83 protein-coding genes (1 of these 83 cut by a window edge) are annotated in these 93,371 nt (G+C 71.5%); 39 read left to right on the top strand and 44 right to left on the bottom strand.

Translation table 11 applies throughout. The features are described from left to right. A protein-coding gene (locus tag E4P38_RS13890) for a DUF4011 domain-containing protein (RefSeq protein ID WP_135132402.1) crosses the window boundary here: on the top strand, nt 1-2,385 show its 3' portion. The gene continues 3,546 nt to the left of window position 1, outside the view; only the last 2,385 of its 5,931 coding nucleotides appear in the window; the start codon falls outside the window, past its left edge; it ends in the stop codon at nt 2,383-2,385. 121 nt (nt 2,386-2,506) lie between these two features. Here E4P38_RS13890 and E4P38_RS13895 read toward each other — a convergent pair whose 3' ends face one another. After that, complete coding sequence (locus E4P38_RS13895) at nt 2,507-3,037, bottom strand: flavodoxin (protein ID WP_135132403.1); 531 nt, start codon at nt 3,035-3,037, stop codon at nt 2,507-2,509. Nucleotides 3,038-3,103: 66 nt separating this feature from the next. On the opposite strand from E4P38_RS13895, the gene ilvA reads away from it, so the two are divergent. Continuing rightward, on the top strand, nt 3,104-4,363 hold the full coding sequence (gene ilvA / locus E4P38_RS13900; RefSeq protein WP_135132404.1) for a threonine ammonia-lyase IlvA: 1,260 nt from the start codon (nt 3,104-3,106) through the stop codon (nt 4,361-4,363). A 5-nt stretch (nt 4,364-4,368) separates the two neighbouring features. On the opposite strand, the gene E4P38_RS13905 is transcribed toward ilvA, so the two are convergent. Genes E4P38_RS13905 through E4P38_RS13915 form a run of 3 tightly spaced genes read right to left on the bottom strand, consistent with a single transcriptional unit; the run spans nt 4,369 to nt 7,036 of the window. After that, on the bottom strand, nt 4,369-5,061 hold the full coding sequence (locus E4P38_RS13905) for a maleylpyruvate isomerase family mycothiol-dependent enzyme (protein ID WP_135132405.1): 693 nt from the start codon (nt 5,059-5,061) through the stop codon (nt 4,369-4,371). Nucleotides 5,062-5,099: 38 nt separating this feature from the next. Beyond that, a complete protein-coding gene (locus E4P38_RS13910) occupies nt 5,100-5,747 on the bottom strand; it encodes a response regulator transcription factor (RefSeq protein ID WP_135132406.1) in 648 nt (215 codons plus the stop codon). Then, on the bottom strand, nt 5,744-7,036 hold the full coding sequence (locus E4P38_RS13915; protein ID WP_167760556.1) for a sensor domain-containing protein: 1,293 nt from the start codon (nt 7,034-7,036) through the stop codon (nt 5,744-5,746). Before E4P38_RS13915 ends, E4P38_RS13910 begins: the two co-directional genes overlap by 4 nt. A 162-nt stretch (nt 7,037-7,198) precedes the next feature. Between E4P38_RS13915 and E4P38_RS13920 the strand changes: the two genes are divergently transcribed. Beyond that, nucleotides 7,199-8,128 (top strand): ATP-binding cassette domain-containing protein, encoded by a 930-nt coding sequence (locus E4P38_RS13920; RefSeq protein WP_135132408.1) that lies wholly within the window; start codon nt 7,199-7,201, stop codon nt 8,126-8,128. Next, nucleotides 8,125-8,904 (top strand): hypothetical protein, encoded by a 780-nt coding sequence (locus tag E4P38_RS13925; RefSeq protein ID WP_135132409.1) that lies wholly within the window; start codon nt 8,125-8,127, stop codon nt 8,902-8,904. Before E4P38_RS13920 ends, E4P38_RS13925 begins: the two co-directional genes overlap by 4 nt. 3 nt (nt 8,905-8,907) lie before the next feature. On the opposite strand, the gene E4P38_RS13930 is transcribed toward E4P38_RS13925, so the two are convergent. From E4P38_RS13930 to E4P38_RS13940, 4 genes are all read right to left on the bottom strand, one after another. Then, nucleotides 8,908-9,864: a D-2-hydroxyacid dehydrogenase family protein gene (locus tag E4P38_RS13930; protein WP_135132410.1), complete on the bottom strand. Its 957-nt coding sequence runs from the start codon at nt 9,862-9,864 to the stop codon at nt 8,908-8,910. Between the two features lie 92 nt (nt 9,865-9,956). Then, nucleotides 9,957-10,100, bottom strand: coding sequence for a hypothetical protein (locus E4P38_RS22940; RefSeq protein ID WP_167760557.1), 144 nt, complete (start codon nt 10,098-10,100; stop codon nt 9,957-9,959). 90 nt (nt 10,101-10,190) lie between these two features. After that, nucleotides 10,191-11,015 carry an AIM24 family protein gene (locus tag E4P38_RS13935; RefSeq protein WP_135132411.1) on the bottom strand — a complete coding sequence of 275 codons (825 nt, stop codon included), beginning with the start codon at nt 11,013-11,015 and terminating at the stop codon, nt 10,191-10,193. A gap of 69 nt (nt 11,016-11,084) precedes the next feature. Beyond that, entirely contained in the window at nt 11,085-13,235 is a 2,151-nt protein-coding gene (locus tag E4P38_RS13940; protein ID WP_135132412.1) for a TerD family protein, read from the bottom strand. Between the two features lie 113 nt (nt 13,236-13,348). Between E4P38_RS13940 and E4P38_RS13945 the strand changes: the two genes are divergently transcribed. From E4P38_RS13945 to E4P38_RS13965, 5 genes are all read left to right on the top strand, one after another. Then, nucleotides 13,349-14,251: an SMP-30/gluconolactonase/LRE family protein gene (locus E4P38_RS13945; protein ID WP_135132413.1), complete on the top strand. Its 903-nt coding sequence runs from the start codon at nt 13,349-13,351 to the stop codon at nt 14,249-14,251. A gap of 43 nt (nt 14,252-14,294) precedes the next feature. Beyond that, a complete protein-coding gene (locus tag E4P38_RS13950; protein ID WP_135132414.1) occupies nt 14,295-15,509 on the top strand; it encodes a threonine synthase in 1,215 nt (404 codons plus the stop codon). A 16-nt stretch (nt 15,510-15,525) separates the two neighbouring features. Continuing rightward, nucleotides 15,526-16,059 (top strand): HAD domain-containing protein, encoded by a 534-nt coding sequence (locus tag E4P38_RS13955; RefSeq protein ID WP_135132415.1) that lies wholly within the window; start codon nt 15,526-15,528, stop codon nt 16,057-16,059. Further along, complete coding sequence (locus tag E4P38_RS13960; protein ID WP_245161019.1) at nt 16,059-17,279, top strand: ADP-ribosylglycohydrolase family protein; 1,221 nt, start codon at nt 16,059-16,061, stop codon at nt 17,277-17,279. Before E4P38_RS13955 ends, E4P38_RS13960 begins: the two co-directional genes overlap by 1 nt. A gap of 209 nt (nt 17,280-17,488) precedes the next feature. Next, nucleotides 17,489-18,124: a hypothetical protein gene (locus E4P38_RS13965; protein WP_135132416.1), complete on the top strand. Its 636-nt coding sequence runs from the start codon at nt 17,489-17,491 to the stop codon at nt 18,122-18,124. 1,755 nt (nt 18,125-19,879) lie between these two features. Here the strand turns inward: E4P38_RS13965 and E4P38_RS13975 are convergent. The 5 genes from E4P38_RS13975 to E4P38_RS22945 all read right to left on the bottom strand — a co-directional run bounded on the left by E4P38_RS13975 (nt 19,880) and on the right by E4P38_RS22945 (nt 31,401). Next, nucleotides 19,880-21,760 carry a DNA cytosine methyltransferase gene (locus E4P38_RS13975; RefSeq protein ID WP_135132418.1) on the bottom strand — a complete coding sequence of 627 codons (1,881 nt, stop codon included), beginning with the start codon at nt 21,758-21,760 and terminating at the stop codon, nt 19,880-19,882. Nucleotides 21,761-22,898: 1,138 nt separating this feature from the next. Further along, nucleotides 22,899-25,577: a Z1 domain-containing protein gene (locus tag E4P38_RS13985; protein ID WP_135132419.1), complete on the bottom strand. Its 2,679-nt coding sequence runs from the start codon at nt 25,575-25,577 to the stop codon at nt 22,899-22,901. After that, on the bottom strand, nt 25,561-27,000 hold the full coding sequence (locus E4P38_RS13990; RefSeq protein ID WP_135132420.1) for an ATP-binding protein: 1,440 nt from the start codon (nt 26,998-27,000) through the stop codon (nt 25,561-25,563). The genes E4P38_RS13985 and E4P38_RS13990 overlap by 17 nt, the downstream gene beginning before the upstream one ends. Nucleotides 27,001-27,179: 179 nt before the next feature. Beyond that, a complete protein-coding gene (locus E4P38_RS13995; protein ID WP_135132421.1) occupies nt 27,180-30,455 on the bottom strand; it encodes a TM0106 family RecB-like putative nuclease in 3,276 nt (1,091 codons plus the stop codon). Nucleotides 30,456-30,606: 151 nt separating this feature from the next. After that, the gene (locus E4P38_RS22945) at nt 30,607-31,401 is read right to left on the bottom strand and encodes a DUF4839 domain-containing protein (protein WP_167760559.1); all 795 of its coding nucleotides are present in this window, start codon (nt 31,399-31,401) and stop codon (nt 30,607-30,609) included. A gap of 577 nt (nt 31,402-31,978) precedes the next feature. Here E4P38_RS22945 and E4P38_RS14005 point away from each other — a divergent pair. Continuing rightward, nucleotides 31,979-32,647, top strand: coding sequence for a helix-turn-helix domain-containing protein (locus E4P38_RS14005; protein ID WP_135132422.1), 669 nt, complete (start codon nt 31,979-31,981; stop codon nt 32,645-32,647). Continuing rightward, nucleotides 32,640-33,416, top strand: a complete 777-nt coding sequence (locus E4P38_RS14010) for a hypothetical protein (protein ID WP_135132423.1) — start codon at nt 32,640-32,642, stop codon at nt 33,414-33,416. Before E4P38_RS14005 ends, E4P38_RS14010 begins: the two co-directional genes overlap by 8 nt. A 143-nt stretch (nt 33,417-33,559) precedes the next feature. Here E4P38_RS14010 and E4P38_RS14015 read toward each other — a convergent pair whose 3' ends face one another. Continuing rightward, a complete protein-coding gene (locus tag E4P38_RS14015; RefSeq protein WP_135132424.1) occupies nt 33,560-33,790 on the bottom strand; it encodes a ribbon-helix-helix protein, CopG family in 231 nt (76 codons plus the stop codon). 83 nt (nt 33,791-33,873) lie between these two features. Between E4P38_RS14015 and E4P38_RS14020 the strand changes: the two genes are divergently transcribed. After that, nucleotides 33,874-34,980 (top strand): hypothetical protein, encoded by a 1,107-nt coding sequence (locus tag E4P38_RS14020; RefSeq protein WP_135132425.1) that lies wholly within the window; start codon nt 33,874-33,876, stop codon nt 34,978-34,980. Between the two features lie 28 nt (nt 34,981-35,008). Here E4P38_RS14020 and E4P38_RS14025 read toward each other — a convergent pair whose 3' ends face one another. Continuing rightward, entirely contained in the window at nt 35,009-35,542 is a 534-nt protein-coding gene (locus tag E4P38_RS14025) for a DUF4916 domain-containing protein (protein WP_135132426.1), read from the bottom strand. A gap of 68 nt (nt 35,543-35,610) precedes the next feature. After that, complete coding sequence (locus E4P38_RS14030; RefSeq protein ID WP_135132427.1) at nt 35,611-35,946, bottom strand: hypothetical protein; 336 nt, start codon at nt 35,944-35,946, stop codon at nt 35,611-35,613. A 216-nt stretch (nt 35,947-36,162) separates the two neighbouring features. Here E4P38_RS14030 and E4P38_RS14035 point away from each other — a divergent pair, with 216 nt between their 5' ends. Next, nucleotides 36,163-36,996, top strand: coding sequence for a hypothetical protein (locus E4P38_RS14035; protein ID WP_135132428.1), 834 nt, complete (start codon nt 36,163-36,165; stop codon nt 36,994-36,996). Here E4P38_RS14035 and E4P38_RS14040 read toward each other — a convergent pair whose 3' ends face one another. Together E4P38_RS14040 and E4P38_RS14045 are read right to left on the bottom strand one after the other, a co-directional pair. Further along, the gene (locus E4P38_RS14040; protein ID WP_135132429.1) at nt 36,997-38,949 is read right to left on the bottom strand and encodes a sensor histidine kinase; all 1,953 of its coding nucleotides are present in this window, start codon (nt 38,947-38,949) and stop codon (nt 36,997-36,999) included. It abuts the gene before it with no gap. Next, entirely contained in the window at nt 38,946-39,599 is a 654-nt protein-coding gene (locus E4P38_RS14045; RefSeq protein WP_245161020.1) for a response regulator transcription factor, read from the bottom strand. The genes E4P38_RS14040 and E4P38_RS14045 overlap by 4 nt, the downstream gene beginning before the upstream one ends. Nucleotides 39,600-39,774: 175 nt before the next feature. Here E4P38_RS14045 and E4P38_RS14050 point away from each other — a divergent pair, with 175 nt between their 5' ends. Together E4P38_RS14050 and E4P38_RS14055 are read left to right on the top strand one after the other, a co-directional pair. Then, nucleotides 39,775-40,152 carry a hypothetical protein gene (locus tag E4P38_RS14050; protein WP_167760560.1) on the top strand — a complete coding sequence of 126 codons (378 nt, stop codon included), beginning with the start codon at nt 39,775-39,777 and terminating at the stop codon, nt 40,150-40,152. Continuing rightward, nucleotides 40,149-40,826 (top strand): hypothetical protein, encoded by a 678-nt coding sequence (locus E4P38_RS14055; protein ID WP_135132431.1) that lies wholly within the window; start codon nt 40,149-40,151, stop codon nt 40,824-40,826. Before E4P38_RS14050 ends, E4P38_RS14055 begins: the two co-directional genes overlap by 4 nt. 85 nt (nt 40,827-40,911) lie before the next feature. Here E4P38_RS14055 and E4P38_RS14060 read toward each other — a convergent pair whose 3' ends face one another. Both E4P38_RS14060 and E4P38_RS14065 read right to left on the bottom strand, forming a co-directional pair. Beyond that, nucleotides 40,912-41,502 carry a sigma-70 family RNA polymerase sigma factor gene (locus E4P38_RS14060; protein ID WP_245161021.1) on the bottom strand — a complete coding sequence of 197 codons (591 nt, stop codon included), beginning with the start codon at nt 41,500-41,502 and terminating at the stop codon, nt 40,912-40,914. Between the two features lie 97 nt (nt 41,503-41,599). Beyond that, nucleotides 41,600-41,842, bottom strand: coding sequence for a hypothetical protein (locus E4P38_RS14065; protein ID WP_135132433.1), 243 nt, complete (start codon nt 41,840-41,842; stop codon nt 41,600-41,602). Nucleotides 41,843-41,929: 87 nt separating this feature from the next. Here E4P38_RS14065 and E4P38_RS14070 point away from each other — a divergent pair, with 87 nt between their 5' ends. Together E4P38_RS14070 and E4P38_RS14075 are read left to right on the top strand one after the other, a co-directional pair. Beyond that, a complete protein-coding gene (locus tag E4P38_RS14070; protein ID WP_135132434.1) occupies nt 41,930-42,673 on the top strand; it encodes a DUF6308 family protein in 744 nt (247 codons plus the stop codon). Nucleotides 42,674-42,763: 90 nt separating this feature from the next. Continuing rightward, nucleotides 42,764-43,384 (top strand): antibiotic biosynthesis monooxygenase, encoded by a 621-nt coding sequence (locus E4P38_RS14075; RefSeq protein WP_135132435.1) that lies wholly within the window; start codon nt 42,764-42,766, stop codon nt 43,382-43,384. 44 nt (nt 43,385-43,428) lie between these two features. Here the strand turns inward: E4P38_RS14075 and solA are convergent, their stop codons facing one another. Then, entirely contained in the window at nt 43,429-45,168 is a 1,740-nt protein-coding gene (gene solA / locus E4P38_RS23220) for an N-methyl-L-tryptophan oxidase (RefSeq protein WP_245161022.1), read from the bottom strand. 45 nt (nt 45,169-45,213) lie between these two features. Between solA and E4P38_RS14085 the strand changes: the two genes are divergently transcribed. The 3 genes from E4P38_RS14085 (at nt 45,214) to E4P38_RS14095 (ending at nt 48,061) form a co-directional block, all read left to right on the top strand. Further along, nucleotides 45,214-45,633 (top strand): DUF1810 domain-containing protein, encoded by a 420-nt coding sequence (locus tag E4P38_RS14085; protein ID WP_135132436.1) that lies wholly within the window; start codon nt 45,214-45,216, stop codon nt 45,631-45,633. 268 nt (nt 45,634-45,901) lie between these two features. Then, complete coding sequence (locus tag E4P38_RS14090; protein ID WP_135132437.1) at nt 45,902-47,209, top strand: hypothetical protein; 1,308 nt, start codon at nt 45,902-45,904, stop codon at nt 47,207-47,209. Nucleotides 47,210-47,323: 114 nt separating this feature from the next. Continuing rightward, nucleotides 47,324-48,061: a hemerythrin domain-containing protein gene (locus E4P38_RS14095; RefSeq protein WP_135132438.1), complete on the top strand. Its 738-nt coding sequence runs from the start codon at nt 47,324-47,326 to the stop codon at nt 48,059-48,061. On the opposite strand, the gene E4P38_RS14100 is transcribed toward E4P38_RS14095, so the two are convergent. The 3 genes from E4P38_RS14100 to E4P38_RS14110 are packed head-to-tail and all read right to left on the bottom strand — an operon-like array spanning nt 48,058 to nt 51,573. Then, the gene (locus E4P38_RS14100; RefSeq protein ID WP_135132439.1) at nt 48,058-49,587 is read right to left on the bottom strand and encodes a long-chain fatty acid--CoA ligase; all 1,530 of its coding nucleotides are present in this window, start codon (nt 49,585-49,587) and stop codon (nt 48,058-48,060) included. The two genes, E4P38_RS14095 and E4P38_RS14100, sit on opposite strands and share 4 nt — an antisense overlap. Nucleotides 49,588-49,594: 7 nt before the next feature. Beyond that, on the bottom strand, nt 49,595-50,713 hold the full coding sequence (locus E4P38_RS14105) for a DUF5938 domain-containing protein (protein ID WP_135132440.1): 1,119 nt from the start codon (nt 50,711-50,713) through the stop codon (nt 49,595-49,597). Continuing rightward, complete coding sequence (locus tag E4P38_RS14110; RefSeq protein ID WP_245161023.1) at nt 50,710-51,573, bottom strand: SDR family oxidoreductase; 864 nt, start codon at nt 51,571-51,573, stop codon at nt 50,710-50,712. The genes E4P38_RS14105 and E4P38_RS14110 overlap by 4 nt, the downstream gene beginning before the upstream one ends. A 120-nt stretch (nt 51,574-51,693) precedes the next feature. Here E4P38_RS14110 and E4P38_RS14115 point away from each other — a divergent pair, with 120 nt between their 5' ends. Next, a complete protein-coding gene (locus tag E4P38_RS14115) occupies nt 51,694-52,320 on the top strand; it encodes a TetR/AcrR family transcriptional regulator (protein WP_135132441.1) in 627 nt (208 codons plus the stop codon). Here E4P38_RS14115 and E4P38_RS14120 read toward each other — a convergent pair. Continuing rightward, a complete protein-coding gene (locus E4P38_RS14120; protein ID WP_135132442.1) occupies nt 52,295-53,806 on the bottom strand; it encodes an AMP-binding protein in 1,512 nt (503 codons plus the stop codon). The two genes, E4P38_RS14115 and E4P38_RS14120, sit on opposite strands and share 26 nt — an antisense overlap. 72 nt (nt 53,807-53,878) lie before the next feature. Here E4P38_RS14120 and E4P38_RS14125 point away from each other — a divergent pair, with 72 nt between their 5' ends. The 5 genes from E4P38_RS14125 to E4P38_RS14145 all read left to right on the top strand — a co-directional run bounded on the left by E4P38_RS14125 (nt 53,879) and on the right by E4P38_RS14145 (nt 57,942). Then, the gene (locus tag E4P38_RS14125) at nt 53,879-54,919 is read left to right on the top strand and encodes a glutathione S-transferase C-terminal domain-containing protein (protein ID WP_135132443.1); all 1,041 of its coding nucleotides are present in this window, start codon (nt 53,879-53,881) and stop codon (nt 54,917-54,919) included. A 53-nt stretch (nt 54,920-54,972) separates the two neighbouring features. Beyond that, nucleotides 54,973-55,392 (top strand): hypothetical protein, encoded by a 420-nt coding sequence (locus E4P38_RS14130; RefSeq protein WP_135132444.1) that lies wholly within the window; start codon nt 54,973-54,975, stop codon nt 55,390-55,392. After that, nucleotides 55,389-55,856: a hypothetical protein gene (locus E4P38_RS14135; protein ID WP_135132445.1), complete on the top strand. Its 468-nt coding sequence runs from the start codon at nt 55,389-55,391 to the stop codon at nt 55,854-55,856. The genes E4P38_RS14130 and E4P38_RS14135 overlap by 4 nt, the downstream gene beginning before the upstream one ends. A 626-nt stretch (nt 55,857-56,482) precedes the next feature. Then, the gene (locus E4P38_RS14140) at nt 56,483-57,052 is read left to right on the top strand and encodes a DUF6318 family protein (protein ID WP_135132446.1); all 570 of its coding nucleotides are present in this window, start codon (nt 56,483-56,485) and stop codon (nt 57,050-57,052) included. 35 nt (nt 57,053-57,087) lie between these two features. After that, nucleotides 57,088-57,942 (top strand): hypothetical protein, encoded by an 855-nt coding sequence (locus tag E4P38_RS14145; RefSeq protein ID WP_245161024.1) that lies wholly within the window; start codon nt 57,088-57,090, stop codon nt 57,940-57,942. A 1-nt stretch (nt 57,943) separates the two neighbouring features. Here the strand turns inward: E4P38_RS14145 and E4P38_RS14150 are convergent, their stop codons facing one another. Together E4P38_RS14150 and E4P38_RS14155 are read right to left on the bottom strand one after the other, a co-directional pair. Beyond that, entirely contained in the window at nt 57,944-58,675 is a 732-nt protein-coding gene (locus E4P38_RS14150) for an SGNH/GDSL hydrolase family protein (protein ID WP_135132448.1), read from the bottom strand. Nucleotides 58,676-58,855: 180 nt separating this feature from the next. Continuing rightward, nucleotides 58,856-59,596: an alanyl-tRNA editing protein gene (locus tag E4P38_RS14155; protein ID WP_135132449.1), complete on the bottom strand. Its 741-nt coding sequence runs from the start codon at nt 59,594-59,596 to the stop codon at nt 58,856-58,858. A 92-nt stretch (nt 59,597-59,688) separates the two neighbouring features. Here E4P38_RS14155 and E4P38_RS14160 point away from each other — a divergent pair, with 92 nt between their 5' ends. From E4P38_RS14160 to E4P38_RS14170, 3 genes are all read left to right on the top strand, one after another. Further along, complete coding sequence (locus tag E4P38_RS14160; RefSeq protein ID WP_135132450.1) at nt 59,689-61,200, top strand: HNH endonuclease signature motif containing protein; 1,512 nt, start codon at nt 59,689-59,691, stop codon at nt 61,198-61,200. 129 nt (nt 61,201-61,329) lie between these two features. After that, a complete protein-coding gene (locus E4P38_RS14165; RefSeq protein ID WP_135132451.1) occupies nt 61,330-61,950 on the top strand; it encodes an antibiotic biosynthesis monooxygenase in 621 nt (206 codons plus the stop codon). Between the two features lie 133 nt (nt 61,951-62,083). Further along, nucleotides 62,084-63,346: a hypothetical protein gene (locus E4P38_RS14170; RefSeq protein WP_135132452.1), complete on the top strand. Its 1,263-nt coding sequence runs from the start codon at nt 62,084-62,086 to the stop codon at nt 63,344-63,346. A gap of 4 nt (nt 63,347-63,350) precedes the next feature. On the opposite strand, the gene E4P38_RS14175 is transcribed toward E4P38_RS14170, so the two are convergent. From E4P38_RS14175 to E4P38_RS14205, 7 genes are all read right to left on the bottom strand, one after another. Continuing rightward, complete coding sequence (locus tag E4P38_RS14175) at nt 63,351-64,100, bottom strand: enoyl-CoA hydratase/isomerase family protein (protein ID WP_135132453.1); 750 nt, start codon at nt 64,098-64,100, stop codon at nt 63,351-63,353. Nucleotides 64,101-64,127: 27 nt separating this feature from the next. After that, complete coding sequence (locus E4P38_RS14180; protein WP_135132454.1) at nt 64,128-65,189, bottom strand: acyl-CoA dehydrogenase family protein; 1,062 nt, start codon at nt 65,187-65,189, stop codon at nt 64,128-64,130. Further along, nucleotides 65,186-66,349, bottom strand: coding sequence for an acyl-CoA dehydrogenase family protein (locus tag E4P38_RS14185; RefSeq protein ID WP_135132455.1), 1,164 nt, complete (start codon nt 66,347-66,349; stop codon nt 65,186-65,188). Before E4P38_RS14185 ends, E4P38_RS14180 begins: the two co-directional genes overlap by 4 nt. Before the next feature lie 43 nt (nt 66,350-66,392). Next, on the bottom strand, nt 66,393-66,692 hold the full coding sequence (locus E4P38_RS14190) for a hypothetical protein (RefSeq protein ID WP_135132456.1): 300 nt from the start codon (nt 66,690-66,692) through the stop codon (nt 66,393-66,395). Nucleotides 66,693-66,703: 11 nt separating this feature from the next. Next, nucleotides 66,704-67,090 carry a DUF4440 domain-containing protein gene (locus E4P38_RS14195; RefSeq protein ID WP_245161025.1) on the bottom strand — a complete coding sequence of 129 codons (387 nt, stop codon included), beginning with the start codon at nt 67,088-67,090 and terminating at the stop codon, nt 66,704-66,706. Between the two features lie 61 nt (nt 67,091-67,151). After that, complete coding sequence (locus tag E4P38_RS14200) at nt 67,152-69,410, bottom strand: SpoIIE family protein phosphatase (protein WP_135132457.1); 2,259 nt, start codon at nt 69,408-69,410, stop codon at nt 67,152-67,154. A 4-nt stretch (nt 69,411-69,414) separates the two neighbouring features. Beyond that, nucleotides 69,415-70,233 (bottom strand): alpha/beta hydrolase, encoded by an 819-nt coding sequence (locus tag E4P38_RS14205; protein WP_280791083.1) that lies wholly within the window; start codon nt 70,231-70,233, stop codon nt 69,415-69,417. A 229-nt stretch (nt 70,234-70,462) separates the two neighbouring features. Between E4P38_RS14205 and E4P38_RS14210 the strand changes: the two genes are divergently transcribed. The 3 genes from E4P38_RS14210 (at nt 70,463) to E4P38_RS14220 (ending at nt 74,586) form a co-directional block, all read left to right on the top strand. Further along, nucleotides 70,463-71,251 (top strand): hemerythrin domain-containing protein, encoded by a 789-nt coding sequence (locus tag E4P38_RS14210; RefSeq protein ID WP_135132458.1) that lies wholly within the window; start codon nt 70,463-70,465, stop codon nt 71,249-71,251. Between the two features lie 274 nt (nt 71,252-71,525). Further along, complete coding sequence (locus tag E4P38_RS14215; RefSeq protein WP_135132459.1) at nt 71,526-72,206, top strand: alpha/beta hydrolase; 681 nt, start codon at nt 71,526-71,528, stop codon at nt 72,204-72,206. 73 nt (nt 72,207-72,279) lie between these two features. Further along, on the top strand, nt 72,280-74,586 hold the full coding sequence (locus E4P38_RS14220; protein WP_245161026.1) for an ATP-binding domain-containing protein: 2,307 nt from the start codon (nt 72,280-72,282) through the stop codon (nt 74,584-74,586). On the opposite strand, the gene E4P38_RS14225 is transcribed toward E4P38_RS14220, so the two are convergent. Then, entirely contained in the window at nt 74,583-75,815 is a 1,233-nt protein-coding gene (locus tag E4P38_RS14225) for a cytochrome P450 (protein ID WP_135132461.1), read from the bottom strand. The genes E4P38_RS14220 and E4P38_RS14225 overlap by 4 nt on opposite strands. A 33-nt stretch (nt 75,816-75,848) precedes the next feature. After that, a complete protein-coding gene (locus E4P38_RS14230) occupies nt 75,849-76,544 on the bottom strand; it encodes a hypothetical protein (protein WP_135132462.1) in 696 nt (231 codons plus the stop codon). Nucleotides 76,545-76,626: 82 nt separating this feature from the next. On the opposite strand from E4P38_RS14230, the gene E4P38_RS14235 reads away from it, so the two are divergent. Further along, nucleotides 76,627-77,478 carry a DUF1206 domain-containing protein gene (locus tag E4P38_RS14235; RefSeq protein WP_135132463.1) on the top strand — a complete coding sequence of 284 codons (852 nt, stop codon included), beginning with the start codon at nt 76,627-76,629 and terminating at the stop codon, nt 77,476-77,478. Then, entirely contained in the window at nt 77,475-78,347 is an 873-nt protein-coding gene (locus E4P38_RS14240) for a DUF1206 domain-containing protein (protein ID WP_245161027.1), read from the top strand. The genes E4P38_RS14235 and E4P38_RS14240 overlap by 4 nt, the downstream gene beginning before the upstream one ends. Nucleotide 78,348: 1 nt before the next feature. On the opposite strand, the gene fabG is transcribed toward E4P38_RS14240, so the two are convergent. From fabG to E4P38_RS14255, 3 genes are all read right to left on the bottom strand, one after another. Next, nucleotides 78,349-79,101 (bottom strand): 3-oxoacyl-ACP reductase FabG, encoded by a 753-nt coding sequence (gene fabG / locus E4P38_RS14245; protein WP_135132464.1) that lies wholly within the window; start codon nt 79,099-79,101, stop codon nt 78,349-78,351. Further along, a complete protein-coding gene (locus tag E4P38_RS14250; RefSeq protein ID WP_135132465.1) occupies nt 79,098-80,315 on the bottom strand; it encodes an acetyl-CoA C-acetyltransferase in 1,218 nt (405 codons plus the stop codon). The genes fabG and E4P38_RS14250 overlap by 4 nt, the downstream gene beginning before the upstream one ends. Before the next feature lie 99 nt (nt 80,316-80,414). Continuing rightward, nucleotides 80,415-80,804: an STAS domain-containing protein gene (locus E4P38_RS14255; protein ID WP_135132466.1), complete on the bottom strand. Its 390-nt coding sequence runs from the start codon at nt 80,802-80,804 to the stop codon at nt 80,415-80,417. Nucleotides 80,805-80,987: 183 nt separating this feature from the next. Between E4P38_RS14255 and E4P38_RS14260 the strand changes: the two genes are divergently transcribed. Both E4P38_RS14260 and E4P38_RS14265 read left to right on the top strand, forming a co-directional pair. Beyond that, nucleotides 80,988-81,278 carry a hypothetical protein gene (locus E4P38_RS14260; RefSeq protein WP_135132467.1) on the top strand — a complete coding sequence of 97 codons (291 nt, stop codon included), beginning with the start codon at nt 80,988-80,990 and terminating at the stop codon, nt 81,276-81,278. Between the two features lie 204 nt (nt 81,279-81,482). Beyond that, the gene (locus E4P38_RS14265; protein WP_135132468.1) at nt 81,483-81,854 is read left to right on the top strand and encodes a hypothetical protein; all 372 of its coding nucleotides are present in this window, start codon (nt 81,483-81,485) and stop codon (nt 81,852-81,854) included. 12 nt (nt 81,855-81,866) lie between these two features. Here the strand turns inward: E4P38_RS14265 and E4P38_RS14270 are convergent, their stop codons facing one another. Further along, nucleotides 81,867-84,878 carry a hypothetical protein gene (locus E4P38_RS14270; RefSeq protein WP_135132469.1) on the bottom strand — a complete coding sequence of 1,004 codons (3,012 nt, stop codon included), beginning with the start codon at nt 84,876-84,878 and terminating at the stop codon, nt 81,867-81,869. A gap of 126 nt (nt 84,879-85,004) precedes the next feature. On the opposite strand from E4P38_RS14270, the gene E4P38_RS14275 reads away from it, so the two are divergent. The 3 genes from E4P38_RS14275 to E4P38_RS14285 are packed head-to-tail and all read left to right on the top strand — an operon-like array spanning nt 85,005 to nt 88,722. Further along, nucleotides 85,005-85,496: an ATP-binding protein gene (locus tag E4P38_RS14275; protein ID WP_135132470.1), complete on the top strand. Its 492-nt coding sequence runs from the start codon at nt 85,005-85,007 to the stop codon at nt 85,494-85,496. Nucleotides 85,497-85,552: 56 nt separating this feature from the next. After that, nucleotides 85,553-87,106 (top strand): aldehyde dehydrogenase family protein, encoded by a 1,554-nt coding sequence (locus tag E4P38_RS14280; protein ID WP_135132471.1) that lies wholly within the window; start codon nt 85,553-85,555, stop codon nt 87,104-87,106. Continuing rightward, nucleotides 87,103-88,722, top strand: coding sequence for a GMC family oxidoreductase N-terminal domain-containing protein (locus E4P38_RS14285; protein ID WP_245161028.1), 1,620 nt, complete (start codon nt 87,103-87,105; stop codon nt 88,720-88,722). Before E4P38_RS14280 ends, E4P38_RS14285 begins: the two co-directional genes overlap by 4 nt. A gap of 3 nt (nt 88,723-88,725) precedes the next feature. On the opposite strand, the gene E4P38_RS14290 is transcribed toward E4P38_RS14285, so the two are convergent. The 4 genes from E4P38_RS14290 to E4P38_RS22950 form a co-directional block, all read right to left on the bottom strand. Continuing rightward, nucleotides 88,726-90,819 carry an alpha/beta fold hydrolase gene (locus E4P38_RS14290; RefSeq protein ID WP_209309104.1) on the bottom strand — a complete coding sequence of 698 codons (2,094 nt, stop codon included), beginning with the start codon at nt 90,817-90,819 and terminating at the stop codon, nt 88,726-88,728. A gap of 77 nt (nt 90,820-90,896) precedes the next feature. Next, nucleotides 90,897-91,958, bottom strand: coding sequence for a class I SAM-dependent methyltransferase (locus tag E4P38_RS14295; protein WP_209309105.1), 1,062 nt, complete (start codon nt 91,956-91,958; stop codon nt 90,897-90,899). A gap of 84 nt (nt 91,959-92,042) precedes the next feature. Further along, the gene (locus E4P38_RS14300; protein WP_135132473.1) at nt 92,043-92,354 is read right to left on the bottom strand and encodes an NAD(+)--rifampin ADP-ribosyltransferase; all 312 of its coding nucleotides are present in this window, start codon (nt 92,352-92,354) and stop codon (nt 92,043-92,045) included. Nucleotides 92,355-92,379: 25 nt separating this feature from the next. Continuing rightward, on the bottom strand, nt 92,380-93,371 hold a 992-nt coding region (locus E4P38_RS22950; RefSeq protein WP_209309106.1), incomplete at its 5' end, for a hypothetical protein.

Genomic DNA, 93,371 nt, shown 5'->3' on the forward strand with positions numbered 1-93,371 from the left:
CTGTTCGACGCGCGCCGGCTGCTGGTGACCGGTGCGGTGCGGGCCGACGACGCCGTCCGCGCCTTCGACCGCGGGCTCGCCGCGGCGTCGGTGATGGAGCGGCTGGACGCGACCGGGCTCGACCTGTTCGACGCGCAGGCGCACGAGAAGGCGATCCGCCGGTTCACGACGGCGTCGCGGGCGGTGCGCGAGCACCTGACGGCAGCGCTAGCGGCTCGCGTTCTTGCGTCCCGGCCCTTCGACGCGGCATCGGGATCCGGCCAGGTCGGCGCGCTGCAGCGGGAGCTGGCCAAGCAGCGCCGCGGGCTCGGCGTCCGTCAGCTGCTGGCGCAGTACGGCGAGCTGATCACCTCGGTGATGCCGTGCGTGCTGGTGTCGCCGGACTCGGTGGCCCGCTTCTTCCCGGCTCTCGCCGGCCAGTTCGACCTGGTGGTCTTCGACGAGGCGTCGCAGATCCGGGTGGCCGACGCGGTGGGCGCACTGGGCCGGGCGCGGGCCGCGGTGGTCGTCGGGGACTCCAAGCAGATGCCGCCGACGTCGTTCGCGGAGCCGTCGTCCGGTGGCGACGAGTCCACCGACTTCCCCGAGACGACGGTGGAGGACGAGGAGTCGATCCTCAGCGAGTGCGTGCAGGCGCGGGTGCCGCGGCAGTGGCTGTCGTGGCACTACCGCAGCCAGGACGAGTCGCTGATCGCCTTCAGCAACAACCAGTACTACGAGAACCGGCTGTCGTCGTTCCCGGCGCCGACCCACGGGCGGGCGTCGGCCGAGCCGGACGGCCGCGGGGTCTCGCTGGTGCGGGTGCCGGGCACGTTCCACCGGTCGAACGCCGGGCGGCTGCTGCGCACCAACCCGATCGAGGCGAAGGCGATCGTCGCGGAGATCCGCCGCCGGTTCGACCTGGTGCCGAAGTACGGGGACGGCTCGGACGTCGTCCCGTCGATCGGCGTCGTGACCTTCAACGCGCAGCAGCGGGCCTACATCGAGGGCCTGCTCCGCGACGCGGACGACGACCGGCTGGCGGCCGCTCTCGACCGCGCCGACGGCGAAGGCCTGTTCGTCAAGAACCTGGAGAACGTGCAGGGCGACGAGCGCGACGTCGTCTTCTTCTCGACCGGCTTCTCCCCCAACGCGTCCGGCGACCTGCCACTGAACTTCGGACCGCTGAACCGGGTGGGCGGTGAGCGGCGGCTCAACGTCGCGATCACCCGGGCCCGGCGCCAGGTCGTCGTCTTCTCCTCGTTCGACCCGGAGCAGCTGCGGGCCGAGGAGACGTCGTCGATCGGCATCAAGCACCTGCGGGCCTACCTCGACCTGGCGGCGCAGGGCACCGACGTGCTGCCGCGCGACGCCCGCTCGGCGACGGTGATCGACCGGCACCGCGAGGAGATCGCGGCCGCGCTGCGGGACCGCGGGCTCGTGGTGCGCACCGACGTCGGGCTGTCGGAGTTCCGTGTCGACCTGTCGATCTCTCGACAGGTCGATCCGGAGACACCGGTGATGGCGGTGCTGCTGGACGGGCCGTCGTGGGCGCGCCGCCGGACCGTGGGCGACCGCGACGGGCTGCCGGTCGAGGTGCTGGGCGACATGCTGCGGTGGCCGGCGGTCGAGCGGGTGTGGCTGCCGTCGTGGCTGGCCGATTCCGCCGGGGTCGTCGACCACCTGGTCGCGTCGGTGGAGACCGTCCCGGTCGCCGCTCCCGCGCCGATCGCGTTCCCGACGGCGGCGGTCGAGTCGTTCAAGGGCGTGGCGGCGCTGCGGTCTGCGGTGACATCGGTCGCCGTGCCCAGTCCTGCCCGCCCGAAGGCCGCCCCGAAGCCCGCGGGACCGGTGGTGATGGACGGCGAGACGGCGTTCGTGCCATGGATCCCGAAGGTCGCCGGGGAGAAGTCGGTGCTCGACGACCTGCCGGCGGCGAAGGCCGCGCGGGTGGTGCGCCGCGTGCTGGCCGCGGGCATCAAGGCAGAGGGGCCGATCCACGTCGACCGGCTGGCGAAGCTGACGGTCGGTGCTTTCGGGCTGAACCGGTCGAGCGAGGCACGGAAGACCGCGCTGCTGTCGATCCTGCCGCCGTCGGCCGTGGTCGACGACTACCTGTGGCCCGAGGGGGTCGACCCTGCTGCGTGGACCAAGTTCCGGCGGCAGGTGTCGAGCACGGATCGGCCGATCGAGCACGTGGCGCCGGAGGAGATCGCGAACGCGATGGCGGCGCTGTGCCGGGCGTCGGCGGGGATGCGCCGCGAGGAGCTGCTCACCCAGGCGGCGGCGGTGTTCGGCTACAAGCGACGGACGCCGAACGTGACGCCGGCGCTCGAGTCGGCGCTGAAGTGGGCGCTGCACCGCGGCCGCCTCACCGAGCAGCCGTCTGGATTGCTCACGGTCTGACGGCCGCCCTCCCGAAGGTTGATCATCGGCCGCGTACACAGGACACGGCGGGACACGGCGAGACGCGCCGGTGGGCCGAGCACGCCGGCGATGATCAACTCCGCGAGGGGCGAAGGAGAGCTCAGCGGCGGGTGCCGGCCGTGACGATCTCGGCGAGCGCCCTGCCCCACTGACGAGCGCGCTCCTCCTCGCCGTCGGCGAGCGGACCCTTCGGGTCGACGACGAAGAAGTGCTCCGCGGGGGAGACGAGGGTGAGCCCCAGGCCCTTGAGCAGCTTCTCCTCCGACTTCGCCGCGTGATTCAGCTTCGTGACGAGCTTCGGGTGGTCCATGCGGGTGTCGAAGGCGGCCGCCCCGGTGCCCGCCGGGACGCGTGCCGCGTCGAGCCACTCGTGCAGCCCGGAGCCGGTGTTCTCGACCTGCGCGCCGTACTGCTTCACCGCGCCCTCGCGGGTGGCCGGCTTGGGCATTCCGAAGGCGTGGGTGGGTCCGCCGACGACGAGCAGCCTCACGTCGGGCCCGACCCCGGTCGGGGCGTCCGCCGCCGACGCGACGTCCGTGGCGAGATGCGCCGACAACCCGGCGGCGACCGCCCGCGCGATCGTCTCGCTGTCGCCGAAGACCGACTCGTAGACGACCAGTGCCTCACCCATGGCCCGACGGTAGGTCCGCGCCCCCCGCCGTGGGGTCGGTCGAGTCGCGGTGGCCAGGATGGCGGCGTGAGCACACCAGTCGACGCCTTTCCCGACGACGTCCGCGAGGCCGCTCGCCGGCTTGCCGGGATCGCCGAGCGGACCCCGCTCCAGCGCAACGCCCGCCTCTCCGAGCTCACCGGCGCCGACGTCTGGGTCAAGCGGGAGGACCTCCAGGTCGGCCGCTCGTACAAGATCCGCGGCGCCTACAACACGATCAGCCGGCTGGACGGCGCCGCACGGTCGGCCGGCGTCGTCTGCGCGAGCGCCGGCAACCACGGCCAGGGCGTCGCCTACGCCTGCCGTGCCCTGCAGGTGCGCGGTCGCGTGTTCGTGCCCGGGACGACGCCGCGGCAGAAGCGCGAGCGGATCGCGTCCCTCGGCGGGGACATGGTGGAGCTGGTCGTCGTCGGTGACTCCTACGACGAGGCGGCGGCCGCGGCGGCGGTCCACGCGGCGACCACGGGCGCTGCTCTCGTGCCGGCCTTCGACGCGCTGACCACCGTGACCGGCCAGGCGACCGTGGCGGTGGAGATCCTCGAACAGCTCGGCGCGCCGCCGGACGTCGTCGTCCTGCCCGTCGGCGGCGGCGGGCTGCTGGCCGGCTGCGGCACCTGGCTGCGGATCCACTCCCCCGGCACCCGGCTGGTCGGCGTCGAGCCCGCGGTTGCGGCCAACATGGCGGCAGCACTGGCCGCCGGGCAGCCGGTCGAGCTGCCGGAGATCGACACCTTCGTCGACGGCGCCGCCGTCCGCCGCGCCGGCGACGTCACCTTTCCCCTCGTCCGCGACTCGGGAGCCGAGCTGCTCGCCGTCCCCGAGGGGCAGATCTGCACCGAGATGCTGGACCTGTACCAGGTGGACGGCGTGATCGCCGAGCCCGCCGGCGCGCTCTCCACCGCCGCGCTGAGCGGTGGGCTGGTGCAGGTCGAGCCGGGGCAGACCGTGGTCTGCCTGCTGTCGGGTGGCAACAACGACGTCAGCCGGTACGCCGAGGTGGTCGAGCGGTCGCTGGTCCACCGGGGACTGAAGCACTACTTCCTGGTCGAGTTCCCGCAGGAGCCGGGCGCCCTGCGGCGCTTCCTCGACGAGGTGCTCGGGCCGGACGACGACATCGTGCTGTTCGAGTACATGAAGCGGGACAACCGCGAGACCGGCGCCGCGCTGACCGGCATCGAGCTGGGCAGCGCCGACGGGCTGGCGGGCCTGCTGGCGCGCATCGAGGCCAGTCCGCTGCGGATCCAGCACGTCGCCCCGGGGACGACGGCCTACCGGTTCCTCGTCTAGAGCGCCTAGAGCCAGGCAGGCGGCGGCGGGACGTCGCCCACGAGCCCGGAGGCGTCGGAGCGGGTCAGCCAGGCGGCGACCGCCGACACGCGCCCCTCGACCCTCGTGACCCCGTCGCCCCACGTCCGGTCGACGTCGGTGGCGACGACGGTGACGTCCTGCGCCTGCTCTCGGGCGGCGAAGAGCCCGAGGACGTCGTCGACGAGGGCGGTGCAGAAGTCCGCCGGAAGGTCGCCGAACTCGAGGCCGGCGCGCAGGTCGACGCCGTGCACCCAGACCTCCTTGGCGCGCATCCACGGCACCGCGGACGCCTCGATCTCCGCACCCTGCCCGCTGCGTACCCGCGCCGCCCAGGCGTCGCCGGGCATGGCCTCGACGGCTGCGGCGAGTCGGCCACAGGCGGCCGCGAAGTCGGCGCGCAGCTCCGCCGGGGACAGCGCGGCGGTGGCCTCGATGCCGGCGTCCCGGGCCGCGCGGGACGGGTACATCGGCGTCTCGACGCCGGTGCGCGCCCAGGTGAGCAGGTTGACCAGCGCGTCGGCGTTGCGGGCCAGGTGCGCGACGACGTGGGCTCGGGACCACCCGGGCAGTGCGGAGGGCTCGGTCAGCTCGTCGTCGGGAAGCCGGTCGACGTGGCCGGCGACCGCGAGCTCTCCGTCGGCCCACCAACCCCGGGCCACCTCGGTGTGGTCGCTCATGGATCCGAATCTAGGCGACGCTGTCCCCGGCCGACGTCTCAGGCGGTCATGAACCCGCTCTCGTATGCGGCGATGACCGCCTGCGTGCGGTCCCGCGCCCGGAGCTTGAGCAGCACGCTGCTGACGTGGGTCTTCACCGTCTCGCGGCTGAGGTACAGCTCGGTCGCGATCTCGGCGTTCGACAGCCCACCGGCGACGAGCCGCAGGATGTCGGCCTCGCGGCCGGTCAGCACCGGCAGCGCCGCCGGGCCCCGCGCGCGGGACGGCGTGTGCGCGGCGATCAGCCGGCGGGTGATGTCGGGCAGCACGAGGGAGCTCCCCCGCGCGACGATCCGGATCGCGTCGACGAGCTCGTCGGGATCGGCCCGCTTCAGCGCGAAGCCGCTCGCCCCGGCCTGCAGCGCGCGGAACAGGTAGTCGTCGTCCTCGAAGGTGGTCAGTACCAGCACCCGCGGACGCTGCGGGTCACGGGCGACCAGCTCCGCGGTCGCGGCGATGCCGTCCATGTCGGGCATCCGGACGTCCATCAGGACGACGTCCGGATCGGTCCGGGCGGCGACGTCGAGCGCCTCGCGGCCGGTGCCTGCGTCGCCCACCACGGTCAGGTCCGGCTCGCTCTCCAGGATCACCCGCAGGCCCGAGCGGACGAGCACGTCGTCGTCCACGAGGACCAGTCGCAGGGTCATGCGGCGCCCGAGAGCGGCAGGGTGACGCAGAGCTCGAAGCCGCCGGACGGCGAGGGCTCGGCGCTGAGCGTGCCGCCGGCGGCGGCAGCCCGTTCCCGGAGGCCGGCCAGTCCGCGACCGCCGCCGGGCCCGGGTCGGCTGTCCAGCTGGGACGCGCGCTCGTTGCAGACGCGGACGACGAGGGTGTCCCCGCTGCGGACCACCTGGGCGACGGTCAACGGGCAGCCGGCGTGCCGCAGGACGTTCGTCGTCCCCTCCTGGACCACCCGGTAGGCCAGTTCCTGCACGCCGGCGGGCACGTCGTCGACGTCGCCGTCGACCACGAGTGCGACCGGGAGGCCGCCGTCCCGGAGGCCGGAGAGCAGGTCCTCGAGGTCGTCGAGCGAGGGCGCCGCGAAGGGGGCGGGGTCACGGCCGCCGTCCTCGGCGCCCGACTCGTACGCGCGGAGCACGGTGAGCACGCGGTCCAGCTCGGCGAGCGCGGTGCGGGTGTTGGTCTCGATGTGCTGCAGCGCCTGACGGGCGAAGTCCGGCTGCAGCGGCCGGTCGTCCGGCGGGGTCAGCGTGCGGCGGGCCGCGGTGGCCTGCAGCAGGCTGGCCGTCAGCGCGTGTCCGATGGTGTCGTGCAGGTCGCGGGCCAGCTTGTTGCGGTCGGCGAGGCGCCGGGTGCTCTGCTGCAGCGCGGCGATCGCCTGCTCCGGCGCGGTGCCGAGCAGCCGCGGAGCCACCGCGGCCGCAAGGCGCACGATCAGATCGAGGACGATCAGCACGACGACGACGACCGCGCCCATGAGTGCCAGCAGCGGCAGCGCGGTGAGCGCGTTCCAGTCCGCGCCCCAGCCGAGCGCGGCGAAGCCGACCGAGCCGAAGAACAGGGTGGCGAGCGTGGCCGCGCCGAGCAGCACCCGCGCCCCCAGCCAGCCGACCGCCCGCCAGGTAGCTGCCGACGCCAGCAGCCGCCGCACCTTCGCCATGAAGCGGGGCAGGTGCCGCACGCGTTCGCCGGCGGGGATGTCGACCGCCAGCAGGGTGCGGGCCAGCTCCCGGTCGAAACCGGCGAACCCGCGGATCGTGGCGAGCACGAGCGGGACGAGCAGCAGGCCGACGCCGTAGATGACGGCGACGACCGAGCCGAACAGCGCGAGGTACAGGGCCAGGCTCAGCGCGGCGATCGGAACGCTGGCCAGCGCGTACAGGACGCGGCCGGGCCAGCCGGGGCGGAGGGCCGTGACGACCACCGCGCGCAGCCGGGCGGCGATCTCGTCCGCGGAGCTCGGAAAGGTGGACACAGGTCGATCCTGGTCGGCCGATCGGGCGGGCGGATCACCCGCGAGGGCTCTCCTCCCCTCCCCCACGTGGGGGACCGAGGTCGGCGCTGCGGGGTGATCCGCGCGGACCTCCTGGCCCGACAGGCTCCCTGTCATGACTCCATCCCTCTCCCGGTGGCTCGCATGATCCAGGTACGCGGGTTGACCAAGCAGTACGCCGCGGTGTGCGCCGTCGACGACCTGACCTTCGACGTCCTGCCGGGCAAGGTGACCGGCTTCCTCGGGCCGAACGGTGCGGGCAAGTCGACCACGATGCGCATGATCCTCGGCCTCGACAAGCCCACCGCCGGCAGCGCGCTCGTGGGCGGGCGGCCGTTCGCGCGGCTGGGTGAGCCGCTGCGGGCGGCCGGGGCGCTGCTCGACGCGCAGGCCGTGCACCCCGGGCGGAGCGGTCGCGACCACCTGCGGGTCGCAGCGCGCACGCACGGCATCCCCGTGCGCCGGGTCGACGAGGTGATCGACCAGGTCGGCCTCGGCCCCGCCGCCCGGCGGCGCGTGCGCGGCTACTCCCTCGGCATGCGGCAGCGGCTGGGCATCGCGACCGCGCTGCTCGGTGATCCCGCGGCCCTGCTCTTCGACGAGCCGATGAACGGTCTCGACCTCGACGGCGTGCGGTGGATCCGTCGCCTCGTACGCGAGCTGGCGGACGACGGACGCACGGTGCTGCTGTCGAGCCACCTCATGAGCGAGATGGAGCAGACCGCCGACCACCTGGTGATCATCGGCCGCGGCCGGCTGATCGCCGACGCCTCCATCCAGGAGGTGATGCGCGGGGAGGGCGCCGCCCGGAAGGTGCGGGTGCGGACGCCGTCGACCGACCAGTTGGCCGGGGCGCTGCTGCGCATGCGGCTGCGAGTGCATCCCACCGACGACGGCGAGCTGCTGGTGGAGGGCGCGTCCGCCGAGACCGTCGGCGACGTCGCGCTCGAGGCGGGCGTGGCCGTGCACCGGCTGGCCGAGGAGCACACGTCGCTCGAGCAGGTCTACCTCGACCTGACCGGCGACAGCGTCCAGTACAAGGTGTCCGGCACGCCCGAGCTGGTGCGGCGATGACCGCTGTCGCGGTGCAGGAGCCGGGCACCCTCGCCGTCTTCACCCGTGCGGCGGCCGCCGAATGGCTCCGGCTGCGCACCGTGCGGACGACGTGGTGGTGCCTGCTGGCGGCCGCGGTGACCATCGTCGGCCTCGGCGTCATCGCAGCGGCCGACGACGCGCAGGGGCCGGTCGGCCCGGGCAACCCGCTGCCGTCGACGTTCGCTGGTGAGTACGGGGTGATGCTCGGACAGTTCGCGCTGCTGGTGCTGGCGCTGCTCGCCGTCACCCAGGAGTACGCGACCGGGGCGATCGGACCGACGCTGCAGTGGACGCCGCGCCGCGGCGTCCTGCTGGCGGCCCGGGTCGCCGTCCCCGCCGTGGTGGCGACGGTGGTCGGGGTGTCGCTCGCCCTCATCGCCGACGTCCTCGCCCTGCTGGTCGACCCGGACCTGACACTGTCCCTCGCCGACGCGGCCGACAGCCTGGCCCGGATCGCCGCGGTGCTCGTCGCCGGGAGCGTGCTCGCCGTGGGCCTCGGGTTCTTCCTGCGCAGCACGGCCGGTGCGCTGGCGACGGTCTTCCTGCTGCAGCTCGTCCTGCCCTTCCTGCTGCCTGCGTTCGGCGTGCAGTGGATGGCCGACCTGGGCGAGCTGCTGCCGGGGTCGGGCGCGATCTGGACGCTGCTCCGGGAGCCGGAGATGACGGCGACCCAGGCCACGGCCCTGCTGGTCGGGTGGTCCGGCGTGGCGCTGGCGGCCGGCGGCTGGTCGCTGCTGCGCCGGGACGCCGGGTAGTGCTCAGGCCGGGTCGATGACCCGGATCGGGGCGCCGGCGAGGAAGGCTGCCACGTCCTCGACCGCCTCGCCGTAGAAGACCTCGTACGTGCTGCGGGTGACGTAGCCGAGGTGCGGGGTGAGGACGGTGCGCGGGAGCGTGCGCATCGGGTCGTCGGCCGGGAGCGGCTCCTGGTCGTAGACGTCGAGGCCGGCACCGGCGATGCGGTTCTCCCGGAGCGCGTCGACGAGGGCCTTCGTCTGGACGATCGGCCCGCGACTCGTGTTGATGAAGACGGCGGTCGGCTTCATGCGCGCGAAGTCGTCGGCGCCGATCAGCCCGCGCGTGCGCCGGGACCACAGCAGATGGAGGGTGACGACGTCGGATGTCCGGAAGAGCTCCTCGCGCTCTACCCGCCGCACGCCGTGCTCGGCAGCGCGCTCGTCGGTGAGGTTCTGGCTCCAGGCGACGACGTCCATGCCGAACGCCTGGCCGACCGTGGCGACCTGGCTGCCCAGCCGGCCCAGGCCGACGACGCCGAGCCGCGAGCCGGCGAGGTCACCGCCGATGGTCTGCTGCCACCCGCCGGCGCGGACGGCGGCGTCCTCCTGGGGGATGTGCCTCGTCACGGCCAGGATGAGTCCCCAGGTCAGCTCGGCGGTGGCCGTCGGCTGGGAGCCGGTGCCGCAGACGGTGATGCCCCGCTCGTTGGCCGCGGCGATGTCGATGGACTTGTTCCGCATGCCGGTGGTGACGAGCAGCCTCAGGTTGGGCAGGCGTTCGAGGACCGACCGCGGGAACGCCGTCCGCTCCCGCATGGCGACGACGACGTCGAAGGGCTCGAGGCGGGCGACGAGCGCGTCCTCGCCGTCCACGGAGTCGTGGAACTCGACGACGTCGGTGGGCTCGGGCAGGCGAGACCAGTCGGTGAAGTCGGCGGCCACGGACTGGTAGTCGTCGAGGACGGCGATGCGATGCACGGTGTCGGTCTACTCCGCCGTCCGGACTAAACGACAGCGCCCCTCCGCGGGCTTTCCGGGGAGGGGCGCTGTCGGTGGTCAGACCCTGGGGATCAGGGGCGGCGGGTCTGCCCGCCGCGCTTGGCCTGGAAGTCCGAGATGGCCTTCTTGATCTTGGCCTGGTTCGCCGGCTTGCGGGCTTCCTGGATCGCCTTGGCGGCGATGCCGGACGCCATGAGCTTCTTGAGCATTCCCATGTTCGCCTCCTAGTGGTCGTTCGGTTGTCCTTCTCGTGCCCGAACGAACGGAGGCTCAATCACGATCCCGGAAGCGTCCCCCTTACCGGTTCAGTCCGCGCTCCCGCTGAAGATCCCGCCCAGGCCGGCCCCGGTCTTCTTGTCACCGGCGCCGGCGTTCTTCTCCAGCGCCTTGGCCAGGCCGTCGATGGTGACCGACTGCAGGATGACCCGGCCGTTGCCCTCGACCGTCGCCAGGGAGAAGCCCTCGCCGCCGAACATGGCGTTCATGACGCCCTGCTTGTTGAGGCGGCCCACGCGTTCGACGCCGTACCGGATGTTCTGGTCCCACGCCACGATGCAGCCGGTGTCCACGCGCAGCTTGCCGCCGTAGTCCGCCGGGTTGATGTCGATGAAGTCGCCCGCGCCGCCGATCAGGAGCGTGCCGACGCCGGTGAACTTCTCCAGCACGAATCCCTCTCCGCCGGAGAACCCCGAGCGGAGCCCCGAGAAGGCGATGTCGAAGTTCACGCCCGCCTCCGCGGCGACGAAGGCGTCCTTCTCGGCGAACCAGGTGGTGCGCCCGTCGAGCTCGATCGCCCGCATCTCACCGGGCAGGACGCCGGCCAGCGCGAGCAGCCCGTCGCCGCCGCGCGTCGAGAAGTGCGTGAAGGCGAACGACTCCCCGGCCAGCACCCGCTTCCCGGCGTCCATGGCTCCGCGGAGCAGCCCGCCGAGTGCGCCGGATCCCCCGACCTGACCGCCGCCGTTCGGCTGCGCCCCGGGCGAGGACGGCGCCGACATCTTGGTCTCCATGGCGACGTCGCCGGAGCAGAAGAGGAACTTCCCCGCCTCGCTGTAGACGACCTGCCCGGGTCGCAGATTGACGATCGCCATCTTGGTGGTGGTGCCGACGAGCTGGACGTCGAGCGTCATGGGTACCCCTTCCGGTCCGCCTGGCAGTCTCCCCCCTGCCACGCACCGGAACCCACCACGGGGCCGGGATCAGCCGACGGCGTCGGCCTCGGCGGGAACGCTCTCCAGAACCTCGGGCTGAGCCATCGCGGCGCCCTCGGGCATCTGGGGCGCGCGAGCCACCCACGGCCGCAGCGGCTGGAGGACATCGGTGTAGAAGCCCTCGACCGCGTGCACCACGCTGGGGATGAACGCCCCGCGCACCCCGGACCGCTTCGTCCCGAGCGGCAGGCTGCGGGTGAGCGTGAAGGAAGCCACCTCCGCCTTGCTCGAGGCGATCAGCGCCGCCGGCTTGTCCCGGACGTCGCGCAGCAGCTCGCACGTCGACTCGGCGTTGGCGAAGGCGACGTCGATGAGCAGGTCGTCCGGCGCCTCCTTGAGCTGTCGCAGCAGCCAGGTGATCCGGCGCTGGGCGGTGCCTTCCTCCGGGGCGGGAACCTTGGTGCTCACCCGCACCTGACCGGTGCGCAGGTCGGCGATCGCGGTGACCGGCCCGGCGGCACCGGGGACCTTGAGCGTCGCGGACAAGCACCCCGTCTCGACGAGCGCCTCGACCCCGACGCGCGTCCGGGTGACCGGGTCGGTGGCGAGCTTGCGCGGCAGCACATGGGCGACATTGACGCCGAGTTCGGCGGTGAGACGCAGGCTCAGCTGCCGGACCAGGCGGATCCAGGCGTCCACCACGGCCGGCACCTTGCGATCACCGGCGCGCAGCGTGCCGGCGGCGACCGCCTCCCGCACCGGCACCCACGAGCCGCCCATGTCGTCGAAGCCCGCCGCGCCGGAGCGCGGGTGCTGCAGGTAGCGCACGAACTCGTGCAGCAGCCAGGCCTGAAGCTGGTCGTCGACGCCGCGGTGCGCGAGGACCATCTGCGCCTCGTGCAGCACCTCGGCCCACGACAGGTGGAAGAGCGCGACCTTGGCGAGCTTGCGCCGGTCGACCTCCACCGGGTGCTCACCGGCCGCGGGGGCGATCTCGTTGGACAAGGTGATGACGGCGTCGAAGCCCTGCTGCCGGGCGACGTCCAGGTAGTTCTCCACCTGGTCACGGCGGAGCTGGCCGCTGCCGGTCTTGGTCTCCAGAAGGCCGGTCCACACCCGCGAGCCGCGAGCGATGCGGATGACGCCGTCCGGGATGACGACGCCCTCGCCGCGCGGAAACGGCACCTCCAGGTAGGTCTCCAGCGTGCCGGCGGGCGCTCCCAGCCGGGCGGTGATGCCGCGGCCGAGTGGGCGGACGGCCATCATCGTGGCCAGCAGAGCGGACGTCGCGCGCCGCTCCTGCTCCTCGGCGTTGCCGACGCCGACGATCGAGAACAGCCGGGCGGCGGTCCACGACTCGTCGACCGCGAGGCGGAGGGCCGGTGCGGTGGCCTTGACCGCCGACTGCTTGCGCGTGCGCACGCCCTTGGCGGAGGGGCGCCCCGCGGCCGAGGCCGGGACGGCTGCTTCGGCGGGTTGCTCGACCAGGGTCAGCTTCGGCGCGGGCAGGTCGATGACGACGGCGAGGGCCTCATCGGGGCTGTCGGACTCGAGCTCGACGACGTCGACCAGCTCGTTGCTCTCGGCCTCGCTCAGCACCTCGAGTACCTCGGGTGCCTCGGTGACCGGCTCGACCGGGGCTTCCGGAGTCTGGGACGCGTCGTCGGCCACGGTGACGCCGAAGTCCTGCGCCAGCCCGGCCAGGCCGGACGACCAGCCCTGGCCGACGGCGCGCACCTTCCAGCCGTCCCCGCGCCGGTAGATCTCGCCGAAGAGCAGCGCCGTCTCCTCAGCCGCGCCGGCGACGGCGTAGCTGGCCAGTGGCGTTCCGGCAGGGTCGAGGACGAGCAGGCGAAGGCCCTCGAGAGCGCCGAAAGTCCCGGCACCCACGCTCGCCGTGACGGCCACCGAAGTGATGTCCTGCGGGAGACTCTCGAGGTCCAGCGCCAGGCTCTCCTGGCTGCCGGTCTCGGTGCTGCCGCGTCCGAGGTACTGCACCGACCCGTCGGAGGAGACGGGCTGGTTGTAGAAGACGAAGTCCTCGTCGGAGCGAACCCGGCCGGCGTCGTCCAGCAAGAGCGCCGAGGCGTCGACGTCGACGTCCTCGTCGGCCTGGTCCCACGTCACCACCACGCGAAGCCGAAGGACTTCCGACGGAAGCGGTGCGTTCTGACCCTTGCTGAGCTCTGCGCCGACCATCAGCGGATGGTAAGCACGCGGAACCCTTTGGTCCGGTACCCCGCCGGGCCGCTCGCCCCGCTCGCCCCAGGAGACGCCCTGCGTCCCGCGCCGCGGAGCCGTACGGTCCGGCCATGGCGGATCGAGCGTTCACGACGGTGCTGGAAGGCGGCAGCTACTTCGAGGGCCCGCGCTGGCACGAGGGCAGCTGGTGGGTGTCGGACTTCTACCGGCACACCGTCAGCCGGGTGCTTCCGGACGGCGGCGAGGACATCGTGCTGGAGGTGGAGAACCAGCCGTCCGGGCTGGGTTGGCTGCCCGACGGGTCGCTGCTCGTGGTGTCGATGAAGGACCAGCGGCTGCTGCGGGTCGCCTCCGACGGGTCCGTCTCCACCCACGCCGACCTGTCCGACGTCTGCGGTGGGCATCTCAACGACATGGTGGTCGACACGTCCGGCCGCGCCTTCGTCGGCGATTTCGGGTTCGACCTCATGGGCGGCGGCTCGCCGGCGTCGGCCTCGGTGAAGCGGGTCGACCCTGATGGCACGGTCACGGTGGTGGCCTCCGATCTGCTCTTTCCGAACGGCTCGGTCATCACTCCGGACGGCGGGACGCTGATCGTCGGCGAGACGTGGGGCAACCGGTTCACGGCCTTCGACATCGCCGCGGACGGCTCGCTCACCAACCGGCGGGTCTGGGCGGCGATGGGGCCGGAGCCGGTGGGCAACTCCGTCGAGGAGCTGATGACGCAGATCGTGGTCGCGCCCGACGGCTGCACTCTGGACGCCGAGGGGCACATCTGGGTCGCCGACGGGTTCGGCTCGCGGGCGCTGCGGGTGGCGCCGGGCGGTGAGATCGTCGACGCGATCGCGGCGCCGGACGGGATGGGCGTGTTCGCCTGCGCGCTCGGCGGGGACGACGGCCGCACGCTGCTGATGTGCTGCGCGCCGGACTTCTACGAGCACACGCGGGCACCGGTGCGTGAGGCCGTGCTGGTGTCGACGGAGGTCGCCGTCCCCCACGCCGGCCTGCCCTGACGGCCGGTTTGACGGCTCACGGTCGCTCGGTTCGACTGGGCCGGTGACCTTCTCCGCGCTGTCCCATCTTGAGTGCTCCCGGGACGGCTCGCGGCACGACGGCGACGTCGTCCAGGGCACGTCGACGCTGGGCGCTCCGTTGCTGGCCCGGTACGACCTCGACCAGGTGACGGTCACCCGCGACGAGATCGCCTCCCGGCCGCCGACGCTGTGGCGGTATCACGAGCTGCTGCCGGTGCGGGATCCGGCGCGGGTCGTCTCGCTCGGGGAGGGCATGACGCCGCTGCTCGATCTGCCGCGGCACGGCGCCCGGCTCGGCGTCCCGGGGCTGCGGATGAAGGACGAGGGCCTGGTGCCGACGGGCGCGTTCAAGGCGCGCGGTGCGGCGGTCGGTGTCTCCCGGGCCGCCGAGCTGGGCGTGAAGGGCATCGCGATGCCCACGAACGGCAACGCCGGTGCGGCCTGGGCCGCCTACGCCGCGCGGGCGGGGCTCGACGCGCTGATCGCGATGCCGGTGGACGCGCCGGAGATCACCCGCCGGGAGTGCGTGGTGACCGGCGCCGAGCTCTACCTGGTCGACGGGCTCATCGGCGACGCGGGCGCGCTGATCAAACAGGCCGTCGCTCAGCGCTCTGGCTACCAGGACACCTCGACCCTGCGCGAGCCGTACCGCATCGAGGGCAAGAAGACGATGGGTTTCGAGATCGCGGAGCAGCTGGGCTGGCGCTGCCCCGACGTGATCCTGTACCCGACCGGCGGCGGGGTCGGGATCATCGCCATCTACAAGGCGCTGTTGGAGCTGCGCGAGCTGGGGTGGATCACCGGAGACCTGCCCCGTCTGGTCGCCGTCCAGGCCGCCGGCTGCGCGCCGATCGTCGACGCGTTCGACGCGGGGCTGGACGAGAGCACGGCGCCGGCGCACCCGCACACCGTCGCGTTCGGCATCACCGTGCCCAAGGCACTCGGCGACTTCCTCGTGCTCGACGCCGTGCGATCGACCGGCGGCACGGCGATCGCGGTGACCGACGAAGCGCTGCTTGCCGCGCAGTGGCAGCTCGCCCGTGACGAGGGCACCTGGGTGTGCCCGGAGGGGGCGGCCTGCTTCGCCGCGGTCGCGCAGCTGCGGGAGTCGGGCTGGCTGGACGGCAGCGAGGACGTCGTCGTGCTGAACACCGGCACCGGCCTGCTCTACCCGGACACCGTGCCGGTCGACGTTCCGACGCTGGCGCGCGACGGGGTGATTCCGGATCGCGGCTGACGGGGTAGACGACGGCGTGCCAGCTCCCCCACCGGTCCTGCTGCTGGACGTCGACGGAGTGCTCAACGCCGTGTGCCTCGACCTGCCGGAGGGCTGGCAGCGAGGGACCTACAACGGCTTCGTGCTGTCGTGGGACCCGACCGTCACGGCGCGACTGCGCGCACTGCACGAATCCGGCCGGGTGGAGCTCCAGTGGCTCACCACCTGGACCGAGAACGCCGACAAGCTGTTGGCCGAACCCATGGGGCTTCCGCGCGGGCTGCGGACGCACGGACGGGAGGACGTCCTCCCCACCGGCTTCGAAGGCGAGCGCCGCGGCATCTCGGGGTGGTGGAAGCTCGCCGCCGCCCGTGCGCTCGCCGAGGCTGAACCCGGCCGGCGGATCGTGTGGATCGATGACGACCTCGCCGAGCAGGCCGCGGACACCAGCGAGTGGCTCGCCGCGAATGCCCACGTGCTGGTCGTGGCGCCGGACTTCTTCGTCGGACTCACGCACGCGGAGCTGGACCGGGTGGAGGCCTGGCTCGCCGATTCGTCCGAGGCGCGCTGATGCCGTCCATGCACCGGTCGCACCGGGTCGCCGGCGCGCTCGTCGGCTCGGCCGTCGGTGACGCCTTGGGCACGCCATTCGAGTCCGGTCCGCCGGGCCAGTTCTCGGCCCGCTTCCCGGTGCCGGCCCGGGGCTCGAAGACGGAGATGTGCGGCAGCGAATCGCTGGAGCCGGGTGAGTTCACCGCCAGCACACAGCAGGCCTTGGTGTTCGCCGAGTCGCTGCTCGAGCGCGGAGGTCTGGACGAGGCCGACCTCGCCGATCGCCTCTGCACGTGGGGCGGCGACCTTTCGGTCGGACCGACGACGAGCGCCGCGATCTGGTTCTCCCGGTTCGGCTCCGAGACGACCATGGACGCCGCGCGACGGATCTCGGCGCTGACGAACGCCGATCCAGCGGCCGGGGAGGCAGCCGCGACCTTCCACGAGCTGATGCGGGCGGCGCTGGACGGCGACGACCCCCTGGCGTCATCAGAGACCGACGTAGCTGTGCACAGGACACTCGAACGGGCCCTGTGGGCACTGCGGAAGGGACGCAACTTCGCCGAGGTGATGCAGTTGGCGATCGACGTCGGCGACGAGACCAACACGGTGGCGGCCGTCGCCGGCGGGCTCGCGGGTGCGGTCTTCGGGATGGGCGGGATCCCTATGCGCTGGTCGTCGGCGGTGCACGGGCGGGTGCGCGGGTTCGGCGACCGGCGATGGGGTCTGGCGGAATTGCAGGAGCTGGCGGCGGCACTGGAGGGGAAGCCGCTGGTGCACTACTCGCCCGGGGCAATTCCGCGGATCGGTCCACGAGAGGTGCTGCCGGGCATCTGGGCCGGCAATCTCGACGGGGCGAGGCACAGCGAAGAGGACTTCGCGGTTATCTCGCTGTGCCGGCTGGGCGACCCGTTCCCGCACGAGGTGCACCGGATGGCCTACATCGCGGACAACGACTACAACCACGACGTCGACGCCGTGCGCGCCGACGTCCTAGACGACGTAGCCGCGCTGAGGGCTGAGGGCCACAAGGTGCTGGTCCACTGCCACGCCGGCGCCTCGCGCACCGGCCTCGTCCTGCGGGCGTGGCTGATACGAACCGAGGGCATGTCGGTCGAGGAGGCGACGGCCCAGGTCCCTGAGAGATGGCCGCACCTCGGAGTGTGGAACCACAGCTTCACAACAACGCTTGGACGGCTCCATTCGGGCATCGAGACACCCGCCCCACGGTGGGGGTAGAGGCTAAGTGATCATTCCCATGCACCGTTGTGCCGCCGCCATGCCGGCGACCCACTCACAGCAGCACCGGTCCCGCCAAAAGTGCGCGTCGGAAGTTGCAGGCCCCAAGCCGGACGCGAGATGCTCTGACGCGCCGGCCTAGTGGGGCTTGTCGCCATGGGCTCGTACTTCAGCGCAGTTGGCGAAGCCCTTGCGAGAGATCGGATGTGGTGAACTCCGTGTTCTACACAAAAGCCGCACACGCACAGATCACTCAACTGACCGTATATGAGGCCTGGACTTCCGCCACGTGGGATAATCATGAGTACATGCCTTTGCTCGGGATAGGCTGGGAAGAGGCAGCCAGAGAGCTTTCCGCAGAACAGGATCGGATCAACTCGGCTAAAGGGAACTTCGCAAAGGCCGAAGCGACTCGTATCGAGAAAGAGGAAGAAGCCGAGTGGGAGCCTGAGTCCTTTGGATTCCTAGACCTTGGCGTTAAAGGCCTCGTTCTCGCCCTATCCGCTGGGGGCTGCTGCCCCATCACGAGCTGCAACGGTTTGCCAGGCCATCTGGCGGGCCGACCCCTAGTCGCATTCATCGCCGACCTCCAGCGGCTCCATATTCTGGATGGTCTTGTGAGCCAAGCTCGCGGGTGTCGACTGGGTTTCGGTGACGGGCGAGTGGTGGTCAGCGCGGACACCCATGAACCACTCTTGGAGCTCGCCAGATCGATGACCGCCGGCCACGAATACTTCTCGGCGAGCAGCGAGCCTCGACGCCCCAGATCGCTGGACGACAGTGGTTTTGCCACAGACGAAGAGAGGAATACTGCGCTCCTCTATCCCTCGTGGGACCGGCGGTAACGCCCGTCCTGACCCCCAACTTGTCTTAGCCGACAGATTCCATCCACTCGGCCTCGAGCTACAAGCGCGTCCTCCTCCCGGGTACGCGTGCGGGGGATGTGGCGCCTCACCGCGCGAAGCCATTCCGCCGTCCCAATCGCGCCCACCCAGACGACCGAACGAAACCGTCGGCCCCCGCACCACGCCTCCATCACGCCAAGAAACTCGACAGGCCATGGCATGATGTTGCCGTGCCCTCACAATCACGAATCATTCATGGCGACGATCTGTTATACAGATTTTTTCAAGAAGCTTTCGAGAACGAGGACGCACTCGAGTCTGGACTGACGCAACAACTACTGGGCAGTATGGCCATATGGCTTCCCGTTGACCTCTATGCCGCCTGGCCCATTCTCCTTCCCTGGGTCGTCCGGGACCCGAGCTGCCGCGGAAACAAGCGTATGGGCATGCCCGACTCATGGTCGAGTCCGGATGCTGCGGGGTTTCTTCGTGATGACAACTCGTTGGTCAAGGCACTCCCACGGGCGTTGACGATACGCGGGAGTCGCGACTCTCGCTTGGCCAATGTTCGCATGGGCAGCGAGTTCGTCGCCGCCCACATCTGGCGACAAACAAGACTGCCTGGCCCTTTGGCGAGCCGACTACCAGAGCTCAACTCTTTCGTGCCCAATATCGTCTGGCTTCCCCGCCAGATTGCGAAGTTGACGGACCGGGAAGGCAGCCTGATCCAGCAGGCCCTCCAAGCTATGGCCGTGCAAGTTTACCGACATGCCCCAGTCAATCAGGCCGTACGCGGCCACGCCGAGCGCAGTTGGGATCTCTTGCCCGAGCCCGCGATCACTGTGCGTCCAGTCGAAGCAGCATCATTGAACTGGTTCATCCCCACGGCAGGCTTCTACCGCACGCGAGAGAAGCGACTACGAACGGTGATTAGGGCCTTGATGCTCCTCGAGGAGGGATTACCACTGGACGAGAAGGTCGTCACAACCAGGTATACGCGGGGCCTGCCTTTGGTTGAGGCTGAGGCCCGCCGAAGGCTTCTTCGGCAACTGACATCCTTCTATCCTGGCTAGCTAGGCCCTGCGGGCCGTCGCGCCATAAATGAGGCGACTATCCTACAGTCTATGACGGATCGGTTCGTGCCCACGGCGAAGGGCAGTCATCTTGCGGCCAGAAAGTCCACAGACACCGAGCCCGAAGTGCGCCTCCGCAAGGCGGTGCATTCACTAGGTCTAAGATTCCGCCTCCATCGGCAGGTGATTCCTCGCTGCACGCCGGACTTCGTCTTTCCCGCACATCGCGTCGCAGTCTTCGTCGATGGATGCTTTTGGCACGGTTGCCCTGTTCACGGCAGGACACCAAGAACGGGCCCGAACGCCGAGGTGTGGTCGCGCAAAATACAAACGAACCGCGACCGGGACCTCCGAAACGCGCAAGATTTGCGGTCGGCGGGATGGAGGGTCTTTAGAGCTTGGGAGTGCGACATCCGTCGCGACGTCATGGATATCGCCATTCGAATTGAGAGGTTAGTGCGTGATTCCGATTAGGGTTGCGAAAAGGACCGAGGTCGCCGGATTGCAGAGCATGCCGCCAATGATCGACGCGGCATAGTCGGGTTGAGCGTGCCCGTCCTTGCGCCGGTGCGCACAGTCCAGGCAGGTTGCGACCTAGGGCAAACCCGCCGGCCAGACGTATTGAAGGGCGAAACGATGGGACCTGCGTCGTACTTCGAACGATCACACGACCCTGGATCCCTCAGACGCCGGTTGGGCACGACGTAGCCTGCTGTCCGAATGAGCAATTCCTTAGCAGCGGGCATCCTTGACAGTCCGGCGCGCTGGACGTGCAGACAGACTGCGCGAGCTGCCGTACGGCAGCCATGCGCAAAGGCGCCTCCGCACCAATGCCGACGAGGCGCGCTAGATCGACCCGACCATCGGTGAGTGAGTTCTGCCGATCCGAAGTTGTCCCAGCAACTCGGGCAGCAACACGGATCACCGCAGCCGTTATAAGTAGCACGTCTTGGTTCGTGAGAACACGGAAAAGGCGAGCTTCAGCGGCTCCGAACGCAACCGCCGAGGCCACTTTCGAAGCTGCATCCCAGTCGACGCCCTCTTCGCATACGGAAGACAGGCGAAAGAGCGCCTTCTGACTGGCGGGGCGCGGAAGGCATAACCCTACTTTCTCGAGCGCCTCAGCCCCTAGGCGGTCGACGCCCCTGACCACCTTCATCGCACGGCGCAGGTCTTGGAGCGGCGTTCGGGCCGTCGCCAAAACGACCGCCATGACTGCTGCCGCGGGTGTCATCTCAGGCCCCGGGAACATGAACCAGTCGTCGCCCGATCGTAAGTCATCCGCCCATCTCGCGAGAGCTGCTCCAATGGTGCTCTGCTCGACCCCCGGGTGGCCTAAACAGGCTCGACCTGGACCGGGCGGGCGAAGGGCACAGGCGGCAGCCATGCCCAACAACGGCGGGACGGCGTTCCCAATCTGTCGAAAAGCATCGCTGCGAGTTCCTGAGAAGCGGAACCTATCGGGAAACGTCTGAATCCGAGCCGCCTCGCGAACCGTGAGCGTCCGGTGCTCTTGAGGGTGGATGTACCAGTACCCGTCCTTGGCGATGTGCGCAGTGATTGAACGGCTGAGCTGGTCCCAGGCTAGCCGCTTGTATTTGTCGTCGAAGGTCTCGGACTTGTACCGGCGCAGCCTTTCAGGGATGGCCGAGTAGAGCGTCGTCGCATCCATCAGTTCGAAGACCTGCCGGTCGTCCGGTCGCACTGCCCTAGTCATGTGATCGTGGACGACTGTCCGCGGCGCACCGGACCGAAGGCGGCGAGCAAGTGACGACAGACCGACCGGAGCCTGGTACGACAGTTCTCGTGCACCCGTCGTGTCCTTGAGGGGCGGTAGGTCAGCGATTGCCTGCTCAAGCGTCACCTGCCGGACAGTTTCCTTCGGCCACTTGAAGCCTATGCCGTCATTACGCGCGAGGACAATCAGGCGCTTCCGATGCTGCGGCACTCCGTATCGCCAGGCATCGACCAACCGGACTTCTGTGTTGTACCCCTCGTGCTCCAAGCGGTCAACGATAGTACGAACCACCAGAAGGTCGTCCCCGAGAGCCATATCGGGCACGTTCTCCATCAGGATGGCACGGGGCCGAAGGCGCATGGCCACATCTAGGAATGCGGCCCACAATTCCTTGCGATGATCGTGCTCGTCGCGCGTGCCGGCCTCAACAAGGCTGCGGATTTTGCTTCGCCCCGCGCGACTGAAAGGCTGACATGGGGGACCACCAGCAACCAGGTCGATTGGGACTTCCTCAAGCATCGCAACGAGTTTGTGGCGCGCGGCCGGGTCACCGAGGTCTAGGTCCAGCGCGAGACCAGGCATGTTGTGCCGATGTGTCTCGAGCGCTCGTCTATCGTGGTCGACGGCGGCGGCGACCGTCCATCCTGCGTCCTCGAGTCCCAGGCTCAAACCTCCCGCGCCCGAGAATAGGTCGACAGCTAGCCGCTGCCCGGCTAAGACTCTTGACTTGGCCCAGTCCACAAAGGTGGCTTCCGTAGCGTGTTGTGGATGCGGGGGGAGATCGAGCGGGCTGCTTCGCTCGATGCGTACTCCGTAATGACTCATTGCGGCATGCTCTCTATCTCGGTTCGGTCCACGACCACGGGAACGGCCCGTCGGAAGCGCTTACGACCAGGACAACATGAAAAGACCCAGAGTGCAAACATGGTCGAAGACAGGATCTAGGTGTGTCGCTCACGTTCGCCATGTCATGACCCTTGGACGTGCCCGCGCCAAGACGCGTCCTCGGGGCGCGTCGCCGTCAGCCAGTAGCTGCACGCGGACATGGCGAGCGAATATCGAATGTTGCTCACGCCCGCCGGCAACCCATCAGGAAATGAGCTGGCAGTAAGCCGGGGGAAATCCCCATCTACGCGATACAGCTCCTCCGCCAGAACTCGGTATCGCCGCTCGTGGTGATGAGCGTGTGCTGGACTATAGCCACGATCAGCAATCGCAGAGAGGAATACGTGTAACGTGGCAGGGTCAAGCCGCAACAATGCTCGGATTCGGTCCACCAGCACCGGCAACGTGTTCGCGGCTAGGTCATCTCGCTGAAGATGGAGGCTAAAGAGGTAGAGTGTGCCGACACTGGGCTCATCGAGTTGCAGTAGCCCGTTTATCGTGTGGCTGACATTTCCCACCGAACCAACCGCCGACGCCTTCACTTCCACCGAATAGGCAGGCCACTGGAAGTCATGCGTTGACGGATCCGCACCGGTCCACCCTGCGACTGTCTCTGCGTTTACATCAATCCATCGCAAAAGGAACCAGAGCTCACCAAATAGTCCGACAGCGTCCTCCGGACTGAGTGCGGAGGAGTCCATTCCCCAGAACCAGCGCCATCTAACAAGGGCGTCCGCAACCGCATCGAGCCTTGCCGGGGGTGATATTGGGCCAAGCGTGCTACACAGTTCGGCCGCGACCGCAGCGAAAGTCGAAACGCCTGCCTCCGACAAGCACGTAAGGTCGAGATAACTGGCGTCAACTCGCTCGGGTATGCGGTTGACTGTGACCGTCATCGATAGGCCGTGGGTGGTCTGAGGCGGCGCTTCACTGCCGGGCGGCACCTGGATGAGCAGATGGACCCGGCGCTGCGCATCAACGGCCGCCCAAAGGCCGACACCCATCTCGCGCGCCTCGAGCAAGGCCTCCTCGCGTGGAGAGGGCAACTCCCTCCAGATTCGGACGAGCTCTTCGGGCGTCAACGTCGGCCTTGGGGGGCTGAGACGTATTCGACGGTGGCATCACTTGAACTTGCGGGAAACTGAATTTGATATGCGATAACCGTCGGGGCGCCCACGGAATCGACGTACAACGGGATACGAGTCGAACTGCCTGACCTGGGCTGCGATTGGGCACTGATGGGGTACAGAACGAGGTACCCCTCGCGGGCGTCGCGTTGCATTCGCAACGCTGCGGCGAGCGTGTCGGCATTTCCGTCTCCGACGGCGGCCCGCGCCGCGGCAATCGCGGACGCTTCCAGCCCGAAGAGGTCGTCCTCGGGTTCGGTGACGACACCGAGACTAGTTGGGTCCTTAGCCAACCTCGTACGCGCCTTGAGCGCAATCTCTGGCCGGCCGACGACCCCGAGGTCATCGCTCCCCAGCTCAGGATTTTCGGCCTGCGCGGCTGACAAGAGGACTCGCCAACGGGTGAGCTCCCGGTTGCGTACCTGGAGCTGAATGTAGTCGAGCACACTCTGAGGATCGATACTCGGTTGCCTGAACACGGGGAAGTCGCCTAGGAACCGCAAGACCTGCTGGGCTGGGATATCGGTCCAGAACGGCCTGCCGCTATCCGTCTGCGGACTCCCAAGAGAGTTCAGGAATTCTCTGGTCACCTTCAACGACTGACTGATAGTTGTCCGATCATCGATGATACGAACAGTCTGCACGCGCTGTCCGGAGTAGTCCAGACTGAGCTCTTCCGCGGCACGCATCTTATTCGGTGCAGTCACCAGCATCGTCGGATGCATTCGAACCTTCGGGACGAACTCGCGCGGAGTTAGGCGTTGCGTCTCATAAAGGGCGATCTGATTTCGAAGTTCTTGCTCGGCAGTCGCGAGGTCGTGAAAGCAAGAAACGAGAAGCTGCGTGCTGTAGAGGCGAGTGAGGTCAACGTAGCGGCCGCGATAGCCGAACCAACGACCCATCTGCATGAGCGTGTCATAATATAGGGTTTCCCGAACATAGAAGGACGTAATGAGTCCTTCGATTGTCACCCCCCGGCTAAGCTTATTTCCCCCAACGAGGACGGCCTTAAGGGTCGGCTCGGCATCAAAATCGGCAGTGTCGAGGTGGTCAGAGTTAAGCACCCGAACCGGTATGCCGTCCCGAAGTAGGTCATCGAGATATGGCTCAATGGACTCAAACGCTACGTCCAGGCCTACGTCCAAGCTCACGGTTACAGGACGGAATTCTCTGTTCCACCTGTCGACAAAGGCGGGCCGTGAGACCTCTCGCTCGTAGCGCCACTGCTGGCGGATCACTGCCAGCTCATTGCGGATGTCCTCTGCCAGCGGATTTTGAACGGCACGCCGCATGTCCGTGTGCACGAGCATGGTGCACGGCTCGTCCCGCCCTGCTCGGTGCAGCCAGCCGGCCGCACCGAGCAAATAGTCAACCAAGGCCTGCCTCAGGGAGGGCGGTACCGCAGGGATGAACGTGTCCCGCTCGCCGCGAGGGGGGACCACATAGTCGATTTCATGATCGGGAACAATCTCTATGACATCTAGTGCCTCAACAGTGATCTCCCCTTCGCCGGCGAGTCGGTCGCGGCCGAATAGTCTTTCAGCGCCAACGTAGTTCCCCCCCGGGGGAGACGGAAGACTGATGATGAAGTCACGCGGGAATAGGTCGTCTCCGCCATCGGCATCCGACGCCGAGGGGTCGATTAGAACATTGGCGAAAGGTGTTGCAGTGTAGGCAACGTAGCTGCTGCGGGCGAAAAGGTTCAGCAACTGGCGAATACGCAGGTTAATTGCGCTTGGATCAAGCTCGTCGGCGGCTGGGGCGTCCCCATCGTAATCGTCCGGATCGAGATCCGTTAATTCCGCCACGGCCCTGTTACCGCCTGTGTTGACTGACGCCTGGTCCGCCTCATCATCGATTATCAGTACCGGAACGTGGTCAGGGACTCGGCCGCGCATCCAAGCAAGGAGCCGATCCAATCTGGATTTATTCTTTTTCAGGACAAGGATAACGTGGTCATTCCCCTGCAGGAGAGCTCCATTCACGGCCGCGGCGTCGAAATCACCCCACGGCTCGCCGTTCGTCATCCACACCCAACGATTGCCCGGCGTCGGCAGCCCCACACCTATCGTGTCTTCATGCCCTAGGTCTCGCTGAAGGCGTCTCTGGGTCTGCATGCGAAGCGAGTTGTGTAGGCCGGACAAGACTATGACAATCCTGTATCCCGCATCGGCCGCCTTCGCGATAAGGGCGCTGAAATTGGCCGTCTTTCCACTTTGGACATGCCCAACCACGAGTCCGCGAATGTCGAATGGGTCGGCCGCGCCGGGATCGCCCAAGTGGGCGAGCACCCTATCGCTGGCGATGTCGAGACTGTCGATCTCGAAATCCATTCGACGCAGGTCATGAGCGAGAAATCGCCGCTGCCGGAGCCAGTAGTAGCCCTCGGCCGAGTTCCAGTCTTGGTACCACGGCTGAGGGCCGCCGGTACTGGAGAACTCCGTTGGCCTGAGGACCTCAATCGTCGTAGAAGTCTGCTCGCGGTAGCGCTGAAGGACGCGGTCGTGCATCTCAGCGGGGATGAGGTGCCCCGCCTCGGCGAGCGCCCCTTCGTCGGACAGTCCGCGTGTGCTCATGAGCACACGCAGCAGCACGACGAAATCCTCGACGTCATCACCAGCCGAGTTCATGTGCAATCTCCGGATTCTTCTCGCGCAGTGCGCGCACGATGTCGGTCAGGGCGTCTGCGCGCCCGGCATGGGCGGCTGCCGCCTCGAGGGCGGGGCGCAGATCCGCAAGCGCAGCCGGGCCCTTAGGTTGAGGCGAGTCAAAGCCATCCCCACCCGGCGGTTTTGTGGGTGTAGCCCCCGCGGACGAACGAGGGGGGGTGCCTGAGTCGCTATGCGTCTCGGGTGCGCGCGGTGTCGAGTCGCTCGAAGGGCCCGCCGATGCGGTAGGGCTCGGCCGTGGCGGCGTTGCGCCGGTCCTCTGTCGAGTCGTCCGGTAGCGACGGTTCGCAGCCGCTGCCACCCGGCTGATGATCGGCTCCAGCGCATCGCGGAGTTCCCCAGGAAGCCTCACGCTCGCCTTTGAGATGTTGATTCCGAACGCATGGTCGAGGTTGGGCGCAAAGTCAAGTGCAACTCGAGCAAGTTTCGTATGCTCATCGACAGTTCGGATTCGGCTCCAACCCCCCCACTGGACAAGCCGGTTCGCGCGATAAACGTAAAACCCTTGCTGCCGGTTCCACTTGAGAGGCCCGGATGCCCGCTGCCAAGCGTTGGTACTAGAGAATTCCTGCCGCTCAGGAAGAACGTAGGGACGGATCCGAACAATCCCGGTTCCCCCAACAGTCGCGAGCGTGATGTTGGTTTCCGGGTGCGCATCAGTAGCCTTCTCGTCCCGACAGAACGGATCCCAGGGCGCGACATCCTGGCCATTTACCCTAAGCTTCAGTCGGCGCCCCGGTGCCTCGCCCGCTAGGAACCGATGGAATACCATGCCGAGGTGTTCTTCGACTTCCTGCGCGGCACTGAGCATTCGCCTGTGCGCCCACGTGCCGTACGGGTCTTTGTAGTCGAGAACCCGGTCGAGGTTTTCCCACAACACGACGGTGCCGGGAGCTGCCTTCAACGGCTCAGTAAGGTGGGCAGGACGGTCGGAAGGCTCGACCACGATGGCTTCCCACCTGTTGGTGCGCGCGATGTGGTCAAGGTCTAGACAGCGTGCCTCTATCCGAGCTCGCTGCAGTCCCCTGCGGGACGCTACGGTAACGCGGCGACACTGCGATGTAGACGCCGATTTGAGTCCGAAGCCGAACTTGCCGAGGTCGTCTTCGGAATAGGCGCGCTCGGATCCGTAACGCAATGACTCGGTGAGCGTGCCCGCGTCCATTCCAGTGCCGTTATCTGCGATACGTATCCAGGATCCTTCACTGTCGAACCGTAGGTCGACGGCGACAGTCGTGGCGGCGGCAGCGATGCTGTTGTCGACAAGGTCGGCGACCGCTTGAGTGAGCTCGTACCCGACGTCGCGCAGGGACTCGATCGTTCGAGACGCCGACGGGACGACCGGCTCGACGCGCAGCCGTCTTGGTGAGGCCGTGGCCGCCAATGAGTCTCCCGAGTTTCAGTACAGGTCCGTCAAGCTGGGCTCCCGCCAGACTAGGTCCGACGTCCGACAATCCAGGATCCCGGCGTCTCCCGGCGGGTCGGCGGCGTCGGGCCTGGACTTGCGTGCCGGACTGCCGAGCACCACACGGGCCTAACGTTCGCGCAGCCGGCGGATTCATGTCACAGCGCCGCTGACTCCACCAACCAACAGAGCGCGTTCACACCCCGCAGTTGCTGGGGCGTGCGCACGGGTGCATCAAGCAGGACCGGGCTCAGTACCGCGACGGCCAGCGCCTGTGCCCGCGACACCGCCACGTTCAGTCGGTCGAGGTCGTAGAGGAACGAGACGCCGCGGGGCGCGTCGTCGGCGCTGGTACTGGTCATCGAGTAGATGACCACTGGCGCCTCTTGGCCCTGGAACTTGTCCACGGTGCCGACCCGCGCGCCGTCGGGCAGCGCCGCCTTGATCAGCGCGACCTGGGCGTTGTACGGCGCCACGACGAGCACCTGCTCTGGGCCGATCCGGGACTCGACACCCTCATGGTTCCGCCACGTCGCCCCCTGCACCGACTGCCACAGGCGCGCGACGACGTCCGCCTCCTGCTGGCTCTTGTCCGCCGCCGTCAGCACGTGCCGAACCGGGTGCACCCGCAGCCCGCTCCCCGACAACGGGCCCTCCCCCAGCACGGCAACCCGCTCGCGACCCGGGGCCGCCTCGAGCCGGCCCTCGTAGGCCAAGTCGGACACGAACGCGGTCAGGGCCGGGTGCATCCGGTACGAGCGGTCGAGGAAAACGCCGCGCTCGGGCGGGATGGTGGCGTGTCCGTCGAGCAGGTGCTCGAGCGCCGAGGCGCCGGACTCGCCCGGGTGCACCGCCTGACTCGGCTGGGCCAACTGCTGTGGGTCGCCCAGCAGCACCATCGACCGCGCACCCCGCGCCACCGCCACCGCGTTGGCCAGCGAGAACTGCCCGGCCTCGTCGACCACCAGCACATCAACCGCCTGCGCCACGTCCGCGCGCGTCCAGAACCACGCCGTCCCGCCGACCAGGTTCACGTCGCCGACCAGAAGCTTCCGCGCGACCACCCCGTTGTCGCTCGACCAGGCCACGCCTGCCGAACCGCAGTGCTGGCTCTCGTCGCACTTCTGCAACGCGGGCCGCCCGACCGCCTTCAGCACGTTGCCGATGACCGCATGCGAGGTCGCCGTGACGCCGACCTTCTTGCCGGCGTCCAGCAGCTTCCGGATCAGTTCCGCGGCGGCGGTCGTCTTGCCGCTCCCCGGCGGGCCCTGGATCGCCAGCACTTCGCCGTCCAGAGCGAGCCCGAGCCGCACGATCGCGTCGGTCGTCGACTCCCCCTCACGCAGCTGCGTTCCCATGGGAACGCGCCGCTGGACGAGCGCCTGCCCGAGGCAGTCGCGGCCGGCCAACACGTCCTCCCCGGTCGCCTGGATCGCCTCGCGCAGGCTCTTCGTGTTCAGCGGACCGCCCGGTCCCAGACCGCGCGGTCGCGGCGCGGCAGCCGTCGTCTTGAGCACCAGTCGGCCGGCCACCGGGTCCAGCTCGAAGACCGTGCCGACCTTCTTCGACGAGTCGACGTCCAGGGCGTCGTCGCCGATCGACAGCTTCGTGTCCTGCACCGGGAACGTGTACTCGTACAGGCGGCTCTTCTTCTCCGCGCCGCGGTCGACCGGCTCTGACAGCCCGCCGAGAGCGGCGCCGTCCGCGATGAGCGCCTCCTGGTCCAGCGTCTTCAACCGGAAGACGTCCCACCAGGCCGGGCGATCCTCGCGGCGGTGCCAGCCGACGAGGTCGCCGAGCAGCTGGTGACCGGCGTCGTGCAGCCGCCCGGCCAGCTCCAGCTCCGCGGCCTCGACGTCGCTGATCGGTCCAACGGCCGTGTCCGACTCCAACGCAGGACGTTGCTGAGGCCCGTGCAGAGCCTCGAGTTCGGCGCGCTGCTGTTCCAGCCACTCGTGCAGCTCGCGGGTCGAGTCAACGTCGTCCTTGTTGTAGGACTCGATGTCGTCGAGCTTCTGCTGGTCTCGGTCGTCGAGCCACTGCTCGTACATCAGCACGCTGCCGAGCCCACTGGCCACCGCACCCTCGTGCGACCGGCCATAGAACGCCTCGACCTTCTTGATCGAGTACGACTCCTTGCTGATCCGCATCGACTGCCGGACGACGGGATAGAGGTCGACGAACCGCTCCTCGCGCAGCAACTGGTCCAGCTCCGCCTCGCGGACGCCGTAGCCGCCGGTCAGGTTCTTGAGCGCGGTCACCTCGTAGGGCGCGTAGTGGTAGACGTGCATCGACGGGTCGGCCTGCGCGGCGGAGACGATCCGGTCGACCAGGTCGGCGACCATCTGCTGCTCGGCGGCCCGGTCGTGCGCCCACAGCGGCGTGAACGCGCCTGCCCGATCCCCGAGGCCGGCGAGGTACTCGATGCCCGCGCCGTCCTCGAACCAGGGGTCGCCCTCGAAGTCGAGATAGAGGTCGCCCGGGCTCGGCGGCGGCAGGCGCAGCAGTCCGAGGCCCGGCTGCGGGTCGAGCAGCGTGCGCGACGGCTGCCCCGTGGTCCGCTCGCGGAGCTGCTCCGCCGCCTGCTGCTGTAACCGAGTGCGCGCGTCGGCACCGATGCCCGACGACTGCAGAAGCTCAGGCGACGCCGTCGCCAGGTCGTACAGGGTCGCGATGCCGGCCGCCCGCAGCGCGTCCCGGTGGTCGCCGCGCATGAAGGCAACCAGTCCGAGGTCGTCCGCCTGCCGCAGCTCGGTGTTGCAGCGCTCGGCCCAGCGGCACTGCTCGCAGTAGCCGATCGGCGAGGGACCGGTCTCCGGCGGCGCATCGACGAACGCCTCCAGCCGGGCCCGCGCCCGGCGGGCGTAGGGAGCGACGTCGATCAGCCGCCACGGCCGCGAGACGCCGTCCCCGGTGACGACGTGGATGAACTCGGGGGCCACCCCCTGCAGCACCGTCAGCCGTTCGGCGTAGGTGGCCATCTGCAGCAGCGCGGCGACCTTCAGCTTCCGTGCCAGTTTGGTGTCGGCGATCTCGTACGACCAGTCCCCGAAGGCGGAGCGGCCAGGCACCTTCAGCAGGAAGTCGGACTGCCCGCCCCAGGCGCCGTCGAAGAACGTCCCCTGGTAGACGACGTCGACGCCGCGGCGCATGGCCTCGACCGTCTCGGCCTCAGCCTGACGGCGTCCAGGAGCGTCGAAGACGGTCTCGATCTCCGTCACCGACTTGCCGGACACCTTCAACGACGCCAGGTACTTCTCCTCGTGCGCCATGCCCCGGTCGAAGACGAACTGCAGCTCCTCCGTCGTCTCGACGTCCGGCGCCGCCCACTCCCCCGTGGCCACTCCGAGGTCGAGCCACGTCAGGTGCCGGCACTCCTGATGGGCGGTCAGGTCGGTCGGGCTGAGCACCAGCCGCCCGTCGAGTTGCTGCATCGCCCGTGCCTCCGTCGTCCGCGGTCTCGCGAGGCCGGACCGGCCTGCCGGTGGATGAGATCGGACGGTACTGACAGGTTGCGTAGATCTTGGCCGTCGAGGGGAGGAGCGAGCGACTGACCTAGGGCCTCACGTCACCGCGATGAGCGAATCATCTCACTGACGTGGAGATTGGCTCCAGGAAGAAGAGTTCCTGGGTGCTGTTGTAGTCGACGACCCGAGCCACGATGCGCAGATTGTCCCCGGTGCCGATCGTGTCCGGAATGTTCGAGCCCGTCAGGTGCAGATCGTTCGTGATGTTGACGTCTTGGAACTGAAAGTTCGGGCCAGCCGTGGATGTTTCGCTGTAATCTCCGGCACCGATCAGAATGTCATATCTCGTCGTGTAATCGCCATGATTGTTCAGGTAGGCGATGTTTCCATCGAACTCGATGGTCCTGCCCCGGTACGTGGCTGCGAACTCTCCGACCGCAGGCACGCTCGCGTCCGTGATCGCGACCAGCGCTGCCAGATCCGCGTTGTTCTCCACCGTCAGGGGCTCGTCCTCGGCGGACGGTGTGGGGACGGCCGGGCTGCTCACCACCGGCTCCTGAGCAAGCTCGCCACCCGTCCCGGCGTCGGCCTCCGTTGCCGACGCGGTCGGCTGGGATGGGCCGCCACTCCCCTGCGTCCCGACGACGACACCGACGAGGATCCCGAGCAGGACCAGCGCGGCGGCCGACACGGCCAGAAGCTGCACCTTCCGATCCAGGCGGCGGAAGGCCGCCAGCGCCGCCGTACCGAACGTCGTGGGCTTGACGCGGCGGAAGGTCAGTTCCGTCCGCAACACTCCTTGGTTCCGGCTGTCGACCTCCCAGCCGTCCTTCTCCCACTTCGCGATCGTCTTGGCTTCGCTGCCGCGGATTGCCTGAACGGACGTGAACTCGTACTGCGCGTCGTCGACCACTGATGGACCGTAAGCACGGCGGACGGCGCACCGTGGGTGCCGCTCGGCCGTCGTCGTGCCACTTCCCCCTCTCGGGACACGGCAGGAGCAGCAACCACCTGACTTCCCACAGGTGTCAGGGCCGTCGTCCGACCGTGCGCGTCGCGCTTGCGCGGCACGCGGCTCGCCTCCCGCTCGACGATCTCGACTGATGTTCCCGATCCACTTCGCCACCACGGACAGGACACGGCCCGTCCTGATCCTGACTCGTGAGCTGGTGCGCCCGCACCTCACTCGCGTCACCGTCGCCCCGATCACCAGCACCGTCCGTGGGGCTGTCCACCGAGGTCCCGGTCGGACGGGCGAACGGGCTGGCCATCCCAGCGTGGTCGGTTGCGACAACGTCGTCACCGGCCCTGCAGGCGGCATTCGACCTCGACGACCTGACGGTTCACGGCTGATTCCCCAGCCTCTCGCGATATCTGCGCCAGGGGGCCACGTCATGCTCGGCTACTGGAACCGCCCAGACGAGGAGCGCGCCGTCCACTGATCCCGAATTGGGCTTGATGGATAGCGTCGCCTTGACGACACTATCCGTATGGCACTGATGACGACCCAGCAGGCCGCTGACCGGATCGGCGCCTCGGTCCGCCACGTGCAGCGCTTGGTCGCAGACGGCGGCCTGGTGGCGATCGGTACCGACCGCATCGACGCCGAGTCCGTCGCCCAGTGGATGGCCCAACGCGCGGGCAGCCGGGTGCGCGCATGGGAGGAGCCGACAGCCTGGGCCGCCGTCGCGCTCCTCGAGGGCGAGCCGGCTCAGTGGCTCGGGCAGGCGCAACGGTCACGCCTGCGCTCGGCGCTCACTGACGGAACCACCGCTGAGCTCACCGCGCGGACCCGCAACCGGGCGGAGGTCCACCACTTCCATGCGCATCCGCGTGCGCTCGGACACCTGACTCGCGACGTCATCGATCCCGGGACGACGCAGGGCATCGGCGGGCTGACCAGCGCGACGGACCGGCTCGACGGATACGTCGACGAGGGCGCCCTACGCCGCCTGGAGCAGCGCTACCGGCTGGACCCCGATCCCTCCGGCAACGTCACCCTCCGGGCGACGAACATGAGCGCGGACGTCGTGGAAGCGCTCGCCCAGGGACGCCGGCACGTGCTCGCGGCGCTGGACCTCGCGACGTCCACCGATGCCCGGGAGCGCTCGGCTGGTCACCGGATCCTCGACCGCGCCCTGGAGCGGCTGCGTGGCTGACGTCCTCCGACCACCGACCCCGGCAGGCGGCTGGGCCCGGCCGTGGCCGGATGTCGCCGAGCTGGCCGCAGCGGTGCCTGCTGCGACGTGGACGCTGATCGGCGGACTGATGGTGCAGCTCCACGCCGTCGCGGCGGGCCTTCCAGTGGTGCGGCCGACCAATGACGTCGACGTCCTGTTGCACGTCGAGACCGGCCGGGGTCGAGCCGCCCAGGTGGCCCACGGACTGGAGGAGCTGGGCTACGAGTTGGCGCCGAGCATCGATCCGCGCACGGGTACGGCCCATCGCTTCGTCCGGGGACAGGCGGTCGTCGACCTCGTGAGCTCCGATGCCGAGCGCTCGGTCGTCGACGTCGTGGCCGCCGACCATGCCCCGCCCAGCACCCTGGAGCGGATCCGGGGCTACGACCTCGTGCAGGTCGAAGGCGGCACCCAGGCGCTACGCAGGACCGTGCTCGCCGAACTGGAGATCACCGGATCGGCCCCGACCACGGTCAGCGTCCCGGACGCGTTCGGGGCCCTCATCCTCAAGGCGGCGGCGCACAAGACGGATACCCGCGATCGCGACCGCCACCTGACCGACGCCGCTGTCCTGCTCGCCTGCGTCGACCCGTTCGAGGAGCGAGCGTCCTCAGGCAGCGACCGATCCCGCCTGCTGCACCTCCGCGAGCACCTGGCCGATCCGACCGCGCCGGCGTGGCTCCCACTCCCGGACCAGGCCCGCCGCAACGGCCGGTCGGCCCTCGACCTGCTGTGCGTTCATCGCTAGCAACTCAGACCCCCTTCAGCGGGACGGCTCGCGTGGACGAGGCGCAGACCCCTGATGTGTCACAGCTGGAGGTGCGGCCGGAGCGCCTCGTCGACCAGGTTCGCTTCGATCCCCCGCACGGCCTCCAGGTCGCCGGGCGCCCCTCACCTCGCCGTATCGGCCACGCCGTCGCCGGAGCGGGAGTCCCATGCGGTCGGCTCCCCCGAAGCCGCCCACTCCTCCCACGCCTGCTCGTAGTCCCGTTCCAGCCGGGGCTGACGCAGCAGGTGGAGGGCGCGACGGATCGCGGCTGATCTGCTCCAGAGCCGGGCGACCCGGGCGTACTCGTCGACGAACGCGACGTCCTCGTCGCTCAGGTTGATGCTCAGCTTCACCAGCGTGATGCCCCCTGCGTGGCACCACGGTAGGAAGAGGCCGCGACCGTGTTGTCGGTAGCTCGCAGTACCTTCTGCCGACCATGCCGAAGAGCAAGAAGAAGCGCCACCAGCGCCGCCGCCCGGGACAGCGGCCGACGCCGCCCGAGAGGGAGCTCGACGACGCCCTGCGCGCGGGCTTCGACAGTCCCGCGCCGGGTGCGCTGCTCGGGTTCGTCGGCCTGATCCTCAGCGTCGCGGCCGGCGCCCATGACCCTGCCGACAATCTCGCGGAACTGGTCCGGGGCTTGTCAGACCAGGGCCGCACAGAGACGTCGGCGGCCGTCCTCGCGATCGCCACACTCACCGGCGACATCGAGCTGCGCCGGCGGGTCCGCCGGGAGCTGGCCGACCGAGGACAGGTGCTCCCTCGATGGCTCGCGGAACTGGACCGCACCGAACCGTTCGACCGGGCCATCGAGATCAGCACCGTGTACCGGGACGCCGACCAGCTGCTGGTGGGCGTCACCGTGCCCGGTGGCCACCCCCTCACCGCCGTCGTCCTCGTCGACAACGAGCTGGGCGCCTTCGCGGCCGAGGGATACGTCCTGCAGTCACCGCTGGAGGATGCCGTCGCTCTGCTGCTCGAGGACGCCGACCCGGACGTCCGCGTCCGGGACATCCCTCCCGCCGACGCACGCGCCCGCATCGAAGCGGCCCTCCACGAACTGGATCTCGGCCCCGGGAGGGGCGGCTACGAGAGCTGGGCCGAGTCACGCCCCGTGGTCGATTGGATGCTCTCGTTGCTGCCCGCCGGCGGCGACGACGACGTCCTCCGGGAGCTGTCCGAGGACGAACTCGACGAGATCTCCGAGCGCTTCCTTGCGAGCCCGTTCGGGCCGGCGTGGACCGACCACGACCTCCGGCCGCTGGTCGACGAGGTCGTGGCGGCGGGCAGCGCCAACGGGATCGGGGATCCGCTGGTCTGGAGCCCGTACAACGTCGCGAGTCTGTTGGACCCCCAGCGCAGGCATCTGGACCGCGGCACGCCGTCCCTCGACAGGGCACCGGACCTGCTCCGCGACCTGATCCGCTACGGGCACGCCGAGCGCGGCCTTCGGCCCGAGCTCACCACCGCCGCGCTGGCCGCCGTCGACGCCGCCACGGGCTCCTTCCTCCAGGCAGTGCACGAACCGACCGACGCGGACTGACGTCCTGCTCCCGTTCGAGCATCGGCGGTCAGACGCCGAGGTGCGCCAGGGCCTGCAGCAGCAGCGTGCTCTGCCCGTGCATCAGCTCGGCGAGCACGGCGGGATCACGCGCCTCCAGCGGTGTGAACCAGGTCAGCTCCAGCGCGTCCTGCTGCGGCGCGCAGTCGCCCTCCACCGGCACGACGTAGGCCAGCGAGACCGCGTGCTGCCGGGGGTCGTGGAACGGCGTCACCCCGGGGGTCGGGAAGTACTCGGCCACCGCGAACGGCTGCGGCGCGGGCGGGATCCGCGGCAGCGCCAGCGGCCCGAGGTCCTTCTCCAGGTGCCGCAGCAGGGCCGCGCGGATGCGCTCGTGGTACAGCACCCGCCCCGAGACCAGCGCCCGCTTGATCTGCCCGTCCTCACCCGCTCGCAGCAGCAGACCGACCGCGATCACGGTGCCCTGGGTGTCCACCCGTACCGGCACCACGTCGACGTAGACGATCGGCAGCCGCTCCCGCGCCGCGTCCATCTCCTCACGGGAGAGCATCCCGCCACCGGTCGCCGTCGTCAGTTCGGTCATGCGCACTGTCTAGCCAACGCGGCCTTGAGCAACCGCCGTGGGGGTGGACATCGGCCGACGCGCGACGCTCAGAGCTGGAAGAGCTCCGCCGCGGTCAGGTAGGCCGCCCACATCCCTTCCGGGTCGTGCACATCGCCGGGATCGTCCCGCGTCGCCTGGGCCCGTGCGCGCACCGCCCGGCGGGGATCCGCAGCGACGAGGTCGACGCACAGCCCGGCGACGACAGCACTCGCGTCGTGTTCGTCCAGACCGTCGAGGACGAGGCCGTCGTGGAGCAGGGTCGCCGCCTCGAGGAACACCTCACGAGCCATCGCGAGGTCCACCTCGGGCCGCGCCTCGGCCACTGCCTCGGCGGTCGCCAGGAACTGGTCCTGGAACGGTGGGCCCGCGGCGCTGGGCGTCATGCCGGGAGCCTTCCACGCGCTTCCGTCGCGGCAAGCGGATTTGACGCCTGGCCCCCAGCCGGAGGCCCGGCTCTCGCGCGACGTGGGAAGCTTGAGTCATCTGACCGACGGCGACGCGCCCTGAAGGGTTCACCGTCCTTCCCGATCACCTCGGCGCAACCGAGGCACGGGCCGGCCGGTGCTCGTGCACGGACCAACCGAACGAACGGGAACCTCATGGCTTTGATCGCTTGCCCGAACTGCAACAGCGAGGACATCAACGGCACGCCGCAGGCGGACAGCCGCCTGCTGATCCACTGCAACGACTGCGGCACCGAGTGGCTGCGCGGTGAGGCCCGGCGCGACCCGAGCCGCCCCGCCGTCCGCACCATCGACTCGCTGCACGCCGCCTTCGCGACGCCGCACGACGTCCGTCCCGACGTCCGTGAGCGGGTCGACGCGCTCAAGGCGCAGTTCCTCCTCGAGCGTCGCGAGCCCGACCCCGAGGTCGAGAAGTTCCGCGACCGCTACCAGGAGCTGTTCAGCCGCGAGGGCCTGCCGAGCGCGCCCCCGGAGGAGCTCTACGACTTCGCCAACTCCCCCACCGTGGCCAATGCCGGCAACATGTCCGGCTTCAACCGCGCCTGGAAGACCCAGGGTCCGGACAAGGCGGCGCAGAAGGTCCGCGAGACGATCGAGTACCTGCTCTACGGCCCCGAGAGCCTGCGCATCGAGGACCGCCTGACGCAGCTCATCGACGGCAAGAAGGTCGGCTTCCCGTCGTTCAACAAGGAGCCGCTGCTCACCAAGGTGCTCTGCATCGTCGAGCCCGAGCGGTTCCTGCCGGTGCTGAAGTACTCAGCGGCGACCGACGGCAAGAAGGAGATCGCCAAGCTGGTCTTCGACCTGGACCTGCCCCCGGCGGAGAAGGTCGCCTGGACGATCGGGCGCGTGGCCATCTGGAGCAACGACCTGCTCCGCTCGCTGGTCGGCAACGACATCCCCGACCTGCAGCACGCGACGCAGTTCCTGGCCTGGGCCAAGACCCGCCCGGCCGTCTCGCGCGACTGATCAGAGCGGGAGCTCGGCGGACACCCGCCCGCCTCCGGGGGTCGGTCCGGCAACGGCCCGGCCCCCGAGCTCCTCGGCCCGCACCAGCAACGAGCGCAGACCCACCCCCGGCACCCAGTCGGAGGCGCCGGACCCGTCGTCAGTGACCTCCAGGCACAGGGACGACGGGCTGCACCACAGCCGCACCACGCCCCGGGTCGCCGACGAGTGCCGCAGCACGTTGGTCACCGCCTCCGACACGATCCGGAACGCCGCCACCTCCACCGCCGGCGGCAGCCCCTCGATCTCCTCGGGAGCCTCGAGCACCACCTGCACGGAGGTGGCGGAGCCAAGTCGCTGCCGCAGCGCCCCCACCAGGCCCCGTTCCTCCAGCTCCAGCGGACGCAGCCCGTAGACCACCCGGCGGACGTCGTCGATCGCCTGCCGCACCCCGGCGCGCACCTCGCCGAGCAGCCGGTCGGCCGTCTGCGGGTCGCGGTGCAGCACGTTGCTCGCCGCGTCGGCCCGGAACGCGGCGCCGGTGAGCACCGGCCCCAGCCCGTCGTGCAGCTCGCGGTGCAGCCGCAGCCGCTCCTCCGCGTGCGCGCCCACCAGCGCCGCCCGCGACTCCTGCACCTGGCCGGCCAGGTCGGCGGAGTACAGCGCCAGCGCCAGCGGCGTCCCGATCAGCGTCAGCACGCGGCGGTCGGCCGCGTGCAGCGCGTCCTCCCCGCGCCGCAGCCCCACCTCCAGCAGCGCCGCGGACGGCGTCCCCTCGGCCAGCGCCACCTCCGCCCGGCGGGCGCCGTCGGGCAGCGAGCCGGCCGCGGCGACCGCCACCCCGTTCCGCACCAGTGTCAGCGCCGGCAGCCGCAGCGTCTCCCGCGCCTGCTCGAGCACCTCGTCCAGGTCCGCACCCGGCGCCACCCCCCGGGCGACGTCCTCCGCCGCCGTCAGCGCGTCCGCCCGCGAGCCGTAGAACGCCCGGTCGACGACGCGCTGCACCACCGACCGCACCGGGGCGAACGCGAACGCCACCGCCAGCGCGGCCAGGGCGGCGATCCCCCGGTCCGCGTCGTCGGGCACCAGCTGCGACAGGCCCGCCACCAGCCCGGCGTAGACGGCGACCAGTGCGATCGACACGATCAGGTACAGCACCGCCCGCGACACCACGAGCCGGATGTCGAGCAGCTGGTGACGGAGTACGGCGATCGCGATCGCGATGGGCACCAGCACGAAGCTGAGCAGCAGCAGGATCGGGCCGTCCCCGGTGAGCCACCGCTGCGAGTTCAGGACCCCCAGCACCAGCACGGCCAGGATCAGCCACAGCACCTGCCGTCGAACCTGCTCCGGACCCCGGCGGTAGCGCAGCACCAGGGACACCACGACCAGCACCAGGACGAGCACGTTGCTGACGTTGACGACCGCCCACGCGGCATCGGACAGCACCAGGTCCGTCGAGAGAATCGACACCGTCGCCGGGTCCGCCGTCGCCGGCTCGGCACTGAGCACCCCGATGCCGATCTGCACGACCATCAGCGCCACGATCAGCCAGGCCACCGGCCGCCAGCGCGGCGAGGACAGCCGTCCGTCGGGGAAGAGCAGCAGGGCCAGCGGGAACAGCCCCACGATGCCCAGCTGCCAGGCGGCGATGAAGAGCGTGGACAGGGCGCGGACGACAGCGTCCGGCCAGCCGGCGTCCAGCCCGATGGCGATGACCGGCGCGGACGCGGCGGTCGTGAGGTGCCCGAGACCGCAGACCAGGAAGAGCCAGCCCAGCCGGTTGTCGGGCCGCGACCACGCGATCAGCGCCCCCGACCCCAGGAACCCGGCCCCGATGACGCAGTTGGTCAGCGTGTAGCTGTCCACGACGTCCGCCCAGCCCAGCCCGGATGTCACCGAGCCGACGATCGCGGTGAGCAGCAGCGCCGTCCCGATGCCGGTGAGCCCCGCGACCAGGCGCCGGCCGCTCACGACCGCCCCAGCCCGGCGTCACGGGCCAGCACGATCGCCTCGGCGCGGGTTCCGACGGCGAGCTTGGCGAAGAGCGAGGAGATGTGGTTGCCGACCGTCTTGGGTGCCAGCCCCAGCGTCGCCGCGATGCTCGCGTTCCCTGCACCACTGGCCATCCGGTCCAGCACCTGCCGCTCGCGCTCGGTGAGCTGGGGGAAGGGCACGGACTGCGCCGGCCGGTTCAGCCGGCCGAGCAGCGCGCCGGCGACCTCACTGCTCACCACGACCCCGCCCGCGGCGACCGTCCGGATCGCCCGCTCGATCTCCTCCTGCTCGGCGCCCTTCACCAGGTAGCCGCGCGCCCCGGCCTGCAGCGCCTCGGCGACCATCGAGTCCTCGTCGAACATGGTCAGCACCAGGACGGCGACGCCCGGGTGCGCCCGCACGATCTGCCGGGTGGCCTCGACGCCGTCCAGTTCCGGCATCCGCAGATCCATGATCACCACGTCCGGCCGCGTCAGCGCCGTCTCCCGGACCGCCGCCTGCCCGGTGCCGGCCTGCCCCACGACCGCCACGCCCGGCAGCGAGTCCAGCAGGGCGGCGAGCCCGCCGCGGACGACCGGGTGGTCGTCGGCCAGCAGCACACGGATGTCGGTGCCGGTCTCGACCACGGCGCGAATGATGACCGCCCGCGGCCCGCCATGGGCGGGGTCCAGCCCCCACCCGACCCGGGCAACGTCCCCGACCGGGCCCGCTCGCGCGCCCTGGGGACGGGATGACCCCCGGCCCGAGGCTGCCGGTGCGACCGCGGATCCGCCGTCGCGCCGCCGTCCGAGGAGCCTCCCGATGACCACAGCAACCACCACGTACCGACCGCGTACGACCCCCGCCGTCCGCACCGGCCTGGTGCTCGCCGTCCTGCTCGCGCTCGGCGATGTGGCCGCGGGGATCACCACCATCAGCGGCGATGCGGTGGGCACGACCATCGCCGTCGTCGGCGGCCTGCTGGCGCTGGGCACGATCGGCGCCCTCCCCGCCGCGTGGCGCGGGGCGGCCTGGGCGCTGCGCACCGTCGCCGCCACCCGGCTGCTCGGCGCGCTGACCGCGGTGCCGGCCTTCTTCGTGGACGACGTCCCGGCCGGAATGGTCCTCGCCGCAGCGGTCACCGTCGTGGTCGCGATCGTCGTCGTCGTGCTGGTGCTCCCCCGCGGGACCCGGTCATGACCGCCACCGCAAGCCGCACGGCCACGGGGAAGCCGCCGGCCGACGTCCGCCGCTTCGACCGCCGGGTGGCGGCGGTGCTCATGCCGATCGGGCCGGCCGCCGTCGCCGTCCTCCGCTTCGTGCTCCCGGCCGAGCCGGCCACCCATCCCGGTGCGCAGCGGCTCGTCGTGTGGCTCGGCCTGGTAGCCGTGCTGACGCTGCTCCCCGGCGCGCTCGCCGCGATCCGGCTGCTGCGCAGGTACACGCCGCGGCTGGCCACCTGGACGGCCGCGCTGCTCGTGCCCGGCTACCTGGGCATGACGGCGCTGATCGTCTCCGATGCCGCGATCCTCGCCGCCATCGACCTCGGCATGCCGTCGAGGCAGGTCACCGAGCTGTCGGACGCGATCTTCGCCCTGCCGACGATGAGCATCCTGGTGTTGGTCTTCGTCGTCGGGCACATCCTCGGCACGCTGCTGCTCGGCATCGCGGCGTTCCGGGCGCGGTTGATGCCGCGGCCGGTCGCGGTGGCCCTGGCGGGATCCCAGTTCGTCCACCTCGCCGCCTTTCTCGGCGGGTGGCCCCTGCTCGACCTCCTGGCCTGGACGACGACGGCGGTCGGCATGGCCTTCCTCGCTCGCGTCGTGCTCCGCACGTCGGACGACGAGTGGGACCTCCCGCCGCTGCCCCGCTGACCTTCCGCACCTGGCGCTGCCCCGGACTCGACCATGGCCGGGTTGCCTTTCGGCAGGGGACCTCGAGAACGACGATCCCGCGGTGTCAGCCGGCCGATGCGGGGGTGGCCGGGGCAGGGATGGGCGGGGGCAGCGCACCAGGCAACGCCTGGTGCAGCCGCCGCATCCCGGCCAACATCCGGGTCTTGACCGTGCCGAGCGGAACTCCGGTGCGCTCGGCGATCTGCCGCTGCGTGTAACCGCCCCAGTAGGCCAGCACGATCGCCTCCCGTTGCGGGGCCGGAAGTCCCTCGAGCGCCCGCCGCACGGGCAGCGCCCCCATCCGGTCGGAGACCTCGTCGGCGAGGTCGCGGCCGACCTCGGGTTCGGCCGCCCCCTTCGCGAGGACGTCGACGCGACGGCGCTGGGACTCCTCGCGCCGGACGGCGTCCACCGCCTTGTGATGCACCATCGCCAGCAGCCAGGTACCGAACGAGCCCCGCTCCGGGTCGAACGACGCGGGGTTCCGCCAGTGCGCGAGGAACGCCTCCTGGACGACGTCCTCGGCGAGCCCGTCGTCCTTGACGATCCGGCGGGCGAGGGCGAGCGCTCGGGGTGTCCAGCAGGAGACCAGCTCCTCGGTGGAGCCGGCAACCGGGCCGTCGAGAGACCCGGGCTGGTCCGCGGTGATCGTCACGAAAGTAAGTTGCGCACAATCTGCCCGTGCCAAACGGACCGTCACCCGCACGGGCCCGATTGCAACCATGCCGTGACCCGGCCGCTCCCGCGACCGATCAGCGCGAGATCGGCGGGAGCCAGCCGGAGGCGAGCTTCGCGTAGACCGCCTGCAGTGCGGCCAGCGGCGCCATGTGCTCGTCGCTCTGCAGTCGCTGCACCTCGGCGAGGATGCCCTCCCAGTGCCCGGACGGCGCGACTTCCCGCAGCTTGGTGCGGGCAGCGGCCAGCTCCGCGGTGACCCCGGTGACCTGCACGGGCTGTCGCGGGGACGGCGTCGTTCCGACGGGCTCGACCTCCATGGCGCGGAACATAGGGGGTCGGGGCCGCGCGGCGGAAGGACCTGCCGCCGTATCCGACCCCGAGTGGCCAGAGGGGAGGATGAGTCGATGACCGACGCACTGGATCTGCCGAGCGCCGGCCCCGACCCGATGTCCTGGGACACCGCGCTGGCCGCCGTCCTCGGATACGCCCGCGGACGCCGCCCGCTGCACTTCCGTGCGCCTAACTCCCACACCGGGCGCTGGGTGCAGATCCCGGCCTACGGCTACGAGCGGTTCGACGTCCGGGCCAGGTCGCCGCAGCCCCTCGGCGAGCACGACATCCTCACCGCCGAGGGCCTGCACGGCCGGCTCGATCCGGCCGGCTGGGCGGCCATGAAGAGCGTTCTGGACGACGTCCGTCCGCTCGCCGACGCCGTTCTCGAGCGCGCCACCGGCCGGTCCCTCGCCGAGCTGTCGGACGACGAGTTCTCGGTGCTGGCCGAACCCGGCACCGTCGGCGCGTGTCTCCGGCAGATCAACCACCTCGTGCAGCAGGCGCCCGGCGTCTCGGCCAAGCACGTGTCCGCGGCGCTGCACCACCGGTCGCCCGACCTCGTCCCGCTGCTCGTCCGCACCACCCGCTGGCAGCTCCTCCCCCACGTCCGCGAGGGCGACAGCGGCGTGGAGGCGGTCATCCACCGCGAGCTCGTCGCCAACGCCGCCGCCTTCCAGGCGCTGCAGCAGGCGCTGACCGGGCACGACATCCAGCTCACGACCCTCCGGCTGCACGACGTCCTGCTGTGGCTCAGCGGCAGCCTGCGACTGACGCACGCCGTGGCCCTGGGCCAGGACGACGTCCTCGGCCGGTAGGCCGTTGCCCTTTCCGTGCCCACGCGAGGAGAGTGGTCCGCGCGGCGGTGCCGCAGGGGCGTCGCCGCCGATCCCGAGAGGAGTGGTGGCATGTACGCCCGATCCACCACCGTCCGCGGCGACCCGCAGTCCCTCGACAGCGCGATCGCCTACGTCCGCGACGAGGTCATGCCGATGGTCCAGGAGATGCCCGGCTGTATCGGCCTCTCGATGCTGTGCGACCGCGACACCGGCCGGACCATCACCACGTCCGCCTGGGACAGCGAGGAGTCGATGCACAACAGCGAGGGGCCGATCCACGAGATGCGTCAGCGCTTCGCCGAGATGATGGGCGGCTCACCGGAAGTGCAGGAGTGGGAGATCGCCGTCCTGCACCGCGCGCGCCAGGCACCGGACGGCGCCTGTGCCCGGGTCCTCTGGGGCCGTGGGGACCCCGCCGACGCCGACCGCGCGCTGGACGCCTTCCGCATGACGATCCTCCCGCGACTGGAGGAACTGCCGGGCTTCTGCAGCGTGAGCCTGCTGGCCGACCGCGAGAGCGGGCGGGCCGTGACGGCGACGGTCTACGAGAGCCGCGACGCGATGAAGCTCGCAGCCGACCGGCTCATGCCGATGCGCGACGAGTTCGACCGGCAGATGCGCGGCGAGGTCACCGAGGTCGCCGAGTTCGACCTCGTCCTGGCCCACCTGCGCGTGCCCGAGACCGTCTGACCCGAGGGGCCGGCCGGTGCCACGCCGCGGGCACCGGCCGTGGGTCACGGCGTCCAGGAGGGATTGCGCCCGGTCTGGCCGAGCAGCCTGTCGAGCACGGGGGCATCGGAGGGCACCAGCACGACCGGCCCGTACATCCCGTTGCGCATCTCCGGCGCGGACGCGGCGATCTCGACGGCGAAGTCGAGGCACGCCTGCGCGCTCGCCTGATCGGCCAGGTACTCCTGACCGGTGCCGGCGGCGACGTCCCACCCGTGGACCAGCACCTCGTTCAGCGCGACCACGGCGACCGTCGGCCCCGGCATGGTCATGCCCGCGATCTCGGTGGAGCCCTCCCACGCCGACGGCTCCCGCCAGGCGGCCGCCAGCGCGTCGAGCTGCCGGGGCAGCCGCTGGCGCCAGTCCGGCGGCAGCTGGTCGGCGTCGGGGTACGGGCCCGGGGCCTGCGGCTCCTTCTCCGCCGCACCCCGGAAGGCGACGGTCAGGGTGACCAGGTGGTGCAGCAACGCCGCGACCGACGTGTCGGCGCACGGCGTCGGGTCGGCGAGCTGGTCGTCGCGCACCCCCGCGACCACGCGGGCCACCTCGGCGGCCTGCGGGGCGAGGTCCAGAGGCATCGTCATGTCAGGTACGACCTTCCGTCGGGGCCGAGTCATCGCCGGACGGCCGGGGTCGAACAGCGCGATCGGATGATCGGTCGCTCCGCTGAGGGCCAGGTCGGCCAGGATCTCCCCGACCACCGGCACGAACTTGAAACCGTGCCCCGAGAAGCCGCACGCCACCGTCACCTGCGCGTGCTGCGGATGGCCGGCGATGACGAAGTGGTGATCCGGTGTCGTGGTGTACATGCAGGTGACGGCGCTCAGCAGCCTGTTCGGCATCGTCGGGAGCAGCGCCCGCAGGTGCGCGGCGATGAACTCCACCTCCTCCGGGTGCACCTCCCGGTCGATCGTCTCCGGCGTGCACACCTCGCCGCGCCGGAAGAACGCCGCCTTCACCCCGCCGGACTGCCCGTCGATCGCCGGGAAGCCGTAGAGCTGGAGCTCCGGGCCGCCGTGGATCCAGATCGGCTGGCGGTCCGGCACGAACGGGGCGACGCCGCCGTCCGGTTGGAACCAGTACATGACCTGGCGCTCGACGGTGAGCGGCAGACCGAGGTCGGCCAGCAGCTCCGGTGCCCACGCGCCGGGGCAGATCACGAGGTGGTCGGCCGCGTAGGTGCTCGAGGCCGTGGTCACCCGGACGCCGCCCCCGTCCGCCGTCCAGGCGAGCGCCGGCTCGGCGAACCGCAGCTCCGCTCCCCGCCGGCCGGCCAGCTCCAGGTGCGCCGTCACCGTCTCCTCGGGCCGGACGAAGCCCGCGATCTCCTCGTACAGCCCCACCTCGTCGTCGGCCGGAGCCATCGTCGGGAAGCGGCGCCGGATCTCCGCGGCGTCCAGCACCTCGTGCGGCAGGTCCCACTCCTGCGCGGCGCTCAGGCTGCCGGCCACCGTCGGGCTCTCCGGCCGGCCCAGGTACAGGCCGCCGGTCTGCGTCATCAGGCCGCGGCCGGAGTCGACCTCCAGCTGCTCCCACAGCTCGTAGGCCCGCCGCAGCAGGGGCACGTAGGCCGGGTCCTCGAAGTAGGCCTGCCGGATGATCCGCGACCCGCCGTGACTGGAGCCGAGCGCGTGGGCCGGTCCGAAGCGCTCCAGGCCGAGCACCCGGGCTCCCCGCCCGGCCAGGTGCGCGGCCGCGGCGCTGCCCATGCCGCCGAGTCCGATCACGATCACGTCGTAGGGCACGGCCCCAGCTCATCAGATCCTGCGGTCGGCAGCGAGACTGCAGGCGTGAGCGACCCCTTCGATCTCCAGCGGTTCCTCGACGCCCAGGCCCAGACCTACGAGCAGGCACTCGCCGAACTCCGGGACGGCGCGAAGCGCACCCACTGGATGTGGTTCGTGTTCCCGCAGATCGCCGGCCTCGGCCGCAGCGGGATGGCGCAGCGCTTCGCGATCACCGGCGTGGCGGAGGCCCGCGCCTACGCCGCACACCCGACGCTCGGCCGGCGGCTGGTCGAGTGCGCCCGCGCCCTCACCGACCTCGACACCGCCGACGCCGTCGCGGTGTTCGGTCCCGTCGACGCGCAGAAGCTGCAGTCGTCCATGACGCTGTTCGCCTCCGCCGTCCGCGACGAGCCGGTCTTCCGCCAGGTGCTCGACCACTACTTCGACGGCGCGGAGGACGACGCGACGACGTCCCGCCTCTGACTCCTAGTCTTCGACGAGGTAGAGCTGCCACTCCCCCGGCACGCCCTTCAGCTCGGCCCGCCCGTGCTCGGCGAAGCGACCTGGTAGGCGATGTGGGCGTCGCCGCTGCGGACATACCGGGTCGTGGGAGTGTCCACGACGCCACTCTGCTGCGGGATGCAGTTGCCCGCCAGGAGGTAGCCGGTGACGATGGGGGCCGGGTCCCGCAGGGTGTCGAGTCCAGCCGGAGCTGAGCGAACACTCGACGCAGCAGAAGAAGAAGGACGGCGTGACGCTGACGGGCAACGGGCAAGCGGTGCCCGACAGCGAGCGGTGGGCGCCTGGTGAGAACTTCGGCCTGCACGTTCCCGCCGATGTCGAGGCCCTGCTCTCGGACGGTCCGGGTTTCCTCACCCAGGCCTTCCGGGCCTCCGGCGCCTTGTCCGCCGACAACAGCGTCCGTCGCGTCGTCGGCTGGAAGGAGTTCGAGGGGGGCGGCACCGGGAAGAAGCTGCTGCTGACAGTGGCCTACGACGCGCCCGGACCGGGCCTGCCGGACGAGCTGTTCGTCAAGTTCTCGCGCAACTTCGACAACGGGCTCTGGGACAGCGGTCGTTTCCAGATGATCTCGGAAGTGAACGTCGCGGTCCTTTCCCGGTCGCCGGACTTCCCCGTACCGGTGCCGACCGTGCTGTTCGCGGACGTCGACCCGGTGTCCCACACGGGGCTCATCGTCACCGAGTGCATTCCCTACGGACGCAACGGCGTGGAGCCGCTCCACCTCAAGTGCATGGACTACACCGTGCCGGATCAGGTGGGGCACTACGCGGCCATCCTGAGAGGCCTGGCACGGCTGTCGGGAGCCCACCGGGCCGGCCGTCTGTCGCCGGAGTTCGACACGAAGTTTCCGTACGACCGCGAGCGGGCCTCGGCCGCGTACACCGTCCAGGTGCCGGAGGCCAAGGTTCTGCTGTGGGCCACCCGGCTGTTCGAGTTCATCGACCGCTACCCGCAGCTGTTCCCGGACAACGTGCGGACCGGAGAGTTCCGCGACCAGTTCCTGCGGGACATCCCGGACGTGCTCGCCGCAGGTGACCGGATCAGTGCGGTGCTCCACGGGAACCCGGACTTCATCGCCTTCGCGCACTGGAACGCCAACATCGACAACTGCTGGTTCGAGCCGGGACCGGACGGTCTGCTGCTGTGCGGATTCCTGGACTGGCCCAACGCCGGTCAGCTCAGCGTGGCCCGGTCCATCACCGGCGCGATCAGCGGGGCAGAGTCCTTCGTCTGGGACGAGCACCTCGACGAGCTGTTGACCGTGTTCATCGAGGAGTACGCGGCCAGCGGCGGCCCGCTGCTCAGCCTGGACGAGCTGCGGCTCCACGTCCTGTTGATCACAGCTGCCGGCATGGCCTCCTCCATGGGGGCTCCCGTCGCCGTTCCGCGCGAGGTCGAGGACATCGGCGCTCTGGAGAGCGCTCGGGACAGCCGCCTCACCGAGCACGAGAACGCCCGGATCCAGCTGCACATGACGACGAGGATGCTCAACCTGTGGCAGACCCGAGCACTGGGGAACGTGGTCCGCGCGCTCTAGGTCGCAGGCTCCCGGGAGGATTTCCCGGCAGATCGGGACATCTGTATCTGCCGGCCGGGACACGTCTCTTCCTAGCGTGAGACGCATCGTCCCCAGCCGATCCCGAGGTGCCCGATGACCGCCGTGCTCCCGCGTCCGACCCAGCTGCGCATCCCGACGCCGCGGAAGCCGAGCGAGCCGACGACCCGCAGCACGCCCGCGGTCGCCTACCAGCGGGTGCTGCACCAGACGGTGCGCCGCGAGTTCCGCATGCTCGCCGGGCTGGCGAGCTGGGCGCCGGCCGACGACGCCGTCCGCACCGGCGAGATCACCCGGCACGCCGACCTGATCGCCCGCGTGCTGATGCAGCACCACGCCACCGAGCGCGAACTGCTGTGGCCGGCGCTGTTCCGCAGCCTCCCTGACCCCGAGGCCGCGCGGGACGTCGTCGCCACCTGGACGAGCCGAACCGCCCTGCTCGACCACACCCTCCGCGACCTCTCGACGGTCGCCCGGCAGTGGGCGGTCGCGGAGACGGCGCCTGCCCGGGACGCGTTCGTCCGCGCCTGCACCCGCCTGGCCGACGCCGTCGAGGAGGCCACCCGGGCGGAGGAGCGGGACCTGCTGCCGCTGCTGTCGGAGTACCTGCCCGACGGCGAGTGGGCCGCGGTCACCCGCGCCGCGACGACGACGCTCACCGGCCGCGAGCAGATGCTCGTGCTCGGTCTCGCGCTCGAGGACGCCTCCGCACTCGACCGGGCCCGCCTGCTCGCCGGCCTCTCCCCCGCTGCGCGCACCGCCTGGCGGGTCGTCGGTCACCGGAACTTCCACGCCGCCGTCGTCCGGCTGCGGGGCGCTCCGCCGGCTGCCTAGGAACCGAGCATCTGCGCCCGGATGTCGGGCTTGAGCACCTTGCCGATCTTGGAGCGCGGCAGGTCCGCCCAGATCTCCACCTGCTTCGGTGCCTTCACGCTGCCGATCCGCTCCTTGACGAACGCCTGCACCTCGGCGGCGTCGAGCTCCATCCCGGCGCGTGCCTGCAGGACGGCGACCACGCGCTCGCCCCACTTCTCGTCGGGCAGCCCGATCACCGCGCAGTCCTGCACGCCGGGGTGCGCCATCAGCGCCCGCTCGACCTCGGCCGAGTACACGTTGAAGCCGCCGCTGATGATCATGTCCTTGGCGCGGTCGACGAGGTACAGGAAGTTCTCCTCGTCGAGGTAGCCGATGTCGCCGGTGTGGTGCCAGCCGAACAGACTCGCCTCGGCCGTCGCGTCCGGGTCCTTGTGGTAGCCGGCCATGACCAGCGACCCACGGACGACGACCTCGCCGCGCTCCCCCGCCGGCAGCAACTCGCCCTCCGGCGACATGATCGCGACCGTCACCAGCGGCGTCGGCCGCCCGGCCGACGACAACCGCTCACGGGCGATCGAACCGTCCGGCCGCAGGTGCTCGGCCGGCGCCAGCGTCGACACCATCATCGGCGCCTCCGACTGCCCGAACAGCTGCCCCATCACCGGCCCGATCCGGGTGATCGCCTCCTCCAGCCGGTCGGCCGAGATCGGCGCCGCCCCGTACCAGAGGCACTGCAGCGAGCTCAGGTCCGTGGTGGAGAGCGCCGGGTGCGCCAGCAGCATGTAGATCAAGGTCGGCGGCAGGAACGTGTGCGTCACCCGCTGGCGCTCGATCAGCCCGAGGAACTCGCCGAGGTCCGGCGCCGGCATCACGACCACCTCGCCCCCCAGCGCGAGGACCGGGAAGCACAGCACCCCGGCGGCGTGGGTCAGCGGCGCGAGGGCCAGGTACACCGGCCGGCCCTCGAACGGATAGCTCATCAGCGTCAGCGCCGACATCGTCTCGACGTTCCGCCCGGTCAGCCGCACCCCCTTCGGCCGGCCCGTCGTCCCTCCGGTGCCGACCAGCATCGACACGTCGTCCGGCGGCTCGACGTCGTCCTCGACCGGGTCGGCGCCGTCCACCCATTCCTCCAGCGACGGGTCCTCCGCACTGAGACCCAGGCAGACGAGCGTCGTGAGCAGCGGCAGCCGGTCGCGGATCTTCGCCACGAGCGGCGCGAAGGTCGGCTGGTAGAGCAGCACCCGGCAGTCGAAGAGCTCGAGGAGTTCGCGGTTCTCCTCCGCCTCGTTGCGCGGGTTGACCGGGCACCACACCGCGCCGGCGCGGGCGATGCCGAAGACGCACGCGAACGACGTGGGGTCGTTGCCCGACAGGATCGCGACCGAGTTCCCCGGCCGGACGCCGGAGCGCACGAGCGCCCCGGCGACCCGGCGGGAGAGGTCCTGCACCTCGGCGTAGGACAGCGATCGCTCGCCCATCGTCAGGCAGGGCGCGTCCGGCCCGAGCGAGACGCCCTTGTCGAGGTACGCGACGAGACTCATGACCTGCTCATCGGTGCTCGGTCACCACCGGGTCGAGCACGAGCCCGAACTGGCGCAGCACACCGAGCAGCTGCCGGTGGCCGAACGCCTGGCAACCGGACGCGAACCCGGCCCGCAGCGGGGGCTGCTGCAGCAGCGACATCGCGGCCCAGGCCTGCATCAGCCCGGTCTGCTTGTAGTTGCTGTTGCCGTGGATGACCACGTGCTTGCGGCCCAGCGGCCCGGAAGCGTGCACCGAGTCGACGGAGATGTTCAGCCGCGGGTTCTCCCTCGGCGGCATGCCCGATGCCCACTGGTCGGCCACCGCCGCGAGGGCGTCGTCCCACTGCTCGCGCGGCAGGGTCTTGATGTCGGCCTCCACCGCCGCCGTCGTGGCGACGACGGCCTCCATCACGGGCCGGTTCATCACCCCGCCTGCCACCTTGACGTTCGCCACGCGCGGGTCGTTCTTGAACCACACGGGATGGCTGGTGCCGCCCCACGGGACGGTGAGCCCGAGCTCGTGCTGCCCGGGGACGACGACGTCCCACTTCGAGAGCGGGTCGACCTTCACGTACTGGTTCTCCTGGAGGTGGAACCAGTCCGCCTTGAGGATGGTGAAGATCGTCTGCGTCGAGGCGTAGGTCGGGAAGCCCTTCCACAGCACGAGGACGTCGAGGGTGTCGAGGCCCGGCGTCTCGAGGGCGATGTTCGCGGCGATCTCGCCGGTCGTGTACATCTGCGCGATCCCGGGCGAGAGCAGCAGCCCCTTCTCGGCGAACGTCGTCCCGAAGCGGTCCTGGGCGGCCATCACCCAGTCCTGCTCGCCGGTGGTGTCGAGGTAGTGCGTGCCGGCGGCGGCGCAGGCCTCGACCACCTCGGGCCCGAACTTGATGAACGGGCCGACCGTGTTGCAGACGACCTTCGCGCCGCTGAACAGGTCGGTCAGCGCCTCGACGGTGTGCTCGACCTCGACGATGTCGTGCTCGGCGGTCTCGATGCCGGGGAGCTTGCCGATCACGTCCTGCAGCAGGTCCTTGTTGCGGCCGGCGGCGACGAACGGGACGCCGAGCTCGCGCAGGTACTCGCAGATCAGTCGGCCGGTGTAGCCGGAGGCGCCGTAGACGACGACGGGCTTCGTGCTCATGACCCCATCCCCCCGTCCACTGCCAGGCCGGTGCCGTTGACGAAGCGGGAGGCGTCCGACGCCAGGAAGACGACGGCGTCGGCCATGTCGGCCACCTCGCCCAGGCGTCCGGACGGCGTCAGCGCGACGACGGTCTCGACGCATGCCTCGACGCTCGGGAACAGGCCCATTTCGACCGACTGGACGGCCAGGTTCATGCCCATCGCGGTCGGCACCAGGCCGGGGTAGACGCAGTTCACGCGGACGCCGTAGCCGAGCTTCCCCGACTCGGCGGCGGCGATCCGGGTCATCCGGTCGACGGCGGACTTGGTGCCGGAGTAGCCGGCGATCCCCGGGAAGGCGATGGTCGCGGCGACCGAGGCGATGTTGACGATCGAGCCGCCGTTGCCTGCCGGCCCGCCCGGCCGCATGGCCCGCAGGCCGTGCTTCATGCCCAGCGCCGTGCCGACGACGTTGACCTCGAGCATGCGGCGCAGGTCGCCCGGGTCGAGATCCACGACGAGCGAGGAGATCTCCAGGCCGGCGTTGTTGATCAGGATGTCGAGTCCGCCGAGCTCGCCGACGGTGGCCGCTACCGCCTGCTCCCAGCTCGCCTCGTCGGTGACGTCGAGGTGGATGAAGCCGGTGGTCGCGCCGGTCTTGCCGATGAGCTTCGCGGTCTCGGCGCCCTCCTCGTCGAGGAGGTCGCCGATCATCACCGCCGCGCCGGCGCCGGCCAGCGCCTCCGCCATGCCCTGCCCGAGGCCGCGGGCACCCCCGGTCACCAGTGCCTTCCGTCCGTGCAGTTCGAAGACCGACATCCCCTGCTCCTCGCCGTTGAGAGCCCGCACCGGCTGACGAGCCGGTGTGATGGCGGTCATGCTTCTGCTGGTTTTGGACGACTGTCAAGACTTTCCTTGACACTCGTCAAGAACTCTCCCGTGCCGGTAGGCTCCGGCTGGGCGGGCGCCTCCTGCGCGCCTCGGAACCGAGGGAGAACCGTGGGATCCGCAGTCGCCGAACGGCTCGAGGGACGCGCCGTCGACAAGGTCGCCCAGCGCCGCAGCGAGCTCGCCGCCGCCACCCTCAAGACCCTCTCCGAGCTGGGGTACGCGCGCACCAGCCTGCGGGAGATCGCCGCGAACTCCGAGTTCTCGCACGGGGTGCTGCACTACTACTTCCGCGACAAGGTCGACCTGATCACCCACTGCGTGCGCGAGTACAAGGCGCAGTGCGTGACCCGTTACGACCAGGTGGTGGCGAGGTCGTCGTCCGCGGCCGAGCTCGCCGCAGGCTTCCTCGACAAGCTGGCCGAGACGCTCGTGCAGGACGCCGCCATGCACCGGCTCTGGTACGACCTGCGCGGTCAGTCGATGTTCGAGGAGTCCTTCCGCGCCGACGTCGCCGAGATCGACCTGAGCCTGGAACGGATGATCTGGCGGGTGCTGTCCCGGTACGCCGAGCTCGCCGGGGTTCCGCTGGACCTCACGCCGCCGACCGCGTACGCCGTCTTCGACGGGCTGTTCCTGCAGGCGCTGCTGAGGCAGCTCGCCGGTGACCCGGACGCCGCCCGCGACCTCCGAACGGCCGTGGCGGCCGTGATCAGCCGGCTGGTTCCTGCCGCCTGACGGCGATCCAGCCCTCGGCGCTGCGGAGCGGCGCCTTCAGCACCTTGCCGCCGGCATTGCGTGGCAGCGGGCCGCCGATCACCCGCACGAACTGCGGCACCTTGAAGTCGGCCAGCTGCTTCCGGGCGAAGGCGCACAGGGACGGGACCAGGTCCTCGGCCGTCACGCCCGGCCGGGCCAGGACGACGGCACCGACCTTCTCCCCCATGACCGGGTCCGGGACGCCGACGACCGCGACCTCCAGCACGTTGGGGTGTGCCGCCAGGACGTTCTCCACCTCGACGCTGTACACGTTCTCGCCGCCCCGGTTGATCATGTCCTTCGCCCGGTCGACGATCCGCACGATCCCGTCGTCGATGCGGGCGAGGTCTCCGGTGTGCAGCCAGCCGTCGACGAAGGTCTCCGCCGTCCGCACCGGGTCGTTCCAGTAGCCGGCGACGACGTTCGGCCCACGGATGAGCAGCTCGCCGACGTCGTCCGGCCCGTCGATGCGCAGGTCGTTCACCGGCGTCGGGAAGCCGACCGCGTCGGCGTGGTCGAAGGCGTACTCGTGCGGCAGGAAGGTGGCCAGCGCCGAGGTCTCGCTCAGCCCGAATCCGTTGCCGAGGCGGGCGCCCGGGAACGCGGTCCTCAGCCGGTGCACGAGCTCGGGGGCGATCGGGGCGCCGCCGTAGCTGAGCGTCCGGACGGAGGAGACGTCGGTCGTCGCGAGGTCGGGGTGCCGCAGCACGAGCTCGTAGATGGTCGGCACGCTGGTGAGCAGCGTGATGCCGTGCTCGGGGATGGCCTTCAGGAAGGACGCCGGGTCGAACCTCGGCATGATCACCGACGTCCCGCCCACCGCCGCCTGGGTCATCATCTGCGAGTTGCAGCCGGTGACGTGGAACAGCGGGACCGAGATCTGCGTCGCCTGGTCGGGGTTCCGCGGCAGCTCGCGGCACCGGATGACGTTCTCGACCGTGGTCAGGAAGTTCTCATTGGTGGTCATCGCGCCCTTGGGCCGGCCGGTCGTGCCGCTCGTGTAGAACAGCGCGGCCACGTCCGTGTGCTGTGAGTCGGGGAGGTCCCCCGGCTCGCCGTCGGGCAGCGGCTCCCCCGGTCGGACGACGTAGGCCGCCCCGGCGTCCAGAAGGATGAACTGGGCCTCCGCCTCGACCAGCCGGGTGTTCATCGGGACGACGACGCCGCCGGCGAGGTGGGTCCCCCAGAACGCGAGCAGCCAGTCGACGCCGTTGGGCAGCTGGACGGCGACCCGATCGCCGACCCGCACGCCGGCGTCCCGGAGTCCCCCGGCCACCCGCATGGAGCGTTGCCAGAGCTCCGACCAGGTGAGGGAGGGGCCCCCGAGCTCGACGACGGCCGTGCGGTCGCCGCGCACCGCCACGTTCGCGAGAAGCAGTCGGACCAGGTTGACGGGCAGGTTCGTGTACCGGCGGATGCCGTCGGCACCGACCTCGATGCCGCTGCTGTCGAACGGGCTCGTCATCTCGCCATTCTGCGCCCGTGAGCCGCGTCTCTCCGACGGGCGTAGCGGGCCGCGGTCGGCGACAGTTGGCCCGTGAGTGATGACAACAGCGGGTCCGGTTACGTCGCCGACGGCCAGGAGTACCAGCGCGACTCGAAGTACATCTCCGACCGGATCACCGCCGACGGTTCCAGCGGCTGGCCGGTCGAGCCGGACCGCTACCGCCTGATCGCGGCGCGGGCCTGCCCGTGGGCCAACCGGTCGATCATCGTCCGCCGGCTGCTGGGCCTCGAGCCGGTTCTCTCGATGGGGCTGACCGGCCCGACCCACGACGAGCGTTCGTGGACCTTCGATCTGGACCCCGGCGGGCGCGACCCGGTGCTCGGGTACGAGCGGCTGCAGGAGGCGTTCTTCGCCCGCGACCCTTCGTACTCGCGCGGGATCACCGTGCCGGCGATCGTCGACGTCCCCACCAAGGCCGTCGTCACCAACGACTTCGCGCAGATCACGCTCGACCTCTCCACCGAGTGGACGGCGTACCACCGCGACGGGGCACCCGACCTGTACCCGGAGAAGCTGCGCGACGAGATGGACGAGGTCATGCAGCGCGTCTACACCGAGATCAACAACGGGGTGTACCGCTGCGGGTTCGCCGGCTCGCAGCGCGCGTACGACAAGTCCTACGAGCGGCTGTTCGCGGGTCTGGACTGGGTGTCTTCGCGCCTGGAGGCCCAGCGGTTCCTGATGGGCGAGACGATCACCGAGGCCGACGTCCGGCTGTTCACGACCCTGGCCCGCTTCGACGCCGTCTACCACGGCCACTTCAAGTGCAATCGGCAGAAGCTGACCGAGATGCCGGTGCTGTGGGCGTACGCGCGCGACCTGTTCCAGACGCCCGGGTTCGGCGACACGACCGACTTCCCGCAGATCAAGGAGCACTACTACGTCGTCCACAAGGACATCAATCCGACGCAGATCATCCCGGACGGTCCGGACACGTCGGTGTGGCTGACTCCGCACGGACGCGCGGACCTGGGTGGCTCGCCGTTCGGCGACGGGACGCCGCCGGGGCCGGTCTTCCCGGGTGACGAGGTGACGGCCGACCACGGCGCGGGAGGCGTTCCGCACCGCTGAGCGCCTGTGGATAACTCTCGGGCAGGTCCGCGTCGCCTGCCACGGTGACCGGCATGACGAAGCCGCCGCTCGCCGAGGTCCCGATCCGCTCCGCCGCCGAACTGACCGACCGCTGGGCCGCCGTGCTCGAGCCGCCGATCCTCGGCGCCCACAGCCTCTGGCTGATGTGGCTGCACGAGGACGGCCGTCCGCTCACGGTGATCCTCCCCGTCGAGGACATGCCGCGGCTGCCGAGCCACGCGCTGCTGTCGGGGCTGCTGGCGGTGCACGAGGGCATCTCCGACGAGCACCTGGACGGCGGCGGCCACCTCGCGCTCGCGCTGTGCCGGCCGGGCCGGCCGGACATCACCGAGGACGACGACGCGTGGGTGGGGGCGCTCAGCGAGGTGCTCGACGACCGGATCGAGGGCACCTGGAGCCTGCACCTGGCCGCCGGCGGACGCGTCCAGCCCCTGATCGACCTGCCGTCATGACCGTCGCCTCGGACGTGCGTCCCCGCCATCGCACTCGCTCCATCTGCCTCGGGGCGATCATTACCAGCGCGTGTGTAGCGGCCGGCGCGACCCTGGCGCAGTCCACCCTGCCGGCAGCCCCGACGCCGACCAATGTCGCGCTGGCCTTCTTCGAGGCCAGCTTCGCCAACGACGGCCCTGGCGCATGGGCCCTGCTGTGCAGGCCGACTCGCCTCGCAATCAGCGACGACGAGACCTATACCGGGGAGCTTGACGAGCAGGACAACGCCGGCCCCCCCGACGTCGACATCTCGGTCGGCGACATCCATGGGGTAGCAGGACCGGACGGGCCTGCGGCCGCCGTGACCGTCACGTTCACCTCCGAGCATGGCAACCCCGAGGACCGTGAGTTGAGCCTTGAACTGCAGGTCGTCGAAGAGGACGGGGAGTTCCGCGTCTGCTTTCCAGGGTTCACCGAATCGTGAACACGGCCGAACTGGTCGCCGATCGTCATCGACCCCTCTCATGATCTGGCCTTCTCCACTAGCCGCGGACGTCGACCGGCGGGACGTAAGCGCTCCATCCGGAAGGGCATGGTCCGGCCTTCGTCGTTGCCGCCAGTTCTGCTGCGGCTGCTTGGACGCTGCCCGAAGTGCCGACGCCCACCAACATCGCGCGTTCCTATGCCGAGGTGCGGTACGACCGCGACTGGGCGGCCGCGTGGCAGCTGATGTGCTCTTCGAGCCGTTCCGACTGGGGTGACTACGCCACCTATGCCGAGACCTCGGAGTACGTGTTCGAGTACTACCTTCATCCCGTCGGACGTCGACGTCTCGGTCGTCGACTTCCACGGTGCGGACAAGCGTGGTGTCCCTGCCATGTCCGTAGCTCTCACACTCACGTCCGGCGAGCGGTGGGAAATCGGTGGCGACCTGGATGTCGTCGAGGAGGACGGCGAGTTCCGCGTGTGCGGCTCGGGGCCGAGTCGTCGGTGAGTTGAGTAGGGCAGTCGCTTCCCCCTCGTTCAGTGCGGTCACCCGATCCGGCGACGGTGGTGTCGTTGTCCACAGTTCCGGGACGACCGCGCCTCGGACCTGCGTACCCTCCCGCTGTGCGTGATCTTCGATGGGCAATCGCCGGTCTGGTCGTGGGGACGACGCTGCTCAGCGGCTGCTCGGAGAAGGTCGAGGCCAACGACACCCTGCCCTTGACGAGCGCCGCCGAGACCACCGAGGCCCTGCCCGACCTCGGCCCAGCGGACTTCCCCGTCCCCGACGACGCCCGCACCAAGGACGCCGCCGGCGCCGAAGCCTTCCTGCGCTACTGGATCGATCTGCTCAATCACCAGCGCCCGCTATTGGACAGCGACCCCCTGCGCGCACTCGGCCCGGAGTGCCGAGACTGCTTGCGGATCGCAGACAACTACGACGAAGCAGTCGCGTCGAGCCAGCGCTACGAGGGCGGCGAGCTGACCCTGAACGATGTCACCGAACCTCAGCTGAGCGGGGACGAAGCATCGATCACCTTCGGCGTGCGACAGGAAGCGGTCCGGTTGGTAGACGCCGCCGGCAATCCCGTCGACGATGGCCTTCCTGTTCAGACCAATCTAGGTTCCGGCATCACTCTGCTCTGGTCGGAAGACGACCAATCTTGGCTCGTTTCCAGCGTGACTCTCGGATGAGGGCTAAATCTTTGCGCTGGCTACTTGGCGTCGCCGTGATCGGGTCGCTGTTGGTCGTCACACCCGCCGCCGCTGCCTGCAAGTACGACGGCGGATGCCCCGTTGAGCTGAACGACGGCGCGGCCAACATCAACGTCCAGGGCGCTCTCGTGAACGAGGTGATCGGCGTCGCCGGTCCCGAGATCGGCCAGTACGCCTGGCGACTCCTCGATCGATGCGTGGCAGCTGCCAACGCCCGGGACTATTGCTCACCCGCCGATGTCCGGACGTGCCCGCAACAACCAGATCGGGTCATCGGCTGGTTCGTCGTCGAGCGTCGGCCGATCGTTCCAAGCCAGGGACCCGCCGCTGTGCTGGTTCCGGACGGATTCAATCCGGGCGACGTGCTCGGTGACTGGAAGCTCTTCAACGAAGGCTGCTACGACGTCACGCCGTTGAACCCGCCGCCGTCGGGAGCTGAGGTCTTCAGCTACTTCCAGCGGCTCCCGCTGCCGACGCTGACCACCCAGCACCAGCCGCCCGGCGACGGGCTCACGGGACTGCCGGTGATCTTCTACACCGACTCCCCCACCACCCAGACCTTCACGGTCGACATCCGTGGGTTCAGCGTCGTCATCGTCGCCACGGCCGAGCGCTACACCTGGCACACCGGCGATGCGGCCGGCGAAGTCACCAGCACGGAGCCCGGCAGGCCGTACCCCGACCAGACGATAGAGCACTCGTACCGCTCCGGCACCTACACGGCCTACCTGACCGTCACGTGGGGCGCGACGTTCACCGTGAACGGCAGCGCGCCCGCCGACGTCCCCGGAACCACGACCACCGACGGCCCGCCGGTCACGTTCGACGTCCTGCAGGCGCGGGCTGTTCTGACCAACCCGTACGACTAGGTCAGTCCTCGACCACCGCCGCGACGGCGTCGGCGAGCAATTGCTGCCCCTCGTCGGTCGGGTGCACGTCGTTCGGCAGCACGAGACCCGCTGCGATGGAGTCCCCGCCGGAATCAGTCGCCCGAGCCCGGAACGCCTCGTAGCCGTCGGCCACGTCGGCACCGTTGGCCGCCGCCACCTGCGCGAGCCCATTCCCGAGCACCTGCGTCGCCGTCCCGAATGCGTCCGAGTAGTTCAGCGCGTAGTAGGTGACGACGACGATCTGCCCGTGGTAGTGCCCGCGCAGCGCCTTCAGGATCGTGTCGAGATTGCCCTGGATGGTCTGGGCGAGGCTCTGGATCTCCGCCGGACTCGAGCAGCGGTCGGCCGTCGTCTGCTGGCAGAGAAATGCGTCGTTGGCGCCGATCTGGAGCGTCACCAGTTCGACGTCCTCGTTCTCCGTCAGCGTGTTCACGGCGAAGTCCACCTGCGACTGGTCGAGCGCGTCGTAGCGGACGTGCAGCGGGTACGCCGTCCGGTATCCGAAGCCGGACTGCAACGAGTTGTCACAGCCGTTGCTCTGCGCGGTGATGTCCAGGAAGCTCGCCGTCGTCTCGCCGGGGCAGGACGCGTTCATGACCTCCAGGCCGAGTTCCTCGGCGACCAGCTCCGGATAGCCGACGAAGTTCTCGGGATCGGAGAACTCGGCGCTCGCCCCGCGGTAGCCGAACGGCACCGAGTCGCCCAGCGCCAGGTACGAGCCGGCACCCGCTTCGCTGCTCGGCGCCGCGCTGGTGGTGGGCGCCGCCGCTGACGGCGGCTCGTCCGAGGAGCACCGCCGTCGCGAACAGGCAGGTCGTTGCCACCAGGACGACGGACAGTCGCCGGAACCGCCCGGTGAACGAAGTGCGCACGCGTATTGCTATCAGGCGACTCAGACGATCCGGATCCGCAGTCGGCGGAACCCGCGGCCCTTGTTCTCCATCTTCACGACCTCCACGCGGCCGACCATCGCGGTCGACGCGACATGTGTGCCGCCGTCCGCCTGGGTGTCCAGCCCGACGATGTCGACGATCCGCACCTCTTCGATGTCGGGCGGCAGCAGGTTGGTCGCCGTCCGGATGATGTCGGGGATCGCGAACGCCTCGTCCTTGGGCAGCGTCTTCACCTCGATCGGCCGGTCGGCGGCGATCTCGGCGTTCACCGACTCGGCGATGCGCTCCGTGAAGTCGGCGGGCACCTCGGCCAGGTCGAAGTCCATCCGCGCGGTCAGCGGCTCCATGTTGCCGCCGGTCACCAGCGCCCCGAAGTCCCGGAAGACGACGCCGGTCAGCACGTGCAGGCCGGAGTGGGTGCGCATCAGCTGGGTCCGCCGCTCGTCATCGAGTGCGCCCCGGACCGCCGTCCCCGGGGGTGGCACGGGGTCGCCTTCGACCGGGATCAGATAGAGCTCGTCGCCCCTGCGGGTGCCCGCGATGCGGGTCCGGACGCCGCCCCACAGCAGCACGCCCTCGTCCGGCGGCTGCCCGCCTCCGCCCGGGTAGAAGGCCGACCGGTCGAGCACGATGCCCTGCTCGGGGTCGGCCGCGATCACCGTCGCGTCCCACTCGCGCACGGTGGAATCGGCCAGGTCCAGGCGGTGGGTGTGCCCGTGTCGGTCGCTGTGGCTGGTCACCCCACCATGCTGCCCGCCAAGGTTCGGACGGCGACAGGACCTCCCGCTATGAGTGGACTGAAACTGTCAGAGGTGGTCGATAACGTCCGGCCATGGACAGCGAGCCGGACCGGGCGCCCGAGGAGGGTGAACCCATCCGAGTGCTGCCCGAAGACCTGGCACCTGCCCTCACCGAGACCGAGCTCGTCGCCGACATCTGGGCAGCCGACGCCCGCGAAGCCCGCTACGTCGCCGAGCGCGCGGTGTCGATCGCCCACTTCGCCCGCCGCCGACGCCGTCAGCGGCTCGACGAGTTCGGTCCCCGTGGCAGTCCCGGTCTGGACAGCCGTCACCGGCAACCCGTCGCGCTCGCGGACTACTCGGAGACGCTCGTCGCCGAGCTGGCATTCATCCGCAGCTGTTCCGAGATCGAGGCGGAGTCACTGCTGGTCGAGTCTCTCGTCCTGGTGCACGAACTGCGCGGCACGTGGAGCGCCCTGTACGAGGGGAGGATCGACGTGCGCAAGATGCGGGCACTGGTCGACCTGCTCGGGCCGGCGACCCCCCAGGCCATCGCCGCGATCGAGGCCCAGGTCCTACCTGTTGCCGGGGACATCACCGTCGCCCAGCTCCGCATGCGCGTCCGCCGGGCACTGGTGCAGTTGGATTCCGCGGCTTTGGAGCAGCGCCGCGCCGAGGCGGCGAAGCGGGCCGACGTCTGCCATCAGCCCACCGGCGACGGGTTGAGCCGACTCATGATCGACCTGCCGGTGTGGAAGGCCGCCGCCTGTGTCGACGTCGTCCGGCAGTACGCCGATCTGGCGCGCACGGCCGGCGACCGACGCCCCATCGGCGTGATCCGGGCCGAGGTCGCCGCCGACCTGATGCTGCGGCCGTGGGACCGCTCGCGCCCGGCGGTGACGGCCCGACTCGACATCCAGGTACCGCTGTCCGCGCTGCGTCCCGCCGAGTCCGGCAGACCCGCGCCCGCAGCGGAGGTGGCGGGCGAGATCGTGACCGCCGCGGAGTGCCGCGAAATCCTCCACCAGCTCGACATGCTCGGTGTCCAGGCAGCGCCGGTGGGCGGCTGCGTTCAGGTGGCGATCGGGAACTCGGTCACCGGGCAGCTCATCGCGGTCGCCACTCGCAACGAACTGCGCCGCGGATCCGGAAGCCGACGTCGCCGCCGCACGCGCCGCGGGACCGACGACCACCGGCCGAGCAGCGACACGAGCGACGACGGGCCCGGCCTGCGGCCACCCCCGCCGACCTCCGCCTACCGGCCGACCGCGCACCAACGCCGCTTCATCCGTGCCCGTGACCGGTCCTGTCGGATGCCGGGCTGCCGACGGGCGCCGGGTCGCTGCGACATCGACCACGGCACCGCTCACGCCGACGGTGGCCCGACCGACTGCTGGAACCTCTGCTGCCTCTGCCGCAGACACCACCGGATCAAGACCTTCGCCCGCGACTGGCACTTCCAGCTGCTCGCCGACGGCCGGCTGATCGTCCGCACGCCGAGCGGGGTCGCCCGCATCACCCGGCCCCCGGGTTGGTGCGAGGACGTCGAGCCCGACCCGCCGTGGATCGACGAGGAGGCGCCACCGGACGTGCTCATCTGCTGAGCCGCTCGAGTGTCACCGTCGATCCACTGCCCGTCGCGAAGGGGCGTTGCCATCGCCGGGCATGGCGAGGACGGTGAGGTGTGCGGCGGTGCCGCCGGGGCGTCGCCAGCACACGAGAGGAGTGGTGGCATGTACGCCCGTTCCACCACCGTTCGAGGAACCCCCGAGGCCATGGACGAGGGGATCGCCTATGTCCGCGACAAGGTCATGCCTGCCGTAGGCCAGATGGAGGGCTGCGTCGGCCTGTCGATGCTCGCCGACCGCGACTCCGGCCGCTGCATCGTCACGACCTCGTGGGCCGACGCCGACTCGATGAAGGCCAGCGCCGGCGGCGTCATGGCCATGCGCGAGCGTGCCGCGGAGATCATGGGCGGCCCGGCCGAAGTCCAGGAGTGGGAGGTCGCTGTCATGCACCGCATGCACACCGCCCACCACGGTGCCTGCGCCCGGGTGATCTGGAACGACGGCGACCCCGCCGACGCCGACCGGATGATCGACAGCTTCCGGATGACCATCCTGCCCCAGCTCGAGGACCTGCCGGGCTGCTGCAGCGTCAGCGTCATGCTCGACCACAGCAGCGGCCGCGCCGTCGTCACCACGACCTACGACAGCCCCCAGGACATGGCCGGCGCCAAGGACAGGGCCATCCAGATGCGCGAGGAGTTCGTGCGCCAGTTGAACCGAACGGTCACCGACGTGGCCGAGTTCGAGCTGGTCCTCGCACACCTGCGGGTGCCCGAGACGGTCTGACACGCCGCGAGGCATGGTCGGCCGGGCGGCCTTCGGTGGCCGCCCGGCCACCGGGGGCGACGGTCGGGCAGCCAAGTGTGCTCCGGCAGAGCATTCTTGGTCCGACCTTCCTCCCGGCTCATGGATGGACGCTGTGACCACGGCTGAACCGAACGCGGAAGCGCCGAAGCGAGGCCGTCACGCCAAGCGTGACGACACGGACGACCAGCCCGTCGACGAGAGCCGGGACGACGAGAAGTCGCCGGACGAGGACACCGCCGAGGAACCGCGCGAGAAGAGTCCCGAAGCCGAGGCCAGCGACGTGAGCCCCGACGCGGAGGCGCGCGACGGGGACTCCGGCGGTGCGGACCCGCACGACGACGAGAGCGCCGCCGACGAGAAACCAACGGACGAGAAGCAGGCCGGGGCCGCGCGCGAGCACAAGCCCTCCGCCGCGACGGCCGTCTCCGCACAGCCCCGCGAGGAGCAACCGGCCGAGCCGACGAGGAAGCGCTCCGGGCATGCGATCGCGCACCACCCGGCGGGCCCCTCACTGCTCACCGCCGCCGCGCTGGTGATCGCGCTGGCCCTCGTCCCCCTCCTCTTCGACCAGTTGCGCTTCGAGGTCGCCTCCCGCGCCGCGGACGCCGCCCGCAGCGCGGCCGCCCCCTGGCCGGCCGTGAGCGAGCCGTGGTTCTGGCCCGGCTGGGTGGCGACGGCGGCCGCGATCATCGGACTGGTCGTCCTCGTGGTCGCGGCGATCGGGATCAGGCTGCCCGATGTCGCCGTCCTCGTGACCGCCGTCGTCCTCGCGGCCGCGACGGCACGCGCGGCGTGGGCGACGTTCGGCGTCCTCAACGCCGGACTGTGGGAGCTCATCCCCGTCTGCATCGTGTGCGTGATCGCCTTCGCCGCCGCCGTCACGGCGGCCTTCCGGTGGCGTTCACCCGACAAGGACGACTCAGGCACCGGCGCCGGCGAGGTCGCGGGCGTGACGATCGGCGCCTGGCTGCTCGTCGTCCTCCTGCTCCTCGGCGGCTCGGCGATCGCCAGCAGCGCGGAGACGCACGCCTTCGGCAACGTCACCTCACCCCCGCAGGACCTGGCGGGCCTGCTCAGCGTGCGCGCCGCGGACGCCCCGGAGCTCGACGACCTCCGCGGGTCGTGGGTGCCTCAGGTCGCCGCCGCCCAGGTCGACGACGACGCCGGCGCGTCCGCCTACGCCGTCGTCCACCACGACTGGACGACCCGGTTCCCGACCGTCCTCGCCCGTGGGGACGACGTCGGCGCCGACGACCTCGACGACACGTGGTGGCTGAGCCTGGTCGCACAGCCGGTCGGCTCCGAGGCCGAGGCGGCCGCGTGGTGCGCCACGAACAGCGTGCCGAACTGCACTCCGCGGCTGATCGGCGACTGACGAGCTACTGAGCCGACCTTCGCATCGACCACATCTGGGCCGGCCGCTCGAACTGGGTCGCGACCTCCCAGCTCACGGCGCCGTTGACGACCTCCTTGCGGAAGTTGCCCACCGCCGCCCGCGCCAGGTCCGGGTCCGCCGCCACCCGCGTCGCCAGCTCCAGGGCCCGCTCCTCCACGGCGGCGTCGTCCACCGACTCCCACGCCAGTCCGAGCTCCGCGGCCCGGACGCCGTTGATCTCCTCGCCGAACAGCGCCATCGCGGCCGCCGCCTCCCGGCCGATCAGCCGCGACAGGATGACGAAGTGCCCGCCGCCCGGGTGCAGCCCGCGCTTGAGGAATCCGCAGATCAGCCGCGCGTCGCTGGCCACGATCCGCAGGTCGGTCGCGAGCAGCATGTTCATTCCTGCGCCCACCGCCGAGCCACGCACCGCCGCGACAGTCGGCACGCGCACCTGGCCCAGCCGGTAGAAGGAGTCGTAGATCTTGCCCATGCCCTCGTAGGCGTCCGGCGCCGCCGGGTCCTTGCCGGCCGAGGTCAGGGTCGCGATGTCCCCGCCCGCGCAGAACGACTTGCCGACCGCCTTGATGACCAGCGCGCCGACGTCGGCCCGCCCGTCCACCTCGTCGAAGGTCGCGATCAGCTCATCGGCCATCGCCGGCGTCAGCGCGTTGCGGCGGTCGGGCGCGTTCAGCGTCACCACCGCGACCCCGCCGTCGACCTCGAGCAGGACCTCACCGGAGTCGGAAGTCACGGGCACACCTTTCGAAGAGACGTTCGGTCAGACGATGCGGGTCAGCGCCGGCCAGAGGCCGTCCGGGCCGTCGGCCAGCACCCCCGCGCCGAGCACCCGCGACCATGCCAGCTCGCTGCCGGCCTCGTCGCGCCAGGACCACAGCCGCTTGGTCAGGTGATGCAGCTTGTGCTCCTGGGTGAACCCGATCGCGCCGTGCACCTGGTGGGCCAGCCGCGCCACGACCTCGACCGCCGCCCCCGCCCGCACCTTCGCGGCCGCGGCGGCCAGCACCACGTTCTCGTCGCGCTCCACCGCCTGGACGGCGGCATCGGTCAGCGCCGTCACCGCGGTCACCTCACCCGACATCTCGGCGAGCTCCATCTGGATCGCCTGGAACTTGCCCAGCGGCCGGCCGAACTGCACCCGCTCCCCCGCGTACTGCACCGTCCACGCCAGCACCTGCTCCAGCGCCGCGGCCAGCTGCACCGCCCGTGTCAGCGCGTACCGGGCCTTCAGCTCCTCGAGCTGCGCCGAGTTCAGCAACGCCCCGGACGCAGCGACGTCGTCCAGCACCAGCGAACCGCGGGGCTCCCCAGCGAGGTTCACCGCGGACGTCGCCTCGATCCCGGAGACGTCGATCAGGCCCAGCACGGGGCCTGCCGCACCGGCAGCGAGGACGACGAGGTGCCGGGCCGCGCCGCTCCACGCGACATCGGTGACCGTCCCACTCAGGGTGAACCGGCCGGGCCCGTCGCCGTCGTCCGACGCATGGGCGGTCACGGCCGGACCCAGGGCGAACGTGAGCGGCTCGTCGACCGGCGGCAGCGTCAGGTCCGCGGCCACGACCGCCGGACCGGCCACCAGCAGCTGCTCGGCCACCGGCACTGCGGCGGCACCGGCGGCCAGCGTGCGCACGATCGCGACCGCGTCGGCCAACTCGCCGCCCGAGCCCCCCGACGATTCGGGCAGGCCCACGCCCGTCAGTCCGGCGGACGCCAGGGCCGACCACAGCCCGGCGTCCCACCGCCGCTCCGCGGTCAGCGCGAAGGGCTCGAAGCCGGTGAGGATGTCGCGGACGGTCTCGACGACCAGGTCCTGATCGCTCATCGCAGCCCCAGCCCGCGCGCCACGATCCCGCGAAGGATCTCGTTGGTGCCGCCGCGCAGCGTGTAGCCCGGCGCGTGCAGTTGCGCCTCGGCCAGCGCCCGGCCGAGCGGATCGGGCGAGTCCAGGGACGGCGTCACGTCGACCACCCGCCGGATCTCGTCGATCACGTCGCCCTCGAACGTCGTCCCCACGTCCTTCACCAGGGCGGCGGGGATGTTCGGCAGCTCCCCCCGGTCCAGCGCCGCGGCGATCCGCAGCGACATCTGCCGCAGCGCGAGGATGCTCGCCGACAGCCGGCCCAGCGTCGCCACCGCCGCCGGATCGTCGGCCGCCGCCACCCGTCGAGCGAACTCGGCGACAAGTGGATATGTCGACAAGAAGCGTTCCGGCCCCGACCGCTCGAAGGCCAGTTCGGCGGTCACCTGGTGCCAGCCGTTGCCCTCCTCGCCGAGCAGCATGTCGCCGGGGACGACGACGTCCTCGAACACCATCTCGTTGAAGTGGTGGCCGCCGTCGAGGATGCGGATCGGGTTGATCGTGATGCCCGGCAGCGACAGGTCGATGAGCAGCTGTGACATGCCGGCGTGCCGGTTGGCCGTGTCCTGGGGCGAGGTGCGCACGAGGGTGATCGCGTAGTGCGAGTGGTGCGCGTTCGACGTCCAGACCTTGGCGCCGTTGACCACCCAGTCGCCGCCGCCGTTCCGGGTAGCCTTCGTGCGGATCGAGGCGAGGTCGGAACCGGAGTCGGGCTCGCTCATCCCGATCACGAAGTAGCACTCGCCCGCGGCGATCCGCGGCAGGAGCTCCTGGCGCTGCTGCTCGGTGCCGTAGGTGAGCAGGTTCGGCCCCGACTGGCGGTCGGCGATCCAGTGCGCGGCCACCGGGGCGCCGGCGGCCAGCAGCTCCTCGGTGACGGCGTACCGCTCCATCGCCGAACGCTCGTGCCCGCCGTACTTCTTCGGCCAGGTCATCCCGAGCCAGCCGCGCTCGCCGAGCTTGCGGGAGAACGCCGGATCGACGCCGGAGAGCCAGGTGTCCACGTGGGTGGTGAACGAGCCGGCGGCAAGCTCCGCGGCGAGGAACTCGCGGACCTCCGCCCGGACCTGCTCGGCCGCCTCGGACCGCGGCGCGGGCGCCAGCGTCAACGAGTTGGTGCTCATCCTTCGGAGGGTGCCAGACGACGGGACCGACGGCCCCCGCAGGTCAGGGTTGGGAGTCCTCGTCCTCCGGGGTGCCACGGGTCAGTTGCCGCAGCTCGCTGACGACGTCGTTCGCGACCGAGCCCAGCGAGTTCAGCGCTCCCGTCACCAACCGACGAACGCCGGTCATGTCCAGCCCGAGCCCCGCTCCGATCCCCGCGGCGACGTCGAGCCCCCGCAGCTCGCCCTCCGACGGGCCGCGTTCGGCCAGGTCGGGCGACCAGCGCATCGCGTCACCGGACATCGACCAGTCACCCGTCGCACCGTCGATCGCCTCGGCGACCCGGTTCACCGCATCGGCCACGACTCCTCCGGTCAGCCCGCGTCGGAGTTCCACATGTCGGTCGCGAACCGCCACGCCCCGTCGGGCCGGCGGCGGAAGACGACCAGGTACTTGCCGCTGTCGAGCAGCGTCTCGCCCGACCGCCGGCCGTAGCGCCCCTCCTCGATCGCGACGTCCCCGTACTCGGCGCGGTGCACCGTCTCGAGGACCCCGCCGTCGGAACCCCCGTCGATCCGCCGCTGCCAGAAGTCGCGGACGGCGTCCTCGCCGGTGATCACCGGCGCACCGGGGGGCAGCAGCCGCGCCCCGGGCTCGTACAGCGCGGCGGCGAGTGTGGCGTCGCCCCGCTCGAGGGCGCGCACCAGGGTCGCCTTCAGCTCGTCGATGGTGCTCGCGGCGATCGTGTCGGTCTCGGCCATCCCGGCCCCCTCGGTCCGGGTCCAGGGTCGCGAGGCGCTCCCCGCCGGTCAAGCCCTCCGGTCACGCGGTACGCGTGAGCACGAGCAGCGCGATGTCGTCAGCGCGGTGGGCGCCGGTCAGGGCGTCCAGCAGCCGGTCGCAGAGCTCGTCGGGATCCGACGTGTCCGCCGCCTCCGCGGCGGCCAGCAGGTGCGCGAGTCCCGCGTCGATGTCGGCCGACCGGCTCTCCACCAGGCCGTCGGTGAACAGCACCAGTGTCGCCCCCACCGTCAGCACGCCGGCCCACTCCTGCGCCGGCGCCGGGGCCGGCGGGGCACCCAGCATCCGGCTCGGCGCCACCGGGAGGAACTCGGCGTGCCCAGCGGTCAACAGCAGCGGCGCCAGGTGCCCGGCCGAGGCGATCCGCAGCTGGCCGGTGACGGGGTCCAGCGTCGCGAACAGGGCGGTCGCCATCCGCTGCAGACCGAGCAACGACCACGACGCCTGCAGCCGGGCGATCATCGCGCTCGGCGCCGGCCGGTCGACCAGCAGCGCCCGGTAGACGGAGTTGAGCTGGCCCATGGTCGCGGCGGCGGTGATGTCGTGGCCGACGACGTCGCCGACCGCGAGCGCGACCTGGTCGTCGGGCAACCGGACGACGTCGTAGAAGTCGCCGCCCACCTCCACGCCCTGCGTCGCCGCGAGGTACCGCACGGCCATCTGCAGCCCGGCCACCTCCGGCGGGGGCGGCGGCAGCAGGTTGGCCTGCAGCGTGTGCGAGGTGCGGACGTCGAGCTCATAGCGCTGGGCCTTGGCGAGGACCAGCGACATCTGCAGGCCCAGCTGCTCGGCGACCTCCACGTCGGCCGCGGTGAACGAACTCCGCCGCCGGTCGGTCGCGAGCGTCAGCACCCCCAGCCGGCGGCCGTCGGCCATCAGCGGAACCGCGACGACGCTGGTCAGTTCCATCGCCCGGATCGCCTGCCGGTGCCGGTCCTCGGACGTCACCCCGGCCAGGAACTCCTCGTCCACCACCCGGACCCACTGCGTGCCGCCCTGCTGCATCGCGCGCGTGCTCGGGTGCGTCGCGGACCGCTGTGAGAGGTGCCGCTCCCGGACCTCGTCGGCCAGGTACTGGCGCGTCGGATCGCGGTGCCGTGCCGTCGCCCGTACCGGGCCCTGCTCGGTCTCCAGGTCGATGACGCACAGGTCGGCGAGCCGATCCACGGAGAGGTGGGCGAGCCGCTCGACCGTCTCGCGCACGTCCGCGGCCTCGGCCAGCAGCCGGGCGGCCTCGAGCAGGAAGGCCGACCGCTCCGCCTGCCGCGCCGTCTCCTCGTGCAGCCGGGCCCGCTCCAGCGCCTGGCCCGCCTGACGGCCCAGGGTCCAGAGCAGGTCGACGTCGGCCGGGCCGGTGACCGTCACGGCCTCGGGTTCGTCGAGGCTGATCAGGTCACCCCCGGCGGCGCCGAGCCCGAGGACGAGCACCCCGAGCCGGCGGCTGTCGGCCGTCACCGGCACGAGCACGAGGCTCGATAACCCGCCGGCCGCCATTGCCCCCGCGATCTCGGGGCGGACCGACCGGAGCCGCTCGTCGAGGGGGATCGTCCGCACCCCCTGTTCCAGTTCCAGGGCGAGCTGACCGATCGCCGCCGCCTGGAGCTCGTGCAGCAGCTCGGCCGGCAGACCCACCGCGTGCTCGGTGTGCAGCCGCGGGAGATCGTCGATCCCGCCCGCCGGCTCCTCCTCGACCAGCACCAGCGCGGCGCCGCGTGCTCGAAGCGCCGCACGGCCGCGTTCGACGATCACCGCCGCGACATCGGCCACTGACGTCGCGGCGGCCATGTCCGACACGACCTGCTGCACCGTCCTCGACCGTGCCTCGGACTCCTCGGCCGCCCGCTGGGCGGTGAGCAGCTCGCGCTCGTAGCGCCGCCGCGCGGTCGCCTCGAACAGGGTCGCCCGCATCAGCACCGGCGTGCCGTCGTCGTTCCGCAGCTCGACGGCGTTGATCAGGCACGGCAGGACAGACCCGTCCATGCGGACGACGTCGAGCGCGATCTCGCGCACCGCCCCCTGCATGCGCAGCAGCGGCACGACGTGGGTCTCGTGAAACACCCGGCCGCCCATGGTGAGCAGGTCCTGGAACCTGGCGCCGAGCAAGGCGTCGGGCGACCGGCCGGTCCACGCGCAGAACGTCCGGTTGACCTTGACGATCCGGCCGTCGGGCAGCGCCGACAGATAGCCCATCGGCGCGTTCTCGTACAGGTCGGCGGGGTCCTCCTCCAGCAGCCGGCCCAGCTGTTCGCGCGGATCCGGCTCGCCCGCTGCGCCGCTCATCCCGTCACCCCGTCAGGAACGCCCGGATCGCGGCGGTCGTCTCCTCCGGCGAGCTCAGGTGCGGCACGTGCCCGACGGCCGAGAGCTTGGTGAAGGTGCTCCCGGCGACGGCATCGTGGACGTACCGGCCGACGACGTCGGGGGCGATGACGTCCTCGCTGCACTGCAGGACCAGCGTGGGGACGGCGATGTCGGCCAGGTCGGCGCGGTTGTCGGACAGGAACGTGACGCGGGCGAACTGCCGGGCGATGTCGGGGTCGGTCCGGCAGAAGCTGTTGGTCAGCTCCTCGGCGAGCTCCGGCTGGTCGGGGTGGGCGCCCATGATCACCGGCGCCATCTGCGCGGACCAGCCGAGGTGGTTGCTGTCGAGGGCGTCGAGCAGCCCGAGGATGTCGGCGCGGCTGAACCCGCCGACGTAGTCGCCGTCGTCGACGTAGCGCGGATTGGGCCCGACCATCACCAGCGCCCCGAACAGCTCCGGCGCGTCCTGCAACGCGGCCTCCTGAAGTGCAAGGACGCCGATCATCGCGCTGACCGAGTGGCCGACGAGGACGACGTTCTCGAGCTCGAGCTCCCGGCAGATCTCGACGATGTCGCGCGCATAGCCGCGCAGCGAGCCGTACTTCTCGGGGTCGTAGGCGCTGAGGTCGGAACTGCCGGCCCCGACGTGGTCGAAGAGGACGACGCGGTGATCGACCTCGAAGTCCGGGGCGACGAAACGCCACATGGCCTGGTCGCAGCCGAACCCGTGCGCGAACACCATGGGGCGCCCGGAGGGCACCCCGCTGACGGTCACGCAGTTCCGCGCGAGAACGCTGCCCACGGGTCCGACCCTATGGGACGACGGGCAGTCGCCGCCCGCCCGTGTCGATCAACGTTGCGGATCACCATCGGTCACCGACGACCCACGGACAGCCAGGCACCCGCGAGCGTGTTCGAAACCCCCTGTTGCTGACGGTCCGATTGCCCCTACCCTCCCCGGCATCCGCCCTGGCAGAGCGCCGGAACCCCGGCGCGCCCGCCGCACGCACGAGCGCCGAACGAGGTGTCCCATGGCCGCAGTCGCGGTCCGCCCGGCCAGCCTGATCCCGGTCCCCCGCTCCCCGCAGTCCGTTGCCCCGGGTCCGGTCCCGACGTCGGCTCCCGCCGAGATCGGCGAGCGCCACAGCCCCGCCTGCCGGGCCGTGGCCTACCAGCGGGTGCTGCACCAGCTCGTCCGCCGTGAGCTGCGGCTGCTCGGCGAACTCTCCAGCTGGGCGCCGGCCGCCGAGGCCGAGCGCACCGCCGCCCTCACCCGGCACGCCGACCTGATCGGTCGCGTCCTGCTGCACCACCACGCCGTCGAGCGCGAGGCCGTCTGGCCCGCCCTGCTCCGCGCGGTGCCCGGCGACCGAGTGAGCGCCGTCCGTGCCGCGATCGACGACTGGACCGGGCGCTGCGCCCGGATCGACCACCGGCTGCGCGACCTCTCGACCGCTGCCCGCCAGTGGCAGGTGGCCGGCACGGCTGGCGCGCGGGACGCCTTCGCGCTCGCCTGCCTCGACCTGGCCGACGCGGTCGACGCGCAGACCGCCGATGAGGAGTCCGTCCTGCTGCCGCTGCTCGGCGAGCACCTCGACTCCGGCGACTGGGCCGCGATCGCCCGCTCGTCGCACTGCCGGCTCTCCGCCCGCGAGCAGTTGTTCGTGCTCGGCCTGGCGCTGGAGGACTCCAGCGCGGCGGACCGCGCGCGGCTGATCAGCGGGCTGTCACCGGCGACCCGCGTGGCCTGGCGGCTGCACGGGCGCCGGGACTACCGCGCGGCCGTCGTCCGGCTGCGGGGTGCGCCGCCGGCGGCGTGACTCAGTAGCGGGACGTGCCGCAGTCCTCGCAGCGCTTGCGCACGGCTGCGGTCTCGGCCTGGCAGTTCTCGCAGACCCACGTGGTCCGCTCCTTGGTGCGCTCCTTGATGGCGGTGCTCATGGGTCTCTCCCCCTCGTCGCAGGTTCCCCGTCGACGGTAGGGAGCAGACGTGACGGGAAGGTGTCCCCGGAGTTGCGCTTGGCGACCGACTAATCGGGGCCGATGAGTTCGGGGGCCGATGAGTTCGGGGGCCGAGCGGGGTCGGACCTGACCGTGACCACCTTCGTACTGATCCCCGGGGCCGGCGGCCAGGCCTGGTACTGGCACCGGCTGGGAGCCGAGCTCGAGCGGCGAGGCCACGTCGCGATCGCCGTCGACCTCCCCACGGACGACGACACCGCCGGCCTGGATGCCTATGCCGACACCGTGGTGACGGCCGCAGGGGAGCACTCCCCCGTCGTGCTCGTCGCGCAGTCGATGGGCGGGCTCACCGCGCCGCTCGTCTGCGGGCGACTGCCGCTCGAGCTGCTGGTGCTGGTCAACGCCATGATCCCGCTCCCCGGCGAGACCGGCGGCGCGTGGTGGGCGGCCACCGGCCAGGGCGCCGCGCAGGCCGCGCACTGGGAGCAGGAGGGGCTCGCCGGCGAACCCGAGGAGGACACGGTCTTCTTCCACGACGTCCCGGCCGACGTCGTCGCGGACGCGCAGCAGCAGCCGTTCGCCCAGTCGACCCGGCCCTTCGAGGACCCGTGGCCGCTGGCCGCCTGGCCCGACGTGCCGACCCGGGTGCTCGTGGCACGCGACGACCGGCTCTTCCCCGCCGAGTTCCAGCGGCGCCTCGCCGCCGAGCGGCTGGGCATCACCCCCGACGAGATGCCCGGCGGCCACCTGGTGGCGCTGAGCCGCCCGGTCGAACTGGCCGACCGGCTGGAGGGCTACCTGAGGTCGGGCTGAGCGTCCGGGCGTCGACCAGGCATGCTCGTCGGGAGCCAGGACGATGGCAGCACAGCGACGGAGAGAGATCAGCTTGTCTTCAGCACGACCCGCTCCCGAGGACGACCCCGAGCTCGCGGCCGAGCAGGGCTACGTCACCGGGCTGCACCGGCGGCTGGACGACATCCGGGCCGTGGTGGTCACCCGCCTCGACGACGCCCTGGCCAGCGTCGCGCACAACCCGCAGGCCGTCGGGGAGCGCGAGGCGACCGTCCAGCTCTACACCGAGCGCCTGGTCGCCCTCGACGCCGCGGAGAGCGGCCTGTGCTTCGGCCGGCTCGACCGCCGCGACGCCGTCGTCCCCCGGTACGTCGGCCGGATCGGGCTGCAGTCGGAGGACGGCGGCGAGGAGCCGCTGCTCGTCGACTGGCGGGCACCCGCCGCGCAGCCGTTCTACACCGCGACCCCGCTGCACGACCTCGGCGTCCGCCGTCGCCGGCACATCCGGACGCGCGGCCGCACCGTCGTGAGCATCGCCGACGAGACCCTCGACCTCGACGATCCGGACGTCGCCCAGCGGTCCGGGCTGGCCGGGGAGTCCGTGCTGCTCGCCGAGCTGAACGCCAGCCGCACCGGCCGGATGACCGACATCGTCCGCACCATCCAGGCCGAGCAGGACCGGATCATCCGCGCCGACCACCGCGGCGTGCTCGTCGTGCAGGGCGGGCCGGGCACCGGCAAGACCGCCGTCGCCCTGCACCGTGCGGCCTACCTGCTCTACACGCACCGCGAGCGGCTGGCCCGCAGCGGTCTGCTCATCGTCGGCCCCTCCCCCACGTTCCTGCGCTACATCGCCGACGTGCTGCCCTCCCTCGGCGAGACCGGGGTCGTGCTGGCCGACGTCGGCAGCCTCCGGCCCGGCGTGGAGGCGCACGCCGACGAGCGCCCCGAGGTCGCCGAGGTCAAGGGCCGGGCCGCCATGGCCGACGTCATCGCCGCCGCCGTCGCCGACCGCCAGTCGTCCCTCGACGCGCCGGTGGAGATCACCATCGACGGGACGACGCTGCGGTTCACCCCCACCGACGCCGCCCGCGCCCGGACCCGCGGCCGGGCCGCCTCCCGGCTGCACAACGAGGCCCGCCCCGCGTTCGCCCGCCGGGTGATCGACCGGCTGGCCCAGCGCTACGCCGACCGCCTGGGCGCCGATGTCCGGGGCGGCGACAGCCTGCTCGACGCCACCGACGTCGCCGCGCTCCGCCGGGAGATCGCCGGCGAACCGGCCGTCCACGCGCTGATCGATCGGCTCTGGCCGCGGCTGACCCCGGAGCGGCTGGTCCGCGACCTGTTCGACTCCCGGGAACGGCTGGAGGCGGCGACCCCCGGCTGGAGCGACACCGACCGCGACCTGCTGCTGCGCCCACCGTCGTCCCCCTGGACCCCGGCCGACGTCCCGCTGCTGGAGGAGGCCGACGAGCTGCTCGGCGTCGACGACTCCGCCGAGCGCGCCGCGGCACGACGCGACGAGCAGCGGCGGCGGCGGGACGCCCAGGAGACCCTGGACATGCTGCACGGCTCCCGCTCGACCGACGCCGAGACCGAGGAGGAGGCCGAGGAGCTGAGCGCCGGCGACCTGCTCGACGCCGAGGGCCTGGCCGCCCGCCAGGACGTGCGCGACAGCCGGACGACCGCCGAGCGCGCCGCCGCCGACCGCACCTGGACCTACGGCCACGTGATCGTCGACGAGGCGCAGGAGCTCTCGGCGATGGCGTGGCGGCTGCTGCTGCGCCGGAACCCCACCCGGTCGATGACCCTGGTCGGTGACGTCGCCCAGACCGGATCGCTGGCCGGCGCGACCAGCTGGGCAGAGGTCCTCACCCCGCATCTCGGCACGCACTGGCGGACGGAGGAGCTGACGGTCAACTACCGCACCCCGGCCGAGATCATGGAGGTCGCCGCGGCGGTGCTCGCCGCCGGTGGCTCCACCGCCTCGGCCGGCCAGTCGGTGCGCTCGACCGGCGTCCGCCCCTGGGCGCTCCGCGTGACCGACGCCGACCTGGCCGCCGCCGTGGTGGCGGCCGCGAAGGCGTTCGAGGCCGAGGACGGCACGCTTGCGGTGCTGGCGCCGCCCAGCCGCATCTCCGCCATCAGCACAGCACTTCTCGGTAGGGCGCTGCCCGAGTCCTCGGCCGACCTGACCGCCGGTCCCGTCGTCCTGCCGCCCGCGGGCGCGAAGGGCCTGGAGTTCGACTCGGTGCTCGTCGTCGACCCGGACGGGATCGTCAGCGAAGGCGTGCGCGGGCACAACGACCTCTACGTCGCGCTCACCCGCGCGACCCAGCGGCTCGGCGTCGTCCACACCGGCGACCTGCTGCCCGAGCTGCGCGGGCTGAAGCCCGCCTAGCCGACCCCGCCCCGGACCTCCAGGACGACGCCGCTCGCCGGACGCGCGGGGATGCGGCGCAGCGAGATCGACAGGTCCTGGTCCGGGACGTCGAACTCCAGGCGGGCCAACCGGACGGCGAGCGCGGAGAGCAACGAGACGGTGATCTGCTCGCCCGGGCAGCGGTGCCCGGTCCGCGGGTCTCCCCCACCCTGCGGGATCAGCTCGAACGCGCCGATCTCGCGGCCGAGAAACCGTGCCGGGCGGAACGCGTACGGGTCCCCCCACAGCTCGGCGTCGTGGTTCTGGCCGAAGATGTCGAGCAGCACCATGGCGTTCTTCGGGATCGTCTCGCCGTCCCACTCGATCTCCCGTGGCGCCCGGCCACCGATGAACGGGGCGAACGGGTAGAAGCGCCGCACCTCGTCGGCGAACGCGTCGGCGAAGGCGGCGTCGCCGTCGGCCAGGCGCGTCCGGTTCTCCGGCCAGCGGATCAGCGCGTGTGCGGAGAAGGCCAGGAACCACGCGACCGCCGTCGTGGGCCGGATGACGTTGAGCAGTTCCACCGCCGCGACCCGCGGCTCGAGCTGCTCGCCGTCGGCGTCCCGGTGCCGCGCGACGACGCCGACGGCCGAGCCCGGCTCGGCGGTCACGCTGCCGTCCCGGACGCCCTCGACCAGCCGGGCGAGCCACCCCTCGCGGCGGGTGCGGGCCCGCCGCGCCCGGAAGTGCCGCGGACCGCCGGTGGCGAAGCCGTCGACCATCGCGACGAGGTCGCGGGCCACGCCGGGCACCTCGTCGTCGGTCACGGGGACGCCGGCCCAGCGGCAGACGGCGCCCGCGAGGACCCGGGAGGCCTCGTCGAGCAGCACGATCTGTGGCTGGTGCGCCCACCCGCCGACGGCCCCGTCCCAGGCCGAGGTGGCCTCCTGCACCAGTGCGGCGATGCCGTCCTCACGCATCAACAGCGCGACGAACATCGACTTGCGCACCCGGTGCGCCTCGCCGTCCAGGGTGTGGACGGCGCCCTTGCCGAACAGGGTCGCCTGCACCGGCTCCGGAAGTGCGCCCGACCGGCGCACGTGGTCCTCGTCGTAGAGGAACCGGGCCGCGTCCGGGCCCTCGATGCCGACCGCCGGCATGCCACCCAGCCGGGTGGGCACGGTCCGCCGGCCGAGCGCACGCCGCTTGTCAGGAAGCCAGGCGTACCCCTTGGTCAGCAGCAGCAGGCCGTTCTCGAGACGGGGCATACCGCCTCGGTGCCCAGGACGGTTCCCGGGGAATCACTCCCGGGTCAGGGCCCCGCACCCGCCGGCACCGCACGCACAGCCGGCGCACGCCGAGGGGACCGCTGCCGGCGCCGGCTCGGCGGCGACCCGGCGCAGCCCGGTCGCCGCGACGACCAGCGGAACGGCGAGGACGGCGACGGCCAGCGCCGCGACCACGGTGGCGACGTCGGACGCGCGGGCCCAGCCCTGCGCGACCCCGGTGGCGACCAGCAGGCCGGTGACGAGGACGGTCCACACCAGCAGGGCCTGCCCACCGCGGCGCGCGGCGCCCTCACGGCTCAGCAGCGCCGCAGCCGCGGCCAGCAGCAGCACGGGGACGACGACCAGCAGAACCCGCGCGGCCAGCGCGCCGGAGGAGAAGGCGACGACGAGGCCGGCCGCGCCGACGCCCAGCGCACCCGAGCCCAGACGGCGGGCCCGCGCGGCGAGGGCAGGACCGACCGCGCCGGATCGCGCACCGCGCAGCAGGACCGCTCCCCGGACGACGAGGAAGGCGCCCAGCGCACCGAGCAGCAGCCGCGCCCCGGCGGCGTCCCAGACGACGGACGTGATCGCGACGGCGATCATCGCGATCCCCAGCGCCAGCCACTGGGGCCAGGCCCGCCGGGCCTCCTCGGGCGTCGCGACGCCCTGGGTGCCCGCGGTCAGGATGGGAGTTCCGCCGTACGCCACGGGGCCAGTGTCCCTCACCGCGGCCCTCGTTCCGCAGGCACCGGACCGGGAGCCTGTGACACGCTGAGCCGCTGCCCGTCGGAAGTCAGAGGATCCGGTCATGAGTGCACAGGGAACGGCCCGCTCGGCCATGGGTGCCGCCGACGAGGCGGGCAACAGCGACGCCCTCGAGCACCTCGCCCGGATCGGCCTGATCGCCTACGGGATCGTCCACCTGCTCGTCGCCTGGCTGGCCCTGCAGCTCGCCTGGTGGGGCGGGAGCGGGGAGTCGGCCGACCAGTCCGGCGCCATGTCCACCCTGGCGGAGTCGCCCGTCGGCAAGCCCCTGCTCTGGGTGATCGCCCTCGGGCTGATCGCGCTGGCGGCCTGGCAGGCGGCCGAGGTGCTGCGCTGGCGCCACGGCTGGTCGGGCTCGGGCAAGACGCGGACGAAGGCCCTGCGGAAGTCCGGCAACGCGCTGGTCAAGGCTGCGATCTACATCGCGCTCGCGGTGCTCGCCCTCCGGTTCGCGACCGGCAGCGGCCAGTCCAGCTCCCAGTCACAGCAGGAGACGACGGCCGGCGTCCTGGGCTGGCCGGGTGGCCAGTTCATCGTCGGGGCCGCCGGGCTCATCCTCATCGGCTCGGGCATCTGGCACGTGAAGAAGGGCGTGACCAAGAGCTTCCTGAAGCAGGTCGACACCACCGAGGCATCGGCGTCGGCCCTTCGCCTGGTCACCCGGCTCGGGCAGGTCGGGTTCCCCGGCAAGGGCGTCGCCCTCGCGCTGGTCGGCGGCCTGCTCGTGTACGCCGCGATCACCTTCGACCCGTCGAAGGCGCAGGGGCTCGACGGCGCGCTGCACACCGTTCTGGAGCTGCCGTACGGCCCGATCCTGCTGACTCTGGTCGCCGTCGGGATCGCGGCCTTCGGGGCCTTCCTCTTCGTGCGGGCGCGCTATCCGGAGCGCACGTGAGCGTGCGTACTCCCCGCTCGCTGCTCGACCGGGCCCACGGGGCCGTCGACCGTGCCCGTGAGGTCACCGACCACCCGGTCCTGACGCACGTCGCCCGGGTGGGCCTGATCGCCTACGGCGTCATGCACTTCCTCATCGGCTACCTCGCGATCCGGCTGGCCTGGGGGCTGCGCGGCGCGGACGCGGACCAGACCGGTGCCCTGCAGACCGTGGCGGACGGACCCGCCGGAGCGGTGCTGCTCTGGACGATCGGCCTCGGCATGCTCGCCCTCGCCCTGTGGCAGGCCGGCGAGGTGCTGCTCTGGTGGCACGGGCTGCTCGATCCCGCCCACCGGAAGCGCACGGCGCTGGTCTGCACGAAGTGCCTGGCCAAGGCCCTGGTCTACGCCGTCCTCGGGATCACCGCGCTGCTGTTCGCGGTGGGGCTGGAGTACGAGGCCGACGAGCGGCTGCGGGACCTCACCGACGAGACGCTGGAGATCCCCGGCGGCGCCGTGCTGGTGGGCGGGGTGGCCACCGGGGTGATCGCCGTCGGCCTCTACACGCTCGTCCGGGGCATCACCGGCGGGTTCATGAAGGACATCGACCTGCCGGCGGCGCCCGACCGCTGGGAGCCGCTCATCGAGGGCATCGGCCGGGTCGGATACGTCGCGAAGGGCATCGCCTTCGCGGTCATCGGCGTCCTGCTGTGGCAGGCGGCGCACTCCGCCGACGTCTCGACCGCGACCGGGCTGGACGGCGCCCTGGCCGCCATCGCCGACGTGCCCGCCGGGCCGTGGCTGCTCACCGCCGTCGCGATCGGCTTCGCCGCATTCGGGGTCTACGCGCTGGCTCGCGCCCGCTACCCCGACCGCGACCCGTCGTCCTGACCTACGCCCTCGGGCCGCCGGCGACGTAGATGACCTGGCCCGAGACGAAGCCGGCACCCTCGCTGACCAGGAACGACACCGTGTGTGCGATGTCCTCCGGCTGGCCTGCCCGGGCGACCGGGATCGCCGCCGCGCGCGCCTGCACGTAGGGCTCCCACTCCTGACCGATCCGCTCGGCCGTCGCCCGGGTCATGTCGGTGACGATGAACCCCGGCGCGATCGAGTTCGCCGTGACGCCGAACTTGCCCAGCTCGATGGCGAGGGTCTTGGTGAACCCCTGCAGCCCGGCCTTCGCGGTCGCGTAGTTGGCCTGCCCCCGGTTGCCGAGCGCCGAGGTGCTCGACAGGTTGACGATCCGGCCCCACTTCGCCTCGGTCATGTGCTTCTGGACGGCGCGGGCCATGAGGAACGAGCCGCGCAGGTGCACGTGCATGACCAGGTCCCAGTCGGCGTCGGTCATCTTGAACAGCAGGTTGTCGCGGGTGACCCCCGCGTTGTTGACCAGCACGACCGGCGGGCCGAGCTCGGCGGCGATCCGGTCGACGGCCGTCTGCACCTGCTCGGAGTCGCCGACGTCGGCGCCGACGGCCAGCGCCCGCCCCCCGGCGGCCTCGATCGCCTCCACGGTGCCGCGGGCGTCGTCCTCGGTCAGGTCGATCACCGCGACGGCGAAGCCGTCGGCGGCCAGCCGCTGGGCCGTCGCCGCGCCGATCCCCCGCGCGGCTCCGGTGACGATCGCGACCCGCTCGCTCATGCCGACACCCGCTCGAACAGCGCGGCGAGGCCCTGACCGCCGCCGATGCACATCGTCTCCAGGCCGTAGCGGGCGTCGCGCCGCTCCATCTCGCGCAGCAGCGTGGCCAGGATGCGGCCGCCGGTGGCGCCCACCGGGTGGCCGAGGGAGATGCCCGACCCGTTGACGTTGGTCCGCTCGAAGTCGCTGTCGGTGAAGCCCCACTCGCGGGTCACCGCGAGCACCTGGCTGGCGAAGGCCTCGTTGAGCTCGATCAGGTCGACGTCGGCGAGCTTCACGTCGGCCTGGGCCAGGGCCTTCGCCGTCGCCGGGACCGGGCCGATGCCCATGGTCCGCGGCGGCACGCCCGCGACGCCCCACGACACCAGCCGGGCCAGCGGGCGCAGGCCCAGCTCGGCGGCCTTCTCCGTCGTCGTGACGATCGCGACCGCCGCTCCGTCGTTCTGGCCGCTGGCGTTGCCGGCGGTGACGGTGGCGTCGGCGTCGTCCCTGCCCATGATCGGGCGAAGCTTGGCGAGCGTCTCGACGTTCGCGTCGGGGCGGATGTGCTCGTCGCGGTCGACGACCGTGTCGCTCTTGCGGCCCTTGACCGTGATCGGCACGATCTCGTCGTCGAACCGGCCGGCCGCCGCGGCGGCCGCCGCGCGCTGGTGGCTGCGGACGGCGTACTCGTCCTGCTCCTCGCGCGAGATCTTGTACTCGGCCCGCAGGTTCTCCGCCGTCTCGATCATGCCGCCCGGTACGGGGTGGTTCTGGCCGCCGGCCGTCACCCGGCCGCGGGCGAGGCCGTCCTGCAGCAGCACGCCCGGCCCGGCCTTGACGCCCCAGCGCATGGCGGTCGAGTAGAACGGCGCGTTGCTCATCGACTCCGCCCCTCCGGCGAGGACGAGCTCGGAGGCGCCCGACTGCACCTGCATGGCCGCGTAGAGGACCGCCTGCAGGCCCGAGCCGCAGCGGCGATCGATCTGGATGCCCGAGGCGGTGACCGGGAGGCCGGCGTCGAGGGCGGCCACGCGGCCGATCGCCGGGGCGTCCATCGTGGGATAGCAGTGGCCGAGCAGGACGTCCTCGACCGACTCCGGCGGCAGGCCGGTGCGCTCCAGGAGCGCACGGATCACCGTCGCCGCGAGCTCCTGGGCCGGTACGTCGCGCAGCGATCCGCCGAAGCCCCCGACCGGGGTCCGCAGCGGCTCGCAGATGACCGCATCTCGCACGGTGGTCCTCCCTGTTCGTTCCCGGCCCTCATCCGGGCGCGGGTCCGAGTGTGCCCCGGCGCGGAACTCAGCGCGCGAGCACCCTGGCGGGAGGAGGGGTCAGACCGGGGTCAGGCTGGAGCCCTGCGCCTGGTCGTCGGCGGCGACCTGCTCGGCGTGCAGCAGCTCCCACAGACCGGTGATCTGCAGCGGGCGGATGACCGCGCGGGAGGAGGCGAGGACACGCATCCGCACGTCCTGTCGGACCGCTCGCCGGTGAGCAGTGGCGAGGACGCAGAGCCCCGCGGAGTCGAGGAAGCTGACCTGCCCGAGGTCGACGGTGAGCTCGCGGACGTCGCTGTCGAGCAGCGATTCCAGGTGCTGGCGCAGGAGCGGGGCGGACGTCGAGTCGATCTCGCCGGCGGCGGTGACGACCACCGCGGGTCCGGCGACGGAGACGTCGATCGTCACCAGTTCGGTGGCGCTCGGTTCGAGTGCAGGTGCGGTCACGGGGTGCCTTTCAGGCCATCGACCGGATCAGTGGAACACCCGGTCGCGACGAGGTGCGACGCAGAGGAACACCGACACAGGTAACGGCTGCCATGTTGAACCGCGCAGCTGACGGTAGGGATGAAATCGCCGCACCGCAAGGGCCGTGCTCCGAGATCACCGGCACGGCGGATACTGGGGCGCGTGTCGATGCGGATGGTGCTCTGGGGCGTTCTGGTGGCCGTCGTCTCCGTCCTGGCGTTCCTCCTGCTGGACCCGATCCTGGCCGCGTTCGTCGCAATCCTGCTGGTGACCGGCGCGGTCGTCGCCGTCCTCGCCCGCGACTGGGACCGGCACTCGACGTATGAAGAGCGCGAGCTGGCCCGGTCCATCAAGCGGGCCGAGAAGTGGGAGCGGAACAAGGACGTGCGCGCCCGCGACCGCGCCCGCTGGGAGGCTCACCAGGCACGACAGGCGGACAGGACCGAGGGGTAATTCGGTCGACTCCGGTCGCCCCGCGCTCCTACCGTCCCTCCCATGCGGTACTTCCTGCGCCTGCGCACCCCCTGAGCTGACGTCCCGCGGCGCGGCCCCTCCGCCGCCCGCCGACCGCGCCGGTGTCCTTCCGCGGCGCTCGCTCGCCCTCTGCCCTGCCGGGTCTCCCCGCGGGCACTCGTTCGACCTGCACGGAGGTATCCCATGTCACGCCCTGCCCCGATGGCCGACGGCCCGGCCGCCGACGCCCGCGCCAGGCTCCCCGATCAGGAGTACGCCGCCTTCGACCGGCTCGCCGGCGCCGTCCTCGCGTCCCGGGGCGCGCCGCTGGGACCCCTGCTCCGCGCCCAGCTCCCGGGCACCACCGGCGTCCGCTGGCTGCGTCAGGAGAACCTGCCGCCGACCACCCGCCCCGGTGCGCTGACCAGCGCGCACTGGCTGTCGCTGTTCACCTGCTGGTCGGCCGCGCACCACGCACCGACCGGCGGGGGTCCGGGCACGCGCCGGGCCGGTGGGCGGCCGTCGGCCCACGGTCACGCGCCCGGCGCGATGGCCGTACCCCGCTGGGGCCAGTGACGGCTCCGTCCGTCAGTCCCCGACCGCGTCCTCGGCAGCAAGCTCGGCGGCGCGGTCGGGGAAGGCGAACGCTTCGGCCAGCGCCTGCCGGAGCGGCCAGGCGCCCGCCCGCCAGGCCAGCGCACGGCCCAGGGCGGCCGGGGACCCGTCGACGTGGTCGACGGTCCCGGCCGGCCACCACGTCACGGCCCGGCCGTCCACGGTGAGGTCCTCGTGGACGGCGACCTCGCCGTCGAGCTCCACGACGCCGAGCCGGGCCGCGGCGAGCCCGGCGCCCGGCAGCTGTGCCCAGCGCATCCGCCGTCCGCCACCGCTCACCGATCCCGCGACCCGCTCGCCGGCCAGCGGCAGGTCCAGCAGGTCGGCCACCGCGCCGGGCGCCCCGCCGGCGGGCACGACCGGTCCGCCGACCAGTGGCTGCAGGTACGGCGCATCGAGGACGACGGCGTCCCCGGCCACCCGGTCCGGCGCGACGCGCACCCGCTGCGGCGGGTCCACGTCGACCCCGTCGAGCGCCGCGGCGAGCCGGGCGTAGACCGTCCGCAGCACGTCGGGCCGGACCGTGCGGGCCGGGTCGCCCAGCCGGTCCAGCAGGTCGATCGCGCCGTCCACGTCGGCGAGGACGTCCTCGACCGTCATGGGCGGACGCAGCAGGTCCAGGACGGCGGCGGCGCCGGCCGCCGGTTCGTACAGCCCCAGCAGCTCCGTGCTGTCCGGGTGCCGCAGCCGGTCGGGGCGCTCCCCGCGGAGCACCGGGTGGGTCGACAGCCACCAGCGCAGGTAGCCGGGAACCGGGACGCCCCCGAGCACCACGTCGGCCCGGGCCTCCGCCGGCGCGGCGGCGAGCAGCGGCAACGCGCGGGGCCAGTCGCGCACCAGCTCCAGGTCGCGGACCGCGGTCAGCAGCGGCCAGGACGGCGGCGGGGCGTCCAGCGGCAGCCGGTCGAGCACCGCGTCGGCCCAGCGGTCGGCGTCGTCCACGCCCAGCTCCTCGGGGTCCTCGCCCCGGACCAGCGCGAACGTGTCCAGGACCCCGACGGCCCGCAGCGCGTCGGGGTCGGCGGTGGCGGCCGTCCCCGGGTCCAGCAGCCCCAGCGCCCCCTCCTCCAGGACCTCGGCGAGGGGGGACCCGGGCAGCACGAGCTCCCCCGCCGGCGCCCATCCACCGGCGGCGTCGGGCAGCGCCAGCTCCGTCAGCCAGGGCAGCTCGCCCACCGCCGGGCGGGCCGCTCCCACGAGGGCGAGCACCGCCCGCGCCAGGTCCGTGGGATCGGCGTCGTCGTCGAGGGCGTCGTCCACGGCGTCCATCGACGTCTCGACGGCGTTGCGGACCCCCGCGTCGGCGAGGACCGCGGCAGCGGTGGCCGGGAAGGCGCCCAACCGCTCCAGCAGCCGCCGGGCCGCCGGTCGCTCGACCGCCTCGGGCTCGGCCAGCCGGAGCCCCAGCGGACCCAGGTGCGCGACCGGCAGGCCCGCCTCGGGAAGAAGCACCCCGGCCGGGCCGTGCGCCGTGCGCCCGTCGACGAGCGGCACCGGCAGCGCGGCCAACTCCTCGCGGTCGGCGCCGTCGAGCGCCTCGTACAACCGCCCCCACCAGGACGCCGGCCGGTCCACCCCGCGGACCACCTCCACGACCTCGGCGAGACCGATCCGGCGGACGCCGAGCACCGCCAGCGCGGGGGTGTCCGACCGGCGGGACCAGCCGGGCGGCAGCAGCCCGGCCAGCACGTCGGCCAGGACGTGGATCCGCTCGTCGGTCGCGTCATCGAGCACCGCGGCCCGCTCGGGGAGCTGACGGGCCTTCGCGTCCCCCGCGACGGGGAGCCAGGCGGTGGCGCGCAGCCGCCCGAGCACCGCCGCGCCGAGCTGGGCGTCGAGGGCGGCCCCCGCCAGGCCGGCCCGCGGCACGAGGCGCAGCAGCACCGGGTCGGCGGGGAGCGAGGCGACCAGGTCGGCGAAGGTGTCGGCGGCCGCCGCGACCAGGGCGTCGGTGACCGGTCCCGGGGCGACGTGACGACGGTCGGGTCCGAGCGGGAAGGGCGCGATCAGCCGGAGCGGGAGGGAGAGTGGCTCGTCGCTCGGGGTCGGCGCGTGCACGACCTGCCCGGCCGGCAGCGGCTGCGGAACGCCGTCGTCGTCGAGCGGCACCGCCCAGGTCACCGTCCAGCCGCGGCGCGAGCGCTCCTCCACGGGGCGGTCGGCCAGGAGCGCGGCGGGCAGTTCACCGGATCGCTGCGCGACCTGCCAGGTGACGGTGCGCTCCCCTTCGGTCAACCGGACCCTCGGCGCCGAGCCGTCGCGGGAGAGGGTGCGGGTCGCGCCGTCCACGACCACCTCGACGGCCGTGAGGCCGGACAGCGCGAGCAGCAGGTCCACCGGCAGCCCGGTCAGGGCGGCCTCCACCCCGGGCCGGGTCCCGTCGCGCAGCGGCAGGACGACCTCCGTGGCGAAGCCGTCCGGCGGAGTCCCCCCGGCCCGCCACGGCAGCCGGAGGACCGGCACCGCTCCCCCGCGCCGCTCCACCTCGTCGGCGAGAGCAGGGAGCGCCGCGACCTCGGCCCGCGTCCGGTCGGCACTGAACCGCACCCCGCCGTCCGTGGACAGGACCGCCGGCTCGTCGCTGACCGCCAGGACGGCGGCGAAGCCGACACCGAAGCGGCCGACGCCGGCGGCCTCGTCGCGCTTGGCCGACGCCCGGAGCGTGGCCAGTCCCTGGACGCCGCCGGCGTCCAGCGGGGCACCGGTGTTCGCGGCGCGGAGGGTCTGCCCGTCCAGCTCGAGGCGGAGCCGCCCGGGGACGCCGTCGCGGGCAGCGGCGTCGGCGGCGTTCTGGGCGAGCTCGACGAGCAACCGGTCGCGGTAACCGCCGCGGACGAGGTCCTCCTCGGCGTTCGCGTCCTCCCGGAAGCGGGCCGGCGACGCGGCCCACGCCGACAGCACCCGGTCCCGGACGGCGGCGGTGCCGAACGGGTCGCCGGCCGGGCCGAGGGGAACGTGAGCCCCGCCGTCGATCCCGGTCTGCATCTGCGCGACCCTAGTTCGGCGCCGCGACCCGGCTGATGCAACTCCCGGGTGACACTGAGGTTGGGCGCGCACCGGAACGGGCACCGCAGAGCCAGAAGGACCACGCCCTCGTCCGGGAGCGTGGCGGTGCGCCCTGCACGGGCCCTGACAACGACGACGAAGGCGGTGACGGTGGCGCTCTGGCAACCGGCGCGCCTCCCGCAGGGTTTCCGGGAACTCTGGTGTCAGGAAGTCCACTCCCTGCAGGAGCTCAGCAAGCTGCGTGCCCGGCTGCGCGCCACGCTCACCGGCAGCCCGATCGTCGTCCACCCCGAGCGCGAGCACTGGTCGGAACGGCTGGTGCTCATCGCCGACGAGCTGACGTCGAACGCACTGCGGCACGGCGGCTCGCCGGTGGCGACCGCACTGAGCCGGCTCTCCGACCGGTGGCTGATCGCGGTCAGCGACTCCTCCGCCGACGTCCCCCCTGCCCCGGCCGAGGGTCGCGATCCCGCACTCGGCGGCTTCGGCCTCTATCTCGTGGCCGACCTGTCGGCCGCGCACGGCTGGCACCTGGAGCGCGGTGAGAAGAAGGTCTGGGCCGTGATCGAGGCCGACGACGAAGAGCGGACCGCCTGAACCCCTCGGGTGACTCCGGAGGCCCGGTTAGTGACTCGCGGGTAACCTCCGTTCCCATGTCGCTCGTCGATCAGCTGGACACGGTGACCGATGCCTCCGCGGGCACCGTCGACCGGCACGCCACGACCCAGACCTTCTCGTCGACGAACCCGGCCTCCGATGCCGTCGTCGGCGTCTTCCCGGTGCACGACGCGGACGCCGTGCAGGAGACCGTCGAGCGCGCCCGGCCGGCCGCCGAGCAGTGGGCCGCCCTCGGCTTCGACGGTCGCCGCGAGCGGCTGGCCGCCTACCGCGGTTACCTGGCCCGCCGGATGAACGAGCTCGCCGAACTCGTCCACCGGGAGAACGGCAAGCCGCACGGCGACGCGATCCTCGAGATCACCCTCGCCATCGACCACCTGGCCTGGGCCGGTGCCCACGCCCGCAAGACCCTCGGGCAGCGCCGGGTCAGGGCCGGGATGCTGGCGGCCAACCACGCCGCATACCTGGAGTACCAGCCGCTGGGCGTCGTCGGCGTCATCGGGCCGTGGAACTACCCGGTGTTCACCCCGATGGGCTCGATCGCCTACGCGCTGGCAGCCGGCAACGCCGTCGTCTTCAAGCCCTCGGAGTACACGCCGGCCGTCGGTGCCTGGCTGGCCGCGGCGTGGCGGGCCGCCGTCCCCGACGCCGCCGACGCCTTCCAGGTCGTCACCGGCTTCGGCGAGACCGGTGCCGCGCTGTGCCGCGCCCGCGTCGGCAAGCTCGCGTTCACCGGCTCCGCGCCGACCGGCAAGAAGGTCATGGCCGCGTGCGCGGAGACCCTCACCCCGGTGCTCATGGAGCTCGGCGGCAAGGACGCGATGATCGTCGACGACGACGCCGACGTGGTGGCCGCCGCCGACGCCGCCGTGTGGGGCTCGATGAGCAATGCCGGGCAGACCTGCATCGGCATCGAGCGGGTCTACGCGACCAGCGCCGTCTACGACCGCTTCGTCGCCGAGGTGACCGCGCAGCTGCGCACCCTGCGCCCGGGCTCGGACGACGAGGCCACCTACGGCCCCATGACGATGGCCTCGCAGGGCGGCATCGTGCGGCGCCACGTCGAGGACGCCACCGGCGCGGGTGGCCGGGTCGTCCGCGGGGACGCCGACCCCAGCCTGTTCCCCAACGAGAACTACCTCGCCCCCACCGTGCTGCTCGACGTCCCCGAGTCGTCGTCGGCGATCCGCGAGGAGACCTTCGGGCCGACGCTGACCATCACGAAGGTCCGCGACGCCGAGGAGGCGCTGGCGCTCACCAACGCCACCTCCTACGGGCTGGCCGGGTCGGTCTTCGCCAAGTCCAAGGCCCGCGGGATGGACCTGGCCCGCCGGATGCGCAGCGGCATGACGTCGGTGAACTCGGTGCTGACCTTCGCCTCGATCCCCGCGCTGCCCTTCGGCGGGGTCGGCGACTCGGGCTTCGGCCGGATCCACGGCGAGGACGGGCTCAAGGAGTTCACCCGCGCTAAGGCGATCACCCGCCAGCGGGTCGCGCTGCCGGTGAACCTGATGAGCTTCGGCCGGCCCGCGTCGGCGACCGACGCGCTGGCCCGCGTCATGGGCATGATCCACGGCCGGCACCGGTGAGCGATTCCCTGCCGGACGAGTTCGACGTCGTCGTCGTCGGCGCGGGTTCGGCCGGCTGCGCGCTGGCCGGCCGGCTGACCGAGGACCCGACCCTGCGGGTGCTGCTGCTCGAAGCGGGCGGCTCGGACGACGTGCTCGAGGTGCAGATCCCGGCCGGGCTCTACAAGACCTGGCGCACCCGGCTGGACTGGAACTACACGACCGAGCCGCAGCCGGGCCTCGACGGACGCAAGCTGTTCTGGCCGCGCGGCAAGCTGCTCGGTGGCTCCTCCTCGATCAACGCGATGATCTACATCCGCGGCGCGGCAGCCGACTACGACGAGTGGGCCGAGCTCACCGGCGACAAGTCCTGGTCCTACGAGCACGTGCTGCCGCTGTTCCGCCGGATGGAGGACAACGCCCGCGGCGCCGATCGCTTCCACGGGGTCGGCGGCCCGCTGCGGGTCGAGGACCTCCGGTCGCCGCACGCGTGGACCCGCGCCGTCGTCCAGTCGGCGGTGGCCGCCGGCTACCCCCGCAACGACGACTTCAACGGCGCCGCCCAGGAGGGCGTCGGCCAGTACCAGGTGACCCAGAAGCGCGGGCGCCGCTGGTCGTCGGCCGATGCCTACCTGCACCCGGCGCAGGCCCGGCCGAACCTGACCGTCCGCACCGGCGCCCTGACCACCCGGGTGCTCGTCGAGGACGGCCGGGCGACCGGCGTCGAGTACCGCGCGGGCGGGCAGGTGCACACGGTGCGCGCCACCCGCGAGGTGGTGCTCTCCGGGGGTGCGGTCAACTCCCCGCAGCTGCTGATGCTCTCGGGCATCGGTCCCGCCGATCACCTGCGGGAGGTCGGCGTGGACGTCGTCCACGACCTGCCCGGCGTCGGCGGCGGCCTGCAGGACCACCCGCTGGTGCCCGTCGTGTGGAACGTGCGCTCGGGCAAGTCGCTGTTCCGCGCCGAGTCGCCCTCGGGCTACGCCCGGTGGTTCGGCGCCCGACGCGGACCGCTCACCTCCAACCTGGCCGAGGCGGGGCTCTTCACCCGGTCGGCGCCGGAGCTGTCCGAGCCGGACCTGCAGATGCACTTCCTGCCGGTGAAGTTCTGGAAGCAGGCCGAGGTCGACCCCGACGTCGACGCCTTCACCGCCGCCGTCGTGCTGGTGCACGTGCACTCGCGCGGGTCGGTCCGGCTGCGCTCGGCCGACCCGACGTGGGCGCCGGCCATCGATGCCGGGTACCTCACCGACGAGCGCGACCTCGACGCCCTGGTCACGGGGGTGGAGAAGGCGCGGGAGATCGCGGGCACCGGTCCCCTGGCCTCCGTGCTGGCCGACGAGTGGTCACCCGGCGGCACCGTGCACGGCCGGGACGCCCTGCGCGCCTCGGTCAAGGACACCCTCGAGTCGCTCTACCACCCGGTGAGCTCCTGCCGGATGGGCACCGATGACCAGGCGGTCGTCGACTCCGAGATGAAGGTGCGCGGCATCGAGGGGCTGCGGGTGGTGGACGCCTCGGTCATGCCGACCCTGGTCCGTGGCAACACCAACGCGCCCACGATCATGCTCGCCGAGCGGGCGGCCGACCTGATCCTCGGTCGCTCCGTCGACCCCGCGCTGGCCGCCGCCGGCTGAGCCTCAGAGCAGCTCGGCGAGCAGGGCGGCGGCGCGGGCGGCGCCGCCCGGGTCGACCGGGGCGACCCCGGGCGCGGTGCCGACCAGTGCGGCCAGCTCGTCGGCCAGCCGCTCCGGGCTCGCCTCCGTCCAGGGCACGCACCGGCCCGCGCCGTAGCGCTCCAACCGGTGCCGGACGTGCACGTTCTGCTCGAAGTGGTGCTGCAAGGGCACGTACACGAAGGGCCGGCCGGCGGCGGTGAGCTCCATCGTCGTCGTCAAGCCGCCCTGCACCAGCGCGACATCCGCGGCAGCGAGCAGCCGGTGCAGGTCGGGCAGCCAGCCGCGCACCTCGACGCCGTCCGTCGCGGGCAGGGACGCCGGATCGATCCGCGGCCCGGTCACGACCACCATCCGCATGCCCGGACGGCGCTCCCGCAGCAACGGGTAGGCCTCGACGGCCCGGCGCAACAGGTGGCCGCCCACCCCGCTGCCTCCGACGGCCACGACGCACACCGGCTCGTCGCCGAAGCCGACCGACTCGCGCAGCGCCGTCCGGTCGGCGATCTCGGCCGGGTCGAAGCCGGTGACGTAGCCGGCGAAGTCGTAGTGCGCCGTCGTCCAGTCCCGGATGTCGGGCAGGCCCGGCCCGAACGGGGTGCGGACGACGTCCTGCGGGTCACCCACGAAGATCGCCCGGTCCCGGATGCGCGGCAGCCGCGCCACGTGGTCGAGCATCTCGGCGTTGTAGTCGGCGGTGAGCTCGGCCTCGCGGCTGTCCTCGGTCATCGGGAGCCAGCCCACGAAATCGGTCATCCACGCGTAGCCCGTCGTCTTCAGCTCGGGGTTCTCGTGCAGGAAGTGGTCGAGCTCCCACGCCTCGTCGCCGATCCAGAGGTCGAAGTGCTCCTGCTCGGCGAGCTCGCTGAACACCATGAAGTTGGCGACGAGGATCTCGTCCATCTGGCGGATCGCCTCGAACGCGTGCAGGTCGTGCTCGCCGGCGAGCCCGTCGATGTGCGCGGCCTCGCTGGCGAGGAACGCCGAGGCGGGGTGCACGGTCTCGCCCCGACGACGCAGCCAGTCGGTCAGCGGCGGCTGGGCCAGCCAGTCGATCCGCACGTCCGGCCGCGCGCGGCGCAGCTCCTCGGCGATGGCGAGGTCGCGCCGGCCGTGGCCGAGGCCGATCGGGGAGGACAGGTACAGCACCCGCTTCTCCCGCCGCGCAGGCACCGGGTACCGACGCCGCACCGGCCGCGGCCAGAGCCGGTCGAGGAAGCCGCCGATCGCCTTGTTCACCGCGACCGGCTCCCGCGCCATGGGCAGGTGCCCGGCACCGCCGATGGTCACCTGCTCGGCGCCGAGGATCTCGGCGAGCAGGTCCGCCCGGGACGCCGGCTGGCACCGGTCGTCGTCGCCGTGGATCACCAGCGCCGGGCAGTGAACCCGCCCCATCACGTCGAGCGCACCCTCGCGGTCCGCGACCCCCACGGGGCCGTTGTCGGCGGTGATCAGGATGTCGGGCGGGATCTGCAGTGCCCAGCCCACGCAGTCCTCGATCACCTTCGACGAGTGCGGCTCCGCCGCGCACTCCCCGAAGAAGAACTCCATCGCCCCCCGGTAGTCGCGCCGCAGCCCCCAGTTGGTGACCTTGGCCCAGCCCTCGTCAGTGTCCGGGACCTCGTCGTCCGGGTACGCCACCCGGTGCGGGAGGGGCGGCGTGACGAACGGCAGCCAGGGGGCGATGGCGATCAGGCCGTCGACGCGGTCGGGGTGCTCGGCCGCGGTCAGCACCGCCGTCCACGCGGACGTGCAGATACCCACCAGCACGGCGGAGTCGACGCCGAGCTCGTCCATCACCGCGACGGTGTCGGCCACCAGGTGCGGCTGGCCGTACGCGGCCGGGTCGGCGGGCCGGTCGGACCGCCCGTTGCCGCGCGGGTCGATCGTGATCACGCGGGCCCGACGGGAGAGCCAGGGCACCTGCGCCTTCCAGGCGCGGGACTCGATGATCGGGTCGATCGGGACGAACACGACGGTCTGCTCGCCGTCCCCGAACACCTCGTAGGCGATACGGACGCCGTCGCGCTCGACGGTCCCCGACTTCGACGGTTCCACGGCCCGCATGGTCGCGACCCTCCTCGCGTGCGGCCCCGGGCACCAGGGATCCCGGTGCCCGGGGCCGGTCCGACCGCCTACGGACGGGCCTCGTAGACGATGTTGAACGGCGTCTCCGCGACCCGCGCGAACCGGGTGAAGCCGGCGTCGGTGACGACCCGCCGGATGGCCGCCTCCCCCGCCTGGGCGCCGAGGGTGTATCCGCCGGCCTGCGACTTCGCGTTGGGCAGGCAGACCAGGGTCGAGAAGTTGTAGTAGACGCGGCCGACCGGATTGATGTTGTCCGACGGGTCGTCGTGGGCGAACGGCTCGACGATCATCCACGAGCCGTCGGGAGCCAGCGCCTCCCGGACGTGCCGGGCGGCACCGAGCGGGTCGCCCATGTCGTGCAGGCAGTCGAAGGACGTCACCAGGTCGTACCCGGAACCGTCGAAGGTCTGCGCGCTGGCCGCCTCGAAGGTGACCCGGTCTGCGACACCGGCGTCGGCCGCGCGCTTGCGAGCCAGCTCGATCGACCCGCCGTCGTAGTCGGAGCCGGAGATCCGGGACTCCGGGTAGGCCTGCGCCATGATCACGCTCGAGGAACCCAGTCCGCAGCCGATGTCGGCGACACGGGCGCCGTCGTGGAGCTTGCCCTCCACACCGGACAGCGCCGGGATCCAGCTGGTCGTCAGGTTGGCGTGGTACCCGGGGCGGAAGAACTGCTCGCAACCGACGAGCATGTCGTTGTCGCCCTCGTGCCAGCCGATGCCGGTGCCGGTGCGGACCGCCTCGGCGACCCTCTCCTCCCCCTTCAGCGCGCCCAACGCGAAGAGGAACCCGCCCGGCGCGAAGATCGCGTTGTCCGGATCGGCGAGACAGAAGGCCTGCTCCTCGGTGAGGGAGTAGCTCTCCTCGCCGTCGGTCTCGGTCCTGGTCACGTAGCCGCCGGACGCCTGGCCGCGGAGCCACTCGGTGACGTACCGGGTGTCGGTGTCCGTCCGCTGCGCCAGCTCGCTGGGCGTGGCAGGTCCGGTCGCCAGCGCCGCGAAGAGGCCGAGCCGGTTGCCGATGACCACGTTGCCCGCCGCGAGGGCGGCCCCGAGGTCACCGACGAAGCGGTGCAGGAAGTCCATCAGCTTGTCGTTGTCGATCGCCATCGGAGTCTCCTCGGTGTGGGGTGGCTGGACCGAGGCGAACGGTGGCGCGAGCCGTTGCAGAAACCTTGCAGCCCGCGCCTCCTCCTAGTCCTCGATGACGTCCAGTCCCTGCTCCCGAAGCAGTGCCAGGGAATCCAGCATCCCCGTCAGCACCTCCGGGTCATGCCCCTCCCAGCTGTCCACCTCGCCGACGACGCGCAGCGGATGGCGGGTGCGATAGGACTGCGTGGGGTTGCCGGGGAATCTCTTGGAGCCGTGACCGGGAACCAGCTCGTCCCCGGCCGCGAGCACGGACTTCGTCCCGTGGAAGAAGGGTCCCTCGACGTGCTCGTGCCGTTCGTAGGTCACGGGGACGTGGGTGCTGCTGTTCTCGTCCTTCGCCGTCTCCTCGGACACCCCGTCACCGTAAGGGGCAGCCCGCTCAGGCGGGACCGGCCAGGGCCGACCAGCCGGCAGCCGCCGCGGCCGCGCGGAAGTCGGTGAGGATCCGGTCGGCCCGGTCGGGATCGCCTGCCCGCCGCCAGGCGCGGGCCACGCCCAGATAGGCGTCCGCACCGAGCAGCCACGCGCAGCCCTCCGGCGCACGGATGCTGCGGAGCAGTGCGTCGGCCCGCCGGAGCACGTCGGCGTCCCCGGTGGCCTCGGCGAGCGGGCCGAGGCAGCGCAGCAGGTAGGCCTCCGCGCCCGGGACGTCGGCCACGCGTTCGGCCGGACGGAGGACGGCGGCGGCCCCGTCCGGCTCGCCGCAGGCCAGCAGCGTGGCCGCGTAGAGGGACGACGCGGTCGTCGACCACCACGTGTGGCGGTGCAGCTGGGCGAGTTCGACCGCGCGCCGTCCCTCGCGCCTGGCGGGCTCGAGCCGGCCGGCCAGCCGGTGCACCCAGCCCAGGTGCGCCACGAAGAACGGCTCGTAGGCGGTGTAGCCGCTGCGCCGGCAGACCTCCAGCGCCGCCCCGATCCGGTCGAGGGCCGCCGCGTCGTCACCGGCGGCCAGCGGCACGAACGAGCTCTCGAACACCGCCCACTGCATCGTCCAGAGGTCGCCGGTGCGGCGCAGCACCGGCTCCAGCTCCGCCACGACCGTCGCCAGCTCGTCGACGAGGCCCAGGTAGGCGCAGGCGGTCTTCACGGCGTCCAGCCCGCGCGCGTGGGCCCGCTCGTCCTCGGCCGCGCGGCCGGCCGCCAGCCCCCGGCGGGCCAGGTCACGGGCACCGGTGAAGTCCAGCTGCGAGCAGCGGAGCACCGTCAACCGGCCCAGCACGTCGGCCTCCATCCCACGGTCACCGAGCGCCCCGGCCAGCCGCAGGCACTCGGCCAGCGCCGGCTCGCAGTCGGCCGGCGGGCGGCCGAGCGCCACGGGCACGTCGCCGGCGAGCTCCCGGAGCACCGTCATCTCCAGCCGTCGGTCGCCGG

The sequence above is a fragment of the Blastococcus sp. CT_GayMR16 genome, from assembly GCF_004570875.1.
Classification (GTDB): domain Bacteria; phylum Actinomycetota; class Actinomycetes; order Mycobacteriales; family Geodermatophilaceae; genus Blastococcus_B.

What these genes read in the sequence shown, in the direction of transcription:
- E4P38_RS14070 (WP_135132434.1), top strand. Translation starts at nt 41,930, where the DNA reads ATGACCGACGCACTGGATCTGCCGAGCGCCGGCCCCGACCCGATGTCC.
- E4P38_RS22940 (WP_167760557.1), bottom strand. Translation starts at nt 10,100, where the DNA reads ATGGGAATGCTCAAGAAGCTCATGGCGTCCGGCATCGCCGCCAAGGCG.
- E4P38_RS13960 (WP_245161019.1), top strand. Translation starts at nt 16,059, where the DNA reads ATGCCGTCCATGCACCGGTCGCACCGGGTCGCCGGCGCGCTCGTCGGC.
- E4P38_RS14025 (WP_135132426.1), bottom strand. Translation starts at nt 35,542, where the DNA reads ATGACCGAACTGACGACGGCGACCGGTGGCGGGATGCTCTCCCGTGAG.
- E4P38_RS14110 (WP_245161023.1), bottom strand. Translation starts at nt 51,573, where the DNA reads ATGACCGCCATCACACCGGCTCGTCAGCCGGTGCGGGCTCTCAACGGC.
- E4P38_RS14050 (WP_167760560.1), top strand. Translation starts at nt 39,775, where the DNA reads ATGACCACAGCAACCACCACGTACCGACCGCGTACGACCCCCGCCGTC.
- E4P38_RS14265 (WP_135132468.1), top strand. Translation starts at nt 81,483, where the DNA reads ATGTCACGCCCTGCCCCGATGGCCGACGGCCCGGCCGCCGACGCCCGC.
- E4P38_RS14020 (WP_135132425.1), top strand. Translation starts at nt 33,874, where the DNA reads ATGCCGAAGAGCAAGAAGAAGCGCCACCAGCGCCGCCGCCCGGGACAG.
- E4P38_RS14030 (WP_135132427.1), bottom strand. Translation starts at nt 35,946, where the DNA reads ATGACGCCCAGCGCCGCGGGCCCACCGTTCCAGGACCAGTTCCTGGCG.
- E4P38_RS14095 (WP_135132438.1), top strand. Translation starts at nt 47,324, where the DNA reads ATGACCGCCGTGCTCCCGCGTCCGACCCAGCTGCGCATCCCGACGCCG.
- E4P38_RS13935 (WP_135132411.1), bottom strand. Translation starts at nt 11,015, where the DNA reads ATGACGCTCGACGTCCAGCTCGTCGGCACCACCACCAAGATGGCGATC.
- E4P38_RS14065 (WP_135132433.1), bottom strand. Translation starts at nt 41,842, where the DNA reads ATGGAGGTCGAGCCCGTCGGAACGACGCCGTCCCCGCGACAGCCCGTG.
- E4P38_RS14035 (WP_135132428.1), top strand. Translation starts at nt 36,163, where the DNA reads ATGGCTTTGATCGCTTGCCCGAACTGCAACAGCGAGGACATCAACGGC.
- E4P38_RS14180 (WP_135132454.1), bottom strand. Translation starts at nt 65,189, where the DNA reads ATGAGCGATCAGGACCTGGTCGTCGAGACCGTCCGCGACATCCTCACC.
- E4P38_RS14280 (WP_135132471.1), top strand. Translation starts at nt 85,553, where the DNA reads ATGTCGCTCGTCGATCAGCTGGACACGGTGACCGATGCCTCCGCGGGC.
- E4P38_RS13925 (WP_135132409.1), top strand. Translation starts at nt 8,125, where the DNA reads ATGACCGCTGTCGCGGTGCAGGAGCCGGGCACCCTCGCCGTCTTCACC.
- E4P38_RS13905 (WP_135132405.1), bottom strand. Translation starts at nt 5,061, where the DNA reads ATGAGCGACCACACCGAGGTGGCCCGGGGTTGGTGGGCCGACGGAGAG.
- E4P38_RS14055 (WP_135132431.1), top strand. Translation starts at nt 40,149, where the DNA reads ATGACCGCCACCGCAAGCCGCACGGCCACGGGGAAGCCGCCGGCCGAC.
- E4P38_RS14120 (WP_135132442.1), bottom strand. Translation starts at nt 53,806, where the DNA reads ATGACGAGCCCGTTCGACAGCAGCGGCATCGAGGTCGGTGCCGACGGC.
- E4P38_RS14225 (WP_135132461.1), bottom strand. Translation starts at nt 75,815, where the DNA reads ATGCCCCGTCTCGAGAACGGCCTGCTGCTGCTGACCAAGGGGTACGCC.
- E4P38_RS14075 (WP_135132435.1), top strand. Translation starts at nt 42,764, where the DNA reads ATGTACGCCCGATCCACCACCGTCCGCGGCGACCCGCAGTCCCTCGAC.
- E4P38_RS13895 (WP_135132403.1), bottom strand. Translation starts at nt 3,037, where the DNA reads ATGGGTGAGGCACTGGTCGTCTACGAGTCGGTCTTCGGCGACAGCGAG.
- E4P38_RS13975 (WP_135132418.1), bottom strand. Translation starts at nt 21,760, where the DNA reads ATGAGTCATTACGGAGTACGCATCGAGCGAAGCAGCCCGCTCGATCTC.
- E4P38_RS14130 (WP_135132444.1), top strand. Translation starts at nt 54,973, where the DNA reads ATGACGAAGCCGCCGCTCGCCGAGGTCCCGATCCGCTCCGCCGCCGAA.
- E4P38_RS14295 (WP_209309105.1), bottom strand. Translation starts at nt 91,958, where the DNA reads ATGGCGATCGACAACGACAAGCTGATGGACTTCCTGCACCGCTTCGTC.
- E4P38_RS14100 (WP_135132439.1), bottom strand. Translation starts at nt 49,587, where the DNA reads ATGAGTCTCGTCGCGTACCTCGACAAGGGCGTCTCGCTCGGGCCGGAC.
- E4P38_RS13940 (WP_135132412.1), bottom strand. Translation starts at nt 13,235, where the DNA reads ATGGTCGGCGCAGAGCTCAGCAAGGGTCAGAACGCACCGCTTCCGTCG.
- fabG (WP_135132464.1), bottom strand. Translation starts at nt 79,101, where the DNA reads ATGAGCGAGCGGGTCGCGATCGTCACCGGAGCCGCGCGGGGGATCGGC.
- E4P38_RS14135 (WP_135132445.1), top strand. Translation starts at nt 55,389, where the DNA reads ATGACCGTCGCCTCGGACGTGCGTCCCCGCCATCGCACTCGCTCCATC.
- E4P38_RS13910 (WP_135132406.1), bottom strand. Translation starts at nt 5,747, where the DNA reads ATGACCCTGCGACTGGTCCTCGTGGACGACGACGTGCTCGTCCGCTCG.
- E4P38_RS13945 (WP_135132413.1), top strand. Translation starts at nt 13,349, where the DNA reads ATGGCGGATCGAGCGTTCACGACGGTGCTGGAAGGCGGCAGCTACTTC.
- E4P38_RS13920 (WP_135132408.1), top strand. Translation starts at nt 7,199, where the DNA reads ATGATCCAGGTACGCGGGTTGACCAAGCAGTACGCCGCGGTGTGCGCC.
- E4P38_RS13995 (WP_135132421.1), bottom strand. Translation starts at nt 30,455, where the DNA reads ATGCAGCAACTCGACGGGCGGCTGGTGCTCAGCCCGACCGACCTGACC.
- E4P38_RS14210 (WP_135132458.1), top strand. Translation starts at nt 70,463, where the DNA reads ATGGCCGCAGTCGCGGTCCGCCCGGCCAGCCTGATCCCGGTCCCCCGC.
- E4P38_RS14235 (WP_135132463.1), top strand. Translation starts at nt 76,627, where the DNA reads ATGAGTGCACAGGGAACGGCCCGCTCGGCCATGGGTGCCGCCGACGAG.
- E4P38_RS13985 (WP_135132419.1), bottom strand. Translation starts at nt 25,577, where the DNA reads ATGAACTCGGCTGGTGATGACGTCGAGGATTTCGTCGTGCTGCTGCGT.
- E4P38_RS14105 (WP_135132440.1), bottom strand. Translation starts at nt 50,713, where the DNA reads ATGAGCACGAAGCCCGTCGTCGTCTACGGCGCCTCCGGCTACACCGGC.
- E4P38_RS14185 (WP_135132455.1), bottom strand. Translation starts at nt 66,349, where the DNA reads ATGAGCACCAACTCGTTGACGCTGGCGCCCGCGCCGCGGTCCGAGGCG.
- E4P38_RS14195 (WP_245161025.1), bottom strand. Translation starts at nt 67,090, where the DNA reads ATGGCCGAGACCGACACGATCGCCGCGAGCACCATCGACGAGCTGAAG.
- E4P38_RS14005 (WP_135132422.1), top strand. Translation starts at nt 31,979, where the DNA reads ATGGCACTGATGACGACCCAGCAGGCCGCTGACCGGATCGGCGCCTCG.
- E4P38_RS14200 (WP_135132457.1), bottom strand. Translation starts at nt 69,410, where the DNA reads ATGAGCGGCGCAGCGGGCGAGCCGGATCCGCGCGAACAGCTGGGCCGG.
- E4P38_RS14270 (WP_135132469.1), bottom strand. Translation starts at nt 84,878, where the DNA reads ATGCAGACCGGGATCGACGGCGGGGCTCACGTTCCCCTCGGCCCGGCC.
- E4P38_RS14160 (WP_135132450.1), top strand. Translation starts at nt 59,689, where the DNA reads ATGGACAGCGAGCCGGACCGGGCGCCCGAGGAGGGTGAACCCATCCGA.
- E4P38_RS14165 (WP_135132451.1), top strand. Translation starts at nt 61,330, where the DNA reads ATGTACGCCCGTTCCACCACCGTTCGAGGAACCCCCGAGGCCATGGAC.